The sequence below is a fragment of the Prochlorococcus marinus CUG1433 genome (assembly GCA_017644425.1).
Lineage (GTDB): Bacteria > Cyanobacteriota > Cyanobacteriia > PCC-6307 > Cyanobiaceae > Prochlorococcus_A > Prochlorococcus_A marinus_U.
On record JAEPLN010000001.1, the window covers coordinates 1372970 to 1488312 of the forward strand.

A 115343-nucleotide genomic window follows, 5' to 3' on the forward strand; every position below is an offset into this window, starting at 1 on the left:
ATATGATTAGCTTCCCTGAATCAAAAGAAATTAGGAAAAAACTTTTCAAAGAATTTGTAAAGAAACCTAATGAGTAAAAATCTTATTTTTAAAAAGATAAATAATTATATTTTTAATATCAAAAAGGATAAAAAAATAAATAAATTTTTATATTTAATATATTCCTTTACTAGATACTATTTTTTGAGGCTTATAAACTTTTTAAAAGTAAGAATAGATGAAAATATTTTTTTATACCCTACGCAACTTATATTTCCAAGTATCATTTATCATAAAAAACTAGATAAAGTAAAGCTAAAAACTCCAAATAAAAAAATTATTAAAAATTCTTTTTCTGGGCGAATCTTAATTGACCATGGAATAGTAAAAGCAGAAATTCAGGATAATTGGCTATTAGATTCTAGTGATGAAGAAATTTCTTATTTACCACGACGTTTATTTTGGCTGATATATGAATTAACAAAGCTGAATAACCCAAATATAACTTTATTAGATAATTATCTTAATAAATTTATTTCTTATTTCTATGACTCAAATTATATAAAATATTTACCTCCTTATATTCTTTCTGAATGTATTTCAAATATTATTTTATTTAATAGAGCTAAAAATAAATCTTGGATAATTAAAGATAATTTTCATAATAATTTTGCAATATTAGCTTGTAAATCACTTGTAAGTAATATTGAATTCAGAGGATCATTTTCAACTTGTAATCATCTTATAAATAATTTTCGCGCACTTTATTTATCTTCTAGATTAATTCAACGAAATAAAGATAATTCATTTTTTCTTGTTTTCTGGGAAAAAATAAAAAAGAAAGTTTTTATTAAAAGTGGAAAAATTGCGGATGGATCAGTTCATTATCATTTTCTAATAACAAGGTGGTTATTTGAAATATGTATTTGTGCTTATGAATTAAATGATTATGAAATACTAAATAAGGTTAATCCATATTTGAAATCAAATCTTGAAATTGTTGGCTATTTATCTCGAGCTGATGTTTTACCTTTATTTGGAGACCTTTCACCAGATTGTCCAGTTGAATGGTTATTACCTATTGCAAATTATGTAAAAGAATCATGTCCTTATAGCGCTGTTGGTAACGGCACAAAAGGATGGGACAGAATTTGGAGCTTTGAAAATTTTTAATTCTTTTTTCGACAGAGAAGCTGGTTGGTTTTTTTTGGAATATGAACCATGGATAGTTTATTTACGTTTATTTAATCAATTAGATTTACCAAGGCCATCTCATTGTCATCAGGATTTCGGATCGCCAATAATTTATCATAAGAAAAAAGAATTAATCATTGATCCAGGTAGATCATCATATTTAATAGATTCTAATAATGAAATAAAAGCTTCAAAACATTCTACTTTTTTAATAAATAAGGAGCCTACTGCTTATTCGGAGAGAGATTTGAAATTCTTTCCGCTGCCAATAAAACCTTATAAAGTTAAAAAATATCATCTTGGTAGTCAAATATATATTTTAATTCGTTACCCTCTATCATTAAAAGCTAATTTTAAAATTAAATATGCTATCAGATTATTTGTAATTAATAAAAAATCTATTGAGATTAGAGATAGGATTTCTTTATTTAAAAAATCTAATATTATCACTCGCTTTAATTTTTCATATCCATTAGATAAATTTAATAGATTATTTTCTTATAGTATTGATAACAATAAGACTAAGAATATACTCCTTGAAGAGGAATCAAAAGAACTTTGTAATTCTAAAAGATTCTTAGATTACAATAGAAAACATAATTATAAATCATTTTCTTTTAGAGCTGAAACAAATAAACATTTTTGCTCTAGATTTTTAATCTCTGAATAGCTTATGTGCGGCATTTTTGGATATTTTTTAAAGACTCCGAATGAATATAGAAGTCAGGAATATGTAAGTAGATTTAAGTTAGATCTATATAATAGAGGCCCTGATTCATTTCACTACAAGTCAAGAGAAGGATGTGTGATTGGGATTTCTCGATTATCAATAGTTGATATTAGTCATGAAACACAGCCTTTTTCTATTGATGAAATAAATATCACAGTTGTTTTCAATGGTGAGATTTATAACTATAAAAGCTTAAGAGACCATTTGAGTTCCAAAGGGATTAAGCTCTTGGGTTATTCCGAAATTGAGGTAATTGCTAATCTTTATAAATTATATTCTGAGAAATTTATAAATTTCCTCGATGGAATGTTCGCCATAGCAATACTTGATCATAAAAAACAAAGTTTTATTATTTTTAGAGATCCATATGGTATTAAACCCATATATTGGACATTAAATAATGGTGATTTTGCTTTTTCTTCTGATCTAACTCCTTTAATAAGTTGCTTTACTGAAAATAAATTGAATACTAATGCTATTCATGAATATCTTTTTCATGGTTACTGTTCATCAAATACTTGCATAGCCTCAAATATTCATAAAGTCCCCCCATCTTCGTATCTTAAATTCGAGAAAAACAGAGTAATTACTGGTAAATATAATTCTTTTACCCAAAATAAATATATTGATGATTTTGAAGTTAGTGTTGATAATATTGACTTTTTACTCAAAGAAAGTATTTCTGAGCAAATAGCTGAGGAAGTCCCAATGGGTGTGATGCTTAGTGGAGGTATCGATAGTTCTTTACTAGCAAAATATCTTTCATTAGATAAAAAACTACCTAAAAAAATCAAATCTTATAGTGTACGCTTTTTGGATAAAAAATTATCTAATGATTTTTCTTATGCAGAAAGACTTGCTAAAGAATTAAAATTAGATCATGAAACTATTACCATCAACTCAATCCAAGCATTAGAAATTTTGCAAAATACGGCCTATAGTCTTGATGAACCAATAGCAGATTCAGGAATTATTGGAACTAATATTATATGCCAAAAGTCTAAAGAAGATAGCGTGAAAGTTTTGATTTCAGGCACTGGTGCGGATGAATTATTTGGCGGATATATGAGACACTTTACTCCTAGTATTTTTACTTCTAAATATCTATCAGAGATGCCTTATGCTATCAGATTTCCAATGTCTAAGTTTTTCTCAATTTTTAATCGTTCATTTTCAGAAAGGATTTCTGATCCCCTTCTAAATTATTTCCTTGCGGTATCTGGTATGCCATCAGATTTATTATTTAAAATAATAAGAGATCCTATAAGAGGACTTCCTTTCTTTTCGAAATATCAAAAAGACTTTTCTAAAAATTATTCTCTATATTTTGATCAAAAATTCTATTTACCAGATTCATTATTGGCATACACAGATAAGGTTTCAATGGCTAATTCTGTTGAAATTAGAGTTCCATATTTATGTAAATCTCTTTCCCCTATTTTGTTTTTATATTTAAACGAATCCTTTAAAACAAAATATAGCAAACCTTTATTAAGGAAAATCTCATCAAAATATTTCAACAAAGAATTTTTTAATAGATCTAAAGAAGGTTTTGATGCATCTGTTTATAGCTGGCCAAATGAAGTTATTTCATATCTTTTAAATTATATTCGTGATTATTCTGTACAACTTAATTACATCGGAATTGACATTAAGCCTTTAATAAATGCAAAAGAAAATTTTGTTAGAGGATACAACAGAAACTTGATTTTTAGTTTATTTATTCTTACTAAATGGTTAGTTAATAAGAATTTTATAAAATAGTTAAATCGCTTTATATTATTTTCTATATTATTTAATTTTATTTGCTTTTGAAGTTCTTAACAGGCGTTAACGATAAAATAGTAAAATCAAAATTACCTAATGTTTTATCTTAGATGAAACTTTACTATCTTGAATAACAAAAATTCTATTTCTGTAATTTGTCCTTTTCATAATAATGAGGACACAATAGTTAGAGCAGCTAAAAGCATTTTTGATCAAACTCTTTCTCCTAATGAGGTTATTTTTGTTAATGATAATTCTCTTGATAGATCTTTAGAAAAACTAACTGAGTTCTTGCATAAAAATAAAAAGCAATTTGTAATTCAGATAATTTCAATTAATCACTCAGGCCCAGGACATGCAAGAAATGTTGCTATTCAAAGGAGTTCATCAAATTGGATTTCATTTCTTGATGCAGACGATTATTGGATGCCAGAAAAAATAAGTAATATTGATAAAGTTATTCGAAAAAATGAATATGTAAATTTCATTGCTCATGATGAATTTACACAAAATAATAAGAAAGAAATTATTAATTCTAAGTTATCTCAATATTTTGACAACAAGGCAAAAATTCCTACTCAAATTTATAAGCGTAATTTTTTATCAACATCTTCTTGCACAGTTTCCAAGTTATTAGTTGAGAAGTATTTATTTGATCCATTTTTAGGTTCTTGCCAAGATTATGAGCTTTGGCTTGCTTTGTCATCTAAAATGAAACTAGTATTTATTCAAAAGCCTTTATGTTTCTATGATAATTCATTGAAAACATCCATCACTAATTCTAATCAAACAAAAAGATTAAAGAATCTTTTAATTGTTCTTTTTAGATATTCAAAATATGTAAGTTTTCCACTTTTTTGCTTTATAGTTTCTAAACATCTATTAGTTTTTATTATTTCATTTTTAAAAAAATAATTATGTTTTTTATTAAGAAAAAGTTTCGTGATTATTTTTGTAGATTAATTAGTAAAGTTAATCTAAGTTTTCTTTTAAACTCAAAGTCAAGAATTCAATTAAGAGTACTTATTATACATTCAATTAATGAAGAAGAGAAATTACTTAATCTTTTAAAAAACTTAAACAAAAAATGGAGATTTATTACTCCAGACCAATTCTTTCAAATTCTTGATAATAAAAAAACAATTAATCAGTCTTCATTATTAATAACTTTTGATGATGGATTCAAAGATAATCTAAATATTCTTCCAATACTTGATAAGTTTTCTATTTCGGCATTATTTTTTGTCTGCCCAGGCTTAGTTCAACTTCAAAATTCAAATACATTATTCCCTTTATTGGCAAAAAAATTATTCAGAATTCCATTAATTGATAAGGATATAGAGCTACTTAATTGGGATGATCTTCGTTACATTCAGGATAGAGGCCACTCTATTGGAAACCATTCATTATTGCATTATCAAGTGAATAAATTATCAATTAAAGAATTAAAAGAAGATATAAATTTATCAAAATCTTTATTAGAGGAAAATCTTAAGAAGAGTAAATCTTTAGAATCTTTTTCATATCCTTTTGGAGGAGCAGAACATATAAATGCAGTCTCATTGCAGTTATTAGCAGAAAATTTTAAATATGTTTTCTCTGGGATAAGAGGAAATAATAATATTAATAAAGCAAACATTATATATAGAGATGAAGTCTCAATTAATGATGATATTGAGATTACAAATTCTTTTCTGAAAGGAAGTTTTGATCTTTATTATCGATTTAAATTAATTAAGTTAATTTTTTAAATAAATGCTTTTACCCTTAAGAGATATTCTAAAAATTTTAACTTATCTAGATAAAATTTCTAAGTTAAGAATAATCTTAAATCTATTATTATCAGTAATAAATTCTATTCTAGAGTCTTTAAGTCTATCCTCTTCTTTAATATTTTTCTCTGTTCTTTTTAACGGAAATATCTCTGAGATCGGTTTTATTAAAAACTATTTACCATTCTTAATTGATATACCTAAGTCTTATTTTTTGATTCTTTTTATTGTTATTTTCTCTATCACAGGGATTATAAGAATATATTACTTAAGAAGCACATTCTTTTTATCAAGATATATAGCTAATCAATTATCATCATTGGCTTTTTTAAAAATTCTTAACCAAGAATATGAATACCATTTAGAAAAAAATACATCTCTACAAGTTTCTACGCTAACAAATGATATAGGTGAATCTGATAATTCTATCGCTGCGTTATTGCAAATCATAAGTTCCACTTTATCTTTATGTTCAATTATTTTTACTACTCTTTTTGTTATTTCTGGCAAATTTATTACTTTTATTCTTTTTATACCTCTAATATATGCATTACTATATCTAAGTTATTCCAGAAAATTTAAAACCAACAGTAAATTAATTTCTGATCTCAATGGTAAAATAATAGATTTTACTAAAGATTCTCTTTTCTCTATCAGAAATATTTTACTTTCTCATGATCAACAATATTATTTCCAAACATTCAAGAGAATTGATGCTCAGTTAAAAGAAGCACAAGCTAAAAATAATTTCTATTCTGTATATCCAAGAAATGCTATCGAAGTATTTATAGTTGGGAGTCTGGCATCATTATTTGTGATTTATCCAAAATTAGCCAGTCCAAACCTAATACCTATTTTTGGATCACTTATAATTGCAGTCCAAAGGATATTTCCTCTTTTTCAGCAAATATATTATGGTTTTTCAACTATTAAGTCTCATGAGAGCGGAGTGTTAAAGCTAAAAACATTACTTACTCTTAAGTTAGTTAATAATTTTCATTCAAGTAAACTACCTCTAAAACTCAAAACTATTTCATTCTCAAATGTTTCCTATATCTACCCTAATTCATCAAAAATTATTTTAAAAAATATTTCTCTTGACATAAAATCTGGAGATAGGATTGGAGTTTATGGCCCAAGTGGTTCAGGTAAATCAACCTTTATAAATATTTTAATGACTTTGCTTTCACCAACAAATGGAAAGATAAAAATTAATAACAGGTTATTAGATCCTCAAAGGAAAAGAAATATTTATCCAATCTATCAGGATAATATTTCGCATATTCCTCAGAGTATTCATTTAATTGATGAAGATATTCTTGCAAATATTGTTGGTCCTATAGATAATGCAAGCATTAATCAAAATAAATTAAACTTAGCCTTAAAAGTTTCTAATTTAAAGGATTTCGTTGATTCATTGCCAGATAAGATTAATACAAGGGTAGGGGAAAATGGCTCTCTTTTAAGTGGAGGACAGAAACAAAGAATTGGCATTGCTAGAGAGATTTATAAGATGAAACCTATCTTGGTTTTAGATGAAGCAACAAATGCTCTTGATCCAGTCGTCGAGGAACGCATTATTAAGGAACTTTTTAAATTACATCATTTGCAGTTGATAGTGATAGTTAGTCACAAGAAATCCAATTTATCAGATTGTAATAAAATGTTTACCTTTAATAAAGGCCAGATTTCTGTAAAAAATCAGTTGTAACCAATGTTATAGTCAATTCTTCTATTTGAAGTTGCTTCTTCATCTTGTATATTAGGGCAATTAAATCCAGCTCCATGAATAAGCTGATAGAAAAACATTAACGTAAGAACTTCACCTGTATGGTACTCATTAACATCAAGAATAATAGTGTTGCTCCTAATTTTTTCAGAAGGGCTTTTGCCTGTTATTAGAGCAGTTTTGATATTTTGATCTTTAGCAAAATCTAGTGCTTTTTTAATATTTTTAGATACACCTGAACTGCTAATGCCTATGATTAAAGTCTCTGAAAATAATTCTTCCTTTATCCCTCTCATTGAGATGGCAACCCAATTTTTAACCCATTCATCATGAGAAGTCTCATGAATTAGAGAACTAGCAAGAATTCCACTGCCTGGTGCAAAAGCTGACTTATTTGTTAATCTTGCAACATCAATTGCTGCATGATCTGCAACTGCTAGATTTCCTCCATTCCCAACAATCATAATCCTTTGAGAATTAATAAAGTCTTCTTGCAATGTTTGCCATTCTTTTGTTTTGAGGGTATTTATAAATTTCTCCTCAAATCCTTTAATCTCAAGATGCATTTTTCTAAAATTATAGCTTAATATATTATGTTATTGTAATAGATAGATTTGCATCCTCATGTAATGTTGGATTCAAACCTAGTTTAAATAAAGATACACCAGGATTATTGATTTGATCTATTCCCCCTAAGTCAAAAAACAAGCAACCTTTTTTTTTGGCAAATATTATGCTCTCCCAAAGAAGTACATTAGAGATATTCTTTACCCTTTTTTCACTATCATTAACAGCTAAAAGGTAGGTAGCAGTATTTTCATATAAACAAACAATAATTGAACCAAGAAGAATTTCGCTATTCGAATTTTGGTTATATGCCTGAAATGCAATGAATTCAACATCATCATAGCTTGAATTAAAAAACCATTTTCTTAATAATGATGAATTTATCCCATCATAATTTTTTTTCTTTTTATCCTCTTCGTATAAATCGAAAATTTTAAAAATATCCTCTTTGTTTTTGAAGCTTTTAATATTTAAATCTAATTTGAGTCCTTTTTTTAATGCATTTCTCCATCTTCCTTTCATTTTTGTTTTTATTACATCTTCATGATTTTTAAGATTTATTATGCCTGTTTGATATCCACGTATTTTGAATAACTTTCTTAAATAATGTTTAAGTTTATTGTCAAGGCTGTTTTTTTCAATGGTTAATAAGATAAGCAATCCTTTTTTAAATTCATGCTTTAAAAAAATAATTAACTTACTATAAATGATCTCAATTTCATAATCTTTTAGGGAATGATAATCTTTTTCAATCTTCATTCTATTTATAATGTAGAAATTAAAGTTATACTTTTTTTTGTAGCAAATACCAAATTTACCAATAATCTTCCCTCCTAATTTAATTTTATAAAAATAACATTTTTCGGAATATGACTTTAAATAAGATTCAGATTGAAGGTACGATGAGTAATCAATTTGATATTTTAATGATCTATATTCATATTCATTTATCCTAATAAAATTAATTTCATAATTTATATTATTAATAATTCGTTTCTTTATTATTCCGCACTTATCCTCATCTATTGAAGAATTACATATTATATACATTTTTTGATTCCATAAACTTAAAGTATTTATGAGTAAATTTTTATTGATTTTTATTTTATTGTTTAATTGAGGCCATCTTAATAGAGGAAGACCAAATTGATTTAATTTCTCTAAAATATGAATATATTCTTCTTTTAAATTTATCTCTATTCCATACTCTTTTAAAATTAAATCATTATTAGAGATTCCTGCCCATATTAGTAAATTTGAGACAATCTTTCTCGCTTTTTTGTTCTCTTTGTATGTTTTTGAATAAAAACAAATTGGAGATTTAATTATAAGCTCGGAAAGCATACTTATTTTGTGATTACGAAGCTTACTTGTAACTTTTTTATTAGTTGAGTTTTTAAATGGATCTTGTATTAATCTCTCAATTCGACTTAAATATGGGGAATTATTTATTATTATTTTTTTTAAGATAAAAAATATATCTTGAAATAAAGTTTTAAAAGTGAAATATATGTTTTTCAAAAAATATACATAACTATTTATCTCATGACCTAAAACTAGATTTTTACTATATATCAAACATCCACCCTCTCTAATTGGAAAGTGCTTATATAAACTCATAATAATAAATTCATTTTCACTTTTTATATTTGAATTAGGTATTGATAAATGAGCATTATCATAAATAATTATTCCTTTATATATTTCTTTTAGATTATTTTTAAAAGTGTCATTATCAGACTCCCCAAAGTAATTACAAATTAAAATTGCATCAATTTGATTTTTATTAGAAGAATTTATAATGGAAGAAATCGGATCAGAAATATCATAAAATTTTATATGACATAATTCTTTAATAGAGTCTATTACTTCATTGCAATAATAAGCAGGTATTCCTAATGTTGGCAGATCTTTTTTTCTCTTAGAAATTAAATTAATAATTATCTTTAAACTTGCCGTAGCAGATATAGTCCAAACAATATTTTGATCTTTATAAAAAGTATCTATATATTTATAAATAGAGCAATCATTTTTACTATTAATAGTATTTAATGATGATCCGAGAATTCTAAAAGGAGGCGCACTTGAAATGCCAATCCCTTTTATGTATTTCTTTTTATTTCTATTAATAAGCACAATTTGATTAATCTAATAATTTATCAAAAAAATTGGATAGGTTAACTTTATCATTTTTATTTTTTGGAGATAACTCTTTTCTTAATTAATTTCCTTACTGAATTTTAGCAGATTAACTTTTAGATGTATTTAAACATTCTAAAAAATTTCTTCTTTAGGCATAAATTATTTTAAGATATAATTTCAGATAAATGATTTGAGTTAATATAATTTTTTTTGTTTTTGAAAGTTTTTATAAAAAAATATTCAAGAAATCTTTGAAAAGAGATATTTTGATAATCTTAGACTCATTGCAATTATTGTAAAAGTGGGATTATAAATACTTGAATTAGGGAATATTGAACTTCCTGCTATATAAAGATTCTTTAAATTGTAAAATTTAAGATTTTGATTTACAACCCCAATATTTTCATTTCCAATAATGGTCCCTCCATGATGATGATTTCCAGTTTCAAAATTTAAAACTTCTAAATTTATTCTCTTTGCTTTAAATTCAGGAAATATTTTTTTTAAATTTGATTGATTCTCTGAAATTATATCTTTTAAAAAATTTAAATTTTTTCTACTCAAACAGCTTTTTATTTCTAAAGAATTATATTTTTTATTAATTATGACTCTGTTTTTAGGACTTGGTAAATGTTCAAATGAAATAGCAATATCAATTTCTTTTGGGTCATTTTTATAGCATTTAAACTTATATATTAAATATTTAAAAATATCAAAAGAAATAATAAATTTGAGAAGAGTACTGAGAAATGCATAAAAATTTTTTTCCAAAAATCTTCTTTTTATAATTTGGATTTTTTTCAGAATAGTTTTTGAAATAATATTTTTTTGTACTCTTGGTGATATGGATATTCCATAATTTATTTTATTTTGGCTATCTTTATTATTATTTTTTAAAATAAATGCTTGGTTTAATTCTTTTAATTCTTTTTTACTAAAGTTATTATATTTACCTATTGCAACCTTGCCAATATTTATATAGGGGTGGAATGTAATATATCGCCCAGCTGATTTACAGTTAAGATTATTTTTATAAATTAGATTTAATAATATTTTATTATTTTCGAAGCAACCAGTAGATAAAACAATTTCTTTAGCGAAAAATGATTTTTCCAAACCTTTATTATCTATAGTAATAATCTTTTCTACTTTATTTTTTGAATTATTTAAAACAATTTCTTTTAAATTTCTATTAAAAATAATATTTATATTTTTGGAGTCAAATATTTCTCTGCCTTTTTTTATAATAAAGTTCTCGTAATTTTTTCCAAAAGTAAAATGAGATGAAGCTATTTTTATTGAGTATTTCTTTCTCAAGGCTCTCCATCCTTTATTTTCTATTTTTAGATCTAAATTTGATAATTGATTACTAATATTTAGATATTTCCATGCTTCTTGATAAGCTTTTTTAAGTTCATTATATTCAATGCCCCATTTAAGAAGCCCTTTATATTCAAAATCAATTAAATCAAATTCCCAAAATGTACCTCCTACCCCTGGAGCTTTCCAGAGAGCAGAGGTACCAAAGAAAGCTTTCTTCCGCTCCTCTCTAAAATTTATTTTAAAGTCACCTTTGCTTTTGCTCTTTTTATAATCATAATTTAATATTTTATTTTCATTCCCACTTTCTATTATTAAAACTTTTTTATCACTGTTTATAAAATACTCAGCTGTCGCAATCCCAGCTGGTCCGGAACCTATTATTATCAGGTCATACTGCATTATTGATCAATCGAACAACTATTTTTGATTATATAGTATTTATAAGATATGAAACACGAATCGAATTAATTAAAATTCCAATAATTAAAGGTATATTTATTAAAATTTCTATTGGTTTGGGCAACTTAATTTTTTTCTCAATATATATTATTAGATATAGAATATTTATTGTAAAAATAAATGCAAATATAAAGGAATAGCCTTGTAGATGTACAGCAAAAGATTGCTGAAATAATAGACCATAAAAGAGAATAGACCAAGATAGAGGCATAAATATCCATTTAGCTTTTTTACTATTTTTTATAAAAACTATTAATCCAAAAATTGACAATAAAGATAAAGAAAATAAACTAGCAATTGCAGATGAACAATTAAAATAGCTTATATATTTTTCCAGGGTTGATAAATTATCTAATTGACTGTTAGTAAAGCAAACACTGAATCTACTTCCCCCTAAGAATTGAAGAGCAGCAATTATACCTCCATGATGAATATTATTAAAGCTGTCAATACCAATGCGATAGAGTGCTTTACTTCCTGAATGATTTATATTCATAATTCTCAAAAAGAGAAGCTGAATACCATGGATAACTATTGGCATACCACAAGCTAATGAATACAAATAAAAACCTTTTTTATTTTGAAGAGTATTTGGTAAATAACGATATGAATAATCCTTTTCTAATAAATTACCTAAAAAGAAACTTATTATTTTATTGAAAATTACAAATATAAATAAAAAGAATATCCATATCCAATGCATCAATCCAGCTAAAAAAACAAATAATAATCCAAGATATTTTTTATTAAGGATAAAAAAATATATACTTAGCAAATAAAATGTCAGAAATGATACCTCGAACCAAGGAGCAATCATCATCCTATATGCCCATGGAGAAGTTAAAAATAAAGAGAATAAAATAGTGCCATAAAATAGTGATTGAAACTTATTTCGTATTTCCATGACATATAAGCCTATTTCTGAAACTAAGAAACCCACAATCGAAATTAAAATGTAATCAAAAAAACTGCCTAAATTAAGTAATTGATAATTTGGTATTAATTTATTTAAAAAAGCTTGGGGAAGATAACCTATCAAAGGCACTAAATATATTTCACCTATATTATTCTCCAGATAATTGGTAACTTCTTGGACACTATTCCATGAAGTGTATCCAATATAGTTAATTAAGGAATTTTCGGAAATATTTTCAATAGCATTTACTATTCTTTCAAAATGATATGGTCTCCATTTTATACCTAAAGGAGAGTATGTTTGCATGAAATAATAATAAAAAATTGTTATGAGAATATATAAAAATATCCTAAAAAGAATAGGTGAAAAAAATATTTGATATTCTCTTATATTTTTATTTTTTATATCTTTGCAAAGCATTTTATAATGGAATTATATTAATAATAGTACGAACTTAACCTTTTTTATTTTTCGATTAAAAAAGGCTAATCTAGATTATAAAAGTATGACAAAAATAAAAATCTACATTTAAATTATATTAATCCAATGCATAAGTAATTTAATTTTTTTTTCTTATCTATAACTATGACAAATTTTGAATTGAGATATAGTTAATATAGATAGGCTAATAAACAAATAAATCTATATATTAAAAAGGATGATTTTTCAAAAATATATCAATCAAAATTTATCTCCAAAATAATTTCTCGAATATATAAACTAAAATGATTCCATTTAATAAAATATATCTTACCGGAAAAGAGAAGTTATATATTGAAAAAGCTCTAAATACTCAAACTGCTGGGGATGGGAACTACACCAATAAATGTAGTAAATGGTTAGAAACTTTAACTGGAGCGCATAAAGTGTTATTAACAACTTCATGTACTGCAGCACTGGAAATGGCCGCAATATTAATTAATATTAAACCCGGCGATGAAGTTATCATGCCCTCTTACACTTTTGTTTCAACCGCAAATGCTTTTGTTCTAAGAGGAGCAATTCCAGTTTTTATTGATGTTTATGAAAACGATTTAAACATAAATGTTGAAAATATTGAGAAAGCAATAACAAAAAAAACGAGGGCTATAGTTCCAGTTCATTATGCAGGAAACAGTTGTAAAATGGAAAAAATCAAAGAAATCGCAAATAAATATAGTTTATTCATCATAGAAGATGCCGCACAATGCATAATGAGTTTTCATAATGGAAAACATTTAGGAAGTACTGGAGATTTAAGTGCATTTAGCTTTCATCAGACTAAAAATATTTCTTGCGGAGAAGGAGGAGCTTTAGTTATTAATAATCCAAACCTGTTTGATAGGGCAGAAATAATTAGAGAAAAAGGTACTAATAGAAGTCAATACTTAAAAAAACAAAGCAATTTATATACTTGGTTGGATATTGGTTCATCTTATCTTCCAAGTGATATTAATGCAGCATATTTATGGGCTCAGCTGGAGGGATCAAAATTTATAACTTCAAAACGTTTAAAAGTATGGAAAAATTATAAAGAGAGTTTTTCTTATATCGAAAAAGAAGGTTTAATTAAGGTGCAAACCGTTAGCAGTAATCAAGGTTACAATGCTCATTTATTTTATATATTATTAAAAGACGAAATCTTAAGGAATAAATTTATAAAAGATATGTACAAAAAAAATATAATATGCACGTCACACTATATTCCTCTTCATAGCTCTCCCTTTGGAAAGAAAGTGGGCAAAACACAAGATGATTTAAAAGTTACAGATTCTATAAGTAAAAGAATAGTAAGATTACCTATGTGGGTTGATTTAGATAAATTTCAAAACAAGATAATTGATAGCTCTATTAAAATTATTCAAAAACTGGTATAAATTTCAAATGATATTTAATTATTAACAACTAAAAGAAATTTTTTAATCCTAACCTTTCGCAATTATAATCACTTTTAAATAATTGTTTTTCAACCCATTTTTGATTATTTAGATACCAATCTACAGTAATTTTTAAAGCGGATTCAAAAGAATATTTTGGTTCCCAATTAATTTCTTTTTTGATCTTTTTAGTATCCAGTGCATAACGTTTATCATGGCCTGGACGATCTGTAACATAATATATAAGGTTCTTTGAAGATGATTTTTTGTTTAGTTTTTTATCTAAAATTTCACATAGTAGCTTAACAATCGCATTATTTGATATTAAATTATTTGCCCCTATACAATAGGATTCGCCAAATTTACCTAACTCAATAATCTTTAAGATTGCTTCTACGTGATCATGAACATAAATCCAATCTCTAATAAATTCTCCATCACCATAAATAGGGATTTTAAAATTATTTATAACTTTGAATATTACAAGTGGGATTAATTTTTCTGGAAATTGTCCAGGACCAAAATTGTTCGAACAATTACCTATTATTACGGGTAATTTATAAGTATGAAACCAACTCTTTACAAGAAAATCAGTAGAAGCCTTTGAAGCTGAATATGGTGATCTAGGATTAATTTTTGATTGTTCATTAAAATAACTATTTTCCTTTGCCGAACCATATATCTCATCAGTACCCGCATGATAAAAAATAAATTTATTTTGTCGATCTTTATCCATTTTAAAATAAAGTTTTCTAGCTGATTCAAGTAAATTTAAAGTCGCTGAAATATTATTTTCCACAAAAAGGCCTGGATCATCAATTGAACGATCAACATGAGTATCAGCTGCCAAATTAATAATTAAATCTGGATTAATTTGAAATATTATTTCTTGTATTTTACTACTATCAGAAAGATTATAATTTATAAATTTATATCTATCTTTTAGATTATTATCAATTATAATTTCAGCACTTGCATAACCATTTTTATCAATATTAACTATTTTATAGTCTGTATGAATTAGTAATTTTTCTATCAGATTCCTACCAATAAATCCAGAACCTCCTGCAATTAAGACTTTCATATTAAAACATTATTAATTAAAATCCTTTTTCATATCAAGCAATCTCAACAAGTACTTTCCATAACTACTTTTTATTAAATATTGAGCTAAAGAATATAATTGTTTATCATCTATCCAACCATTTCTCCAAGCTATTTCCTCAGGACAGCCAACTTTTAAACCTTGACGATTTTCCAAAGTTCTAACATAACTACCTGCATCATGAAGAGACTCAAAAGAGCCTGTATCTAGCCATGCCAAACCTCTACTAAATATTTTTGCCCTTAACTTATTTTCTTTTAGATAAAGTTTGTTCAAATCGGTAATTTCTAGTTCTCCTCTTATTGAGGGACGAACTTTTTTTGCCTTTTCAACTACTGTTTGGTCATAAAAATATAATCCTGTTATTGCGTATTGACTTTTAAAAGATATTGGTTTTTCTTCAATTGATTTAATTTCATAATTTTCATTAAATTCAACAATACCATAATTATGGGGATCACTAACAGGATATACCGTTATTGTTGCTCCGATATTTTCCTCCATAGATTTTTTAATTTGCCTTATAAAATTCTGCCCATGAAAAAAATTATCTCCCAAAATTACAACTGATGAATAACCTTTAATATATTCCTCGCCAATAATGAATGATTGAACAATTCCTGCAGGTTTTTCTTGAATAAGATAATTGATATTTATCCCAAGGGATTTACCATTTCCTAGAAGATCTTCAAATAGATTATGATCTCTTTGTGAACATAATATAAGAATATCTTTTATTCCAGCCAACATAAGTATTGATAAGGAATAATATATCATTGGCTTATCATAAATAGGTAATATTTGCTTACTAATCGAATTTGTCAATGGAGATAATCTTGTACCTTTTCCTCCAGCCAAAATTATCCCTTTATATTTCATTTTTAAAACTTAAAAGGTATAGCTTTAATTTTAGTACAGAAAAGCTTTAAAATAAAAACAAATAATTTAATAATTAAAAAAACCTTTAAAAGGTATTGTGCTCGTTATTCAAATACTGTTTTTATAAATTAAAAAATCTAAAAATATCATATAAGTATTTATTAAGAAAAAGATAGGGCTAATTGATATTAAGGAATTTTTATGGATTATTTTTCTGTAAACATTAACTATCGATTATAATTATTCTGTTTTCAAATTTTTTTTAAAAGCTATATTTTAGAAATTATTGATAAATATTACTCATGCTTGAGACTAATCTAAGAATATAAATAATCCGAGAATTAATTTATATTTATATCTTCTTTTATTAATTGTTTGCTTACGAGATTAGCTGATTAAAAATACTAATTATTCATAAAAATCACTTTTATCTGTTAGAGATATGTGATCAATTTGAAATATTAATAAAAAAGACTTAAGCTTTTAAAGAATCTATCTCAAAACTAAATGAACAATAAGTTCACAAGTCTAAGATTTTTATTGTTAATTTCTGATGGATATCAAATTAATTTGCAAAAACTAAATACAAAATTCACTCAATATCTTGAATTAATAAGAAATACAACAGATATAAATAAAAAATCAAATTTTTTAATTAAAAATATTTTTTATGTCTTTTATCTTTTTTATTTAATTTCCCCAATCCATTTTCTATTTTTGTTTTTATTTTACTTTTTTATTAATTATCTTTCGAACAAAAAAGTAATTCTAAGTCTAAATAGTTCTTTATTAAATCGCTGGAAAAGATTTATTAATTATAAAGGCGTTTTAACTGTAGTTCTTGATAATAAATTTAATAAAATATTTTTAAAAAGATTACCTTATAAATTATGTTTTTTTATAATTTGCAATTTCATAACTCTCTTAATTTCATATATATCTAATTCTAAGAGCAGAGAAAATATTATTGTTGACGTAATAACTTTTAAGAAATTTCTAAATGATTTTATGATAGGTGTCTTTATTAGTGGACATAAGATTAACTCAAGTCTAGATGGCGCTGCTTATACTCTTACTTATTCAAAATATATTGGCATAAAATTTATAAACAAGAAAATTAATGTTAATGCTTTGCAGGTTCATGCAGCAAGTAAAGAGCCAATGATGATTTTCTTTCAAGCTGATAAAGTGCTATCTATGAACCTAAAAACTTCAATTGCATTACCTCAAGTAACTGGAGAAAGAAAGGAAATTATTGTTGGAAGTCGATTATTGGATAATTATATTAATAAAGATTATAGATCTTTGCTTTATAAACCTTTAGATAATACATTTCTAGTTCTTTTTGGAAATACACACCATCCAAAAGGTCTATATTATGGCAGTCATCATAATACTATTTATAAGAAATTTTTAGACGATTTAATAAAATTATCTGAGATTTTTCCTGATTGGCAATTCTATTATCTCCACCATAGAAACTATAAATTAAATTATGAAAATAATTACCTAATGGATTCCTCATTCAAAGAATTGGATTCAAAATTAAATGTATATTCAACTTCTCTTAAATACTCTTTTGTTGTTAGCTATGCAAGTACCGTAGTTACTGAGTTATATAGTTATCATCCTAATATATATTTATACTCTCCATTAGGTCAGAGTCCTTACAGAGTAATCGACGATAATTTTAGATTTATATCAAATTTCAGTATTTTGAGAAAAAAGCTGGAAAATATAAACAAAGTAATCAATCAAAAGGATCCAAAAAATATTTATCATAGTTATATAGATTCTATAGATTTTGACGAGAGAGTTTACAAAGCTTGTCTAAATAAAAATGATAAAAGTTTTTAAATATTTAAGGCTTGTTTTTTAATTACGTAATTTTAAGTTTTAGAATTATCAAATTTTGGAATAAGAAAGAAATTAAGTTTTTACTGTTTGCTTTTTAATGATGATTTTGATCTAATTAATTTAATTAACTTCTGCTATAGTAATTCAGTATTGAATGCTATTTTTATAAATAATGAGTATAAGTGATTCAGATGTTAAAAACGTTCTAAAAGATGATGGGTTGGATGAAGACAAATTATCTATTTTTCATAAATATGAAAATGAATCTGTAAGTCTAAAAAAACTTAGAAAGATACATGGATTAGGATCTTGGGCGGTTAGAATTGCTTATAATAGTAGATTTGGTGGAGTTGTAATTCAGCAGCAACCTGGGGAAGGTAATAGGAAGCATTATCATCCAGATGCTGATGAAAATTGGGTAATAATGGAGGGAGAATGGGAGTGGTGGATAGAAGGTATTGGTACAACTAAAGTTAAAAAAGGAGACATAGTTGTTGTCCCAAAAGGTACATGGCATTTAATAAAGTGTACCGGTAACCAAGTTGGTGTAAGATACGCAATTACTGCACCTGATGTTAATCATATTTACGAAGATGAATAACAGAAATATTATTTTTAATTTTAAATCTAAGAATGTATTAGTTGTTGGAGGAAGTAGAGGGATCGGGAAAGAAGTTTGTAGACAATTTATTAATTGTGGAGCAAATGTCTATAATGCATCTCGATCAAAGTGTCTTTTAGATGGTGTTAAAAATATTAAATGTGATATTTCTAAAGGTGATGATATAAAGAGTCTTTTTAAACAAATTAATGATTTAGATTTTTGCATAAATGTTGCAGGAACTAATCTTTGCGAGAAAATTGAGAATATTAATAGTGAAGAGTGGGACAGGGTATTAAATATAAATTTGAAATCTTTTTATATGATTTGTAAAAGTGCGATTCAAATTATGAAGAAAAAAAATGGTGGACGTATTGTTAACGTTTCTTCAATTGCTGGAAGAAGTAAAAGTGTTGTAAGTGGAGTGCACTACACATCCAGTAAGTATGGAGTTATTGGCTTAACAAAACAGCTATCAAATGAAGTTTCTAAATATAATATCTTGGTTAATTGTTTATGTCCAAGTCAAACAAAAACAGAAATGTTAGTTGATTCTATGAACAAATCTCAATTAAATAAATTATTAAATTCTATTCCAATTAATCGAATAGCAGAAACGGAGGAACAGGCGTTGCCCATCTTATTTCTTTGCTCTGATGCTGCTTCTTATATTAGCGGTGCCACTATAGATGTTAATGGAGGGCAATTTTGAAGGAAGGCAAATATACGGCAATTATTGCAGTGAGAGATGGATCAAAAAGGGTTCCAAGAAAAAATATAAAAAAATTTGCTGATTCATCATTATTACAAATAAAAATTGAGCATGCTATGAAAGCTAAAGGAATTGACGAAATAGTAGTTAGTTCAGATTCTGATGAGATGATCAGCTTAGCAAATGAAATGAAAGTAAAGACTATAAAAAGGCCAGCTAAGTTTTGTTCGGACTCTGTCCCAATGAAAAATGTATATAAACATTTAGCTGAATCAGTTCAATGTGATCATATAGTTTATTTACACGTTACAAGCCCTCTATTAGAAATAAGTACTTTAAATTCTTGTATTTCTAAATATAAAGAACTTGATAATTCTTATAGTTCTTTAGCTACTGTTGAGCATCTTATGAAATATATATGGTTTAAAAATAAAGCGATAAATTATGATCCTAAAAATCATCCAAGATCACAAGATTTAGAAAAATATTATTGCCTAAATTTTGCTGTTAACATAATCTCAAGAGGGCAAATGATTAATACTAAATCGATTTTAGGGAACAAATTTTATCCATATTTCTTAAACGAAATAGAATCTATCGATGTCGATAATCAAATACAATTTGATATGGCTGAATACGTATATAAAAAAATAAAACTTAATTAATATTAAAAGTTCAAATTTAAAATAATTAAACGCTATGAAGTACTATGGGAATTACGAAAGTTACAAAAGTTTTGTTAAAAGGACTGATATGAATAACATTTCGTGCTTTGGGGCCATAGCTCAGCTGGTAGAGCACCTGCATGGCATGCAGGGGGTCAGCGGTTCAAATCCGCTTGGCTCCATTACTAATTTATTTCAAAATTATCAGTATAATTAGAAAAAAATTATGCTTACGTTGATTTATTCAACTTAATGTAATGACGAGAAATTACTACTTTTCAATTTTTTTAGCACCACTATTTTTGTTTTTTGGGTTGCACCCGATAGTATTTGTGGATACTAGAGATTCAACTATTCCTTCAAACTTTGGTGCTATTAATATGTATTCAAATATAAATGAATTCGATATAATCTCGAGAGCTTCAAAAGATATTAAAAAAATATAGATAAATGTACAAATTATTATGTAATGGATTTTCAATAGTTTTTACATTTATTGAGGATTTTTTTTTAAAGAAAAATGTTCCCAAAAGCAATTTATTAAAAAATGGGTATGATTGTTATTTCGAGAATAACTCTTTATTTGAAAAGAAAATTAAAAAATATAGATATATAATCAAAAAAAAATATCAAAGATTATTCATTTTTAGTGATACAACTTTAAATGAAATTGTAGAAATTGTATTTAGTAAAAATTTTAGAGAATACTTAACCCTGCAAACAGGTTTTAAATATTCAATTGACTTTATTACCTCCTATCAAAATTTACATATTTCAAGAAATGATTATAGAAGGAATTGGTATGGCAATAACTTTCATTTTGATAAGCCTTATACAAAAAATATGTTGAAAGTAATGGTGCCTATTCATAAAATAGAGGAAAAGGATGGACCTTTAAGTTTATTTGATAAAAATATTTCAAGATCTTATGGTAAAGGTCTAAAGTTATTTAGAAAAAGAATAAAGTTAATTGGGAAATCTCAGGATAAACTTATATTCCTTCCAAATGTTTGCCTTCATAAGGCAGATAACCCTTATTTAAGAAGGTCTGCAAAATTAATTATGTTTCAATTAAATCCATCATCAGAATGGTCAGTAAATAAAAAAATCACTCAAAGACAAAAATATAAAGAACCAAAATTTCCATTTTTTTCTTATTTCTTTGATAAAAGATTTTCTATTGAAAGTTAGTTTAACTTATTCAAAATAATTTCTAGAAGTAAAATTAAGTAACATCTAGAATGATTAATCCTTTAACATTTAAATTTTGAATATTTAAAGACTCATTTAATTCATCCAAATCAAATTTGGTTGATAAATTGGTTTGAGCAAGCAAAAATTGGATATTTGCTTTTTTGTATTCTTTTGGATCACATGAAACAATTAATTTAAGGTCTTTCGACGAGGCACTTTTTTTAAAAATATTTAGTAACTTTTCTGATTCATCATTTATATAATTTTTTGATGTTGGTATTATTGCGCATTGATAATTTTTTTCGGAAAACATTTTATTTTCAATTAACAGATCAACAAAATCTTGCCAAGAATTTTTATTTCTTAATGAAAAAATTCTTAAAAGTGGATATGGTATTAAATCAATTAATGTATCTCTATTGTAGATTATTCCAGAAATTTTCTCTTTATAATAAGCACCTAAACATCCGATAACTAACCCAGCAAGTAATCCTGAAATAATAAAGCTTAATTTTTGTGGATGTACAGGATTTTTTAATAAAGAAGGGGTAGAAATAAGCTCCCATGGGTCTTCATTTCTTGCCTGCTCAAGTCCCAAAGCAGTTTTTTGAACTTCTAATCTTGATAGAGTGGATAAATCTCGAATTGCTCTTCTATAAAGTTCCTTGTATTTAGTAATAATCCCCTCAGGCCTTTTGCTTTTTTCTATAATTGCTTTTGATTCTGAAATTTTTGCTTTTAGAAAGGCCTTTGCTTGATCTTTTAATATTTGAGTAGTAAAGTCTCTTCTCTTTATTGCCTTTTGAATAGCAATATCCTTTTCTTTGAATTTTTTTCTTAAATTCATTAACTCAGTTTCCATGGTTACTAACTTATAGGGAAGATCTTGCATATTTAGTTCTGGAATTGTACTAGTAATGTAGTAAAGTTTTTCGGAGATATTTTTTTCGGATTCAGAATTAAATAATCTATCAATTTCTTGAATCTTATATTCAGCATCTTCTATCATTTTAGATGCTAAGATTCTTTGTTTTTCGAGATTTGTCTTAATTAATGGTGCTGATGGAAGTCTAAGTTCCTTAGATGATATTAATGGTGATGAGTTAACACCAAGGGGTGAAGAAGATAAGGGTGTTGATCTAAAACCTGGGAGCATCGAAGATGATGATAATCCAATATCTTTTTGACTTTCAAAATTGAATGAATCTATTGGAAAAATATTATGTTCTAAAGCAAAGGCATCAAAAAGTTCTTGTGAATTACTACTTTTTTGGGTGTAAAAATTTATTTGGTTATCAAGATATAGTAATCCTTTGTCAATACCTCTAATTCTATCCCTCTTTGAATATTCTTGATATTTATTGGAAAGTTTCTCCAGAACAGGTATTACTGTCATTTTATTTTTACTTTGGTATTTAATATTTAATACAGAGGTATTTGTCTCTAATTCAACTTTCAAATAATCTTCTTTCCAATCTTCATATAATAAATCAGAAATATTTCCTCCTGATTCCGCTTCTATTTCTTTTACAAATTCAAATATAGGTTTTAATATTGATGTACTTTCTAAAATCTTTACTTCTGTTTCAAGCTTATTTTCTATTTGTGATCCCAATAATCTTCTTATTCCAGGTTGAGAATTAATTATCGCAGCACCTAATGATGAAGTAGATTCATTAGCGGTATCTTTTAAAACAATTTGAAAAGATCCTTCCCATGTAGGTTTAATTAGAAAAGCAAAAGCAGTGGAAGTTAAGAAAGTAAATGCAGTTACATTTCTAACTAATTTTTTTTTCCTTATTGCGGTTTTGAAGAATTCTGAAAAATTTAGCTTTGATTCATTTTCGAAATCATTTATAGGGTAATTATTTTGTGATGAATTTTTCATAAGATTTAATCTTTAAATAATCTGATAAGTGCATATATGCCAGGAATTGGTCTTGTAATTTCAGTCGTTACATCTAATGTTGTAGTTAATGGAGAATTTTTTATTCTTATGATGTCTCCGTTCATCAAAATTGGATTTTTTATTGAACCTATATCATTTTTAGGATTATAAGATAATACACGTCTATCAATTTCACCATTATTTTGAAATCTTAAAAATTCAATATTACCTTTTAGGATTTTTGTTCCGCCCGCTATGCTAATAGCTTGGTTCAAAGAAGCTCCAGTAGGTACTTTTGTTGCACCAGGTAGGTTTATCCTCCCTGAAACGAAAACTGTAATGAATTCTGGGTTTAAATTATCTAGCCCAGTTTGCAGTAATTGGTCTTTAATTTTTAAATTTGTTTTTGATATAAATACTGTGTCACCATCTAGTAGTTGAATATTTTGAGATTGATCCCCATTTGTAATTAATTCAACAAGACTAATAGTCGTTTTTTTTCTACCTCCTCCATCACTTATAGAATTTTTTCTACTAATTTCAATATCCGAGATGTTAGAAAAAGGTGTTATGCCTCCAGCTTCCCTTATGGCATCAAATACAGTAGGCTTAAAACCTATATAAGTCCCGTATTCTTTATTATTAGATCTCTGTTGAGAACGTCTAATTTTTGGGATTTGATTATTACTTTTTAAGGTATATCTTTCTTCACATTGGGTAAAGGAAGCATTATCTGTTAGACCTGTTAATGTATAAAACCCAGGTCTTGCTATCTCTCCTCCAACATATACATCTACACCGCGATATCTAATTATCTTAGTATCAATAATCGGATCTAAAAGAAAATCCTTATACTTATTTGTTAAAAAAAGATTTAATTCATTTATCGTTAAACCTTCAACATAAAGATCTTTAATTCTTGGTAAGTTTATGGTCCCATCTTTTTTTACAAAATAATTACCGCAAAATTCTGGAATATTATCTATGTCAATAGAAAAGCCATCCCCGGGACCAACAATATATGAATCAGAATTATTTTTACTCCTTAGTTCAAATTCTTTTTTTAAAATATCAGAAATTTCTTTTTCTTGTTGTTCAGAAATTACTTGGGAATTAAAAGGTAAAAAAGCAAAAATAACAAGGCTTAATGAAACTAGTTTTTTAGATAGGAAAAAGAGTTTCATCTATATTTTAAAAGCTAAATAAAATAAACTTTATATTAAATTATATCATTCTATTCTATATATTTTTAGAGTTTAATTATCCCTAAATATTTATTTTTGAATTTCAATATTTGAAAATAAGAGTATTTTGTTTTATTTACTAAATAATAAAAAAATAAATCGTCTTGAATATCATCAAAAACAATAAATGCATTTTTGGATAAATATTTTGAGATTATTTTCAGAGTTCTTTTTTTATCTCTAAACCACTTAGAAGAGTCGTAATGAAATAGATCAACTTTCCCAACCCAATTTATAGGAATCTTGTTAAGGTTAAACTCATCGCCTTCTATATGAAGTAACCAATTTTTTCTTAATTCTTCATTTACTAAAATACCAATATATTTTTCACAATTGGGTATTTTTGGATAAGGATAGTCACTGCTAAACAATAATCCATTTTTGTTTTTACGTAGAGCTTCCAAGATTGCTGCAGAGGTGAATCCACTAGCTACTCCAGTTTCTATTATGTTTGATAGTGAATATTTTCTCGTCAAGAAATATAAAAGATGGTAGGCTCCGCCACCACCTAATTTAAAATCTATTCTGCGCATAATTTCTTTACTCTTTTTTTCAAAATTATTGAAATATGCCAAAGTTTCGGACCATATTACTTCATCTATTTTTTTTGCGTATTCTTCAATACTTATGTATTCATTTTTTATCCATTCAATATTTTTTTTATTTTGAATAAAATTAGGTAAAGAAATGAATTTATTAAAAACTTTATTGATATTTACCTGTAGTTTTTGTAATTTTAGATTTTGTTTGAAAACATAAAATAATTCAAATAATTTTTTATTCAAAGCGATTTAGTTTTTAATTTTAATCATTATAAATTATTAAAAATAATAAATTATTAGTTTGATATGACTTTTTAAATTCTTTTAGTAATTTCTAAATATTTAATATTTTAAAAATTAATGATAAGCCATATATTCTGGAGTTTTGATTTTGAAATGTTCTAGAATAATAGGTGCTATATCTCTAGTATCTAATTTATTACCATATTTTTTCCTAATTTTATTATTCAAATCTTCATCATCTACAACTATTATTCCCTCAGGAATATGATAACCGGTGCCTGGGTGTCGTTCAATTAATGAAAAGCCAAATTGTTTTAATTGAAAAACCTTACCCTTGAATGATAATTTTTTTGATTTTGCTACTTCTTTTGATCTTTCTAGAGATAAATTAAGCGTAAGACCTATAGGATCATAAACTTTTCTTAATAACTTCAACCCTCTTGAATCGATAATAAATTTAACATTTAAAAGTAACTTTTCTAGACTTTCTTTATCAGCACATTTGATAGAAATATCTGGTTGCATAGCTGGCATTAATATATATTTTTTGGGATTAAGGCCTAAATTTTTTGTTAGATCATTTAAATTCTCAAGATAAAGTTCTGGAATATATTTTTTTCTTTTTATTGAATCTTGACCCATACTACTTAAAATTAATATCGCATAATTATTTTTTTCTGAAAATTCTTGTAATTTTTTTAATTGATTTTCTGCAATATTTAAAGAATAAATAATGGAATTAAAATGAAAAATATCAAAATCTTCTAAACCAATTACTGTTTCTCCAGGAAATAAATGCCCCCAATACTTGTGTTGCATTCCAGCTACATGATTAGTAAAAAAAGTTGCAAAATGGGGAGATTTATTTTTTAAAATCCTTAAAAAAATATCAAATCCTATTATTGGTTGAAGAAGACTCCTTCTGGTTTTGTATCTTTTAAATAAAAATTCTAAAAAAACTTGTTGGATAATTTTTCTCAAAGAAAAAAATGATAATTTTATATTTTTTATTAACTTAAGGAATTTAAAAATTGAATCCAATGTATATCCTCTCGTCAAACCCTTATTTCTACTTGTCATAGATAAATTAAATTGTTGATAAGCCTCTAAATATTTTGGGTGACATTCATGGCTAGGGGCAAATGTATCTGGGATATAAAAACTAGTTTTTTTAGTATTTAATGGCGGGAAAGATTGAAGTGAACCAAATACACCAATACTAATATTATTTTTTTCTAGTATTTCCCATATGGGTGGAAAATCTTTTGCATTATTTAGATCCTGATTAATGAAACGAATATTATGTTTTTGATTATTTACTCCTCGATGTACTGTCGGCCAAGTACTCCATGGATGTAATTCTCCATTATCAGTTGTATGAGTTTTGAAATAGCCGTTCTTTTTTACTATTCTTGCTAAATTTGATTTTGGATTTATTCTTATATAGTATTCCAATAATCTGGGTGATATTTCATTAAGCTCGTATAAAATAATTTTCTTCATTTTTTTATTTATTAATCAAATCTATTTTCTTCTAAAATCGAATTTATTTTTGTAGAACTTACAGATCTTGTATAGGGTATGAAAATAATTTTTGCAGGACTTATTTTCTCTTCTAAATCTCTCCATTGATCCTTTCCATACCAATCATCTCCAACGAAAAGTAAATCAAATTTTATTTTTAAATAAGCTTTATATTTATCTAAATCATATTGGCCAATTACTATATCGACATATTTACAAGATTCAACCACAGCTTTTCTGTCTTCAAAACAAATTACTGGTTTTTTGTTTTTGTAAGCTACTAACTCATCTGATGTTACAGCTACGATTAATTTGTCACACAAGCCTCGAGCTGTTTTCAGCATATTAACGTGCCCAACATGGAACAGATCAAAAACTCCAGCAGTGTAACCTATAATCATTAGAGATTTTTATTTTTATAGTATAAATCATTTATATATATATACATATCCTTTTTATTCATATTCGGTAGTAATGTCCTAAACCCAATTTTTGGTATTTGGTTAACAAAAGAATATTCTGAATCCTTAAGTATTTTTCTTAATGGAATTTTAGAATAATTTTTGCTTATCCTTCTTTTATATGGTTGTCTATACATAAAGTCTATTAATAATTTTGAGCAAAATGGTACCCTTGCTTCTTTCCCAGCTGCCATTGAAGATTTATCAACTCTCATTAATAATCCTGGAAGATGAAAATTTAAGAAAAAGTCCTCTATAAAATCCAAGGCTAAGTTGTTATCTTTCAGGATATTAGATATATATTCTAGGAATCTTTGGGGTATATTTTTTGAATTGCTATAAGCATATTTTTCGAGGAATATATTAATAAAAATTTTCTCTGAAGATATTTCCCCATATTTATATGCCCATCTAAATATCTTGTCATAACCAAAAAAAATTTCGTCAGCCCCTTCTCCTGTTAGAAAGACTTTTCTTTTATCTCCAAGCTTCTTGCATAAAGCATAAATTAAAACTTCATTTGGAACCGAAATTGGTTCTTTTTTTTTGTTTATATACTCTAATGCAAGTTCATTGTAAGAATTAGCAATAATTTCTAAACAGGTAATCTTTATTTGAGATAAGTCTGCAACTTTTTTTGCAGTAAAAAACTCATTATCATGTTTAAATCCTACAGAATACAAATGTGATGGCTTAGCGTATTTTGTAACTATGGTACTATCAATACCACCACTCTGAAAGCCACTAATTGGGACATCACTAACTGTATTTAGTTCAATGGAATTTTTAATAATTTTTTTGATTTTTTGATATGAAAAATTATTATATGAATTCTTAAAAAAGGAGTTTTTCCATCTTTTTGGCTTTGAATTATATGTTCCAGTTAAAAAATTACCAGGTAATAATTCCTTAACACCTTCGAAAAAAGAAAAACCTGGAGTTGGTCTTCTAAAAATACGAATCTCTTCTTCTGAAATTGGATCTATCTTTTCGTGACACCACATTGCTATTGGATATGCTTCGGAAGATGCAATTAATTGATCTTGAAAGAAGCGATAATAAAGTGGTTTTATACCAACAGGATCTCTTACCAAATAATAATTTTTACTTGATAAGTCATAAGAGCAAAAGGCAAACATACCATCAAATTTTTCTAACAAATCTAATGGATCTGATTTTCTAGAAAATACTTCTGAAATCAATTCAGTATCACCAGAAATATCTTCAGTAAGTAAATCTGATCTTAATTCTTTATAGTTATATATCTCCCCGTTAAAACAAATTATATTTTGTTTATTTTTACTTAAGTGAGGCTGGGAGCTTCTATTTGATAGGTCAATTATAGATAGTCTGTGGTGTGAAAAAAAACTACCATTATCCGATATGTATTCATTAGTTTGGTCTGGACCTCTATAAGCAATTTGACCAGAACATTTTTTTGCGAAATCGTAATCTATCTGCTTATTATCTGAGTGGTTTTTTAAGTTTAGGACAATAAAAAATCCACACATATTATTTTTGGTAAGTTCTTTTCTGAAGAATCCTTAATTTAAGGATACATCCAATATTAAAAAACAAAATATATGAGATCATTACAATAAAAAGTAAAGAGTTATTTACATCATCTCCGAAAAAACTATTCTTCCTTACTATTCCTAAAATTGCAGTAGTCATTATAAGCCCTTCTTGAGTAAATAAATTTCTTAAAAGTATGAAAGTAAACTGATTCTTTTTAACTTTTTTATAGTCGTAAGAAAGTTCACTATCTAAAGAGGTTATTTTATTAAAAAGCATATATATCAAATAAAAGGGTATAAGTAAAATAGAAGTTAAAATCAGGTAGATAACTCCACTTTGTCCACTGGGTAATATTATTAAAGCGCCAAATATAAGAGTGTTTACTAGTAAATGAATTATTTTATCAATACTTTTAGCAAGTTGGTTGAAATTTTGTGTAGCTCTTGCAATATTTCCATCGGCCATATCTATTATGATATGCATTCTCCAGAATACATAACCCATTAAAAATTGATTATGAATAAAAAAGTTTGCAGCTAATACTCCCATTAGACCAAACAAGAATGTTACTTGGTTTGGTGTTAATTTAATTTTGTAGAGGTAATAGCTTACCAAAACAGAACTTTTTGATGAAAAAAAATGTAGTTTATCGTTTATTTTTTTGTTGGATCTTTTGGTATTTTTACTAAATTCTTTAAATTTCATTTCTTTAGATTAAGTAACTCTTTATAGGCATTTATTTGAATATTTGAATAGTTTTCCCAAGAATAGTTTTTAGCTATTTTTTTTGATTTCTCAGAATATATTTCAGAAATTTTATCATCATTGATCAGTTTTAAAAGGGCATTCGTAGTTTCCATCACATTTTTATGCTGTATTATTATTCCGCATTTTTTTAAAACATTTTTACACTCGCCAACATCACTTGAAATACATGCACATCCACTTGCCATGGCCTCAATTAAAGATTTAGGTAAACCTTCTGTAATTGAATTTATAAGGTAAATTCTTGATTCCCTAAGTTCAGTTGCAACATCCTTTCTAGATAGATTACCTCTAAGTATAACCTTTGATTCGAGATTATATAGAGTAATTAAATTTTTTAAATTTCTTAATTCAGGACCAATTCCGATGATTATTAATTTCCAATTTTTAATTTTTTTTGAGATTTCAAAAAAAGATTTAATTATTGTTGCGTAATCCTTTTTCCAGGTTAAAGATCCAATGCAAATTATATTTTTTTTTCTTTCTTGATATTTTTTTTCATTATTAAATAATTCGAAATCAACTCCATTTGAAGCAAAAATGATTTTCTTTTTTGGAAAAATTTTTTTGAATTGGTTTACTTGTGATTCTGCCATACAAAATATAATATCTACTTTTTGCAAAAAGATTCTTAAGAGAAAAGAATTAGACACTGTAAATGAATCATATCCATGTGAGGTATAAGAGCAAATACTTCCTCTAAATTTTGCAAATATAAAAAGAGGGGAATAAGCAGGGTTATGAATATGTACGACATCATAGGTATTAAAAACTTCTCTTATTAAAATCTGTATATTTGCAAAAAAATAAACAAATAAGTTTAAAAATGTTTTAATTTTTTTAGCTGAATTACTAAGTTTTTGAGCATTTCTATTTTTCAATAAAAGGTATTTACGTAAAGTTAAATTTTTAAATTTTAAAGGAATTAAGGAATCATTGAAACATTGATATGGAGTAAATAATGTTGTTTTCAATTTTTTATTCTTTGATAATACATAACAAGCCAAACCTCTACCAGGAAACTTTTTTGAAGGCATTTCTCCAACTCTTAAAACTCTTATCATCCTAGAGAAACCTGTAAATTTTTTATGAGTAAAATATTATACGACCTAATAAAAATCACACTATATTATTATAATAGATAGAAGTAAATATTAATATATTAATTAAAAATTTTCAATGAGAAGTTTTTATAAGATAAAGAAATTTTTTAATTTAAAAAAAACAGTATATTTGGTTAATTCCTTTACTGTATTAATTCAATTTATAACTGCATCTCTTTGTTCAATTATTTATCCAAGAGAATTAGGATTAGCAGCTATATTTATATCTATTTTTGGGATTTTCTATCAGGCTGCACAATTTGAAGGTAGTTACCTATATCTGTCAGGAAAATTAAGTTACTCAGAATTATTAAATAAATCTTTTACTACTTCAAATATACTATTTATTTTTCAAATTTTAATTTCATTATATTTTTTATTATCCAGAAATTTTGTGTCTTTGACATTCTTTAATCAATTTTCGATTTTATGCTTAGGTTATTGGATAGTTGATTTAACTACTGGGAAAAATAGAATTTTAGATACAAAAAATAGTGAGCTTAAATATCAACAAGACATAATATTGAATTTATCTATTTATGCGATAATTCCTAACTTAATTTCTATTTTTATCCTTTCCTATTTTCCATTTTTCAAATTCATTTGGTTAATTTTTTCGTTTGTTTTATTTTTAAAATGCTTTTTGATGATTTTCAATATTTATTTACTCGCTATTAAAAATAATTCATCTAATAAAATCTTATTTGAATTTCCTGAATTAAGATATATTTTGGCTCCAACTATTAAAAGGGCAGAAAGTTCTTCTTTTTTAATAATTATTGGTTTATTACTTGGACCAACATTTTTTGGGTTACTGCAACCTTTAATAAAGGTAGCAAAATCATCTAATATTTTGACACCTATAATTATGAAATTAAATTTTTTAGAGATAGATAGAAAAATTAAAAAGAAATGGCTTTTCCCATTGCTTTCTTTTAATTACTTATTAACTTTGATTTCTGCAATATTTTTATATCCTTTTTTCCCAGACTCATTAAAAGTAGATGTAAGTATCCTGCTTGCCGTATTAATTTTTCTTAATTTTGCATCTACAAATAACAAAACTTTTCTTTGGACACTAAATTATAAAGTAGGAAAATCTAATCTTATTTTTAAACGCAGAACATTACTTTTATCATCAAAAATTATTATATTTTTAGTTTTTTATATAACTAATAATTTTATTAATGTGAATAATTCATTAATTGTTGCATCCTTAGTTATATTTGAAATTATCTGGATTTTATTTTCTAATAATTATATTACAAACAAGCAAATCGCAAATAATGTATAGTTAATAATAAGTTTTAATAGGTTTTGAAAGCATCAAAAATTTACGATAAGTTTTTTACAATTAGCAGAGATTCTATTATTGGAGTTAGTAGCTTTACTATTTTAATATATATATTTGGATATATTATATTTTTTGCATCTGGTTATAAATATGGTGTTGACACTAATCTTCTTAGACTTAATCAAAATGCAAAAGAAATTTATTCAATATTGACCGTTTCTGCTAACTTGACGGTTTTCTTTATTTTTAGATTTTTTCTGAATAAATATTTACCAAAACAAATATTTTTACCAATCGCAAAAAATTCATTTTTTAAATGGATTTTATGTTCAACTCCATTATTATTAATAAATTTTTATTACTTAAGTAATGCTGGAGATAGATTGATGGCTAAAGAAATTTCATATAATATATTTATAATTAACTTTATTTATTTATCATTAGCATTTCATTCATGGATAATTTTAACTTGTCGTAATAAATTTTTAATTCTACTTTCTTCCTTAACTGTATTATTTACATCTTTAATTACTTTTGAAAGAGAGCCCTTTTTGATATGTTTTTTTGCTCTTTTACTGAGGATGATAAATACTTTAAAAACAAAAAAATTATTAATCTCATTAGTTTTATTGATCTCTTTTTTTATATCAGTTTTTTTTACTTCAAAAATAATATCTCAAGTTATTTATAAAGATAATGTTTCTGATTTTTCTGCAATTAAAGAATGGAGTTCAAAATTTGGTAATCCAATTTTAAAATTATCAGGTGAATTATCTCATAAACTCATATTAGAAAATATTTATTTATCTGATAATTTTCGGCCTAATTATGATCCAAAAAGAATATTTATGCCTATTCAAATTGAAAGATTTCTATTTAATAATATTCAAAATCCCAAAACTAATGGAAAAATTGCAACTGAGTCATATAGCGCATCTACTATTATAAATAAATTTAAAGGATTAGGGTTTAGCGTATTTCTGGATTTTTATATCTCATTTGGATTTGCAGCATTATTTTTCTTGCCAATTTTCTTTATGATTGTTTTTAGATATGTTTGTCTCTCCAAAATAAACTTTCTTATGTTAGTGCCTTTGCAAGTATGGTTTTTCAAGTTAATGAGATCAGATTTGTGGCCGCCATTTATTCCATATTTATTTCTAATTTTTATATCGATATTAATAAATTTCTTTGTATTTAAAAAATCTGAAAGAAAACAAATAAATATTTGATAATTATTTTGAATTAATTATTAATTTTAATAAATTACTTAATTACTTACATTTTGAAAACATTTCAATGATTAAATTATTAATTTTTTTACAATTATAATTTTTAATAATATATGTTCTTGCATTCTTACCTAATTTTAATCTTAGTTCATCATTATTTATCATTTTTTCTATAGAAAGAGATAATGATTTTATATCATGGGGCTTTACTAATAATCCTGTTTTAAGATGTTGGATAATTTTATTACAACCAGGAACATCGTAGCTTATTAATCCAGTTTCCATAGATCCAGCTTCTAGCAATATCCTTGAAAAACCTTCTCGCCAAGAGGGGAGAACAAGGATATCGATAGAATCCAATAATGACTTTATATTATCAACATGCCCTAAATAATTTAAATTTTTTGCTTTGCTAATCTTTCGAATGTACTCATCACTTATGCAACTTTTATTATTTTTATCTATTATGCCAGCTAATAATAATTCAAAATTTATTTTCTTTTTCGACAAAATATCAAAAGCATCAATAAGTTCTTCTACACCTTTTTCTTTAGTAAGCCTAGATGCAAATAAGAGTCTTGTTTTATATTTTTTATTACTTTTTTCTTTTTCTCTTTTATTTTTAAAATAATCTGTATCAATTCCAGAACCTTGAATTAGATATATATTCTTGGAATTTATAATTTTTTTTCTAATGTAATATTCCATATCTTGTTCATTTTGAAAGATACATTTAATATTTGTCTCTTTTAAAGAAATATAATAAAAAAAGTTAGTAATTTTTACTAAAAACTTGTTGAAAATATCTTTATTAATATGAATATGCCCTCTACCAGTAAAAAAATTATGTATATTTTTAAATTTTAAAAATCTACAAGCAATAGTTCCATAAAGAGAAGCTTTTATTGTAAAGTTTGCAACTATCTTTGCATCAATGCTTTTAATTATCTTAACTAATTGGACTAATGTAAATAGCTCTTTTAATGGATTTGTTGAATGAGATTTTACATACCAATTGATACAATTAATTCCTTTATTTTTGAATTTATTTATATATTTATCATATGGAGCTACTAAATAAATCTCGTAATTATTTTTTAGCAGAGTTTGAATTAAATCATATCTGAAATTATAAAAATACCAAAAAGAATTTGAGATTAATAATATTTTATTTTTCATTTTTTTTTTTAAATTATTTTTAAAAGTTTTTGTTTGAGAATAAGCTATTTAAATATTTTTGTAGTAATTTGAATACCAATCACAAAATTCCTTAATGCCTTCTTTTATAGATGTATTAGGTTTAAAACCTGTTAATTCATAAAGAAGGTTGCAGTCTGCAAAGGTTTCTTTTACATCTCCTTGTTGCATAGGCATTAAATTTTTAGTAGCTTTGCAGTTTAAATTTTTCTCAATTTCTGAAATAAAGTCACTTAAGTTTTGACTACTAGAATTTCCTATATTGACAACACGCCAAGGAGCTATTGGTGACAAAGAATCTGATTTTGTTTTTTTGACCCCCCTTTCTGGAATACATTTTATTAATAATGAAATCGATTTAACTAAGTCAGAAATATAAGTAAAATCCCTCTTCATTAAGCCATTGTTATAGACATCAATAGGCTTATTTTCTTTTATTGCTTTTACAAATTTGAATAGGGCCATATCGGGCCTGCCCCATGGACCATAAACTGTAAAAAATCTAAAATTAGTTATTGGTAAGTTATGAATATGAGAAAAAGAGTGTGACATTATTTCGCAGGATTTCTTTGTGGCAGCATAAAAAGACATTTGTGTTTCTGTTTTTTGTTTTTCCTCAAAGGGCATTTCTGTATTTGATCCATAAACAGAAGATGTGGATGCAATTAAAGTATGAGATACATTGTATTTTTTGATCAACTCTAAAATATTAAAAGTTCCAACGATATTAGAATCTAGATATGACCTTGGATTCTCAATGGAATATCTAACTCCAGCTTGTGCTGCTAAATGAATTACATATTGCGGTTTATAATTTTTAAATATATCTTCTAATAAATGATGATTTTTAATATCTAATTTTTCTTCAACAAAGTTTTTGTTTTGTCTTAAAATTCTTAGTCTTGATAATTTAAGTTCTACATCATAATAATTAGTTATGGAGTCTATTCCTATTACTATATTCCCCTCATCGATTAAAAGTTTACTTAGATGGAAGCCTATAAATCCAGCAGATCCAGTAACAAATATAATTTTTCCCATATTTTTATAATGTTAAATCAACATCCTTGAATGAATAAATACTTTTGAGATCAAATATAATTGAATTTGGAACGCAAAGTTTTCTAAGAAATTTAATTCTTAATGATTTAAATATTTCATGTTTTACAGTTACAAAAATTCCTGCATATTTGTGTTCTAAATCACTATTCAATTCCTTGAGAATTTTATAACCAGATATTTTTGAACAGTTTGCTACCGGATCATAAATATCTATATCTAATCCATATGTAATTAACATTTCTAGAACTTCTATTGATTTTGAATTTCTTATGTCAGGACAGTTTTCTTTAAAAGTTATACCCATCAATAATACTTTTTTTGAGAATTTGAACAAATTTCTTTTTACTGCTAATTTTAAGAAATTATTTACAACCAGCTGCGGCATCTTATCGTTGATATTTCTTCCTGCTAAAATAAGATTTGGTTTCATTCCTATTTGATTGGCTTTGTAAGTTAAATAATATGGGTCTACACCAATGCAATGACCACCAACCAAACCAGGTTCAAAGTTAAGAAAATTCCATTTTGTATTAGCTGCCTCAAGAATTTCTTTGGTTGATATTTTAAGTTTGTTAAAAATCGTAGAAAGTTCATTCATTAATGCAATATTTAGATCTCTTTGAGTATTCTCTATAACCTTTGCTGCTTCAGCAACTTCTATGGAAGTAACTTGAAAAGTTCCAGCTTTAATAATACTTTTATATAAGTAATCTACAAGTTCAAGGGTTTTTTCGTCACTGCCACTAGTTAATTTAACAATATCTTTGATTGTATGAGATCTATCTCCAGGATTTATTCTTTCGGGAGAATAACCTACTCCAAAATCAATATTCAATTTCAATTGAGAAAATTTTTCTAAAATAGGTATGCAAATTTCTCTCGTAGCTCCAGGATAAACTGTAGATTCGAAAATTACAATATTACCTTTTACTATATACTTAGCAATAAGTTTGCAAGCTTTTTCTACAAAAGAAAAATCAGGATTTTTAAAATTATTAACAGGAGTTGGAACTGTAATTATAAAGATATTATTTGATTTTAAATCTGCTTCATCGTAACTGAACTTAATTCTACTTTTTAATAATTCATCCCCAGATATTTCCCCTGTTATGTCAATTCCAATCTTTAATTCATTTATTCTATTTTTATTAATGTCATATCCTGTTGTATCGAAGTATTTGCCAAATTCCACAGCTAAAGGAAGCCCTACATAACCTAATCCGATAATAGCTATCTTTAAATTTTGAGTTTCATAAGACTTAGTTTTCATAGACTAAAAAGATAAAGAATAAACTAGGATTTTACGTTTGAATTGTAAAGTTGATAAGCCATTATTAGAAAAGGGAAGAAAATAAGAAATATATTTTTAGTAAAAATAGCTAAACCGACTGATGAAAAAAATAAAGTCATACATATGACTATTTTTACAGTCGCATTATGATTAATACCACTATCGTGTAAATAATAATGAAAATGTCTTCTATCAGGATAAAAAATTGAGGAATTAGATAGAAATCTCTTGGCTATTACAAAAATCATATCTGTTAATGGAATAAACAGTATCGGATAAATTATTAGTAAGTTAATGTTGGAAGATAATGGCTGTGTATAAATTTGATTAAAATTACTTGTTGAAATTAAACTTAAGAAAGCAAGTGAAGATCCTAATAAATAGGAGCCACCATCACCCATAAGAACTGAAGAGGGATAATAGTTATATTTTAAAAATCCTAAAAAAGAACCAGCAATTATTATTCCAATTATGCTTTCATTTAAAAAGTTATTTTGAAAGCATATGTAACTAATAGCCAACAACATTATGATTGATTGGCCTGCAGCGAGACCATCTAGGCCATCAATCCAATTTATTGCATTTACTAAACCTGCAAACCATAAAATTGAAAAAATTAAGCTTGTAAAATTACTTAATTCAAAAATAAATTGATTACTGAAGGGAAAGAATAAATTTAGCGTTTCTACTCTGTATCCGAATTTCCATATAAATATACCAAAAAGTATTTGCATTAAAAGTCTCTTAAATAATCGAATACCATAAATATCTTCAAATAGACCTAGAAAAAAATAAAAAATTAGAGACGAAATCAAATAATAATTTAATTCAAATTCGAAAGGATATATATTGAATTGATTCAGAAAAAAACAAATGAATATTGAAAGTAAAATTGATAAAAAAGGAGCTATTCCACCAATTCTTACTTTTTCTTTATAGTTTCTTTTTCTTTTTATATCGGGTTGGTCAAATAATCTAAATTTAGTACCAATTTTTATAATAAAAGGCACAAAAATAGTCGATAAGGTAAAGCTGACTATAAAAAAAATAAAAATACCATTATTTTTTATAATCTCCTTTTACCTTTTTAAACAAACCTTTTTTATTTTAATTGTATTAATCTAAAAAATCCTATAATATTAAAATTTCAGATAAAAATGAAAACAATATTAGTTACCGGAGGTTTAGGCTTTGTTGGAAGTCATACCTGCGTAACATTATTAGAAAAAGGTTATAAAATTTTAATTGTAGATTCATTAATAAATAGTAAAAAAAAAGTAATAGAAAGAATAAAAAAAATTATCTTATCTACTAAAAACGATTTTAATAAACAACTATTATTTTATCAATGTGATTTAAGAGATGAATCGAAACTAGAAAATATATTTAAAAATAATACATCAGAGTCAAAACAAGTTGATGCCGTTATCCATTTTGCCGGTTTAAAAGCAGTTTCAGAATCAATAAAGGATCCTTTGAGGTATTTTGATTTTAATGTTATAAGTACAATTAATCTTCTAAAAATTATGGAAAAATTTAATTGTAAGAAGATAGTCTTTAGTAGCAGCGCAACAATTTATGGAAATAATGGAGAGTATTGTAATCTAAAAGAAGATACAAATGCAGAACCCATTAATCCTTATGGAGAAACAAAAATAATAATTGAGAAAATTCTACAAAATTTATATTTAAGTTCGAATAGCTGGTCGGTATCAATATTGAGATATTTCAATCCTATAGGAGCGCATCCATCTGGCTTAATTGGAGAAAACCCCTTAGATCCGCCAAACAATATATTCCCAATTATTAATGATGTAGCATTAGGACAAAGAAAAAAATTAATTATTTATGGAAACGACTGGGATACATATGATGGAACGGGAGTTAGAGATTATATTCATGTTATGGATTTAGCAGATGGACATGTATCTGCTCTTGAGTACTTATTCAAAAATAATGGAGAAATAATCCATTTAAATTTAGGTACAGGAAATGGAACAAGTGTTTTAGAACTTATTTCAATCTTTCAATCTGTAAATAATATAGAAATTCCTTATTTTTTCTCAAAAAAAAGAAAGGGTGATGTAGCTCGTTTAGTCGCTGACATAACTTTAGCTAAAGAAAAACTTAATTGGCTGCCTATTAGAGATTTAAAAATGATGTGTAGAGATGGATGGCAGTGGAAAAAACAGAACATTAATGGTTACGAATAGTTCACTCTTTTACTCCATCACCCAATCTCCAGACATTCAACCCAGCTGCTCTAATTGTCTCTTTTTTAGTTATTGATCTTGCATCAAAAACCCAACCTGGCCTCCTCATTTTTTTTGAAATATTATTCCAATCAATTTCTTTATAAATGTCCCATTCTGTAAGAATTATTATCGCATCTACATTATCAAATGCATCCAAATGATTATTTACGAAAAACCAATTTCCTTCACAAATGGAATGTGAATTGATTTTATTTTCATCACCAGGTATTTTTTGCTTAATTCCTAAATCAATTTCAATTTGCTTGAAAGATACTTTTGGGTCATGAATATAAAGATCTGCACCTTCCTCTAATAAATCTTTGCATATCTGAATTGCAGCTGATTCTCTAGTATCATTTGTATTGGCTTTAAATGCGAAACCTAAAATAAGTATTTTTTTGTTTGCCAAAGTTCCAAACAACTTCTTAGTAACAAGATTGGAAATCCTATGTTGATGCCACTTGTTTAAAGTAACAACACTTTCCCAGAAATCTGCAACTTCTTGAAGTCCAAAATGTTCGCACAAATAAACTAAATTTAAGATATCTTTTTTAAAACAACTTCCGCCAAATCCAGGACCAGAATCTAAGAATTTTGAGCCTATCCTACTATCAGATCCAATAGCTCTTGAAACTTCTCTTACATCAGCTCCTGTCGCTTCACATAAGGCGCTTATTGAATTTATTGAACTAATTCTTTGAGCCAAAAAAGCATTCGCAGTAAGCTTAGCTAATTCACTACTCCATATATTTGTTCGTAATATTTTTTCTTCTGGTACCCATTCTTTGTAAATACTGCATAACATCTCAATAGCTTCTTTACTTTCTCCTCCAATAAGAACTCTATCTGGATTCTCAAGATCATCAATTGCTGTTCCTTCTGAGAGGAATTCAGGATTAGACAAGACATCAAAAGTTGTTTCTCCTTTAATTTCTTTGGATGTATTATTTGGGGCTTTTAGAATAGATTTAATTACTTCTGCCGTTCTGACTGGTAAGGTACTTTTCTCGATCACAATAGTGTGCCCGCTTGAAAACTTTGCGACTTGTCTAGCACAAGCCTCCACCCATTTGAGATCACTTGCTTTCCCGGCACCTACTCCAAATTTTTTTGTGGGAGTATTTACCGAGATAAAAACCATATCTGCAGATTTAATTTTTTCTTCAATTTTGTTGGAAAAATGTAAATTTTTCCCTCTGCGCCTTTTAACAATATTCGCAAGACCGGGTTCATAAATTGGAAGTTGCGTAAGATCACTATTATTCCAGTTTTTAATTCTATCTTCGTTTAAGTCAACAACTTCAATCTGTAAATTTGGACATTTATCTGCAATCACTGCCATAGTTGGACCTCCAACATATCCTGCACCAATACAACATATATTTTTAATTTCCATTTAATCCTTATTCAGTCATAAGTTAATATTATAAATTATAATTAAATTTTTTAATCTGAATTTAACTTTGAAGAAAAACCCCTACTTAAATTAACCTAGAAGATGGATTTAGATAATGGTCTAAATATATGAATTTATTTTTGTTGAGATTTGGAATTAATCAAGAATTGCAAAAATTTGTATATTAATACTGGATTAAGATATTTTGCTTATTCAATTGGTTTAGTTTATATAAATTCTAAAAATATATGATTTCATAATATGAATTTGTTCCCTTAATACATATTGTTTGGTTCTCTAAAAATTAATCAAATAAATCTTCGTAAACAATTTATATAGTAAATAATTTTATTTATTTTTTTAGTATGAAGAAAAAGTTGTTAGATCAAAATTAATATGAATAATTAAAAGACTCTTTTTAAAATATTTTTGTTTATGTAAATACTTCCCAGCTTGTAGGGTCTCCTCTATATACATTAGTTTTAAGTTTTTTCCCAATAATTTTTTCTTCAAATTTGGGAGAAAGTCCATTGCCTGGTCTTATCCTTTTAATATCATTTTTTGTCACTATTTCTCCTGCTTTTTTATCTTTAATGAAATAAATAGATCTTCTAAGAAGTTTACTTTGAGATTCAACATTATCTCTATCAAAACCCTCATTTCCCAAAGATAGCCAAGCCTTTTTTGTACTTTTTCGAAGTGTAGTTAGTTCTTGTGGCTCTATAGAAAATTCACTATCAGGACTTTTTTCAGCGCGGTTTAACGTAAAGTGCTTCTCAATAACAGATGCGCCCAAAGCAACAGCAGCAGTTGAAACTGTTGTCCCAAGGGTATGATCAGATAGGCCAGAAATTACATTGAATTTATTTGCAATATTTTTTATTTGATTTAAGTTGGACTTTTCAGGAGGAGCTGGATAACTACTAATACAATGAAGGAGAATTATTTGGTAATTATTTTCAGCATGCATAGTTTCTATTGCTTCTATAATCTCCTTCTCAGAAGACATGCCCGTTGAAAAAATAACTGGTTTTTGCTTACTTGCAATATATTTAATTAGTGGAATATCTATTAGTTCAAAAGAGGCAATTTTATAAGCTGGAGTATTTAATTTTTCTAATAAATCAACAGCTGTCTCGTCAAAAGGAGTAGAAAAAATTGTGAGACCTAAACTTTCTGCATATTTAAATAACTTTTCGTGCCAATCATAGGGAGTTTCAGCCCATTTATATAAATCGTATAATTTGAATCCATTCCATAATCCTCCCTTGATCAAAAATTCTTCATTATCAGAATCTATTGTCATTGTATCAGCTGTGTAAGTTTGGATTTTAATAGCGTCGGCTCCACATTCAGAAGCTACCCTTATAGTCTCTAAAGCTTTTTCTAATGATCCATTATGATTGGCAGACATTTCCGCTATTAAATAGGGAGGATGATTTGGTCCAATTTTTTTATCTTTTATTTTTAATTCTTTGACCATTTATAAAAATATTTCTTTTATTGCACTAAGTTTACAAAAAGAAGTAAAAAATTTGATTCATTAAATTTTTCTGCAGCCATAAAATTTAAAAAACCATCTTTTAGGAGTCTTTTATTTTTTTCATTTACTTTATGCTTTGAATCTAAAAAGTGCATAAAATCTCTAAAAGGATGATTATTATTATATCAAATTATTTAGTAAAGATTAAATGATTGGTAAAGAATTTTATTCAACAATATTTTCTTTCTTTAGTAATTTATATTCTTTGAGTAGTGAATATAAATCACAATTAATAATTTTGCATATATCAAATATATTTGTTTTGCCATCACAATAAGCCATGAAATCCATTCTGAGTTTTACTGAATTAATTTTCTCACTTTTACTCAAATTAGGATATAAATTTCTTCTACCTAATTGCGGTTCTCCATAAGTTAACAATTTTGGATACAGTCCTTCTTCAAAAGCATCTATTATTGTTTTTAATACATCTAATGATTCATTTAATCCTTTATTAGTTACAAGATTTAAATTATCTGCATCTGAATGATATTCAGGATATTCTCCGAATTTACTTCTCGAAAAAGTTATTAATGGTAGTTTTATCCTTGGGGAGCAGTATTGCCTTTCGTCTGAGCCTCTTTCAAGAAATGAATATTTCTTAAAGCTCCTAAATTTACTAATTGCAGAATATATTGCCTTATCAGCTAATGTATTTTCAAATGGACTACTTACATAAGAGTATGCTCTTTCATCGCCTACACAGCTTAAATTAAAACCACAAATAACTTTTTTTATAAGCTCGTCTTTAAATTTTGATAGATAAGCTATTGACCCAATCGTCTCTGGTTGCATTATAAATCTGTATGTATATTTTCTTTTTTTGTAATTTGTTTTTATATAATCAAGAAGCGCATTAAGAACCACAGGCCCGCTTAGCTCATTATTTGCCATAGAGGGATGACATAAGTAAGAGCTAAATAATATTTCCTTTGTGGAATTACCTTTAATAATTGCATGACTTAAATTTAATTTCCCCTTTTTAAGGGTTGAATTAATAAAAACTTTATACAAACCTTTTTTCAAAGAATCTTTTTCTTTCTTAGACATACAAAAACCCCAGTATTTCTTGTAGTAACTAGTTACATAAGGAATTAAATATTTATTATCTTTATGGATATGAATTCTTTCTGAAAATTCATCTAAGTCAAGCGTTTTATTTATTGGCACTGAATACCCAACAATATGCAGATTATTTTTCTTGAATTCTGCAAATCTTTCTTTTGTTATTAAATTTTCAATATAGGCATCTTTGATATTCCATTCTAATGGCACTACCCAGTCAAAAATTTTTTCACCAGTTTTAAATTCTAGTCTTTGGTACTCCTTATGGTATTTCTCAAAATAACTTAAACTTAAACTTATTCCATCTCCTGTTATTGATCTACAGATAGGAAATAACTCCTTTAAATGATCAAATAAACTTTTGTCACTGTAATTCAGTTTATTTACCATGAAGTCCATCCTCCATCAACAGGTATATCAGCACCTGTAATGTAGGAGGAAGATTCTGAAAGAAGAAATTCAATTATTCCTGCAGCTTCAGAAGCATTCCCAATTCTTTTTAAATGGGTATTATTAGCTAATCTTTTGACAAAGTCTGGCTTCGAATTTTGAACTTTTTTTGATGGAAATACTCCATAACTTACTGAATTAACCCTAATACCCTGTGGAGCTAAAGTCATTGATAGAAATTTGGTTGATTGTATTAAAGCTGCTTTAAGACTGCCATAGAGAATTGGATTTATTTCTTTAACAGTTTCATACATGCTTGGTCGAGGTGATACTTTTCCATAAATGCTACTGATATTTACAATACTTCCTTGATTATTATTCTTTACTAAATTGGCAAATTCGATTGCAAGTCTTACTTGTAAGCCAAATAAACCTTCGGCGGAATCTTTTACTGATTTTTTATCAATAGCAAGAGAGGAGGATGGGTAAGAAGTGAATGCATTATTCACTAAACCTCTAGGCTCACTATTTAGTTCAATTAGTTTCTCTTTTATTTGGGAAATAATTTTTGAAATTTCCTCCCGTCCTAAATCTATATCTAAAGGTAAATAAGTACCTTTTGGAGATGATTTCTTAAAAATAGATGTAAGTTTAGAAGCAGATCTACTTATACCTATGACGTTATAATTTATTATTAATTTTTTTAGAATCTCAATCCCAAGATGACTTGTTGGACCTGTTAAAATTATTGTATCCATTAATTTTCTAGGGGATGATTTCTAGTTGTGTAAAATTCAGTACCCTTTAATTTTATGTAATTTATAATGAGACTTACAAAGTCGTCTTTACGCCAATCACAATTATATTCTTTTTTTACTTTTTTAATGAGTTTTGAAACTTTTACATAATCTTCAAGATTATCAATTGTAAAACTCATTTTTTCATATTGATTATTTTTATAACCCAAATAATTATTAATTAAGAATTGTTCTTTAATAGAAATTTCTCTCATATGAGAAGTAACATGTTCAAGATTTTCTTCACTTTTATCATTTTTAAAAGAATCTTTTAGGGCTTTTGAAGAGAAAATTTCTAAATTGGTACCTTCTGGACAAATTTTATTATTCATAGTTGCATAAAGGTAGTTCTTACTTATTACAAAATTGGATAATTCATTTATAAATCTAAATTCAGTTAATGGATTATCAGCGGTGACTCTAATTATATAATCTGCATCTGTTTTATTTGATAAAGAAATAAACCTACTTAACACATTTTTTAAAGAACCTCTAATAATCCCATCCACCCCTAAATTTCTAGCTTCAGTCTCTAAAATATCATCTGATTTTTCTTCACTTGTTAAAAGGTAGACTTGATATCCACTAAGTATTGCTCTTGTTAAACACATCCCCAAAACAGTTGTGTCTTCAAGCTTTAATAGTGCTTTCCCAGGGAGTCTTGATGATGAAATTCTACATTGAACTCCTATAACTAATTTGTTTTTATTAATCATTCAAAAATTCCATTTTGATGGATTTATCAGATCTTCATCTATGCAGGTCAAGAATTTTAGTTCTAGTTCGGTCGAGATTTTAGGGATATTCATTAATTCTAGTAATTGAATTTCATTCTCTACTCCTACTATTACCTTGTCGATTAATTTTTGAGATGCAGAAAAAGTTAAAGCAACTGATTTTGGCGATGAATTGATTGTAGAACAATAATGTTGCCATTTTTCAAGATGTGCACTCCATTTATTAAAGTATTTTGGGATCTTTGAAATATCCATTAGTAATAACCCCTGCAAAAACGAAGATCTAGCATGAATTTCTATATTCAAAGATTTAAGTAATTCTAAAGTTCCATCATGGAGCAAACTTTGGTCAAAAACGTTAAATGGAAGTTGAATAATATCTGGTTTAAAAAATTTTAACGCTTTCAGTATTTGATTTTTATTGTATGCAGAGAAACCAATCTTACTAACATACCCTAGATTTTTAAGATCCATTAATTCATTTATTTTAGTTTTAGAATCACGAGAGAAAATTTCATCGCAATTATGTAGTAATAAACCGTAAATTTTTTTTAAACCTAAATTATCTAAAGATTCAAAAAAACTTGTGTTTATAGTTTTGTTTGGTCTTATCAAACTTGGATTAGTTTTTGTGACAATCTTGAATTCATTTAAATTGCTTTTTCCAATAATTTTTTCAGAATCCCCATATATACTTGCTGTATCAATTATTCCTATTCCTGCTGAAGATGCTAATTCTAATATTTTTCTAACTTCCTTTTTAGATGATTTTCCAGCAGTGTTAGATATCCCATAATCTAATCCCCATTGAGCAGTACCTAATCCTAATTTATGGATATATTTAAACATCTAAAGCTTTACTTATCATCTTTACAACATATTTAATTTCATCACTTTTTAGTCCTGGATAAAGAGGTAATGAAAAACAAGATTTTGCGTAGGCCTCTGATTCGGGGAAATCTCCATCAGTAAAACCTAAATCCCTGTAATAAGTCTGTAAATGCACAGGGGAATAATGTAATTGGACTCCTATTCCAGAATCTCTCAAAAACTTAAAAACTTTTTTATGAGATTTAGAATTAGATTCTTCCAAACGAATTATGCCTAAATGTACTGATGATTTTACACCTTTCATAATTTTAAGCAAATTTACTGGAAGATCTGATAGCAATTCATCATAAATAATATATTGTTTATTTCTCTCTGAAACAATTTTTTCAAGTCTTTTTAATTGACTAATTCCTAAGGCAGCCTGGAAGTCAGTCATCCTGTAATTGAATCCAAGTGTTTGTTGCTCATATGCCCATGGCCCAGGAGATTCTCTTTTAAATCTACGTTGATCTTTTGTAATACCATGACTCCTTAAATCATACATTTTCTGGGCAAGATTTTTTTTATTTGTAGTTGCAAGACCTCCCTCTCCAGTTGTTATTATCTTTACTGGATGAAGGCTAAATACACAAATATCACTATATTCGCATGAACCTACTGGTTTACTTTTGTACATACCTCCTATGGCATGACTTGCATCTTCAATAATTGAAAATTTGTATTTCTTTGCTAAATCTCTAATTCCCTTCATATCACAACTAGCACCAGCCAAGTGGACTGGTACAACAATTTTTGGAATTTTCCCTTGAATCTCAGCTTTTTTAAGTTTTATTTTCAAAGCCTCTACACTCATTAGACCCGTAAGAGGGTTTATATCCACGAAGTCAACATTCGCTTTACAATATAATGCGCAATTAGCAGATGCAACGAAAGTGATTGGAGAGGTCCAAAGCCAATCACCCTCTTCCAGCCCAAGAGCTAAACATGCTATATGTAAGGCACTAGTAGCACTATTTACAGCAATAACGTTGTTAGCTCTAACTTTTGTAGCGATTTTTTTTTCAAATAATGAGACAGTTGGTCCTTGGGTTATGGTTGGACTTTTGAGGATTTCAACAACAGCTTCAATATCTTTTTTTGTTATATTTTGCCTGCCATAAGGTAAATGTACTTTTTTATTTTTTTTCATTTAGATAAAAAGATAGTTTTGATTTTTTCAAAATTAATAAAAAAGAAATAAATTAAACTCTACAGATAATCATTATAGTTTGCTCTATTAAAAAATTTTAAGAAATTAAAAAATTATTTTTTTATTTTTAAAAATAAATAAGAGATATTCGTAAAGATTCTATGAGATAGAATCGAGAGTTTTTAAAAATAAAGCCGCTTATTAATTTTATTGTCGTTGAAAAGCAAAAATTTTTAGGAGTAAACGCAGAAAATGATTAACTAAGCACTTATAACTTCGACAAGTATATATTTTATAGTAGATATAAAGAGGTTTACTTATAGTTAGAATATAAAAATGCAAATTGGATAGACACTAGATGCCAATCATTCGCAAAGCTAACTACTTTGATAGCAGAGATATATTTAATTGGCGAAATGATGAACTTACAAGATATATGTCGAAAAAAACCGACTTAATTGATTGGAAAGTTCATTCCACTTGGTTCGCGACATCACTTGTTAATACAGATAGACTGCTTTTAATATGTGAGGATGAAAGCACTAGTGAAAAAATTGCAATAGTTCGTTTTGATGTAGAAGATAATAGAGCTATTATTTCAATCAACCTATCTCCAAAAATGCGTGGTAAACGTAAAACGAAAGGATGTCTAATAGATGCTATATCTTTCTTTCAAAAGTCTTTTTCAGGAGTTAGATTTATTGATGCTGAAATAAAGTCGATTAATATCCCAAGTCAAAAATCATTTAAGGCTGTGGGTTTCCTTCTCGTTAAGGAAGATGCTGATATTTTGTATTACGAGTATGCTGTATGAAATCTTATAGTCTACCTTTCACTATGCCATTGACGATATTGTCATTATATGAAAAATTTGGCTAAGGTTTGAATACTTATGATTCTTAATTTTGAAAAAATTATCCCAACATCTAAACAAGTTAGTGAATTGTATGAACTGTTATTGGATAGAAAAAATTCAATAAGTCATAAAGATACTCCATCGTTAATAGAACACAATAATTTTGTTTTATCTAATCCTTATATAGCTTGGTATTTGATTTATAAAAAAGAGAAGCTGATTGGTTCTTTATATTTGCATTCCGATAATTCGATTGGTTTAAATAGCAACAAATCAAAAAAAGAAGATGTTACTGAAATTATTGCTTTTGTTAAAGCTAACCATAAACCTTTGCCACCTATAAAGTCAGTTCGTAGAGGAGAATTTTTTATTAACGTATCTTCCAACAATGGGGTTTTGTTAAAAATCTTAAAAAAAATAGGTAAAAATGAAATCCAACGTTCGTTTATATTGTGAATTAAAAAGGTTTCTCCAAACATTTAACTTGAGGAGTTGATTTCAAAGTGATATACCTCTTTAAAATATATTTTTAGAGAAGCACTAGTAGTTAGAAATTAGTTAGGAATAAAAAATAGAATGTTAATAAACAAAATTCTTTATAAATATTATTGAAAACTAGTTCATGGCTTGTAAGACAATGAAGTAATAGTTTCTCATTTAGAGAGTTTTTGGAACCCTAAAGTTTTTCTAGGAATTAATTGAGTATTCTTTAAATGAGAAAAGTATTGGAATACCAAAGAAATCATTAAAAGGAAAATTAAATCCGGGATTTTTTCGAGAAATCGCTATTTTATTAATTCATGAATAAATCAAAGGATAATGTTAATTATTAAATGAATTTTTTTGTGTGCATCAATTTTTAATAATAACCAAAGAATGGATAGGATTTTAAAATATATATATTTTACTATTCCTTCTCTTTGTTAAGTAAATTTGGGAAGAGAAACTTTTTTGGTAAGAATATCAAAAGGAGAATATATGGAATCTAAATTAAATGGATTTAAATAGTTTAGAACATGAAGCTGATAATCAGAAATTAAGCATAAAAAAAAGATTTTTAAGGACAAATTCCTTATTTAAAAAGGAATTAAAAAAGATTAAAGATAATCTTATTAAAGAAAGAATTCAAATTGATAGCTTAAGATATATATCGATTATTGAATATCAAAATATTCAAAATAATCTCAATAGACGCGAAAATAAAAAAGTTACCATATCTAAATTAATAAACCATAACAATTTTATAGTAGATATAAATATTCCCAAATTAATAAAAATAAAATTATTTTTATACCAAATAATTTCATTAATAAGGTGGCTACAAGATAGTAAAAGAAGTATTAAACTTAATATTTTAATTATGCATTCTGTAGCAGAAGATTTGCTTCAACATATTAATAAGAAAAAAAAAGATCATAATCTTGAAATAATAATTCCAGCAGAATTGATTATTTTTTCAAAAAAAAAGCTTTTTAAAAATATAAAATTAAATCCTAATCGAAGAAAAATTGAACCCTTAAAATTTTATATGGATAAATTATATGAATTAAGAGAAATTTACTATACAAAAACTGAATTAATAAGTAGAGAAATTTATAGATTTATTATCTTTTTGTCAAAGTTTAAAATTGTAAATTCAATTGTTTGCTACGCAAATCATCAATCATACCTTGAAAATCATTTATCTAGACAAAATAAAAAAATAAGTAAGAAATGGAAGGGTGTCTACATAGCATTACACGGGGGGTGTTATGGAATTTCTTGTGGAAATCCCATAATGAATCACCATTGTGAGGATAATTTAGAGCAAAGCCCAAATTTTCTCCTGCCAATAGAATTGCATAAACACTTTTTCGATGATATAGATTTTTTTAACAAGCAATTATCATCAACCTTATTTAATAAAAGAAAGATTATTAAAAGGCAATATGGCTTCGAGATCATTAAAAATGATAAATATCCAAAATTAAAAAATAATGATTTATATGTTTTTGCAAATAATTTAGTCCCTTATGCAGATCCTTGGACAAACTATTATTCAGAATTTCATATTGATAAAACTATTGAAAGATGGAAAGAATTTAGGAAAATTTGGGTAAAAGGAAAAACATATATTGTTGTTAGACCAGCATGTAAGAATTATCTATTTAATTTTTATAAACAACAAGTTAATGAAATTAATGTGATTACTATGAATAAACAATTTAATTTAAATAATAGCTATATGATCTTTGAAGGACAAACATCTGCTATTAGAGAATTTTCAAGAAAAAGTAATCTTTCTTTAATTTACTTACCCAAAAGAATCTTCTTTTTATCTAAAAACAATTATGTAAAACAAGATTTACATTTCAAGAAAGATAGTATAAAAATTATTAAAGATGAAAAAGTTTTATTTAAATTGCTTCGAAAGTTAAATTAAAAATAAATGCTTGTATAGTTTTTATATATGTTTCTTCAAATATAAATTTGTCTAGATTGAGTCTAAGGAATATTGATCATTGCCCACAAACTTTACAAAAAAGATATATTTAAAGTGACAACTATAAAGTTTATATATTTATATTGATTTTCAAATTAGTTAATCCCTAGGAATGCTATCATAACCAAAAAATATAAATGAATAACTGCCCAATTTGTAATAGTCGCACAGAAACAGTTCTAGAACTTATTGATTTTCCAGTTATAATGCCTTCTCTTCCAGAGGATCATAAATTAAAAAAAATAAAACCAATTGGGGACTTACACATTGAAAAATGCTTGAATTGCGGCTTTATTAGTAATAAAAAACAAAAAGTTGAATTTTATAAACACTTATATACCAATACCCCTAAGTATCAAGTAAAAAAAAATCATATACATTGGAAAAAAACATTCGATAGATTCAAACCAATTAATGTACTTGAAATAGGTGGAGGTATAAATAATGTGGGATCTATCCTAGACAAAAAAACTAATCTTTCAGTGTTAGATTATTCTATAGAAAATGAACAAAAAATAAATTGTAATGAAAACATAAGATTTATTAAGCAAGATCTAAAGGAACATTTAAATGATTTTTCAGGTTTTGTTTATGATGCGATTTTTATGTCACATGTTTGTGAGCATATTCCAGATATTAGTGATTACTTTGATCTGCTATTGAAAAGTGAAGCTTGCAGAAATGCCAAAATATTTATTGAAATCCCATCTTTTGATTTTTACTCAAAATTTGCACCATACTATTTATTTAATTTTGAACACTGTACTCACCTAAATACATTTTATTTGAAAACTATAATGAACAGATATGATTATAAGCTTTCTGAATTTTTTAGTATTGGAATAAAACAAGATTGTTTATGCTATGTCTTCGAGAAAGGAAATAATGTGAAAATAGCTGAAAATGATGAAATTATAGATAACACTAAATTAATACAAAATTTCGAAAGATCAATTAAAAATTTGACTACTTCTATAGATAGATATATTAAAAGAATAGATCAAAAAATAGCGCTAAAAAAAGGTTCTGGCGGAAGTGCAAATCTTTTTATGTTTTATTTAAAAAATGAATCTGATGATTATTTAAAATTAGTACCGACCGATAATATCAGATTAGGAAATATTATGTCATCTACTAATCAAATGATTGTCAGTGAGAACTTGTTTAATAATTTTATTGAACTTAATCCATATTTTGAGAATGGATATCATTCAGGTTTTCTTTCCTAATCTTTATATTGTAGTTTTTGATGATTAAAGGTGTAAAATAATAAAAAATCAGAAAAATGTTTATTAATAATGGCTTTGAATATATAGGTAATATTGATACAAATTATGCTGAAAAATTAGGAAAGAAAATACTTAAAGAGATAGATATAGAAAATTTGTTTATCAACGATAAAAAAGATTGTGAGAAATATATAAACATTAAAACTAACCCTATGCCAGGCAGAAATATTGCAGAAAAAATGCAAATTTCGAATTTTTTTGAGAATGAAGCTATCACAAATTCTTTTAAAAGGATTTGCGGAGAAAGATATAGAATATTAGATTATAAATTTGTCTTAGGAGTTCCTACTAGTTATATGCCAGATTGGGTCAGTAATGATTTAGGAGGAAAAGCTCAGGCAAATCTAGGAAAATATATAAAACCAGATAAAAGATTAATGACATATTTTAATGGTATTGATTTTCATCAAGATATAATCGATTTTCCCTCTAGAACCCCTGATTTTGTGACTTTTTATTATTACTTAACTAATGTTTCTCTTAAAGAAAGTCCTCTCGTTGTATTAAAAGATAGCCATAAATTTGGTCCTATGGTATTTCCACATGAAATAGAAATTAAGAATAAAAAAATATTTCTTAAAAATGAAATTTTTGAAGAAGAAGTTTTAATAGGTAGACCAGGAGAGTTTTATGTATGGCATCCGTACATTCTTCATGGCACTTACCCGACACATGAAGGTACACCAAGAGTTTCACTTAGGATACTAGTGGAAAGAAATGCTGATTTAATTACTAATTGTCAATTATGTGAAGTTAATGATTCCTTATTAAATAGTAATGCACAAAAAGAAGTTAGAAAAGTTGGAATGAATTCTTCACAAAGTAAATTAGCTTCGATTAAAGATATGCTTCTAGCAAAATATAAAAATAAGATTTAATAAGTTGAAAATTGATCAAAATATAATTAGTAAAGATAATTTTTTTAACCAGGATAAAACTAGATTATGGTTTTTTAAGTTGAAAGGCTATCAGAAAATTAATTCTGATGAGGAAATAAAAATAGCTAGAGATTTATCACCAAGAATGTCAGAAAGATTTCTAGAGACAAGAGGTTATATAAGAGAATCCCTTAGCAGTTTATTTAAAATAGAGCCACTTTCAGTTCCAATAATAGCTTATCCTAACAAACCACCACAACTACCTAATAATCTAGGTTATATAAGTATTAGCCATACAAAAGATGCCCTTATTATTGCTTGGGATAAAAAAAGAATAGGTGTTGATATGGAACGAAAAGACAGGATATTTAATTATAAATTGCTTTCTAAAAAGTTACTTAGAAATAGTAATCAAGATGTTTTCAAAGATAAATTTGATATTCTAAATTTTTGGTGTGGTTTGGAATCAGCAATAAAATGGGAAAGAGGATCTATTATTAGGGATATGGATTCATGGAAGTTCAATAAAAGAAATAATATATTTAGTAATAAAGATAAAAAAATACATTTATCTATTAATCAATTTTATTTTTATAGTTGGACAATATCTATTGCATCAAAGAAAGAATACAAAAATCATATAGTTTGTACTAAAGAGAATGAAAAATTCTTATAATAAAAACAAATTAAAGAGAGAACTAAATTTATCTATTTATAGAATTAAAAGATTTTTTGGTATCTTTTTTGATAAATCACTAAATATTTTTTTTGATGAATTTACGATTAAATAACTAAAATTCTCTTAATAATAAATGAAAAATATTGAAACTAGAAAAGATCATACTTATAAGGTAATTTTTTTTGGATCTGAATCGGCTGGTTTAAGATGTCTGAAATTTTTAATAAAACAAAATAATATAAAAATCAGTTTTTTAATAACTAACGAAAAAGGTATTAGTAATAAAGCATTTTTTAAAATTGCTAGAGAAAATAACATTTGCATAATAAGTAAAGTTGAACTTTTAGAAAAAATTAATCAATCAATTATTATTCGTAATCAAATAGATTTTATCTTAAGTGTTTTTTCACCTTTTATAGTTGATGATTTAATTCTAAATCATACAAAATATGGAGGCTATAATCTTCATCCAGGAAGACTCCCTGAATATGCAGGCTTAAATCCTACAAGCTGGTCAATTTATAATAATGAAAAATATCATGAAGTCACTTTACACAAAATGAATAACATTATTGATGGTGGAGAAATAGTAGATAGTAAAAGAATTGAAATCAGTAAAGAAGAAACTGCTATCTCATTACTCATAAAGTCAACTAATGAAGGAATTACCTTGATTAAAGACTTTATTATGTTTCTCACTCAGGATAATATTGGAAACATTTCGACAAAGAAGCAAGACTTAAAAAAGAGAAAATATTATACTAATACAAATCCTCTTTCTCAACCAATAGATTGGAATGAGTCAATAAATAAAATTGATAGGATTTTTAGATCATCTTATTTTGGTATTAAGAGATCTCCATGGGGTTTCCCAAAAACATTAGTTGATGATCAAATAGTTGAGTTAAAAAATTATAAGTTTTTTAAGTGTCAACAAAATGAAAGTATAGGTAAAGTTCTTTATATTTCGGGAAATTTAATTGAAATTGCATTTAAAAATGGAATAATTAAAGCAGAAATCGTAAATGGAGATAATATAATCGAATGAATTTTAAAGATGAATTAATATCAAAATACAATGAATTTAAGCTGTCTAATTGTGAGGTAATTTATATTTACTCTGATCTAAGAGGATTTTCTCAATATATGGACCAATTCTCAGGAAAGGATAATTTCTTAAAAACATTTATTGAACCTATTTTAGAAAGAAATATCACAGCTATTATCCCTACTTTTTCTTATACAACAAAAGGTATATTTGATACTAAAAAAACAAAAACTAGTCTTGGAGCCTTAAATAGTTGGTTTATAAATAATTCTGAAAGTGAAAGATCAGAACATCCATTATTTTCTTATTGTTCGATAGGTCCCAAATCCAAAGAAATTGTCAATAATATTGGTAAAAGTGCATTTGGTTATGATTGTATTTTTGAAAGAATACTAAAATTAAACACAAAATTTTTACATATTGGAAGACCTTTAAATTATGGTAATACAATGATTCATTATATAGAACAATTATGCGGAGCTACATATAGATATAATAAAAAATTTAATGTTGATGTCTACAAAAACGGTCAATATATAGGGAATAACTATTCAGCTTTTTTAAGAATTAGGAATCATAAAAAAAACTATTATGGGTTTGATTTTAATAGAGCTTCAAAAATCTTAGAGAGCGAAAATATCGTAAAAAAATGTCAAATTTCTAGTAAATTAACTAACCTTGAATTTTATGATGCAGAAAAAACATTTAATATTCTTGTAAAAGAGTTTTATAAAAATAATATGATATTTTTAAAAGACGGAACTAAAGAACCGATCTTGGATTTATAAAATAAATATAAATATAATTAAAATAATAATATTTAAAAAAATGGAAAAGATACATCATCTAGGAATTGTTTGTAACGATATAGAAGATGCTTATAAAGCATTTAATATACAGCCTGATGATATAAAGGAGTACTATCTAGATAAAGAACAGAAAAATGAACTTTATTTTTTTCATTTAAAAGAGAATGATCTTTGGATGGAGTTTGTTGTGCCAATAGATGAGAATTCTACAGTCTGGAATTATGCCAAAAATAATAATTTCGGAATACATCATATTGGATTCAATTCAAATAATCTTGAAAAAGAAAAATTGCTTTCTAATAACCTAAAAGGCGTTTTTGAGTTAAAAAGTTATTTTTTAAAAATTGCATCTTTTGGTGGGAGAATAAATACTTTATTTTTTTATTTCAGAGGTTTATTAATAGAGTATGTAAAAAAATTAGATTAATCCCAAATGATATTATTAATTAAATAGATCTTACTGATTTTTAAAATGGATAAAATGATTATTAAGAATAAAATTTATAATTTTTTTATTGAAAGAGAAGGTGATGATATTTTAGATAGTATTGATAATATAGATTTTATTGATGAAGGAATTCTTGATTCTCTTGATTTTTTCTCATTAGCAGTTTTTATTGAAAAAGAATTTGGGATTAAATTAAAAATGACTGATGAAGATACATTTAAAAAAATGAGAAAAATTGAAACCTTGATAGACTTGATTTTACAATTGTCATTAAATAGTTAATTCGATGTTTCGATCATCATTCTTAGAAATATTTGATAAAAATTTAAATAAAAATCCAAATAAAATTATAAGTTCAGATTTTGAACAATCACTTAATTGGAATCAATTTGCTTTTCAAGCTAATTATTATGCAAAAAAATTTGAAAGACTTAATCAGAAAATAATACCAATCATTGTAGATAGAACAGTTAAAACACCCTGCTCAATAGTTGGGTGCGTTTTAGCAAAAAAAATATTTGTACCAATTTCTTCAGAACAGCCAATAAACAGAATAGAAAGAATATTAAATCAACTAGAAGTTGATTTTATTTTAAATTTAGAAAACCTTATGCTTGGTAATAAATATATATCTATCAAAGAAACAAATTTAGCAATAAATAACAATAATTTCTCGAAAAAAAGAAGTATTGAAGATTCCGAACCGCTTTATATATTATTTACTTCAGGATCTACTGGTGATCCTAAGGGGGTAAAAGTATCAGAAAGAAATTTATTAAATACAATGGTTTGGAGCCATACCTATCAAAAATGGGAAGATAATGATTTAATCGGAATTACTACAAATTTTGGGTTTGATATTTCACTTTTTGATCTTTTTTCATCTCTTTACAGTAATATTCCACATTACATAATAAGAGATCCAAAAGATCCCTTTAATTCGGGAAGAGAAATAATAAAAAATAAAATCACATCAATTTTTTCATCACCTTCCTTCTTTTCTTCACTTATCAAATCTGAAGTAATTAATACATTGAATAAAAGTAATATGCGCCAAATTTTTAGTGGTGGAGACTTCTTCCCTCCAGATCATATAAATAAATTTAAGCAAAAATTACCTAACTTAGATATTTATAATGTCTGGGGCCCTACAGAAACATCAATTGTTAATACTATGCATAAAATAAGCGAAAAAGATCTATTTTATGCATCCCAAGATAAAAAAGATATTCCAATAGGTAAATTAAATCATCCTTTAATGCCGTGTATGATTGTTGATGAAAATAGAGAAAAAAAAATTAAAAAGCCTTTTCAAAGAGGAGAAATTGTAGTTTCCGGTACTCCCGTTTCATTAGGTTATTTTAATAATAAAGGAAATCAGGATTTTTTAAGAATACAGGAGGTCAACTATTTTTATACAAATGACATAGGATACTTTGACGAAAATCATAATTTATATATTGTTGGTAGAAAAGGATTTACAATTAAAATAAATGGATACAGGGTTAACCTTAAGGAAATAGAATCTCAAGTTATTTCTTTTCCTGAAATTCATCAAGCAATAGCATTCAATCCAAAAAAATATAAAGAGTTTATTTTTATTGCCGTGGAACTTGAAAACAAGCAAATTAAAGATTTAAAATTTGGAGAATTACGATCATTTTTACGCAAAAAAATTCCAATATATATGCTTCCTAAAAAACTAATAATTCTAAATGAATTACCTAAAAATATAAATGGAAAAATTGATAGAAAAGCTACAGAAATTAGGGCTTTAGAAGAATTTGAAAATTCATGAAAAGAAGTATTGAGATTTTAAAAGGAAAAGTAAATAGTGATCAATTAGATGAATATGATCATTTAGCCATGCCAAACTATTTAAAGATAATCAATAATGGCATAATGATTTTATCAAATGATATATTTAAAAATACTTTATCTAATAATAACAAAAGGCTAGTAGCAGCAAGATGTAACTTAGAGTTTAAAAATGAATTACTTCTTAATAATGAATGGATATTAAATGTGAAATTTATTGATTTTGATATCAAATATTTAACTCTTGATTTTAAAATCAGATCAAAATCTCAGGTAAAAGCAAAAGCAATAATGGTACTTGTCGCTTTTGATTTGACTTCAAGAAAATCAGTTACCCTCTCTTCAGAGGAGATATATATCCTAAAACAATTATTGAATTAAACAAATTGAATAGTTTTAAACCTTAGCTTTTAATATGATTTCTTACTAAGAAATTATGTCAAATTTTAACAGATTACTTTAATTAAAAAGGAAAAGATTAATTTAGTAAGAACACATTATTATTGAAGAATTAGTCATTCTTTAAATTAATAAATAAGACCTTTAAAACGAATAATTTTTTTACTTAAAGCTTTTTAATTTTTTTTAAATTAAATTACTATTTCGTATAGAAAAAGAAGGGAATATATTTTAAAATAGGATAGCTGGTAAATTAAAAAAATAAATTGAAAAAAAATGACGAATTACATTTAGGGATTCTTGCAGCTATGCCAGAAGAAGTTGGCACTTTCTTATCTAACTTAGATTCAATAGTTGAAAAAAAATATGGAGATTTAGCAATATTTTCTGGAATTTGGAAAGGTTCTAATATAAAAAATATTTACCTTTCAGTTTGTTTTAGTGGATGGGGAAAAGTTAGTTCCTCTAGAGCTACGACTAGATTAATATCAAGCTTGTATAAAGATAAAGCAATCGATTTTATTATTTTTACAGGAGTTGCTGGAGCTGCAAAAAAGAATCTTAAACAATGGGATATTATTATTTCAGATTCTGTTATACAGCATGATATGGATGCAAGACCAATTTTTGAAAAATATTTTATACCGGCTTTAAAAACAAAAAGAATTTTTCCTTCAAAAGATATTCTTGTTGATTTTGAAAAAGCACTAATATATTCAAAAAAAAATGGAAATTTATCAATTTTTGGCGATGTATATAAGGGATTAATTGCAACTGGTGACCAGTTTATATCAGATAAAAATATCCTTGATTCAATTTCTAATGATTTTAATGATATTCATGCAGTTGAAATGGAGGGGGCTTCTTTTGCACAAGTTGCTGAACAAGAAAATGTTAAATGGTTAATAGTAAGAGTGATATCTGATCAAGCTGATGATGATGCTTATTTAGATTTTGACAAATTTCTTCAAGAGTTTAAAATTTATTCTTGGCAAATTATTGAATCATTTTTAAATTATATATCTAAATAAAATTATCTTATTTATGTCAAAAAAGAGATTCCTAATTGTTGGTTCGATTAATACCTTAATTACAAATTCATTTCTCCAATTATTGTTATTAGTAACAAACATTTCATTAGCTACTTTTGTTTCCCAGCTAATTAGCATGTTTGTTGGGTTTTATCTTCATGGTAAGTTTGTATTCGGTAATTCTCAATTTTCTTTTATTAAATTTTTTAAGTATTTCTTATTCGCTTTTTTACTATGGATACTAAATTGGAGCGGGATTTTTGTAATTTCAAGTTATGGAATAAATAAGAATCTTTCTGCATTAATATTAATACCATTTCTCGCCTCTATTTCTTATTTGATTCAAAAGAATAAAATTTTTGTTTAAATTTTACTTTAAGTTATACTTAATTCTAGTATATTATTTGTTAAATAATAATTGATATTTATGATTAATATAATATTATTATCAATAGTTTTTTTATTTATTTTTTCTAATAATTTTAAAATAGTTGAAAATAATAATGAAATTTTAATATCTAATTATATTACATCTTTCACATTATCAATATCAATAATAGGTTCAATTTCTTTAGGATTAATATTTATTAATTCTGTACAATTTCCAATTATTATAATATCATTATTGATATTTTTTTCTTATTTCTTAATCTTTAATATAAACTTAAAAAATATAATTAATTTTTTTATAAGTTGGAAGATTTTACTTAATACTTTCTTATTAAAAAATAGTTTTAATAAATTTTTAGTATTTTTAGTATTCTATCTTTATTTATTGTCATTTGGTCCAATTAATCACCCTGATGCGACCACAACATATGTAGGTTATCCATACCAATTTTTTATAAAAGGTAAACATTTTATTGATGGAGGTTTATTCCAAGGCATTTTAGGTATTTCTGATTTTGCGAATTTAGCCTTCTTTCAAGAAAAATCAATTTGGTTAATAAGAATGATTCAGGCAATTCCGATTTTTATGATCGTATCCATTTTTATTAAAAGAGGGAAAAGTAAATTATTTATATTATCCTTTTTAACTACCCCCGTATTTATACAATGGTTAACTATTGGAAAATTTTTATTATTTCCAGACTTGGCAGTAACCATTACCTATCTTGTATGGGATAAATATAGAACTAAGAATAATCTAATTAACCTTTTAATTTTAATAGTTTTATCAATATCATTTAAAATATCAAGCCTTATTATTTGTATCCCTATTTTTTTTCATATATTATATGATTTGGTTTCTACAAAAAAATTAAAGTCTCTTTTTCTAATAGAAAATAGCTTGAGATATCTCTTTTTATTTTTAGCAATAGGAGTATTAGCTGAAATACTTTTATATAGATTTTATGTAACTGGTAATTTTTTATATCCTATATTTAATAGTTTTCTTATTCCAGATAATCAACAAATGATTGACTTTGAGAATGATTTAAAACAATATATATATTCTGATGGATTACCTTTTATAACTACAAATGTTAATTTATTAGGAATGATTTTAGGTCCTGCTAATACATTATTAATAATATTTTTACCGTTTTTAAGTCTGCTAGCAAAAAATGGAAATAAATTTATTAAAAGTAATTTTGTAGCAATAACTCAGATTATCTTACTTTTAATTTTATCAAATGGTAGGGCAGATTATTTTGCCTCACCATTGGTCATTTTACTTATGAAGAATAGATTATTTAATTTAAATAATTACACTATAAAAAAAATACCAAAAGTAAAATTTATTTATTTTAAAAAAATATTTTTATTAATATTATGGCTTCAAATTTTAATATTTTCATGTATTACATTACTCTCAATTTATCAATCAATATTTGGGATATTTAATTATCAATCTTCAATGAATAGATTTGCATATAATTATGATTTAACTGCAACTTTAAATAAGGTTTCTAAAGAGCCAATTATAAATTTTTATGATAGAACTCCTCTGTTTTTTCTAGAAAAAGATTACGTACATGAAGATGTATTTAAAAAATGCCTTTACTACAATGATAAAGAATTTGGAAAAGATTCCATTGAAAATTGCTTTAAAAATTTCAAGGCAAAGTCAATTATTATAAATAGTGAAGCTTTAAAAAATAATAAAAGTTTCATTTGCAAAAAATATTCTACAAATTATACGTCTAGGAATCCTTTTAAATTCAGGAAAAGAGATTTCGATTTATGCGATATCAATAATTTAGAATATTAATTATTCATGAAAAATGATTTAATTAAATAAGTAATATTTGTTGTTAATTAATATGAATAAAATTATTGCCGTAATGCCTTGTTATAGGAGTTCTAAAATAGCGCCTAAGATTGCTAAAGATGTACTAGGTTATGTTGATAGATTAGTTTGTGTTGATGATGATTGCCCAGAAAATACAGGAAAATCTATCGAAAGTTCCTTAAAAAGTGATCATTTGGATTTGATTTATCATGATAGGAATAAAGGTATTGGCGGAGCAATGAAAACTGGAATTAAATATGCTTTAACTTTAAATCCTGAAATAATAATTAAAATAGACTCTGATGGACAAATGAATCCTGCTTTAATTCCACAATTATTAGAGCCACTTCTTAATGGATCATCTGAATTTACCAAAGGCAATAGATTTACGAACCCTAAATTTATTACTAACATGCCTATCGTGAGAATTACTGGAAATATTGGTTTGGGATTTCTGACTAAATTATCTACAGGGTATTGGGAATTATTTGATCCAACCAATGGATTTTTGGCAATAAGAAGTAATGTTTTAAGAGGAATATCTCTTGAAAAGATTGATAATGGTTATTTCTTTGAAACCGATCTACTTTTTAGATGTGCTCTTAGTAATGTCTTAGTTAGTGAGATACCGATGGATGCGTTTTATGAGGATGAAAAATCAAGTTTAAGCCCGTTTAAAGAGTTTTTCAGGTTCACTTGGAAGCACATAAATATTTTCTTGAAAAGATTAACTTATCAATATTTTTTATTAGATTTTAATCCTGGAAGTCTTAGTTTATGTTTAGCAATTATTTTTGGATTAATTGCACTGTTTGTTGGTTTAATAAGTCGTTTTTTTTATAGTAGTTTAGATGTTGAAACTCCTCTGGGAGGTCAAATTTTGTTTTTAGCTACTTCTTTAATTTCTAATCAGTTATTTATAAGTTTTATATATTATGATGCATCACAAAAACCTTTGTTGAGGAGACTTAAATACTTAAAAAATAGTTTATAAAAATGTGTGGGATTACTGGCTTTTCATTAGGAAATATCTTTTTGGATTCTGAAATAATTTTTCAGGAACAACTTGTAACTTTTTTGAAAAATTCCTCTCAGTTAATAAAACATAGAGGACCAGATGACGAAGGCTCATATATAGATAATAAAAATGGAATTGGATTAGCACATAGACGATTATCCATCTTAGATACTTCACGAAATGGTCGACAACCTATGACTCACAAAAATGGAAAAATTACAATTGTTTTTAACGGTGAAATTTATAATTTTTTAGAGTTAAAAACAAAACTTGAAAGCCATAAAAAATTAAACTGGTCCAGCAATACTGATACTGAAGTATTGTTAAATATGTATGAATACTATATGAATTCTAATTTAGGTTTAGATAAATTCTTTCGGTCTTTAAACGGTATTTTTTCCATAGCTATATGGGATGGTTTAAGAAAGGAGCTTGTTATAGCTAGGGATTTCTTCGGAGTTAAGCCTCTTTATTTCTATAAAACAAAAAATGCATTTTTTTTTGCAAGTGAAATTAAAGCTCTTCTTCCATTCCTAAATAAGTTTAAAGATAAGTCAATTATTGAAAAACAATTTGGAGATTTGGATCCAAAAGCTATTGAAAGATATCTTACTTATTTATGGTGCCCAGGGAGTAGAACTCCATCAAAAATAATTAAAAAAATAGAACCTGGAAGTTTCTTAAAAATAAGTAATGGGGATATTGAAGAAAAAAAATGTTGGTATAAATTGCCATCATTGAGTTTTACCTATAAAAAAAATAAATATCTGACAAAGACAAATGCTATAGATGGCTTAAAAAAGAATTTAAAAGAGGCCGTAAGGCGTCAGATGATATCAGATGTACCTTTAGGTGCATTTCTTTCAGGAGGATTAGATTCTAGTAGTATTGTCGCTTTTGCTAAAGAATTAAATCCTAAAATAAATTGTTTTACCATCGATCATGGGAAAGGAAATAAAAAAAGCGATCTTTTTTATGCAGAAAAGGTCGCAAAACATTTAGATTTAAATTTAACAACTATAAAAATAGATCCACATAAATTTACAAGTTCCCTAGAGGAAATGGTCTGGCAACTTGATGAACCCATTGCAGATCCAGCTTCTTTAAATATTAAGTTTATTTGTGAATACGCAAGGTCTCAAGGTATAAAAGTACTCTTATCTGGAACTGGTGGGGATGATATTTTTTCGGGATATAGAAGACACATAGCTTTAAATAATAATCATTTTCTCGATTGGATCCCTATTAATACTTTGAATTTTATGAATAAATTAATTTGCAAATTACCAGCTAATCTAGAGTCTTTTAGAAGATTAAGAAAACTAATTTCAAATTCTACTTTTAAGGGAAATGAAAGGATTTTTAATTACTTTAGATGGATAGAAAGAAAAGATTTAAATCAAATATTATCTGATGAGTTCAAACACGAGATAAGAAATTCATGTCCAGAGAAACCTTTCTTAAATTACTTAAAAAATATATCTAAATTTTCTTCTGATTTGGAACGTTTATTAGCTTTAGAGCAAAGGTTTTTCCTAGGAGATCATAACCTAAATTATACTGATAAAATGTCAATGGTTTCTGGTGTGGAAGTTAGAGTCCCATTCTTGGATAAGGATTTATGTGAATTTGCAGTACACATTCCGCCTAAATTAAAAATTAAAGGTTTCCAGAGTAAATGGATTTTTAAAAAAGCTATGGAAGAATATTTGCCAAAAGATGTAATATATAGATCAAAAATTGGATTTGGGATGCCAATACGGGATTGGTTTAATAACGAATTAAGAGATTGGCTTAACGATATTCTTTCAAAAGATAAACTTAAAAGAAGAGGAATATTTAATCCATCTTCAGTAGAAAAATTAATCAACCTAAATGCTAAAGGAAAGGTTGATGCCTCCTACACACTCTTATCAATAGTTTGTGTTGAAATTTGGTGTCAGAGATTTCTAGATAATAATATCTAATAAAATGTTAGAGTTTAATAATAAAGCTTTTCAATTTGTTGATGAAGCAAATTTTTCAATATCTAAATACTGGCGAAACTAAAATAATTGAATTACCCCCTCCTCGATTAAAAAAAGGAGAAGTTCTCATACGTTCGAAATTTTCTCTTGTTTCTTCTGGAACTGAGCGAATGCTTGTGAATTTTGGGAAATCTAATTTGATTTCAAAAGCAAAGACTCAACCAGAAAAAGTTGCTGAAGTTATTGCAAAAATGAAATCTGAAGGGGTTTTTAATACTATAGAAGCAGTTAGTAATAAATTAGATAAGCCTCTCCCATTGGGATATTGTAATGCAGGAGTTGTTGTTGAAGTTGGAGAAGATGTTTCTTCTTTAAAAGTTGGAGATAGAGTTGTTTCAAATGGCTATCATGCAGAATTGGTAAGTGTTTCTGAAAACTTATGCGCTTTAATTCCCGATGATGTAAGTTTTGAGGACGCTGCATTTACGGTTATTGCGGCTGTTGGTTTACAGGGTATAAGACTGTTAAAGCCAACTTTGGGCGAAACTATAGCCGTAAGTGGTTTAGGAATTATTGGCTTAATTACTTGTCAATTACTCATGGCTAATGGCTGTAAGGTATTGGGTATAGATCCTGATCAATCAAAATGCGATTTAGCTAATTTGTTTGGAGTTGAAACTTTTTGCATATCAAATAAAAGAAACCCTACTAATTGGTTTCTCAGCAAAACTAATGGAGTGGGTGTTGACGGTTTCTTAGTAACTGCGAGTACGTCTTCTAGTGATCCTATATATATTGCCGCAAATTCATCTAGAAAAAAAGGTAGGATAATTTTAGTAGGAGTTACTGGCCTAGACTTAAGTAGAGAATTATTTTATAAAAAGGAATTAACTTTCCAAGTAAGTTGTTCTTATGGACCAGGAAGATATGATAAAAATTATGAGGAAGACAATAATGATTATCCAATTGGATATGTAAGATGGACTGAAAAAAGAAATTTCGAAGCAATTTTAAATTTACTAGATTCTGGGGTTTTAGATTTTAAAAAACTAATAGAGAAAATATTTGATTTTGAAGACGCCTTGTCTGCTTATAAATTACTTATGGAAAAGTCAGGCAGCCTAGGAATATTGATTTCTTACAAAAGAGAACCTGAATTAAATAATTACAAGTTAAAAATTAACTCTGATCCAAAATTCAATCTTCCCCCTGCAGAACCTGTAATTGGTGTAATTGGTTCAGGTAATTATTCTTCGAGAACTTTATTACCAACTTTTAAAAAATTTGGTGCTTATTTCCAAATAATTTGTTCTTTAAAAGGTGCAAGTGCTATGCACTATGGGAGTAAATTTTCATTTAAAGAAGTAACTACAAATGAAGAAGATGTTTTCTTAAATGAAAAATGTAACACAGTAATAATATCAACTAGACATGATACTCATGCTGATCTCATAAAAAAGGCTCTAATGGCTGGTAAAAATGTATTTGTTGAGAAACCTCTATGCCTAAATAAATATGAGTTAAAAGGTATAAGAGATACTTTCAAAAATTCAAACAAATCAAATAAAAGTAGTAATAAAAATTCTCCTCTATTAATGATTGGCTATAACAGGCGATTTTCGCCATTAATTATAAAACTAAAAAAAATGTTAAATAATTTAAATGCTCCTAAGGCCTTTATCTATACATGTAATGCGGGTTATTTAGATGCAGACCATTGGTTAAATGATCCTAAGGTAGGTGGGGGGAGATTTATAGGAGAATGTTGTCATTTCATTGATTTGCTTTACTTCTTGAGTGAAGAAAATATAAATGATATAAAAATATCTGCTCCTTTAAGAAATAAAAATACTCCTGAAACATTTACAGTTAATCTAAAATTTGATAAGGGTTCTATTGGTTCAATTCATTATTTTTCAAATGGATCTAAATTACTCCCAAAAGAGAGAATTGAAGTTTTTTCCGATAAAACGGTTTTTAGATTGGAAAATTTCAAAAAACTAAAAGCTTGGGGATATAAAGGATTTTCTTCACAAAGCCTCATCTCTCAGGATAAGGGCCAAAAAAATTGCGCTAGTGCATTTTTAAATGCAATAAGAAAAGGAAAATCCTCGCCTATATCACTTGAGGAAATATTTGAAGTGCAAGAATTAATACTTAATGCTAAGTTTTCTTAGCTATATAATTTTTATACTAGATCATTATCTTTTAGTTCAAACTAACAGCATATTTTTTGTTTAGATAAAGGCCTAATAAAATTATTATGAATAAAGAGAGACTTAATAGAATAATATTAGAAGTAAGGTAAACAAGCCCCAAGAAAAAAGTACTAAAAATATAAATTGAAGATACTTTTGAATGAGAAAAACCAGCAGAAACTAATCTTTGGTAGAGGTGAAGTCTGTGAGGTTGTAAGATATTTTGCTTTTTTCTAATCCTTATTAATATGCAGCTTAAAGCATCTAAAAATAATGGGGAACATAATATTAAAGAATTCAATATCGATATAAAATTATTTTGAGCGAGAATCAAAGTTGAAAGATAGGATCCCAAAAAAAGGCTTCCAGAATCACCCATAAAAACTTTTGATGGTTCCCAATTAAAAAATAAAAATCCAATTAATGTCCCAATTATTGGTAAAAGATAATGTATTTCAATATTCATAAATGAAAAAATTACAATCATACATCCACAAACTAAACCATCAATTCCGTCCATGAAGTTCATGAAATTAATCATGGAAGTTCCAATTACTAGTAACAAAATAAATATTAAAATAAAATATTGAAATGAAACTATTTTTGCTAAGACCCCAAATCCATTTATATACGAAAAAACAAGAAAACTTGATATTGTTAGTATCTGTGCTGCGAGACGGATACGTTTAGAGATAGAGAATTTATCATCTATCAATCCAATAATTGAAATTGGTATAGAAAAGAAAGGGAGAAAGAAACTTTGGTAGCTTGCATAAATTATATAGATAAAAATAAATAAAATTCCTCCACTAGATGCTTTTTTTTCTTTGTGCATTCCTCTTAAAGTGGGATTTGCAGGGATGATTTTTTTTAGAGTTGGAATTGATATCTTTAAAAAGATAAAAGTAATTGAGATTGTAAAAAATAGATGTAATAAATTCATGTATTAGTATTTGTGATTTATTTTTTCTATATTCTTATTACATTCAAATAAGTTTTTTTATATTGAGAATTTTATTGAAAAAGTGATACTTAATTCTAATACAAATTGACTATACCAAATTGTAAAGACTTAAAGTTTAAAAATTAACTTAATGTCTAATTTTTTCTTAAGATGGTGTATTCTGTATCAAATAATCCTGTCAATATTTAGATATGAATAGATGTTGCGTAGTAGGTCTTGGATATATTGGTTTACCCACTGCGGCTTTATTTTCCAAAAAAGGTTTTAATGTTCTAGGTGTAGATATAAACTTAGATATTGTTAATAAAGTAAATAAAGGTATTTCACCTATACAGGAACCATCTCTGGAAGATGAGATTCAAAATTCTGTAAAATCAGGCAATCTGAAAGCATCTTCAAAACCTAACTATGCCGACATATTTGTTATAGCTGTACCAACTCCTATAAAGTCGGGATCTAAGATTCCACAGCCAGATTTAGAGTATGTAGAAACTGCCATTGAAAGTATTATTCCTTTTTTGAAAAATGGTAATTCAATAATCATAGAATCAACCTCTCCAGTTGGAACAACAAAAGATTTATTTTCTTTAATTATTGAGAAGACAGATTTGAATGAGAATCAGATTTTTATGGCATATTGTCCCGAAAGAGTCCTCCCTGGGAGAATAATGATTGAAATTAGTACAAATAAAAGACTAATTGGGGGAATAAATCATGAGTCATCTCTTCAAATAAAAGAAATTTATAAAAAAATTTGCGACTCAGAAATATATATCACTGATTCTGAAACAGCAGAACTTGTTAAATTGGCAGAGAATTCTTATCGTGATTTAAATATCGCTTTTGCAAATGAACTATCAATAATTTCTAGTAAATTAGACATTGATGTGAATAAAGTTATTAATTTTACTAATCATCATCCAAGGGTTAATATTTTAAGGCCCAGCTGTGGTGTAGGAGGACATTGTATAGCATTGGATCCTTGGTTTCTGGTTTCACAATTTCCAGAAGATACAAACATAATACATATGTCTAGAAAGGTAAATATTTTTAAAACACAATGGACTATATCAGAGATAAGTAGGTTCATAGAAAAAATAAAAAATGAATCTAAAAATGATCCTAAAATTGGTATTTTTGGCTTAACATTTAAAGCGAATGTAAACGACTTAAGAGAATCTCCAGCTTTAAAAATTGCAAATGAATTGTCCAAAGAAAATCACACAATTTTCTGTGATCCTTATGTTTCTAATTGCAGTGATTTTGTAAATCATTCAATTGAGGAAACATTATCTAATTCAGATATCTTGATTTTCCTTGTTGCTCACAGCAAATTTAAAAAAATTAATATTAATGAAAAAAAATATTTGGATTTTTGTGGCCTTTTTGATGAAATTTAAAAATATTCTAATATTATATTTTTTAACACTTAAAGACTTTACCTTTATTAATGTTTTTAAAAGAATTAAATATGAATTAAAAATCTATTTATTCAAAATAAATTTTTTATCTTTTATTAGAAAATATCGTAGTAATTACAATAAAATAAAATGGAATGAAAAAACTTTATTAATTAACACAAAAAAATATAATCAATTTGAGAAAAATTTTTCCGAAGTTGAATTTATTGAGATTGAGTTTTTGAATAAAATAGAAAAATTAAGTTTACCTATTAATTGGAATATTACTACAGTTTCAAGATTATGGAGATTTAATTTACACTATTTTTCTGGGTTAAAAAAATGCATAAATTATTCATTAGAGAAAGGTTTATCAAATGTTATTTTGCAACAAAATTTGTATTTAATAGATTCATGGATTAATTTTCATTTATTACAACACGGAGACGGCTGGCATAGTTATACATTGTCATTAAGAATTCGAAATTGGATATGGCTTTTTAGGTTTTTCCCTAATTTAATTACAGATAAAATTAAAGAAGTTTTGTGGATACAAATTAATTGGCTTTATGAAAATAGAGAGTATCATCTCGGTGGAAATCATTTATTGGAAAATTTAATAACTTTGATTTTAGGTTCTTTACAATTTAAGGGATCTTTACCTGATTTGATATTTTCTGAATGCATGTCTGAACTGGAGGATCAGTTGCAAAAACAAATTCTTTCTGATGGTGGACATGAAGAGAGAAGTTGTAGTTATCATTTGATAATTTTACAAAATTTAGTAGAGTTGGGTTTCGTAATACAAAATATTAAAAAAATTAGACCAGTTTGGTTGCTTAAATCTATAAGTTTAATGAGTAAATGGGCTTATAAAGTCAAATTAAATAATAATAATTATCCAAGATTTAATGACTCCATTTATTCAAAAGAAATTGATATTGAGAAAATTATTAAACTCAGTTTGTCTTATATAGACCAAAATATTTTTGTATCTAAATCAGATCTTTTCTATTTTTACTTATCTGAAGATACTTTCAATAATAATAAAAATAAATACCTTAAATTGGAAGTGCCTTCTCTAGAAAATTTCAGTTTTAGATTACCTAAAGTTTTAGATCTAGAAGAAACTGGTTGGAGTATATTGAGGCCAAATAAATCATGGGAAATCGTTTTTAAATCAGGAGAGTCTGGACCAAAGAACTTGTTAGGACATAGTCACTCTGATTTATATACTTTTGATATTTTTTATGATGGAAAATTATTAATTGGCGAAACAGGGACAAGTCAATATCAATTTTCTAGTATTAGACAATATGAACGTTCCGCCGATTCCCATAATGTAATGCAATTTGCTCTTTCAAAATATTTGGAAATTGAAAAAATTAAGGAATGGCATCAACCTCTTGAAGTTTGGAATTCATTCAGAGTAGCAAGAAAACCAAAAATTATTGATAGATCAATAGGGGTTGAGTTGGATAATACTTTATCGGTTAGAGGTTTATATTCTCCCTTCCAAAAGTACATAAAAGATATTGAAAGAAAAATGCAATTTAAAGTTTTAAAAGATAATAGTCTAGAGGTAATTATTCAAGACAATGTTTTTGCTATTTATAATATCTTTTGGAAGTTTAATTTACATTTTGCTCCTGATTTTAATAGTTCTAATCTTCAGATTGAAAAATTAGAAAATTCCAATTTCATAACAAAAAAGCTTGTGCATTCTTGGACCGCCTTTGAATTTGGTAAAAGGATTCCAAGCAAATCACTTTTAATTTTTGGAAATTTTGAAAAAGGTCATAATACTAATGTTTTGAAATTAATTTTATCCCCTTCATGAAAAATCATAAGAAACAAATTTGGATTATTAATCAATTCGCAAATACAATCGAAATGCCTGGTCATACAAGGCAATATGATTTGGCTAAATACTTAACTAAAAATAGATATAAAACAACTGTTTTCTCTTCTGACTTTAATTTATCTTTAAGAAAATTCTTTAAAGAAAAGAAAAAATTTTTTTATAAAAGTGAACTTATAAATCATTCTAGATGGGTCTGGCTTGCAGTCCTACCTTATAAAAGAAATGATTGGAGGCGTTACCTAAATCTTATTAGCTTTTGTTCAAATCTATTAATACAACTTGTAATAAGAATAATTTTTTCATCATTAACTTTCAATAAACCTAAGTTAGTAATTGCATCTTCCCCTCAATTGCCAGCAGCGTTTATAACCTTAATAATCTGCAAATTATTCAAGATCCAAATGATATTTGAAGTACGGGATATATGGCCTCAAATACTAATTGATATGAACAATATGAAGGAGAATAGTTTTACTTATAAAGTTTTAAAAAAAATGGAGAAAATTCTTTATAGACACTCAGATTTAATTATAGTTTTATCAAAAGGCTGTGTAGAATATATCCGAAGAGAAGGTGGAAGAAGTATAGATTATTTTCCAAACTATGCAAATACCGATCTTTTTAATTATTCAACTTTGCCTTTGGAAGATTCAAAGTTTACATTAAAGAGACCTTTTAGAATTATTTATTCTGGCGCTCATGGGGCAGCTAACGATTTGAAAAATGTTATAAGAGCAGCTTATTATCTAAAGGATTTACCAATAGAAATAATTTTAGTAGGAGATGGACCAGAAAAAAATAATTTAAAAAGTCTTGCCTCAGGATTGGAAAATATAGTTTTTAAAGATCCTGTACCCAAAAAAGATATGCCTAGTTTACTGGCTACTGCGGACGCACTTCTGATTTCTTTAGCAGATGTAAACTTATTTAAGTATGGAGTTTCACCTAATAAATTATTTGATGCTTATGCAGTAGGTAGGCCAGTAATTACAACAGTAAGTGGAATAATTAATGAAGAGGTTGAAAATTTTAATTTAGGTATGGCAGTACCTCCTGGCCAGCCCAAAAAATTATCAAAAGCAATAATAAAGCTTTTCAAAAAGGATAGGTCTGAGAGGGTTACTTTAGGTCTTAATTCGAGAAAGATGGTTGAAAGATTTTACTCTAAAGATTCTATTTTAAATAATTATGTTGATAGAATTACAAAATTAATTAAAGAAATATAAAGTGCCTTTTCAAGTTCACGTTATGATAAATAATCTAAATATAAAAATACCTAAATAATGGATGAAGATAAAATTTTAATTACTTTTATAATGGGTACTAGGCCAGAGATTATAAAGCTAGCTCCTTTAATAAAAGGTTTTCAAAATAATAGGATCTTTAAAGTCAGGGTTGTTTTGACTGGACAACATTTAGAAATGGCAGATAATCTTCTCAAATTATTTGAAATAAAGGAAGATCTTAATCTGAGATTGATGAAATCTAATCAAACTCTCACGCATATAACAACAGAGGTAATAAAAGGTTTAAAAAATGAATTTTCAAATTATTTACCTAGATTAGTTTTTATTCAGGGTGATACTAGTACTGCATTCGCAGCTGCTCTGGCTTCGTTTTTTGAAAAGATACCAATAGCGCATGTTGAAGCAGGTTTAAGGACATTTGATTTAATGAACCCTTTCCCAGAAGAAGCTAATAGAAGATTGATATCTCAAATAGCTAATATCCACTTCGCACCAACTCAAAAAGCTCTCTTAAATTTAAAAGAATATGGAATAAAAGAAAATCTATTTATTACAGGTAATACTGTAATTGACTCAATTTTTCTACTAAAAAAAATCAAATCAAAAAAGAATGCAAATTTTTTAAAAAATCTAAAAAATAAATTTATATTAATCACTATTCATAGAAGAGAAAACTGGGGTGAAAACCTTGATATTATTTTGAATACTTTACTTTTAATCACAAAAAAACACAATAATATAACTTTGTTATTTCCTATGCACAAGAATGAAATAATTAGAACTAAAATTAAAAAATTTTTAGGTAATAATGAAAGAATTATTCTAACTGAGCCACTTGACTATGATGTATTTATCAACGCTTTAACTGATTGTTATTTTATTCTTACTGATTCAGGTGGTATTCAAGAAGAAGCTCCTTCCTTTGGTAAACCAGTTCTAATTTTAAGAGAATCTACAGAAAGGAAAGAGGCAATTGATTCAGGGACTGCTATCTTAGTTGGTAACAATAGTGAAAAGATTTTATATTTAGTTAATGAATTATTAACTAATTCTAGTTTTTATAAATCTATGCAAATAGATAAAAATCCTTTTGGAGATGGTAATGCTACTGAAAATATTATTAAGCATATAGTTAAATACTTCAAAGAAAATTAATCGTAGAAATATATATTTTCTAAAATTCCAACTTAATTTTTAAGTATCCTACTAGATCTGATATGATCACAAAATGAACAGGAAGTTTATTTAAATTGTTGTCATATTATGAATGATTTTAAAAGTATAATTTTAAATAAAATTAAAACAAGTAAGCCTTTTATATTAATATTTAGTTTATTAAATAGATTAGATACTTTATCGAAGTCAAGTAAAGCATTTTTAATCTTGTGTTTGGATTTATTTTTAATAATAATATCTTTTTTAATTACAAATTTTTTTTTAACAGAAACAAAAGCAGCCGCGGCTTCCCACCTACTTCCCCTATGGATTTTACCAATAATGATATTTTTAAGCTGTATTTTTTATATATTAAATGGAAATTACTTATCAATTAGTAGATATATTAAATCTTCTGAGATTTATATAATTGCCTATAGAAACTTTATTTTAATTTCAATAGTTTTGCTAATTAGTTACTTTACTAATTTAGAAAGGCTAGGTATAAAAGTAAGTTTTTTATTTTGGTTTATAAGTTCTTTCATTAATATCATATCAAGATTTAGCCTAAAAGAAATATTTATCTACGCTGGATACTTAAAATCAAAGAAAATTACTAAAGTTGCAATATATGGAGCAGGGGCTGCAGGGGCTCAGCTGGCCTCTTCCTTGTTTTTAGCAGGGACTCATAAAATAATTGTTTTTTTTGATGATTCACCAAATCTCTACGGTAGAAAATTACTAGGTATTAAAATTTATAATTCAAGGGACATTTATAAATTCAAAAGTAAAATAGATCAAATATTATTTGCTATACCTTCGTTAAGTAAAAAAGATTCAAAAAAGGTTTTGGAAAGAATTAAAAAAAACGAAATTCCAGTTTTAAAAGTGCCCTCTATAAAAGATTTAACTACAGGAAATCTTAGTATTAACTCTCTTCGACCTATCGATATAGAAGACTTGCTTGGACGTGTTGCTGTTGAACCGAACAAAAAATTACTTAAAGCATCAACTGATAATTTAAATATTTGTATAACTGGTGCTGGGGGATCAATAGGAAAACAAATTTTTAAAGAAATAATTAAACTCAAACCTAATTCTCTTTTGTTAATTGACTGTAGTGAATATAGTTTGTACTCATTGCAACAAGAAATTGTAGATAGATTAGGAGAAGAAAATTATCTAAAAATTAATTTAATTCTTGGTGATGTAAAAGATTATAAATTAGTAAAGTCTTTGTTTAAAGAGTATAAAATTGATATTGTGTATCATGCAGCAGCATATAAACATGTTCCACTTATAGAACAAAATCCACTACAGGGTATTGAAAATAATATTTTCTCAACTTACGCAATCTGTAAGGCGGCTGAAGAATTAAACTTATCAAAAGTAACTTTAATATCAACAGATAAAGCTGTTCGACCAACAAATGTTATGGGGGCCACAAAGAGATTTGCTGAGCTTATTCTACAATCTTTTGCAGAGAAAATTGAAATATATAATTCTACAAAAGAAGAATCTATTAACTTTAAAAGGTCAAAGTTTTTAATTGTAAGATTTGGGAATGTTTTGGGATCTTCTGGATCTGTTGTACCTTTGTTTAAAAAACAAATAGCTTCTGGAGGGCCAATTACCTTAACAGACGATAGGGTAATTAGATATTTTATGACATTATCTGAAGCTGCTCAATTAGTTATTCAGGCAACTTCTTTATCTAAAGGTGGTGACGTTTTTATTCTTGATATGGGTGCACCAGTTAAGATAAGAGACTTAGCAGAGCAAATGATTAGGTTAAGTGGTCTAAAAGTAAAAACGAAAAATGAAAAGAGTGGTGATATTGAAATAGTAAATATAGGGCTAAGACCTGGAGAAAAATTATATGAGGAATTATTAATAGAGGGCGATCCGATGAAAACTCCTCATCCCCTGATTTTTAGGGCAAATGAAGTAAAGGTGAATTATGAAGAGCTTTCTCAAGGTATAAATCAATTGAAAAAGGCAATTAATGATTTAGATAAATCGTCAGCCATGGAGATCCTCTCTAGATTTGTTCCTGATTGGACAAAAGGATCATAAATACCTTATTAAAATTTTTATTTTTATAAATGAAGTACTTCTTTAGGGTTAGTTATACTTGTAAAACGAAATTTTAACTACAAAATAAATAGTCTCTTGATTAAGGTTCAAGGTGAAAACTTTTCTTAGATTTTCATTATAGTCTGTGGGCATATTTATAGTTATAGGATTATCTTTGAGAATTGAACTTGAGGGAGTTATTACCTTTTTAGAAATATTAAAAAGATAATATTTTTTGAAATTTTAAAATAAAGATAATTACCTTCTTAGATATTTGATAAAATATGGTTTTATCTTTAAGTATCAATTTCTTTAATATTATTTAATTAATTAAAGGTTTCTTACTATTTTCGTTAAGAAGAGATTTTAGGCCTGCTAATAAAATACTTATAAGAATACTAATTTTGCCATCATAAAGGGTTATGTCACTTAAGTGACTAATGACAAAAATTGTAGTTGAACAAAACCAAGCTTTTTTTAAAAGTAATGGTTCGTTGTTTGAGATTTTTTTTATAAAAATTTTTATCCACGATTTATACAGCAGGGCAACAACCGTTATTGATAATATTAATGATAAAGGTAGCCCAAAATTATGAGCTAGTTCTAAAACTATATTATGTGAGTGATGAGCATCGATTATTTTATACGGAATATCTAACTTACTATTATTATGAAGATTCAAAAAAGAAAAAGTTGATGGCCCCCACCCCCAAAACGGTCTTTCTTGAATCCTTGTAATTGTGGATTGCCAAATTTCAAATCTTGGAGAACTGAATGAATTAAGATCTTTGATTTTCAAAAAAATTGACTCTGGCAGGAAAGTACTAAAAATTGGGAGTTTAATACTTAGTAAAAGTTCAAAGAATTTGATTGTTGTGAGGATGCTAATTAAGGATCCCACAATAATTAAAATTCTTTTATACCCATAAATGCAAATATAAGTAATGAAAATTCCTATTATTCCATTCCTTGAGCCAGTTAATAGGATCATATAAGTTATGAGAAAAGAAGAAATTCCCATAAGATATTTTTTAAGATAATCGCTTTTCGAAAGTTTAAATAATGCAATAGTGAATGGGAGCAAAAGAACTAACCAGATTGCTGCATAATTTGGATTACTAAATAGACCTGAAGCTGCACCATTATTAATTATTGGTTTTTGGAACCAAACAATTAGTCCAAATAGTGTTTTGTAAGGGCCATAAAAACTAAAATATTTTTGCAATATAAAACTAATAATTACTGGGAAAGATCCACTCACTAAAACTTTCAAGAAGATTAACCTTTGAGCTTCAGTTCTTAGAAAACTTTGGAACCCCCAGTAATATAAAAATATTGGTACCCAATTAAATAAGTTAAGCCAAATTGTAGAAATATTGTATTCTGATAAAACAGATGGCTTATTAAGAAAAGAAATATTTAAAGTACCAAATAATATTATTCCAATAGAGAAAAATAGGGGATAATTCCATTTATCTTTGATTGAAATAGATTCTTTATTAAATGATATTATCAATGAAAACAGGAGAAATAAGCCACTTATTGGTAATGCAGAAGGTAAGAAAAATATACCTATTAAAAATAATTTATTACCTAAATTGATATCTTCAATTTTATGGAAATTAATTTTTTTTAATTTTTCCATTTTTTTCTTTTATTACTAATAAATTAATAAATTCCTAGCTTAAAAATAAATTGGTTCATTAAAATTGATTTTCTATAAATTAAAACGCTCCCTTCAGGATTCGAACCTGAGGCCCACTGCTTAGAAGGCAGTTGCTCTATCCAGCTGAGCTAAGGGAGCACTGTATCATTATATCTGACTGGTAGGCCTAAACAAAAAAGTAACCTTTGAACAATTAATTATTTATGATTAAGTTTAATAAGTATTCTTTTTTTGCAATAATTTAAGTAGAATCAAAAAAAATTATACAAATTGGCTAAGAGATTAACAGAAAATCAAAAAGGGGAAATAATACAAAGTTTTACTGAAGGCAAATCAGTTGCATTTTTATCTAAACAATTTAATTGTAGTAATTTAACCATAACAAGAAATTTGAAGAAGCATTTTGGTGAACTGGTTTATAAAAGTTTAGTTGCGAATAATAAAACTTCAAAAGAAGACTTTAGTCTTGATAAAGAAAAACTTAATGCAAAATCTAATAAAAAAAATTTAAATGAAAAAATTAATAAAGTCGAATTTTCTCATGATCCATCTTTCATTGAAATAGCCCCTTTAGATTACGAAATTGAAAAATCTAATAGAAAAGAATTGGCTTCAGTAAGCTTATCCGAGATAGATTTACCTAAACAGGTTTATATGATTGTAGATAAGAAAATAGAGTTAGAAATAAAAAGTTTGAATGATTATCCAGAGTGGCGATTCCTTCCAATAGATGATTTGAATAGGAAAACTATAGAAATTTTTTCAGATTTAAAAGTTGCAAGAAGATTTTGTAATAAGGAACAAAAAGTAATAAAAGTACCTAATTCAGATGTTTTCAGAATTGCGTCACCTTTCCTAATCAAACGTGGAATATCAAGAATTATTAATGCCGATAATTTGATAGCTTTATAGTTATATCTATTTAATCAAACTCTATCTTAAAAAAACTTCCAAGAATCGACCCACTTATGAAGCTAGTTCCCAAAATAAAACTGATTGGCAAATTTACGGTTTCATTTTTGAAAAAATTAATCCTACTTTTCTCGGAACTATTTTGTATCCCAATAATTAACATTAAAAACAAACAACTATTAAATGAAACGGTATAAAATAACTTTCTTAAAAATGGAAACATATATTTAAATTTTCTCCAATCTTACTTCAATTTATAAATAATACCTTTTTTTATCCCTTTTTTACTCGCAAGATATTTTGAAGCGGCCGATAAACTTAATCCAGCATTCATCAGATCATAAAGTTCTCTTTTTAAATCTGCCTTTGAAAACTCAATATCTTTCTTTTTCTCTATCCCTTTAATTACGATTGTAATTTCTCCTAGTATGTCTCTATTTTCAAAAAACTTTATTACTTGTTCAAGATTATTTCCAATATGTTCTTCATATTTTTTTGTTAATTCTCGTGAAACTTCAATTTCTCTTGTGCCCCCACAAACTTCATATAGTTCTCCTAATAATTTCTTTAGTCGATGTGGCGCCTCAAAAATTATAGTTGTTTTTTCTCTATTACTTATTTCTAAAATAATTTTTTCTCTATCGATTCTTTTTTTTGGCAAAAAACCTTCAAAAACAAAACTCGAAGAAGGCAGTCCGCTAGATACTAATGCAGTAATTGCCGCGCATGGACCTGGGACGCAAATAACATCAATTCCACTAGATTTTACAACTCTGACAAGATCCTCTCCTGGATCACATATCCCTGGTATGCCTGCATCACTAACTAGTGCTACCGATTTGTCTGCTTTGAGATCTTCAATAATTTTTGAAATCTTAGTGTAGGAATTGTTTTTATTAAAACTTATAAGATTATTTGATATTTTAAATTTATTCATTATTTTTTTTGTTTGACGAGTATCTTCGCAGGCTACTAGAGAAACATTTTTAAGAATATTTAATGCTCTCTGGGAAATATCATTTAAATTTCCAATTGGCGTACCAACTAAATATAAAATACCTTTTTCTGGTTCTTCTTTTCTATGGGATAATAAGGAATTAGTATTCATTTAATGATTAAATTACCTTCTGGTGTAGATATTAATAATCTTATCGATGATATAAGAATTTTCAGCTGGCAAGCAGCAGATATTTTGCTTTATTACTCTAAATTATTGGAAGATTCTGATTATAAAAAAAATATACTTAAAAATAATAATCTAGAGGATCCTGTGACTTTGGCTGATTTAGAAGTTAATGAGGTGATTATTCAAAGAATAAATGAAAAATATAAAAGTATTAACTGGGATATTTTGAGTGAAGAAAATGTAAAAATTTCTTCAAAAATTTTTGAAGGTAAAAATGATTGGATCTGGGTTCTAGATCCTCTTGATGGAACTAGGGATTTTATACAAGGAACAGGCAACTATGCAATGCATTTGGCATTAAACTTTAAACATAAACCCTTTATTGGATTTGTTTTAATTCCAGATAAAAATCAATTATGGATTACAGATGGTAATAAAACATGGTGTGAAAAAAGAGATGGATCAAAATACAAACCAAATCTAGTTCATAATAAAAATCTAGAAGAAATGACTTTAGTAACGAGTAAAAACCATGGAAATGAAATTTTGAGAAATTTAATTAGGAAAATTAATTTTCGCAAAGTAGAAACTATGGGAAGTATTGGCTGTAAAATAGCCTCTATAGTTGCTGGAGAAAGTGATATTTATATCTGTCTAAGTTTACCTGGGAAAAGCTCACCAAAAGATTGGGATTTCGCTGCACCAGAATCTATTCTAAAAGCAGCTGGTGGGGCAATTACAAATCTGGATAATGAAGAACTTACTTATGGGCAAAGTGGTTTTAAACAAGGTGGCATAGTAGTCGCTACTAGTAATAGGGATAACCATGAACGAATTTGTCTTGAAATAAAAAAAATAATTAAGGATAATAGAATTTATCCTCTTAGCTTTTAATTAAGCGGAGCAACTGGAGTAGGAGTTGGTTCAGGATAAGACATTCCACTATTTTGCCCTACCCCCCTCAAAGTAAGATTAATCCTTCCTCTGCTATCAATTTCTCTTACTCTTACTGTAACTTCATCTCCTTGTCTTACTACATCTTCAACTCTCTCAACCCTTGCTTCGGACAATTGAGAAATATGAACCATGCCTTCTTTCCCTGGCAATATTTCTACAAAAGCACCTATAGGTATAATTCTTGTTACTACACCAGAGAAGATCTCACCTTCATGAACCTTTCGTGTTAATCCCTCCTCGATAATCTTTTGCGCTTCTTCTGCCGCAGCGCCATCATGAGAAGCAATAGTTACAATGCCGCCATCTTCTATATCTATTTTTGTATTCGTCCTTTCAGTGATTCCTTTGATAGTTCTGCCACCAGGTCCGATAACAGTTCCTATAAGCTCAGGATCAATTCTGAAGCTTAAAAGTCGAGGAGCATGGGGAGAAAGGGATTCTTGAGGTTCATTTATCGCCTCTTGCATCTTTTCTAAGATATGTAATCTTGCAGGACGAGCTTTTTTAATTGCATCAGAAATTATGGAAACTGGTAAACCTGTAATTTTCATATCCATTTGTAAGGCAGTTATTCCTTTGTCAGTACCAGCAACTTTAAAGTCCATGTCTCCAAGAAAGTCCTCAATTCCTTGAATATCAGTAAGAATTCTTACTTCTTTCCCCTCTTTAATTAGGCCCATGGCAGTTCCACTTACAGGGGCTTTTAAAGGAACACCGGCGTCCAGTAATGAAAGTGTGCTTCCACATACAGACCCCATTGAAGTTGATCCGTTGGAACTTAAAACTTCACTAACTACTCTAAGTACGTAAGGAAATGTTTCTTTCCCAGGTAATACAGGTATTATTGCTCTCTCAGCTAACGCTCCATGGCCAATTTCTCGTCTTCCTGGAGTTCTCATTGGTCTTGTTTCTCCAACTGAATAAGGTGGGAAATTATAGTGATGAAGATAAGTTTTTTCAGTGCTCGGATTAAGGTCATCCATCTCCTGTGCATCACTTGGAGTGCCTAATGTTGTTGTGGATAAAACTTGGGTTAAACCTCTTTGAAATAATGCAGAACCATGTACTCTTTTTGGAAGGATTCCTGCAGAGGCAGATATTTTTCTAACTTCGTCCAGATCTCTACCATCAACTCTTTTATTATCATTAATAATCTGCGATCTCATTAATTTCTTTGTAAGTTTTTTAAAATCGGAACTTAACAATTTATCATTCTCTGAAAGTAGAATTTTTAATTGATTCTCATCTTTTAAAGATTCAATTTTATCTTGAGTCTCAACTTTAATTTTTTCGAGTTCAAAATCTCTATCCTCTTTTGATAAATCAAATTTCTTTAAAACTAACTCAATCGGTTTTGTACAATTTTTTTCTAAGTAAGAGGGCAATGTTTTATCTTCCTCAGGCTCAGATGGCATAACCTGTTTTATCCCTAAATCTTTTAGTAAATCTTTTTGAGATTTAATAAGTTCAGTAACTGCCTCATATCCAAAATCTATAGCTTCTATAGTATCTTGCTCTGATAATTGATTAGCACCTGCCTCAATCATTACTATACCGTCAGGTGATCCTGCAACGACAATGTCTAAATCTCCTTTTTCTATCTCCCTATAGCTTGGATTTAAGATAAAATCATCTCCTATAAGCCCAACTCTTACTGCAGCCATTGGTCCATAAAATGGAATCTCTCCAAGTAAAGTTGCTATTGAAGCCCCAGTTACTGCCAATACATCTGCTGGCACCCTTTCATCTAGAGAAAGACAGGAGGCAACAATTTGTATCTCGTCTCTCATCCATGAGGGGAAAAGTGGCCTCATTGGCCTATCAATTAATCTTGAAATTAAAGTTGCTCTCTCGGGAGGTCGACCCTCTCTCCTCATAAAACCACCTGGAATTCTTCCGGCAGCATATAGTTTCTCCTCGTAGTCACATATTAGAGGTAGAAAGTCTGACACATCTTTTTTTGTAGTTTTTGTAGCTGTTACTAATAAAGAGGTGTCACCACACTCAATCATTACTGATCCATTAGCTTGAGGAGCATATAGTCCTGTAGTTAGTCGTATCTCTCGTCCGTCAAACGTGATCGACTTATTTTGTCCTTCCACTTTTTAAATTATAAATCTATACATAAGTTATTCTTACATTTTATAGGGACATATTGAGCAAATTATTTAGATAAGCTATAAAAACTTTTAAAAATCACATAAAAGTTGATAATGTTTTTAATAATTACCTTACCAAGTAAGTGATTAAAATACTTTAATTAAGAAATTAAAATCTATTACCAACTTGATTTAACTACACCAGGAAGTTCACCGTTATGAGCTCTTTGTCTTAACTGATTCCTGCAAAGACCAAAATCTCTATATACCCCTCTAGGTTTACCAGTTGCCCAACACCTATTTCTTACTCTATTTGGTGCAGAGTTCCTTGGCAGTCCTTGAATCTTTCTATGGATTTCTAACCTTTCCATTGGATCTTTTGCGGCATTAAATTCATCTAATAATGCTTTCCTTTTTGCAGCATATTTCTTAACAAGTTTTTTGCGTTTAACTTCTCTCGCAATCATTGACTTTTTCGCCATTTAGTCAGAATATTTAAAACTAATTATTATTTTAACAGCTTGAAGAACAGTTTTTAAAATTTATTTATTGGTTTAATAATCTTTGTACGATTAATAGTTGACTAGTATCTCTAATAATAAGCAGAACGCTTAGTCCAACTAAAAGAAAAAAACTGGACTGAGTAACAACCATTTGTACCTTGACTGGAACAGGTTTTCCCCTAAAGCCTTCAATTATAGTGAAAACAAGTTGTCCACCATCTAACAATGGTAAAGGCAATGAATTAAGTACTGCTAAATTAATAGAAATTAAAGCCGCAAATAATAATATGCCTGTTCCACCTTGTTGAGATAATTGTGCACCGATTTCAACGATTTTTACCGGCCCACTTAATTGTTGAGCTGTTGAGGAGAAATTTGTTATTAAACCTTTATAACCTTGAATTGTTTTTACCAAAAGTGATGAAAATTCCTTATTAGTATATTTAAAAAGTTCGAAAACGTTTTTCGTCTTTTTAGTTTCTTTCCTTATATTCGGTTGTAATTGAGCACCTATTGTTCCTTTCCCATCAATATTTTTTGGTACCAAAGTTAAATCTTTAAAACTCCCATCCCTTTCAATTTTTATTGAAATTGGTTCGTCTGATGAATTTTGAATTTCTTTTACTAAAGCTGAAACGGCTTGATCCCCAACTCCTAAAGTACTAGTTTCGATTTCTAATATTTTATCCCCTGGTTCTAAACCTGCAAGGGAGGCAGCCTTTTCAGGTTGAGTAGCCAAAACTAAAATGCCTGGTTCTGGATCAAATGGAATACCAACAGTAGTTACATTTATAATCAAGATTGAGTAAGCAAGAATCAAGTTGGCAAATACTCCAGCGGAAATTACAATAACTCTTTGAATTATTGGCCTATTTTTTAAAAGATTTGGATCTTCAGGGTCAATATTGTTAAGTTCTTCATCAGGGAAGGATACAAAGCCTCCAAGAGGAAAGGCTCTGAATGAATAAGTAATATCTCTAAATTTTTTTTGAATAATTGAGGGCCCAAAGCCAATTGAAAATCCATCAACATAAATACCTTGTAAAATAGCCGCAAGAAAATGCCCCATCTCATGAAAAAATATGAGGAACCCAAGTACTGTTATTGAGGTTAAAACGTTCATTTTTTTATATTAAGCAGTTTTTAAAAAATTTGATCCAAAATATGGAACCAAAGCATCTGGAATCTTAACGCTACCATCTGTTTGTTGGCCATTCTCAAGAATAGCTGCCATTGTTCTTCCAATAGCAAGACCACTGCCATTTAAGGTATGTATATATGTATTCTTTTTATCAATTTTTGATCTTATTGATGATCTACGTGCTTGAAAGTCAAGGCAATTACTGCAACTTGAAATTTCTCTATAACATTTGCTGCTGGGAAGCCAAACTTCAAGATCAAAAGTTCTACTAGAAGAAAAGCCTAAGTCTCCAGTACAAATATCTACTAATCTGTAGGGTAAGTTGAGCTTTTTTAAAATGCTCTCTGCATCAGAAGTAATCTTTTTATGAGCTTCTAAAGATTTACTTGGATCACAAAACCAATAGAGTTCAACCTTATTAAATTGATGAAGTCTTATTAAACCTTTAGTATCTCTGCCATAACTTCCAGCTTCTCTCCTAAAACATGGACTATATGCAACATATTTTATAGGTAACTGTTTGGGATCAATAAGCTCGTTTCTATGAAAAGCAGTTAGTGGAACTTCAGCTGTTGGAGAAAGCCATAAATCATCATTGGAACACTTAAAACTTTCATTTGAAAATTTAGGTAATTGACCAGATCCGGTAAGACTTTCTGAATTTACTAAAGCTGGCGGCATTAACTCCAAGTAACCATTTTTAGTATGCATATCGAGCATAAAATTAATTAATGCCCTCTCTAATCTGGCGCCATTGCCTATAAGAGTGACAAAACGACTTTTTGATATTTTTGTTGATTTTACAGAGTCAAAAATATTAAGACCTTCTCCTATTTCCCAGTGTGATTTTATATTCTCTTTTATTAGAGGATCCCCCCAAGTTTTTATTTGCAAATTATCACTTTCATCTTTCCCAATAGGCGCGTCTTTGCTAGGAAAATTTGGCAAATTATAAATCTCATCATCTACTTCTTTGTCTAATATTTTTTGTTTCTCTTCGAGTTCAGAAATTTTAATTCTGTATTCGTTTCCCTTTTTCTTTAAATCATTTAATTCTTGTAAATTATTATTTTGGGATTTTCCAATAACTTGGCCGATTAATTTGCTTAATTTTTTACTCTCAGATTGGAGACTGGAAATTTCTATGTCAATTTCTTTTTTCTTAACAGTTAATTCGTGTATATGGGATATCTTGTAAACTTTTCCTCTTAAGGACAAATTCTCTTCAACAGATGTTGGGTTTTCTCTTATTAATTTTTGATCTAACACTCTTTTGTTTTTTTTTATATTAATTAAGATAGTTAATATCGATTCATTATTTGGGTTTTTCGATTAAAAATTAACTAAATTAATGATTCCTGACTTATGAAATATTTTAAAAATTAAATTTTATTCACGATGCAGAGCGGGCCCGTCCTGAGGAAGACCATTCTTTTAGGAAATCAATTTGCTCTTTAGCAGTTCTTGATAAAGGAACTAATTCAGAAACTGCCTTTATTAAATCTTTCTCCATAAGTTCTCTATTTTCAGAGAATGAAATATGCATTCCCTCTATTACTGCTTGTTCAAGTTCTGCCCCTGAGAATCCATCTGTTCTATCGATTATAGAAGATAGAGGAAAACTGTAACTTGGTCTTCTTTTTTTTAGGTGCAAATCAAGAATACTTGATCTTTCTTCGGAATTTGGCAAATCAAGAAAAAATATCTCATCAAACCTACCTTTCCTTAACAATTCAGCAGGAAGCTTATCTATAGCATTAGCGGTAGCAATGACAAATACGGCAGATTCTTTTTCAGCCATCCAAGTTAGCAAACTTGCCAAAACCCTCTGACTTGTTCCTCCATCGCTTCTGGCATCGCCACCAAATCCTTTATCAATTTCATCTATCCAGAGGATACAAGGAGACATGGCCTCAGCTCTTGAAATTGTTTCTCTAGTTCTTGCTTCGCTTGAACCAACGAGACTAGAAAACAGTCTCCCAACATCTAACCTGAGTAGCGGCATTGACCAACTCTTAGAAATTGATTTTGCGGTAAGCGATTTTCCCGTTCCTTGCGCCCCGACGAGTAAGACTCCTTTGGGAATAGGTAATCCATAATCTCTAGCTTCTTTAGAAAAGGCCCTGTATCTTTGATTAAGCCAAACTTTTAAAACATTTAAACCACCAATATCATCTTGACTTGATTTAGCCTCGAAAAATTCTAAAATTTCACTCCTTGCGATCACTTGTTTTTTCTCTTCAAGAATATCTTTAATATCTTCTTTACTAATTTTTCCTCTTTGAGCAAGGGCCTTTGCAGTGACTTGCTTTACTTTTATTTCGGTAAGTCCACTTGAGGCTATAGAAAGTTCGTTTAAGTCTTGTTCCTCAAGATTTGAATTGGTACTAATAGCAATTTTTTTTATTAGATTTTTCAATTCTTCTTGATCAGGCAAAGGTAGATTTACAATTGTCATTAATTCATCCAGCTCTTCTGATGATGGAAATAAATGAGAACTAATGATTAAATTATGACTAGTTTTCTTAAGTTCTGAAGATAGTTCTTTAATAGTTCTATTGATAGATGGATCATCATAAAATTTGTGGAAATCTTTTAATAATAAAACCGTAGAGACTTCGTAACTTTGCTCTTTAAGCCAATTGAGCACTCCTAACGGATTATTAGAAAATTTACCTTCTTCATTTATTAATCCTTTTATACCGCTAACACAATCCCAGCAAATGAATCTTTTTATATTTAGTCTTTCACAAGAGAAATTAAGTAGTTTTTCTAATCTTTCCTCTTCTTTAGTCCTGATCCAAATTAATGAAGTTCTTGATTTTATGAGTAATTCTAAATTTCTACACCAAGAATTCATTATGTAAGATTAAAGCTATTTTTTACTATTAGGTTCAAAAGGTAATCTTTTGTCTGAGATCGTTGAAGCAGAAGTTGCTATTACTTCATTTTTGGCTGATAATTGTTGATCCAAAATTTTCTGTAAATTTTCAGGAAGAGCTTCTTTATTAAGCAGAAAAGTCTGAAATGCTTGGAAAATATTGGCAACAACCATATAAAGTAAAACCCCCGCAGGTAGTGGGAAAAACAGAAACATTCCAGTAATCATTACTGGTGTAATTTTGTTTGCCGTTGATTGCTGTGGATTCGCAGGCATTCCCTGACTAGATAAAATTTGAGAAAGTAACAAAGTCAATCCAAAGGCACCAACAAGTGCAGCAATATCCCAATTAATTGCCCCATCCACATAAAAGCCAACTTGACCAAGAGCTTTAATGAATAAAAAGCCACTTTTGGCAGCTAGACCAGGGATTTTTGCCTCGATTGTTGCATCCCCCGGTTTAATTGCTGTAACAATACCGTCTTGGGAAACTTTAAGATTTTCTGATCCTTTAGAAACCTTCCAAGTGGGTAGAAATTTTGATCCATTGTCGTATTTAGATAAAACTTCCGAATAGCTATTACCATTTGTTGTTTGTAAATTTATTTTTATGGATTCTTCTGTTCCTAATTTTGTTCCATTAGGGATTGTTGCGACTACAGGAAAATGCGATTTTTCTGTAATAAATATAGAGTGTCTTGGTGATTTATAAGGTTTTGGATCAATTGCGGCTACTTGATCCTGTGGAACTACCTTGAGATTAATGTTGTAAGGAACATCAGCAAATGGAGATCCCCTGAGGGTTGCAAACAATGCAAATAGAACAGGCATTTGTACAATCAATGGAAGGCAACCTGCGAGGGGACTGCCAAACTCATTCATTAATTTTCCAAGTTCTTCTTGCTGTTTCTTTGGATCACCTGAAAACTTAGATTTTATTTCCGCCTGCCTTTTTTGCATTACGGGTTGAGCAATTTTCATTCTTCTTGCGCTTCTAATGGAACCAGCGCTAAGAGGGAAAAGTGCAATTCTAATTACGACTGTCAATGCAACAATCGCTAATCCATAGCTGGGAACTAAACCGTAGAAAAAATCTAGAATCGGGATAAGTAATTTTTCAGAAATGAACCCTATCACGATATTAAAAAGAGTGTAATTTTATTAGACATTTTATTTTACAGGAAAATTAGGTTTTTGTAATTAATTTATTTAGGATTTAGTAGCAAATCCCTCTACCTCGTTGAGATTTGGAATTTGTGATCTTTTATTCATATTTTCTTCAATAAATTTTTGCTTTTCTCTGAATAAAGCTATTGATTTCATTTCAACCTTTGATCCGTCGTCAAGAATAAGAACCATATCACCATATGAACCAAATCCCCTAGGAATTGATCTGATTTCTTCGATCTTACTTAAAGAAATTTGGGTTTTGTTTTTACCAAACCATCCACCATCTATCGAAATTTTCTTATTAGTTATTTTATATCTCAACCACAAAGCCCTAACTATTGCGGCAAAGGTAAACGGTAAACCAAGAATGGTTAGTCCTGCTAAAAGATTTATTATTAAATCGCTTTTTGCAGGCCCACCTTCGTAAAAGATTTCTTCATTCATGTTAATCATTTGATTAGACGAGATTTGAACATTAAGTTTTGAAATTCCTCCAAAAGTCTATTTCTATCATTGCAGAAATCCCCAAATTTAAGGTTAACAAGTAACCAATGAGGTTTGTGGTTATTAATTCTTGGAATATTTTTTAATAACCACTCTTGTAGAATTCTTCTTATTTTATTTCTAACTACAGCTTTTTTTGAAACTTTTTTACTAATAGCTATAGCTACTTTTAGATTATTTGAAGTGCTTCTAATTCTGTGGGATAGGAGTATTTCTGGATTTGATTTCGCAACTTTAAAAGTCATTAATTTCCCATGATATTTTATGCAATTTTTGTGAATATAATTAAAAGTCCTATGACCTTTTAATCGCATATCTTTAGGTAGGGCCATTTAATTTAGAGTTAAACAGCTATTCTTTCTCTACCTTTTTGTCTTCTGCTTTTAATAACTCTTCTTCCGGTGTGAGAACGCATTCTAACTCTGAAACCTGATACACGTTTTCTTTTTCTTGAAGTTCCGCCAAATGTTCTTTTAGTCATTTTTTTTACTATATGTATTTAATCTATCATTTAATCGATCACTATAGTCCAGCTTCCTAAATATCTTGAATCTGATTTTCCTTTGGGTTGCCCGTATGAGTGGAATTGAAATAGTCCCGATTTATTTGGGTTGGAGACTTTAAAGACAATTGCATAACTTTCTTTATTAGAGGGAATTGGGCTATAGGGGTAAATATTCAATGAAGTTAGGGATGATTTATCAGTATTGAGCTCAATATCAGCTGGAATATCCTCAAGACATGTAGTTCTACTTTCAAAACCGCCTATTCTTACCTTACAAAAACTTATTTTTTCTTTGCTTAACTTTGTTTTAAAGGTTTTGGGAATTACTAGATTTATTTTTAAGAGATCAGCAGTTCTATCACTTGGCCTTAAGAAAAAATAAATTGTATTTCTAAATCTTCTTTTATTTTCTTTTTGAAACCACTTTAATCGTCTATATCCAGAGTCTTGGTCCCACTGAAATTCGAGCCCTGCTTTAGCGTCTTGTATGTCATTAAAAAAGGGAGTCGAAACTAAAATTGTAGGGATAAGAAAAAATCTTAAAATCTTAAAATTTAAAATAACTTTCTTTGTTTTTTTTAACATTGATGAAATAACTTTAATATAAAAAATTTGGGTTATCCAAATTTTAGTTAGGTAATTAGTTTTCCTAAGGTTAACATCTATCTGACCTTAATTTTGAAGCGCCTCTTAAGTAAGGATGTTTTATTGGAATATCTGGCGGCAATAGAACTTGAGCCATTATTCTTATACAAAAATCAATATCATTTGATACCTGCATTTGTTGGCAGTCTAAAAATGCTACTGAATCAAGACCATTACATCTCCTCGCAATTGAAGCGGGGAAACATGCATCCAAGTCTTTTGTTGCCGTGAATGTAATGGATAATAAGTTCGTCTTGATCAGATTATTACGTAAAATTAATTCATTTACTAATTCCACTACGGCATCTTCTATCTCCGCGACAGAATTCCCAGAGGCTGTAGTAGCTCCTCTAATAAATGAAATTTTATAATCATCTTTCATTTTTCACACCTATTTATGGTTTATATAACCACAGTATTTTATTAGATGAATCAACCTCAAATAAGATATAGTTGATAGCTTTTTCAATTATTCTGCTTCCTGGTATTAACCCAAGTATTTTCTTTTTTTTCTTCCCAAAAGTTAAGGGTTGAATTTTTGGATCAATATTAACCATTTTTGAAGCAAGTTCCCTCGCAACAAATTCATCTCCAATTTCATCGACAAGTCCTAGTTCTTTTGCTTGAGTTCCAGTGAAAATTCTTCCATCAGAAAATTTTCTTACTTCTTCAACAGGCAAATTTCTCCCTTCAGCCACAGCTTCAGTAAATTGTTTATAACTTTCATCTATTAGTCCTTGAAGTAGTCCTCGACCCTCCTTACTTAAAGGTTTATCAGGAGAAAGAATATCTTTAAATACACCACTTTTAACAGTTTCGAATTTAATTCCTACTTTATCTAATAATTCAGAAAGATTATTTCCTCTTATAATCACACCAATAGACCCAGTAATTGTTCCTGGATTTGCAATTATTTTGTCAGATGCAACTCCAATGTAAACTCCCCCTGATGCTGATATGTTCCCGAAACTTGCAATGACTTTACACCCCTTTTCTTTTAGTCTCTTTATAGCAGAGTATATTTCCTGGCTATCGCCCACAGTACCTCCTGGGGAATCAATTCTCACGATTAAGGCAGGAAATTCTCTATCCTCAATTTGTTTAAGAGCTTTGAGGACAGAAACTCTTGTTGAACTTGTAATAGGCTCATCAATTACGATACGAGCAATTCTTTTTTTTGACTTTCGTCTAAAAGGCCAAATCATTCTTTTAAGGTAAATACATAAAACTACTTTAAAAAGATTATCAGCAGACTTAATGAATTCAATCCTAAATTGGTTTTTAATGATACTCCCATTTATTTTTTGGGGTACTTCAATGGCAGCTATGACTCCATTAGTTTCTAGTGCTGGTCCAGAGTTTGTGGCTTCTTTAAGATTACTTCCTGCAGGAATTCTTGTTCTAATAACAACATATTTGTTTAAAAGAGACTTAAAAATTTATAAGTGTGATTTGAAGTGGTTTTTTGTTTTTACAATTGTCGACGCTACTTTTTTTCAATTGTTTTTAACTTATGGTATTGAAAAAACTGGTGCAGGTCTCGGATCAGTATTAATAGATTCTCAGCCCCTTTTGGTTGCTGTACTAGCAAGAGCAATTTTTGGTAATTTAATTAACCCAATAGGTTGGTTAGGTTTGCTTTTTGGCTTAGGAGGGATAGTATTTTTAGGTGTTCCGCAGGAATTTTTAGAAAATTGGTGGTTAATGTCTGATAAGGCAATGACTAACGTTTCTTTTAATTTTGGAGAACTTTGGATGCTTGCAGCTTCTTTAGCTATGGCATTAGGAACAATTTTAATCAGATTCACGTGTACTAAAAGTGATCCAATTGCAGTTACTGGATGGCATATGGTTTTTGGAAGTTTGCCATTAATTCTTAAGCATTGCATACAATCAAATTTTCAAATTATCCCAGATTGGTCATTATTTGATTGGGGACTTATGTCATTTGCAAGTGTTTTCGGAGGAGCTGTAGCTTATGGATTGTTTTTCTACTTTGCTAACAACAAAGAAATAACTGGATTTAGTACTCTTGCATTTTTAACTCCTGTATTTGCTCTTTTAAGTGGAGGGGTATGGTTAGGTGAAAGGCTTACTATTGTTCAATGGATAGGAGTAGTTTTTGTGCTTATCTCGGTATTTTTTGTAAGCCAAAGAAGGACATTATGGGAAAATAGAACGACTGATACTACTATTTAGTTAGTTTCTTGGTGTAAAAAGTATTAATAATGCGAATAGTTTTAATTAGCACTCCAATAGGTTTCTTAGGTAGCGGCAGAGGCGGAGGAGTTGAGTTAACTTTAAATTCTTTAGTTTCTGGATTGCTTAATTTAGGTCACTATGTAGAAGTGATTGCTCCTAAAAATTCTAAATTACACAAAAGTAATGAAAAAGCAAAATTACATCTTGTAGAAGGTGAGGATCAAATCAGTTGGCAGCATCAAAATTACAATTCTCCTGTAATTATCCCAGAAAATTCGCTTCTTGCAGGAATGCTTGAAAAGGGATTAGAAATAGCTAGAAAATCAGATATATTGTTGAACATGTCTTATGATTGGTTACCTATCTGGATGACTTTAAATATAGATGTCCCCATTGCACATATTATTAGTATGGGTTCCGAAAGTTTAGTAATTAATGATTTAATTTCCAAGGTATATGCTAAGTATCCATATAATTTTGCTTTTCATTCAAAAATACAGGCCAATGATTATCCATTTATAAAAAAACCAACAATTATTGGTAATGGCTTTAAATTAAATAATTATATTTTTCAAGATTCAGTAAACGGACCTTTGGCTTGGGTTGGAAGAGTGGCGCCCGAGAAAGGCTTAGAGGATGCGGCTTATGTGGCACATGTACTTGGCGAAAAACTCAATGTTTGGGGAGTCATAGAAGATGAGACTTATGCCTTAAAGATTGAGCAATCATTTCCTCAAGGTACGGTATGTTGGAAGGGTTTTTTGGCTACCGATGAATTACAAAAAGAACTTGGCAAATGTAGGGTTTTACTAAATACCCCAAAATGGAATGAAGCATATGGGAATGTCGTTGTTGAAGCTTTAGCCTGTGGGGTGCCAGTTGTAGCTTATAGGAGGGGAGGACCTAGTGAAATTATTCGGCATGGGCAAACGGGATTCCTTGCTGAACCAGATGATAGAGAAACACTTCTTTTACATGTAAAGAACATCAAAAATATAAAGCGTATAAATTGTAGAGAATGGGTAGAAAAAAATGCCTCCTCTGATATATTTGCTAACAAGGTTTTGAACTGGCTTAATAAGGTAATTAATGAATATAAGTAAATTAAAATATTAAATGATATTCCCCTTTACGAAAAAAAGGCTTTTAACTTTATTGATAGTTTTTTTTGCAGGGATTGTTATATTTATTTTCGGTTTAGGAACAACTGGACTGGTAGATGAAACTCCTCCTTTATTCGCATCTGCTGGGAGGGCAATGAGTGAATCTGGTGATTGGTTAACTCCTAAAGTTAATGGAATGTTCCGTTTTGATAAGCCGCCTCTAATATATTGGCTAATGGGTTTTTTTTACTCATTACCGAAAAACGAGATTTGGGATAGTTATGGGACAATCTCGGCAAGACTCCCTTCAGCTTTGGGATCTTTGTTTTTAATGTTGATGATTGGAGACACGTTGTTTTGTTGGCCACAGAAAGGTGATAAGCAATTTCTTACTCCAATAGTTGCTTCATTAGCTTTTGCGCTTTCTCCATTAATAATAATTTGGAGCAGAACTGCTGTTAGTGATGCTCTATTAACTGGAACCTTGGGAATTAGCCTACTTTTGTTTTGGAGAAGAATGGCGAGTGATAATAATGATCAATGTCTCTCAGCATGGCTATTTTTGGCTCTCGCAATTCTATCTAAAGGTCCTGTTGCATTTGTTTTGGCAACTTGTACCATTACATCTTTTTTATTTTTTCAGAAGAATTGGAAAAGTTTGCTTTTGAAGATAAACCCCAAGAAAGGTTTTTTGATAACAATTTTAATAAGCTTGCCTTGGTATATATTGGAACTCATAAAAGAAGGAAAGCCTTTTTGGGACAACTTTTTTGGTTATCATAATTTTCAAAGATACACGTCAGTCGTCAATAATCATGCAGAACCATTCTGGTTTTTTCTCTACATAATGATATTAGCTTCATTGCCATTTTCACCTTTCCTGTATCACGGTATATTTATAACTTTCAAAGATTTCTTGAAAGGTTTTAGAGGAAGTTACACGATTTCTGAAACACTTTACACATATTCTATTTGCTGGTTCACCTCAGTTTTAATTTTTTTTAGTATTTCTGCCACGAAATTACCAAGTTATTGGTTGCCAGCAATTCCAGCAGCAGCACTTTTAATCAGTAATAGCTTTATAAGCTTAAGAAATTCAAAAAAAACTTATTTATATTTTTGGATTTTTAATATTTTAATTTTGTTTGGTATCTCAGTAGCATTCTTTTTTTCAAATTTTTGGCTTAATTCTATAAATGATCCAGAGATGCCCAACCTAGCAACTGAACTGATAAGCTCAGGGATAATTTTTAAAGCTAAATTATATTTCTCTGTCCTTACAGTTTTTGCAATTATTTTATTTTCTATAAAATCAAAAAATATCCTTTTTTATATTCAAATTCTACTTTTAATTGGACAGTCTTTTTTGATGTCACCTATTAGAAAATTAGCAGATACTTCAAGACAATTACCTTTGAGGAATATATCGAAATTAATTTTAACTATTCGCGAGGGTAATGAAACCTTAGCGATGATTGGAATAAGAAAACCTTCTTTGCATTATTATTCGAGACAAATTGTTTTTTATGAACCAAATACTAAAGAGGGATTAATTAACCTTTCCGACAGACTAAACACAGATAGGAGAAAAAATTATGAAGACCATCCTGACTATGACTCCAATTCTTTATTAGTAGTGATAGATGAATATTCTTCAAATCAACAACATTGGTCAAATATTAATCATCAAAAATTGGGCGTATATGGAATTTATAATTTATGGCGAATTAAAAAAAGTGATTTAATTAAGTATTCGGATTTTTATGTCAAAAAAGGTTATAAATCCAATTGGAGAAATAGAAAAGTTGAGAATTTTTAACACATACCTTGTTTCTTAATTGCGTTTTTCAGATCATCAAGGCTGCACTTATTGGGAATTTCAATTTTATTCAAATCTTCGAGTAATTCAAGATCGATCACAGAGTCTTCTGCTAAAAAACTAAAGACTTCATTAATGCTTATTCCCATATCTTGAGCCATCTCTGAAATGAGTCTTAAAGTACCTCTTCTAACAGAGATCCTCAGATCTAAGGGGATATATTCATTTTCAGGGTTTGCTGACTTCATACTCTAAATCTTAAGACATTATTTAGTTATCCGGATATTATCTTTACAATATGGATTAATTATGCGTTTATTTTGAATTTTTCAATAAAATGCCTTTATCAAAATTGTCAAGAGTGGAATTGTCGCTATTGAAATTATTGTTGTAGTAAATAAAATTTTTGAAGCTATCCTTTGTTTCACTCCATAAGCCTCTGCCATTAAAATTGTTGATATAGCAGTTGGAGTTCCTGCCTGAAGAATAACTGCAGTTGATTGATAGAAATCAAAATTTAAAAATTTGCTTATTACAAAAATGATTAATGGTAGGATCAATAACTTTAATAAAATTGAGTACTTTATTTCCTCTCCAAAATCAAAAAATTCATCTTTTTGATTTGTTATTAATCCTAGCCTTGCTCCCACAATAGTAATTGCTAAAGCAATAACTATTCTTGCAGGTATCCAAAGATAATTGCCTAAAAACTCGTCTATTTGAAAGAGGTATGCCAAAAATACACCAATTATCCCTCTAGATGCAGGACCATTTATTAAGGCATTTAACAAACCTTTAATATCAAAGATATTCTTATTTTGTGATTTTTCTGGAAGATAAAAAGGTCCAAATATCCAGGCAAACAATGTTGTACCTAAGTCATAACCGATAGTAAAGTTTATAGTCGATGATGGAAGAAGAGCCATTGCAATTGGTATTCCAAGAAATGATGTATTACCTATAAGTCCTGCAAGTTGTAAGGTGTAATTAGGAAGTCTGTTTTTAAATATTGGGATTATATTAATTAGAATTATTAAAAATCCAATTACAAAAAAAGCTAGAGATGCACTTTTAATAAGGTTTATATCTATACCCTCTTTCAATAAAAGACCCATTACAGACAATGGGATGCCAAATCTTATAAGTGGTCTTGCAATTATTTCAGATATTTTTGGATTCTTTTTCCCAAGATAAAAACCAAAAATCAAGAAAGGGATAATATTTATAAAAAGAGAATAGATGGTATTTATTAAATATTTAATAATGCAATATTAACTTGCCGTAGCGCAGTCAAAAAAATTTTATCATGTTCGGCTAATTAAATTATCTTCCAGATCGCTTTTTCAGGAATTAAAGGAGATTTATATGTATCATCTGGTTCCTTAGTCGAAACTCTCCAGTTTGGAACTCTACAGGTTACGTAGGCAGGGCTTTCAATTATAACTCCTGGTTTCTCATCAAAAGTACAAGTAAAGCCTTCTTTCCAAAAACCACCACTGTTAAGGCTACCTTTAAACCAAACCCAGCATTTTGATGTTTTCAAGATCTTTAAAATTTAAATATATAATAATCAAAATAAATTAAAAACTTATTTATTAATACTTTTAAGACAATTTTAGATCACTTTAAATTTTTGAAAAATAAATTTTTGATATTAATATCAAGAGATTTAAGATTAAGGTAATTAAATTTGCTAACAAAATTGGTGTAGAAGAAATTTTATATCCGTAAATAATCCAAGATAAAACCCCAATAATGAACATTATCAAAGTCGTTAATGAAACATCATCTGCCTTCTTTGTTTTTAAAGTCTTTATCAATTGAGGAAGAAATGCAGCTGTTGTTAAAATCGCGGCGAAATATCCGAATAAGTCTACATTCATAAAGGTTTTTAAAAAATATTTTCTTTAATTAAGTCTAAATCAGATAAAAATCTTAAAGGGTCCCTCATATTTGATGAATATCCAAGTACATCATTTGAAAAAAATTTATACACAACTTTATCCTCATCTAATAAAAAAGAAGCACCTCTCTGAGGAAGATATTTTTCATGAAGAATGTAATCACCCCAGTTTTGGATTATTTCATTCATATTATTTAATCTAAAAGTTGCTAATTCAAAGGGTCTCAAATAACCATTCCCGAAAAACGCTTTAAAAGAATTACCTGAAAATTTTAAGAATTTTAAAATTTCAATATTGTCAAATTCTGAATAGATTTGTTTTGCTTTACGGTCTCCTGTATAACCTCTAAGAACTTCTTTGATTGTTCCAAAAGAATTTATCCCAGAAAGCATCAAAAGCATATTAATCCAACCACCTAAACCTATATCTATCCCTTTAGAAATATTTAGCTTATTGTGGATTTGGTTATGAGTGACAACTGCTAAATTCTCTTTATGAAAGCCAGTAAAGTTGCAGAATTTTTCCTTCCCATTTTCGTTACCAATTGCTAAAGCAAAAATATCTAAATGTTTGTCTTGATTATTATCGATAAATTTTTTCAAATTAATTGCATATTCAAAACTATCAAAATCACCTAATAATCCAAATAAAATAATTAATTTAAATTTTTTTCTCCCTTTAAAATTAAATTCATTAACAATTTTATTGATATCGTTTTGTAGTTTGTCAGCCACGATTTTTTTAATGTTTTTTATGAATTATCCTCAAAAAATTTTTCTTACCTTAATTTAGTATAAAATTTTACATGAAAAGGTTTTTAAAGAAATTGATTTAAGGTTTTTAGATTTTATTATTTTAAGGTAAACATTTTGAAGTTATGACTGTAGGAATTTATTACGCAACTACAACTGGAAAAACGGAAGATGTAGCTGATCGTCTTCACAACTTTATTTCTTCAGCAGAAGCACCTAAGGATGTATCCGATGTCGATGATCTTTCTGAGTTTGAGAGCCTTGATGGAATTATCTGTGGAATTCCAACTTGGAATACTGGAGCAGATGAAGAAAGATCAGGAACTGCATGGGATTCAATCTTGGAGGATATTGGAGAACTAAGTTTGTCGGGGAAAAAGGTTGCAATTTTTGGTTTGGGAGATTCTTCTACCTATACAGAAAATTATTGTGATGCCATGGAAGAACTTCATAGCTACTTCACTAAAGCAGGCGCCGAAATGGTTGGCTATGTAGATAAATCTTCTTATACATTTGATGAGTCTAAAAGTGTTATGGGAGAAAACTTTTGTGGATTACCACTCGATGAGGATAGCGAATCTGATTTGACCGATTCACGTCTTGAAACATGGGCTTCTCAGCTTAAGAATGAAATACCCTCACTTACGTAAGCCTTCTCGGATATTCGTTCCTGATTTGTAACATTTGTTCTTTCACAATATGTTTTTTTTACATAAGTAATTAAATCTGTAAAGAACATGTAAAAACAATACTGATAAGCAATATGCTCAATTTGCTGTTTACTTAAATCAAGTGTTACAAACTTACGGAAAATCTGATGTCACCTATGACTGGTACGCTGGGAATTCTGGTGTTGTTGGCCGTTCAGGTAAATTCATAGCTGCTCATGCTGCCCATGCAGGTTTAATGATGTTCTGGGCAGGAGCTTTTGGATTATTTGAATTGGCTCGTTACGACGCCAATATTCCAATAGGCTCACAAAAAGCAATTGTTTTGCCCCACCTTGCGGGTATTGGAATTGGTGGCGTTGAAAATGGTGTTATTACAGAGCCATATGGAATAGTTGTAATTTGCACATTACATCTTATTTTTTCAGCAGTATTGGGTGCTGGGGGATTATTACACTCAAATAAATTTGCAGGTGATCTTGGAGACTATCCAGAAAACAGTAAGCCACAAAAATTTGATTTTGAATGGGATGATCCAGATAAATTGACTTTTATTCTTGGCCATCATCTAATCTTTCTTGGACTTGGAGCAATTATGTTCGTTGAATGGGCTCGTATTCATGGCATTTACGACCCAGTAATAGGTTCTACAAGGCAAGTTATTTACAATTTAGATATCTCCGCTATCTGGAATCATCAATTTGATTTTTTAAAAATCGATAGTCTGGAAGATGTTATGGGAGGACATGCTTTTCTAGCTTTCCTTGAAATAATAGGAGGAGTTTTCCATATTTGTACTAAACAATTTGGAGAATATACAGAATTTAAAGGTAAAGGATTACTTGGCGCCGAGGCAATCTTGTCATATTCAGTGGTTGGTGTTTCTTATATGGCTTTTGTTGCTGCTTTTTGGTGTGCTTCAAATACAACCATATATCCAATTGATCTATATGGAGAGCCTTTAAAGCTTCAATTTGAATTTGCCCCTTATTTTACCGATACAGTTGATTTGGGTTCAGGATTATATAGCTCAAGAGCTTGGCTTGCTAATACTCATTTTTATTTGGGTTTCTTCTTTTTACAAGGTCATCTTTGGCACGCACTAAGAGCAATGGGATTTGACTTTAAGAAAATTGGTCAAGCTTTTGACAATATTGAAAATACAAAAATTACCCAAAACTAATTTAATCTGATAAAAAAAACTCTCCTCTAATGGAGAGTTTTTTTTTGTAGAATTTCTAAAGATATTCATAAATTTATGGATAATATAAAAGATATTAATTGTAAAGAGATTTTCAGAAAGGCTTATGAAAATAGGTATACCTGGAAGAATGAATTTAATGGTTACCAAGGTAAATGTATTTTTTTGATTAATGATAATATTCACAAAGGTAGCTTCTTATTAGGTAATGACTTTAAACCTAATATTCAAGAAATAGATGATGAGAAAATTGTTAAAAGTATTTCTTCTCAATTATTTGAAGTGTGTATTCATAGGGTAAAGAGAGAATTCGAATCTATTCATTCAGAAAATAATTTTAATTTACTTAAAAATTCTGAAAGTGGAATTGAAATGAGTATTTCAGGTAAGAATCATGGAGATAAATATAGAGTTAAAAATGAATGTATTAATATGGTCTATAGAAAAATTCATGGAACCATAATTGAAATCTTTGTTGAAGAATTCTTTGATACAGGAATAGGTACCCTTAGTAAAAAATACAGTAGTCAACAAATTGACCCTGATACACTTAAGGCCAAATCTCAAAAATTGGAATACCAGGATGAGTTTGTAAATATAGGTAAAAAGGATTATTGGATATTAAATTCGAGAACAATAAAATACTTAAATAAAAATCAAGAAGAAGAAATACAAAAATTTGTTTTTGAGGATCTTTCTTTGTTGAAATGAGCTTTATTCAACCAATCTAAATCCTTTATCAAGTAGTTTTTGATAAAGAAGTCTTGCTCTGAACGCTAGGATTTGTTCTTCTTTTTCATTACTAATCACATGAAAATAGTTATTATCTAATTTATTTTTGCTAAAACATACGTTTGCTTCTCCTAACCTTAAAGTCCAGTTTTCTTCTTTGGCTAAATGCTGATTAGGGCCAAGATCCCATGGGCATTTTTCAGGATATTTTTCTCTTTTGGAACCCATATGATTATTTTAACTATCCAATACTAGTAAAAATTAAAAAGCATGGCTATGAGTTCTAACTTTTAATGTCGTTCGTAAATGTAATTACTTTATTATTTATCCTTAGACGCAATTAAGCAATAAAAGGGATCTTTATTAAAAAAATTAAAAATATTAAGGTCTTGTTGATTGAACTTTTTAATAATTTTGGGTTCGTTAAAACCGTTTGTGATTAATACTTTCCTTACATATTTAACTCTCTCTTCCTCAGAAGATGAAGTCCAAATGTGGGGAGCCTTATGCCAAAAAGCTCTATTTGAAAAAGAAATTATAATCTTGCCGTTTTCACTTAAAATTCTACCAATTTCTTTTGTTAGATTCTCGGGATATTGTAAATATTGCCATGCAGCTACCATTAAACAATAATCAACACTTGAGCTATCTAAGGGAATTTCTTGATTTAAGTTGAAATTTTGTATCCAATAAGAGTCAAATACCTTGTTTCTTTCAAGTTCCTGTTTATTTAGTCCATGCCCAATAATCTTTTTGTATTTTTTCCCTTTAGGTAAATAACTATCCCAACTGGACATTAAATCAAGAACAGTGGAACAAGCAGCTATTTCAGTTTCGTAAACACCTGTTAGGTATTTTCTGAAGTTCGCATCTAGATGATAAACAAATTTTGGATCAGAATAAAATTCTTGATCATTTCTTTCATCAATTTTCTTCCTTTGATAATTATTTAAAACTTGCAAAACTAATGACTTTTAACTCTATATAAAATTTAGAAAATATAAAACCCTTTTGTGTTTAAGTGATATATCTTGGTTAAATTAATTAAAAATTTTAAAAAAAACTAGACATCCACTTAAAAAAAGTTAGATTTTAATTAATAATTTAATTAAAAATGATTAATTTTAGAAGTAGTAAAAAAAATAAGTCAAAAAATTCTCTCTTCAATCCTTATAAAAATGGAATAACTTCATATGACATGGCATATCTTTCATCAAAAAGAAGTTCAAAAAATAAAACTCTTTCTCCAAAGAATGATTCTCAAAAAGATTATTTGGCTGCATAGAAATGCCTTATATTGATATTTCGACTTCAATAAAAGTTGATGATAAGAAAAAACTACTTGAAGATATTTCAGTATTTTTTTCATCCTTAACAAATAAATCAAAGAAATTTGTAATGACAAAATTAGCTGATAATTGCGAAATGTATTTTGACAATCAAAGCCATTGCTGCTTTTTAGAAATCAGGTCAATAGGTTCTTTAAATCCTTCAGAAATGGCAAAGCCAATATCAAATTTTGTACATGAAAAAATGGGAATATCAATAGATAAGATATATATATCTTTCTACGATGTCCCTTCTTCAATGTGGGCTTGGAATGGAAAAACCTTTGGTTAAGAATTATTGTTTTAAATTTTGATTTAATGGAAATAAATAATTTAGTTGATTTAAACAGTTTTAGATCTGCTCCTGAATTAAGCAATATTCAAATAAAAAAATTATTAGAACAACTAAAAGCAAATATTTTGGATGCTGATTGGATTACAATCGGGATAATGGCACCTTCTAATATGGAAGCTGTTGAAGCATTAAAATCAATTTCTAAAAAATTTTCCTTTGTTACTATTAGTGGTTTAGAAAACCTTTTCGCTAATGGAAATGTCTTTTTAAAATATAATCAAAAAACTGGTCATGTTTTCGTTAGATCTGAAAATGGTCTTGGAGAAGGCATTTTATTAACTTGTCAGTATGACCATGAATCTAAGAATTCAAGTACTTTTGGGCCATTCCCCTTAGATTTTTTTACTAACTAATTTAAAATTTGTGTCTTAATAAATATTTTTGTGTGACTAGGATTTTTTCTTTCTTGAAACAAGCTTTGATATTATGATTATTGGAATTAATCCAAATCTTCCAACTTTTTAATTAGATGTTTTTTCAGGACATAATTCAAAACTTAAATAAATTTTGGTCTAATGAAGGATGTCTAATAATGCAGCCATATGACACTGAAAAAGGTGCTGGCACTATGAATCCTCACACATTCTTAAGGGCAATTGGACCAGAACCTTGGAGTGTTGCTTATTCGGAACCATGTCGAAGGCCAACAGATGGAAGGTTTGGCGATAATCCTAATAGAGCTCAACATTACTTTCAATATCAAGTAATAATCAAGCCTTCTCCAGATAAAATACAGGAAAAATTTTTAACATCTTTAGAATCTCTAGGAATAAATCCTAGAAACCATGACATAAGATTTGTTGAAGATAATTGGGAGTCTCCTACACTTGGAGCCTGGGGAGTAGGTTGGGAAGTATGGTTGGATGGCATGGAAGTAACTCAATTTACTTATTTTCAACAATGCGGGGGCTTGGATTGTAATCCAATCCCTATTGAAATTACTTATGGCTTGGAGAGGATTGCAATGTTTTTGCAAGATAAGGAGAGTATTTGGGATCTCAACTGGAACAAAAATTTGAAATATAGTGATATTTGGCTTCAATTTGAAAAAAGTCAATGTTCATATAACTTTAATGCATCTAATCCTGATAACCTCAGAAAACTTTTTGAAATTTATCAGTCTGAGGCAAGTTCTTTAATAGAGAATAAATTAACTTATCCTGCACTAGATTTCGTTCTGAAATGTAGTCATACTTTCAATTTGCTAGACGCGAGGGGTGTGATTTCAGTTACTGATCGTGCTCAATATATTGAAAAGATTCGAAAATTAGCAAGAAAAGTTGCATCAACTTGGATTGAAGAAAGAGAATGCCTCGACTACCCATTAATCAAATAATAATTTGGGTAATTATTATAAAAAAAAAGATTAGATTGTATAAAAGGATACGCTGCTATGAAACTTATAATTCTTTCTTTTTTTGTAACGCCAGATACAGTATAGGTACCCTTTTCGTAGGGTTACTTTTAGTGTGAGGTAAAATGAAACTCTTCCAACAAATGTTGGTGGCAGGAGCATCTCTGGGCTTTATAGCTCCGATAGCTGTTCAGGCTTCCGATATTGTCAACTTAGAAGAAATGGATAGCTATGCGCTTAGCCAAAAAAGATCTTCAAGACTTGACAGTAAATCATTCATTAACGAAGTTAGCGAGGATATCGCCAAACTTAAGGGCCGTGTTGATGGCCTTGAGGCCAGACAAAATCAATTTGAAGCTGGTGGCTTCTCAGATACAACAACCATGGACGGTAAAGCTGTTTTCACTTTAATGGGTACAGACCACAACCTCAGTGCAGCAACAAAAGACGACTCAGTAACAGCTGCATATATGCTTCAAATGAACCTAAACACCAGTTTTACGGGTGATGATAATCTTTACATTAGATTAAAGTCTGGAAACCATGCTGGTAATAGTGTTACTAAAACATACGGAACATACCTGAGTTCAGGTAATGGTAATGCAGATGTACTAAAGGTTGACAAAATCTGGTATGAATTCCCAGTAGGGGACAAAAATACATTCTGGATTGGACCAAAAATTGAGAACTATTATATGCATGGAACTACCCCTTCAATTTATAAGCCCGTAACAAAACAATTTACTCTTGGTGGTAATGGTGAAGCATATGGAGCAAGTACTAACTCTGGTGTTGGTTGGGCATATAAAGCTGATAATGGCTTTGCGGTAAGCTCTAATGTAGTATCTCAACAAAATGGAACTACTAATGGATTCATTACAAATGAATCAGCAACATCTTGGGCTAATCAAGTAGGTTATACAACTGATCAATGGTCAGTATCAGCTATTGTTAATTCGAAAACTAATGGTTGGAGTGATACTTACTATCACACAGCGAATCATGCTCCTACCGGTAATGACAGTTTTACTTCGATTGGCCTGAGATCATGGTGGAGACCTGCTGATACAGGTACTAAAACTCCTTCAATCTCACTAGGATTTGATTCAACAAGCTATGATGGAGCTCCAGCGGCATCGGACAGCTCAAGTGCCTGGTTTGCAGGGCTAACTTGGGAGGACATGTTCCAAGCTGACGATAGAATCGGAATAGCTTTTGGACAACCAACAACAAATGAGAATGAAAGCACTGTAGATCCATTCGCTTACGAATTATATTATTCATTTAAAACCAATGAATCTGTTACTATCACACCAGCAATCTTTGGTGGATCTGATAGAAATGGAACATCTCGTGATGATGTATTCGGTGCAGTACTTGAAACTACACTCAAATTCTAATTTGATTTAATCAAAATAATTAAACGCCCATAAGGGCGTTTTTTTTTCTTACTATTTTCTCTTACGAAATTATGAGATTTTGAATTATGAATAGTATAAAAAGAGTTTTTGAATTAATTCTAGTTATGAATAAAAATTAGAATATTACCAACAATTTTCTCCCTCTCCAATTGGTATACACATACTTGATGAAGCAGCTTCATCAGCGAGTTTTTGCGCTTGCTCGTCGAGAATAAAATCAGCTTCTAATGGCATATCTGTGTTCCATTCCTTTAATCCGCCTAAATCATTTTCTTCAGCCTTCAGAGAAAAGTCTTCAGTTGTTGATATCGCAATTGCACTTGTAGCTGCGAGAAATATTGCAATAGAATTTTTCTTTTTCATATATATTTTAGATTAATAATATCTTAGTGAAAAAAGAAAAAGTTTTCTATTCGATGTATAAAATGATTCAGATTAACTCCCTAATCTCCTTAAAAGATTCGCATATGATTTAAAAATAAGATCTACTTCTTCCGATCTTCCATGTTTAGCAAGTAATGATCTGGCTGCGGCGTCCAGATCAAATAAATATTCTCTTTCTTCAATGCTTTTGATATAGCTTTCAATCCAACCAATCAAAACCAATCTTTCACCCCAAAGAACTTCTTCTACAGAATGTAAATAAGTACTAGGATAAATTATTATTTCTCCTGCATTTAATTTGAATTTTTCCTCTGAGTTAAAATTCTCAATTGATAACTCACCACCCTGATAATCGTCTTTACAATTTAAAAAAATTGTAAAAGATAAGTCTGCTCTCCCAGAAGACATATAAGGATTATCAATATGACGTCCATATTTCATTCCAGTTGTTGATTTTGAGAAAATTGTTCCATGAACCTTTTTTGGTAAAGCAAAGCTTTTAATTAGCTCATTAATAAGAATCTTTTTTTTGATCAATTCTGAAAATTTTTTTGAAAAATCTGAATCCCTTTTGAGTTGTAAATTATTTTTTACTTTGGCCGCATACCTCCCAGCAGTTTGTCTGCCATCTTCCCAAAATAAGTTTTCTTTACCTAGATTTTTTCTAAGCATTTCTAATTCTTCAGAATTTAATAGTTGATGAGTTAAATAATTCATTTTTGATATAAAAAATGATACAAGTTGATGTATAGAAACTCTCTTTTAGAGGCCTTGTTGTGAAGATAGATATAAAGTAACCATAGATACTATTTTGAAAAAGTGCAAAATCTAAAGAAACTAATTTATTCCGCACTAACTTGTTCATATCTTTTCAATTTTTCTGTACCTGCCAATTCAGCAGAAAAAGAAGTCAGAGTTTTTTCAGGTAGACATTACAACACCGATAGAGCTATATACAAAAAATTTGCAGAAGAAACGGGAATCAAAGTTAGACTTATTGAGGCAGCAGGAATATCTTTAATTGAACGCTTGAAAAGAGAGGGAAAGAATTCTCAGGCTGATTTAATATTGTTGGTAGATGCAGCGAGAATTACAAATGCTGCTAAAGCTGGCTTGCTTCAAAGTGTTGAATCAAAGTCTTTGGAAAATGATATCCCATCTGGATTAAAGGACAGAAACAAAGAATGGTATGCATTAACTAGAAGAGTTAGAGTTATGGTTGTAAATCCAAAAGTTGTCGATATTAGCAAGATTAGAGACTATACAGACTTAGCTGATCCATCATTAAAAGGAAAAGTTTGCTTAAGAAATAGAAAAAGTCCATATAATCAATCTTTAGTCGCTAATCAAATAGTTAATAAAGGCGAATCAAAAACTAAATCTTGGTTAAAAGGAATGATTGATAATGTTTCTCAACCTTTCTTCCCTGGTGATATTTCAATAATTAGAGCCGTTTCTAAGAAAAAATGTGGAGTAGGAATTGTTAATCATTATTATGTCGCAAGAATGTTAGCTGGTGTTAATGGAAGAAGAGATTCTTTATATGCAAAGCGAACATCCGTAGTCACTCCAAATCCTGCCCATGTAAATATTAGTGGTGGTGGTGTAGCTAAATACGCAAAAAATAAAGATGAAGCTATCAAGCTTCTTGAGTTTTTAGCGTCCCCGAGAGGAAGTAAAGGGCTCGCTGCTCCAACTTTTGAACATCCATTAAAAGAAGTTAATCAAAACAATATTGTCAAAAATTTTGGAGAATTTTTTCCTGATACGGTTACTGTAGAAGAACTTGGAGAATATAACTCTATGGCAATAAGATTAATGAAAGATGCAGGATGGAATTAAAAATTAAGATAATAAGTTAGATAATAACTTATCTTCTTATTAGATTCATAATTATAAGAGGAGGAGAGGTGGCTGAGTGGTCGAAAGCGAACGACTCGAAATCGTTTAATAGGAAACTATTCGTGGGTTCGAATCCCACCCTCTCCGGATTTGTTTTAGTGTCTGACTCTGTCAGAGGCATTCTGTTAGAGTCAAAATTTTTGTAAATTACTGCTGTAGCAATAATTATTTTATTTTCTTCTTAAAAACAGTTTCTGATAATGTCAGGTTGATTCAGAGAAGATCAAACCTTTAATATTTAAAAAGTGTTGGTGGAAATGTTGGGGGAAATGTTGGGGGAATGGGTTTGATTCTGCAGAAATAATTTTAAATTACTTCGAATCATAAATCCGCATAAAAACCCCGACTGGTATAAGAGTTGTACCAATTAATAATACTTCGACATTACTAAAAAAATTTAAAAAAAATAGCATAAAAATAATGCTGCCAAAAACGATATTAAATTTAGATATATAGCCTCAATCTTCTCCACCTAAGAGACTAAAATTAGATATAAAAAATAAAAAAGGATTGAATTTGCGATAAATTTTGAGGAGTCAAAAGAATTAAACCACATTAAGAAACTAGTACTTCCAAACCCGTCTCCGGGTTGCCAAGGTTGCAAATTAACTGCGTAAAGAAATATCAAAACAAATAAATAAATTAGTAAAATGGCAAAATACCACTTTGAAACTTTATAAAAATATGTTTTGAAAGATTCTATTTTTTTTATCTGAAGTTTTAGTTTCCTTTGAATTAAGATTTATTATCTGATCTATTTTAATTAAATCACTATTTGCCCCTTTGTCGTCATTTATTTGTTTTCTACTTTTATATCTGAATTTATAGGCATCCACAAAATTTTCATCAATTTTAATAGATATTGAAAAATGCTCTATTGCTTTATAAATTTGTTCATCTCAAAAAATATAATTCCCATATCAAAATTTGCCATAGGACAGTTTGGGTCCAATTCATATTCTTTTTTGTAGTCTTCTATCGCATTTGCAAAATTACCTAATTTTTTATTTGCATAATCTCTTTTTGAAAAAGCATCAGGATTTTTTGGATTTAATTTAATTGATTTATTAAGGTCTTTAATTGCTAAATCAAATTTTCCATTATTAAGTTTTGAAATTCCTAAAGTTAAAAATTCTTCACTTGAGAGTAATTTATTTTCTTTCATAACTCCTTATTTAGAAAAACTAATAAAAAATTTATGATTTAATCAAAAATATTATTGAATTCTTTTTGAAGGGATTTGTAACCTTTATTTAAATCGTTAATTAGGTTGTTTACATTATCTTCAATATCTTCTTTTAAATCTGAATAAGTTTCTTTGACCACTTGTTGAATTGCTCCATAAAATATTGATTCAAATGTACCAGGTTGAAACTTTTCAATCCAATATCCACCAAGACAATATATTTTTGTAGGAATTAACTTAACAAAAGAATCCTCAGATTCTGATTTGAATGTTTCAATTATTTTTGTAGTTAAATCGCCTCTTGAATTTTCAACACCAAAAGATGCAACTCCTTTGGCAATCATTTTAGTTGTACCATCTATTTTGTTTGTACTATCAAATGTATTTTTTGCCACTATTTTCTCTAGTGAGAAACAATAATCAGTAAGGTTAGTATTTTCTTTTTCAGTTGGATAAATTAATCCAAATAAACTAATTACAAATACTGAAGGTATAAGTAATTTTTTCATCTGTAATTTTTATAAAGATTATCATAATAAATATTTTATTTCTTTGGTGTTTAAGATTAATATTATTCTCAATTTTTAATGAAGGAGCATAAAAACAAGGACGGGAGTCTAATTCTTTGGATTTTGAAAAGTTTGACTTTACCTGTTGCAATTTTAATTATCCCTTCAATATTATTTATGGTCTTTATTGCAAGTAATTTTATTTGGTGTGATTGGAATTATGAAAAAGGATTTATATCAAAGAGTGAATCATTAGATTGTATGTGGGTAGATCTCGAAGAAGATTAGGGAGGTCTGCGTCCATTTCATACAGAAACCGCAATCCAACCTCCAATTAATGCTTAATTTAATCTAAATATTAAAAATGAAATATAAATTTCGTTTTTCTCTAATTTTTATTTACTCAACATTCTGAAGTGTTGGGGGAAATGTTGGGGGAATTAGACCTAATTTGTAAAATATGGGTGTCAGTTGGTGTCTGATAATATCTGATGAAACCACATCAACTAACACCCTCTCCGTAGTAACTTACAAGAATCCTTTATTATAAAATTTTATTTATCTTATCTCCATAAAAAGGATTATATTTTGTACATCTTCGATATTTCAATTTAAAGACCGTTGGCATGAATCTTAGATTTACATATATACAATTAAAAAAAAATTTGGTTGGGAGAAATTTATAATTATTTTTAATCTAAGAGTTAATATAAAATTAATTTAAATTGAAAATATTTTTATGGTAAAAAAAAATCTTTTTGTTACTTTAGGTAAATATGGAAAAGTCAGCAAAAATCTAGGAAAAGAATTTGTTAAAAATGATCTTGAATACGAATCAATTTCATGGAAAGATATAAATAATAAGGGACTTTTATCAAAATTAATAAATTTAAGATCAACAATAAAAAATAAATACAATGATATTTTATTTATAGATTGTTTAATTGGAAGTAACAATTATATTGAAGAATCAAATCTTCATCTAAATAATTTAAAAGAGACAAAGAAAATATTTCCCAACTCTATATATATTTTTCTCTCAACCTTTGAACCAGATTCAAATTATTTTACATCATACAGAGATACTAAAAGGAAATTAGAAAATCTTATTTTTAAAAATAACGGTTCTGTGATTAGAATTGGATGGGCTATGAATAGAGATGATGAATTATTATTGTCTAAAAGGAAAAGAAATTTTCCAAAGTTTGCAATTAAGGATTTTTCAAATAACCATATCTTAATTCCAGGAACAAGGATTAATGATCTATTAATGTTTTTAAATAAGAAATTAGAAAATGGAAAACTTTACAGATGTTACTCTTATTTTTTATTCATGATTTTTGAATTATCGTTAGTGCCAAGATTATATTTTGAAAAAAAGTGCAAAACAAATTTTTCACTTCCTCTACCTGTTGGTATAATAATTTTTTCTTTAAGAACAATAATAAATATCCTAAAAAAAATTCACATTAATACGAGATTAATTGACATAATAGAAAAGCCTTATTCATTATTGATACAACAGACCATAATTAAAAATTATAAGAAATCACAAGTAACGTTAAATTATGAATGAAGAACTATTTGACATCTCTATTTTAGGAGGAGGAATATCATGTCTTGCATCATTGAAATATTTAATAAGTCTTAAATCTAATCTGAAAATATGTATTATTTGTAGTAATAAAGATTTTAATAATAAAAAAGTATCTAAGAAATATTATCAAAGCTTTTCACTTAGTCATTTAAAAGTATCTAATAATATCAGAAAAAATCAAATAGATAAGTCAATACTAACTTCTTCAATAGATTACAAACTTTCAATATTATCAACACATAATTTAGGGGGATTAGCTAGTTTTTGGGGTGGAGGGTTTTTCCCAAGTTTTGATAAAAAATCTTCTACTGAAAGAAAGAAATATGAATTTATAAAAAAAATATTTTCAATATATGAGATGAATAACTCTTTGGAGAGTTTTAATTTTTCTTCTTTTGTTACTAAATTTGAAAAACTTAGATGCCAATTTTTAATTAACTCCAATTCTAAAAAATATTCTTCACCCTCTATCTTAGACCCAAGAATTGAAATAGAAAAAATTTGCATTCAAAACAATATCCCAATTTTTAAGGATTATTTCATTGAAAAATTGGAATATGATAAAGATAAAAATAATATCAGGATTATTTCAAAAAATAAACCAATTTTTACTAGAAATATTTTGTTAGGTTTCGGAGTTTTTAATACTCCAAAGATTTTAATAAAATCAAAAATTTTAAAACAAAAACAATTTTATTTTTATGATCATTACCTATATCGCATACCTTTAATTGATTTGAAAAATATTTTTTTTAGTCAAAAAAACAAGCTTATTAAAAAAAATATTTCTTCCTTGGAATCAGCATTTTTAAAAAAAAATGATTACAAAGAAATATTTTTAGGGATTTATAAAATTAATAATAAAATTGTTAAAAACTTTCCAAAATTCAATCCCGTTATACAGTATTTAATTAAGAAAAATATTCTAATATTTAGCCAAATATTTTTTTCTGATGAAAAAGAAAAATTCAGAGTTAAAGGTGTATACGAAAATGATAATTACTTCTTTGAAAAAATAAACTATAAAGGCTTAGATATTTGGAGTAAGGTAAATATATTTTTTTTCTATTTATTAAAAGGCTATATTCCTATGCCATTTAAAAGTTTACAAAAATTCGGTTCCTCTTATCATGTCCATGGTTCTTTAAAAGACTTAAGATTAATAAATCTTTCAGGTAGCAATAAAATTAAGTGTCAAATTCAGATAATAGATAGTTCAAGCTTAAAAGTTATTGAGTCTCCACCAAGCTCATATTTTTTAATTCATAACGCTATAGAAAGGACAAAAATTCTCGTAAAAAATATACAAATATCGTAAATCTAAAGACTGATTTGGTTTGAGTTAAGAATTTAGTTTTTTTAAATAAGCATTAAACTTCATGAACAAAGAAGTTTTTGATTTATTAGGGCCTTAAACTTATTTTTCTAATATTTCTCTGAATAAATAGGGTATCAATCCCCTAAGAAGAGATTCATTTAAAGATCTTCGCCGTTTATTAATACAAACAGAATAACTACTATAGGAAGAGTCAATAAGAGGAAACGCTCAATTATTATTAAGTGATCTCAGAATATTTATTTTTCCCAAAAAGGGTCCGTAGTTAGGGAAACTTTTAATGGACATTTTCTATCACTTTTAATATTACTTATACAAGCCCTTATTGTTTCACCATTTACATCTATTTCACACGCACCACAACTTCCTGTGAAACACCCAGCTGGTATTTCTAAACCTGCTTTTTCAGCAGAAGAGAACCAATCATCTCCTTCTGAAACTAATGTCTCTATATTGTTTGGCCATATTACTTTTATATTTGTTTCTTTCAACTTAAAAATGATTTGAGATTTAGATGTTTGTGGAATTCATTAGCAAGATTATCAATAATGAATTGTCTCTTCTCTTTATAAGATATTGATTTTTTACTTAATATTGGTAAATTTTTACTCTTCCTTATTAAATTAATATATTGCTCTCTCCAACTGTCATTTTCAAAGATCCCATGAATATATGTTCCTGCAATAGTTCCGCCTTTATTATTTTCTTTGTACCAACCAAGATTTAAATCTTTAAATATAGGATTAATCTTTAATGAACTTTGGATTTCATCTAATACAGTTTGACCATTATGAATTTCAAATCCATTAATATCTGAGTGGCATGGCCATAAAGATTCAGAGTTGATTTGACGTGTTAATTTTTTTTTAAAGAAAGTCGTTTTTAATGGTAGTAATCCAATACCTTTAATTTTTTGTTCAGAGTAATTTTTGGAACCCTCTTTAAGATAAGGGTCTTCAAGTGTAGTCCCTAACATTTGTAAACCTCCACATATTCCAATAATATTTCCTTTGTTATTTGAATAGTCCCTTATATCCTGAGATAAGCCAGAATTTTCAAGAAATATTTGATCTTTAATCGTTTGTTTACTGCCGGGCAGAATAATGAAGTCATACTTATTTAGGTTCTGTGATTTTCTAATCCATTCAATTAATATTGTTTCTTCATTATCGAGTGGATCAAAATCTGAAAAGTTACTAATAGATGGTAATTTTATAATCCCAACTTTGATGTCAGGATTTTTAAAAAGTGATTTTTTTTCTATTAAATCTAAAGAATCCTCTGGTGGAAATGAATCATTTAACCATGGAATAATTCCAATAACAGGGATTTGAGTTTTATTCTCTATCCATTTTTTCCCGTCTTCAAATAATGAAAGATCTCCTCTGAATCTATTTATAATAATTCCCTTAATAAGTTTTTTTTCTTCTGGTTTCATTAATTCAAGGGTCCCTATTATTTGTGCAAATACTCCTCCCCTTTCAATATCAGTAACCAAAATGCAATTTGCATTTAAGTACTTAGCAACTCTTAAATTAGTCAGATCTCTATGAATCAAATTCATCTCTACAGGACTTCCAGCCCCTTCAATAATTAATCGACAATTTGGATTCCGCTTATAAATAGACTTTAAACTTTTTTTTATTACTTCCCAGCCAGGAATAAACCAATCTTGGTAGTAATCTTTTGCAGTTGTTGTTCCTACACTTTTACCTAGGTGAATAACCTCACTTATTGAATTTCCTTGTGGTTTTAATAAAATTGGATTCATCTCTGTAGAGGGATTAATACCACAAGCAAAGGCTTGAAGAGCTTGTGAATATGCCATCTCTCCACCTTCCCAATCAACCCAAGCGTTGTTACTCATATTTTGCCCTTTAAAAGGGATTGGTTCTTCTCCTAGATTTTTAAGAATCCTGCAAATAGCAGTAACTGTTAAAGATTTGCCTGCTCCACTGGAAGTGCCTAGGACCATTATTGGTTTCTTTATTTCATATAATTTTGCTTCTAATTCCATTGGTAATTTATATTAATTTTGAAATTTATTAATTAGTAAATTGAATTATAATTTGGAAAAAAATTTGTGTTAATTCTAGCCTCTGCTTCTCAATCTAGAAAGAAATTACTAGAAAATTGTCAAATTGAATTTATCCAAAAATCAAGTGACTTTGATGAAACTACTATTCAAGAAAAGAATATATTAAATTTAGCTTTGGAATTATCTTTTCAAAAGGCTAATAATTTATCTGAAAATATTCAAAACATATCATTGCCCGAAGAATTTAATTATGGTCCAGTGGAAATACTTGGGTGCGATTCAATTTTTGAATTTAAAGGAGAAGCTTATGGAAAACCATCTAATAAAGAGGAGGCATTTATTAGATGGAAAAAAATGTCTGGAGAATTTGGATTTTTACATACTGGTCATACTCTAATGATTGGGAATTTTGATTCAACTTCCAAAATTTTTAAAATCGCTGAAATAATAAAAAAAACAGTAAGTTCAAAAGTTTATTTTTCTAAGTTGGAAGATTGGGAAATTAAGAGTTATGTAGATACAAATGAACCTTTATATTGCGCCGGAGGATTTGCCTTGGAAGGTGTAGGCGGTAAATATATAGAAAAAATAGAGGGTTGTTTCAGTAATGTAATGGGTTTAAGCCTGCCATGGCTTAGAGAAAATTTATATAGATAATAAAATCGAACAAAAAAAAACCCTATCAAAAGATAGGGCTTTTTAGTTGAGATAGAAATTAATCTAGATCAGGCATTTCTAGAGCTGGTTCACTCTTTCTGTCGATTCCTTTTTCGAAACCAGCAGCGGCTGCTCTAGCACGTCCAGCATGCCAAAGGTGACCGATGAATGTAAACCATCCTAGGAAGAATTGAGCTGCAGCTAACCACTGTCTTAAGTTAACGAAGTTAACAGCATTAGGCTCTGTTATTATTCCACCAACGGAGTTGATAGAAGCGTTAGGAGCATGAGTCATATATTCAGCAGCTCTTCTTACTTGCCAAGGCTGAATATCATTTTGGATTTTCTCAAGGCTCAATCCGTTAGGTCCTCTTAAAGGCTCTAACCATGGACCTCTGAAATCCCAAAATCTCATTGTTTCACCACCAAATATAATTTCACCTGTAGGAGATCTCATGAGATACTTACCTAGTCCTGTTGGTCCCATTGTTGAACCTACATTAGCTCCAATTCTTTGGTCTCTCACAAGGAAAGTAAAGCTTTGGGCCTGTGAAGCTTCAGCGTTTGTTGGACCATAAAACTCAGAAGGGTAAGCAGTGTTGTTAAACCAGATGAATGTTGAAGCAATAAAACTTGCAACACATATACCACCAAGAGCATAACTTAATAGTCCTTCACCATTCCAGATGAATGCTCTTCTTGCCCATCCAAAGGGTTTAGTAAAGATATGGAATATTCCTCCAATAATTGCAGTAATACCCACATAAACATGTCCACCAACAATATCTTCAATGGAGTTAACGCCGATTATAGAACCAGCTCCTCCCCATGGAGATCTGAATAGATAGCCAAGAATAACTCTTGGATCTAACGTTGGATTTACAAGTCTAACTTCACCACCACCAGGTGCCCATGTGTCATACGCACCGCCAATAAAACACCAGTTTACTGACCATGCTAGAGCACCTACACCTAAAACAATCAAATGATATCCAAGAATGTTTGTCATTTGATTTTTATCTCTCCAATCTGTGGAGAAAAATGGAAAATCTTCTTCAAGTTTTTCTGGACCTGCTAATGAATGGTAAATACCACCAAAACCAAGAACAGCCGAAGCTATCAAATGAACCACACCTGCTTGGAAGAAAGGCATGATATCAGTAACTTCACCACCTGGGCCTATTCCATAGCCAAACATTGCAACGTGTGGCATACAGATTAAACCTTGCTCCCACATTGGTTTATCAAAAGTAAAATGATTTACCTCAAAGAGCATCATTGCTCCCGCCCAAAAGACTATTAGTCCAGAGTGAGCAATGTGAGCTCCTAATAAACGTCCAGATAAATTGATTAATCTAGCGTTGCCTACATACCAGGCATAACCAGTTTCCTCAATACTTTGGTTTGGAGCTCTTAATAGATTATTAAAGGGCGTTTCCACGTGGAAGAACCTCCTCAGGGAATACAAAGTTTTCGTGTGGTTGATCCACAGAAGACATCCATGCTCGCATACCTTCGTTCAAAAGTATATTTTTTGTATAGAAAGTTTCAAATTCTGGATCTTCTGCTGCACGGATTTCTTGGCTTACGAAATCATAAGCTCTTAAGTTTAGTGCTAAGCCTACAATACCAATTGAAGATGTCCACATACCCATAACAGGTACAAACAACATCAAGAAATGTAAGAAACGCTTGTTTGAGAAAGCAATACCGAAGATTTGACTCCAGAATCTATTCGCTGTAATCATTGAATAAGTTTCTTCTTCCTGAGTTGGGTCAAAAGCTCTAAATGTGGAACTTTGGACTTTACCATCTGTATAAATACTTGTATCTTCATACAAAGTATTTTGTACTGTAGCTCCATGGATAGCGCAAAGTAGAGCACCTCCAAGAATTCCAGCAACACCCAT

The 115343-nt window shown here is 28.2% G+C and carries 111 protein-coding genes and 3 tRNA genes (1 of these 114 cut by a window edge); 58 read left to right on the forward strand and 56 right to left on the reverse strand.

The window, feature by feature from the left end; translation table 11 throughout:
• The first annotated feature begins 183 nt into the window (after positions 1–183).
• From JJ842_07775 to JJ842_07800, 6 genes are all read left to right on the forward strand, one after another.
• Entirely contained in the window at positions 184–1152 is a 969-nt protein-coding gene (locus JJ842_07775) for a hypothetical protein (GenBank protein MBO6971808.1), read from the forward strand.
• On the forward strand, positions 1139–1843 hold the full coding sequence (locus JJ842_07780; GenBank protein ID MBO6971809.1) for a heparinase II/III family protein: 705 nt from the start codon (positions 1139–1141) through the stop codon (positions 1841–1843). Before JJ842_07775 ends, JJ842_07780 begins: the two co-directional genes overlap by 14 nt.
• 3 nt (positions 1844–1846) lie before the next feature.
• Positions 1847–3667, forward strand: a complete 1821-nt coding sequence (gene asnB, locus JJ842_07785; GenBank protein ID MBO6971810.1) for an asparagine synthase (glutamine-hydrolyzing) — start codon at positions 1847–1849, stop codon at positions 3665–3667.
• A 129-nt stretch (positions 3668–3796) separates the two neighbouring features.
• Entirely contained in the window at positions 3797–4585 is a 789-nt protein-coding gene (locus tag JJ842_07790; GenBank protein MBO6971811.1) for a glycosyltransferase, read from the forward strand.
• 2 nt (positions 4586–4587) lie between these two features.
• Entirely contained in the window at positions 4588–5421 is an 834-nt protein-coding gene (locus tag JJ842_07795) for a polysaccharide deacetylase family protein (protein MBO6971812.1), read from the forward strand.
• A 4-nt stretch (positions 5422–5425) separates the two neighbouring features.
• A complete protein-coding gene (locus JJ842_07800; protein MBO6971813.1) occupies positions 5426–7153 on the forward strand; it encodes an ABC transporter ATP-binding protein in 1728 nt (575 codons plus the stop codon).
• On the opposite strand, the gene JJ842_07805 is transcribed toward JJ842_07800, so the two are convergent.
• The 4 genes from JJ842_07805 to JJ842_07820 form a co-directional block, all read right to left on the reverse strand.
• Positions 7144–7737, reverse strand: coding sequence for an SIS domain-containing protein (locus tag JJ842_07805; GenBank protein ID MBO6971814.1), 594 nt, complete (start codon positions 7735–7737; stop codon positions 7144–7146). The genes JJ842_07800 and JJ842_07805 overlap by 10 nt on opposite strands.
• Positions 7738–7762: 25 nt before the next feature.
• Positions 7763–9874, reverse strand: coding sequence for a peptidoglycan bridge formation glycyltransferase FemA/FemB family protein (locus JJ842_07810; GenBank protein ID MBO6971815.1), 2112 nt, complete (start codon positions 9872–9874; stop codon positions 7763–7765).
• A 246-nt stretch (positions 9875–10120) separates the two neighbouring features.
• Positions 10121–11602: a GMC family oxidoreductase gene (locus tag JJ842_07815; protein ID MBO6971816.1), complete on the reverse strand. Its 1482-nt coding sequence runs from the start codon at positions 11600–11602 to the stop codon at positions 10121–10123.
• Positions 11603–11630: 28 nt separating this feature from the next.
• Positions 11631–12884, reverse strand: coding sequence for a hypothetical protein (locus tag JJ842_07820; protein ID MBO6971817.1), 1254 nt, complete (start codon positions 12882–12884; stop codon positions 11631–11633).
• Positions 12885–13303: 419 nt separating this feature from the next.
• On the opposite strand from JJ842_07820, the gene rffA reads away from it, so the two are divergent.
• Entirely contained in the window at positions 13304–14434 is a 1131-nt protein-coding gene (gene rffA, locus JJ842_07825) for a dTDP-4-amino-4,6-dideoxygalactose transaminase (protein ID MBO6971818.1), read from the forward strand.
• A gap of 28 nt (positions 14435–14462) precedes the next feature.
• Here rffA and rfbB read toward each other — a convergent pair whose 3' ends face one another.
• Both rfbB and rfbA read right to left on the reverse strand, forming a co-directional pair.
• Positions 14463–15518 carry a dTDP-glucose 4,6-dehydratase gene (rfbB, locus tag JJ842_07830; GenBank protein ID MBO6971819.1) on the reverse strand — a complete coding sequence of 352 codons (1056 nt, stop codon included), beginning with the start codon at positions 15516–15518 and terminating at the stop codon, positions 14463–14465.
• Positions 15519–15530: 12 nt separating this feature from the next.
• Positions 15531–16418, reverse strand: coding sequence for a glucose-1-phosphate thymidylyltransferase RfbA (rfbA, locus tag JJ842_07835; GenBank protein MBO6971820.1), 888 nt, complete (start codon positions 16416–16418; stop codon positions 15531–15533).
• Positions 16419–16925: 507 nt separating this feature from the next.
• On the opposite strand from rfbA, the gene JJ842_07840 reads away from it, so the two are divergent.
• The 6 genes from JJ842_07840 to JJ842_07865 all read left to right on the forward strand — a co-directional run bounded on the left by JJ842_07840 (position 16926) and on the right by JJ842_07865 (position 21444).
• Entirely contained in the window at positions 16926–18275 is a 1350-nt protein-coding gene (locus JJ842_07840) for a hypothetical protein (GenBank protein ID MBO6971821.1), read from the forward strand.
• A 172-nt stretch (positions 18276–18447) separates the two neighbouring features.
• Positions 18448–18876 carry a cupin domain-containing protein gene (locus JJ842_07845; protein ID MBO6971822.1) on the forward strand — a complete coding sequence of 143 codons (429 nt, stop codon included), beginning with the start codon at positions 18448–18450 and terminating at the stop codon, positions 18874–18876.
• Positions 18869–19588 (forward strand): SDR family oxidoreductase, encoded by a 720-nt coding sequence (locus tag JJ842_07850; protein ID MBO6971823.1) that lies wholly within the window; start codon positions 18869–18871, stop codon positions 19586–19588. The genes JJ842_07845 and JJ842_07850 overlap by 8 nt, the downstream gene beginning before the upstream one ends.
• The gene (locus JJ842_07855) at positions 19585–20253 is read left to right on the forward strand and encodes an acylneuraminate cytidylyltransferase family protein (protein ID MBO6971824.1); all 669 of its coding nucleotides are present in this window, start codon (positions 19585–19587) and stop codon (positions 20251–20253) included. Before JJ842_07850 ends, JJ842_07855 begins: the two co-directional genes overlap by 4 nt.
• 109 nt (positions 20254–20362) lie before the next feature.
• Positions 20363–20435 (forward strand) — tRNA-Ala (locus JJ842_07860).
• A gap of 268 nt (positions 20436–20703) precedes the next feature.
• On the forward strand, positions 20704–21444 hold the full coding sequence (locus tag JJ842_07865) for a hypothetical protein (GenBank protein MBO6971825.1): 741 nt from the start codon (positions 20704–20706) through the stop codon (positions 21442–21444).
• Positions 21445–21478: 34 nt separating this feature from the next.
• Here the strand turns inward: JJ842_07865 and JJ842_07870 are convergent, their stop codons facing one another.
• The 8 genes from JJ842_07870 to JJ842_07905 form a co-directional block, all read right to left on the reverse strand.
• Positions 21479–23335 carry a hypothetical protein gene (locus JJ842_07870; protein ID MBO6971826.1) on the reverse strand — a complete coding sequence of 619 codons (1857 nt, stop codon included), beginning with the start codon at positions 23333–23335 and terminating at the stop codon, positions 21479–21481.
• 5 nt (positions 23336–23340) lie between these two features.
• The gene (locus tag JJ842_07875; GenBank protein ID MBO6971827.1) at positions 23341–24519 is read right to left on the reverse strand and encodes a polysaccharide biosynthesis/export family protein; all 1179 of its coding nucleotides are present in this window, start codon (positions 24517–24519) and stop codon (positions 23341–23343) included.
• A gap of 65 nt (positions 24520–24584) precedes the next feature.
• Positions 24585–25364 (reverse strand): class I SAM-dependent methyltransferase, encoded by a 780-nt coding sequence (locus JJ842_07880; protein ID MBO6971828.1) that lies wholly within the window; start codon positions 25362–25364, stop codon positions 24585–24587.
• 114 nt (positions 25365–25478) lie between these two features.
• Positions 25479–26867: a hypothetical protein gene (locus JJ842_07885; GenBank protein ID MBO6971829.1), complete on the reverse strand. Its 1389-nt coding sequence runs from the start codon at positions 26865–26867 to the stop codon at positions 25479–25481.
• Positions 26868–26878: 11 nt separating this feature from the next.
• Entirely contained in the window at positions 26879–27289 is a 411-nt protein-coding gene (locus tag JJ842_07890) for an adenylyltransferase/cytidyltransferase family protein (protein MBO6971830.1), read from the reverse strand.
• Positions 27289–28860, reverse strand: coding sequence for a hypothetical protein (locus JJ842_07895; protein MBO6971831.1), 1572 nt, complete (start codon positions 28858–28860; stop codon positions 27289–27291). Before JJ842_07895 ends, JJ842_07890 begins: the two co-directional genes overlap by 1 nt.
• Position 28861: 1 nt before the next feature.
• Positions 28862–29572, reverse strand: coding sequence for a CDP-alcohol phosphatidyltransferase family protein (locus tag JJ842_07900; GenBank protein ID MBO6971832.1), 711 nt, complete (start codon positions 29570–29572; stop codon positions 28862–28864).
• Entirely contained in the window at positions 29569–30696 is a 1128-nt protein-coding gene (locus tag JJ842_07905) for a glycosyltransferase family 4 protein (GenBank protein MBO6971833.1), read from the reverse strand. Before JJ842_07905 ends, JJ842_07900 begins: the two co-directional genes overlap by 4 nt.
• 169 nt (positions 30697–30865) lie before the next feature.
• On the opposite strand from JJ842_07905, the gene JJ842_07910 reads away from it, so the two are divergent.
• Positions 30866–32029, forward strand: a complete 1164-nt coding sequence (locus tag JJ842_07910) for a hypothetical protein (GenBank protein ID MBO6971834.1) — start codon at positions 30866–30868, stop codon at positions 32027–32029.
• A gap of 23 nt (positions 32030–32052) precedes the next feature.
• Positions 32053–33261 carry a hypothetical protein gene (locus JJ842_07915; protein MBO6971835.1) on the forward strand — a complete coding sequence of 403 codons (1209 nt, stop codon included), beginning with the start codon at positions 32053–32055 and terminating at the stop codon, positions 33259–33261.
• Between the two features lie 42 nt (positions 33262–33303).
• Here JJ842_07915 and JJ842_07920 read toward each other — a convergent pair whose 3' ends face one another.
• The 4 genes from JJ842_07920 to JJ842_07935 are packed head-to-tail and all read right to left on the reverse strand — an operon-like array spanning position 33304 to position 37821.
• Positions 33304–34440 carry a glycosyltransferase family 4 protein gene (locus tag JJ842_07920; GenBank protein MBO6971836.1) on the reverse strand — a complete coding sequence of 379 codons (1137 nt, stop codon included), beginning with the start codon at positions 34438–34440 and terminating at the stop codon, positions 33304–33306.
• Between the two features lie 48 nt (positions 34441–34488).
• A complete protein-coding gene (locus JJ842_07925) occupies positions 34489–35499 on the reverse strand; it encodes a GDP-mannose 4,6-dehydratase (GenBank protein MBO6971837.1) in 1011 nt (336 codons plus the stop codon).
• A 4-nt stretch (positions 35500–35503) separates the two neighbouring features.
• A complete protein-coding gene (locus tag JJ842_07930) occupies positions 35504–36790 on the reverse strand; it encodes a nucleotide sugar dehydrogenase (GenBank protein MBO6971838.1) in 1287 nt (428 codons plus the stop codon).
• A 23-nt stretch (positions 36791–36813) separates the two neighbouring features.
• Entirely contained in the window at positions 36814–37821 is a 1008-nt protein-coding gene (locus JJ842_07935; GenBank protein ID MBO6971839.1) for an undecaprenyl/decaprenyl-phosphate alpha-N-acetylglucosaminyl 1-phosphate transferase, read from the reverse strand.
• Between the two features lie 147 nt (positions 37822–37968).
• Between JJ842_07935 and galE the strand changes: the two genes are divergently transcribed.
• Positions 37969–39024 carry a UDP-glucose 4-epimerase GalE gene (galE, locus tag JJ842_07940; GenBank protein ID MBO6971840.1) on the forward strand — a complete coding sequence of 352 codons (1056 nt, stop codon included), beginning with the start codon at positions 37969–37971 and terminating at the stop codon, positions 39022–39024.
• Position 39025: 1 nt separating this feature from the next.
• On the opposite strand, the gene JJ842_07945 is transcribed toward galE, so the two are convergent.
• From JJ842_07945 to pseC, 7 genes are all read right to left on the reverse strand, one after another.
• On the reverse strand, positions 39026–40462 hold the full coding sequence (locus JJ842_07945) for a nucleotide sugar dehydrogenase (GenBank protein MBO6971841.1): 1437 nt from the start codon (positions 40460–40462) through the stop codon (positions 39026–39028).
• 433 nt (positions 40463–40895) lie between these two features.
• Positions 40896–41945, reverse strand: a complete 1050-nt coding sequence (gene pseI / locus JJ842_07950) for a pseudaminic acid synthase (protein MBO6971842.1) — start codon at positions 41943–41945, stop codon at positions 40896–40898.
• Positions 41946–42170: 225 nt separating this feature from the next.
• Entirely contained in the window at positions 42171–43460 is a 1290-nt protein-coding gene (locus JJ842_07955; GenBank protein ID MBO6971843.1) for a DUF4910 domain-containing protein, read from the reverse strand.
• Complete coding sequence (locus JJ842_07960; GenBank protein ID MBO6971844.1) at positions 43454–44218, reverse strand: SDR family oxidoreductase; 765 nt, start codon at positions 44216–44218, stop codon at positions 43454–43456. The genes JJ842_07955 and JJ842_07960 overlap by 7 nt, the downstream gene beginning before the upstream one ends.
• On the reverse strand, positions 44218–44973 hold the full coding sequence (locus JJ842_07965; protein MBO6971845.1) for a hypothetical protein: 756 nt from the start codon (positions 44971–44973) through the stop codon (positions 44218–44220). Before JJ842_07965 ends, JJ842_07960 begins: the two co-directional genes overlap by 1 nt.
• Positions 44974–45843 carry an aldo/keto reductase gene (locus JJ842_07970; GenBank protein MBO6971846.1) on the reverse strand — a complete coding sequence of 290 codons (870 nt, stop codon included), beginning with the start codon at positions 45841–45843 and terminating at the stop codon, positions 44974–44976.
• Positions 45836–47014 (reverse strand): UDP-4-amino-4,6-dideoxy-N-acetyl-beta-L-altrosamine transaminase, encoded by a 1179-nt coding sequence (gene pseC, locus JJ842_07975; protein ID MBO6971847.1) that lies wholly within the window; start codon positions 47012–47014, stop codon positions 45836–45838. The genes JJ842_07970 and pseC overlap by 8 nt, the downstream gene beginning before the upstream one ends.
• A 358-nt stretch (positions 47015–47372) precedes the next feature.
• Here pseC and JJ842_07980 point away from each other — a divergent pair, with 358 nt between their 5' ends.
• The 18 genes from JJ842_07980 to JJ842_08065 all read left to right on the forward strand — a co-directional run bounded on the left by JJ842_07980 (position 47373) and on the right by JJ842_08065 (position 66149).
• Positions 47373–47828 carry a GNAT family N-acetyltransferase gene (locus JJ842_07980; GenBank protein MBO6971848.1) on the forward strand — a complete coding sequence of 152 codons (456 nt, stop codon included), beginning with the start codon at positions 47373–47375 and terminating at the stop codon, positions 47826–47828.
• 78 nt (positions 47829–47906) lie between these two features.
• Complete coding sequence (locus JJ842_07985) at positions 47907–48326, forward strand: hypothetical protein (protein ID MBO6971849.1); 420 nt, start codon at positions 47907–47909, stop codon at positions 48324–48326.
• A gap of 538 nt (positions 48327–48864) precedes the next feature.
• Positions 48865–50292, forward strand: coding sequence for a hypothetical protein (locus JJ842_07990; protein ID MBO6971850.1), 1428 nt, complete (start codon positions 48865–48867; stop codon positions 50290–50292).
• Between the two features lie 197 nt (positions 50293–50489).
• Entirely contained in the window at positions 50490–51581 is a 1092-nt protein-coding gene (locus tag JJ842_07995) for a hypothetical protein (GenBank protein ID MBO6971851.1), read from the forward strand.
• A gap of 56 nt (positions 51582–51637) precedes the next feature.
• Positions 51638–52519: a phytanoyl-CoA dioxygenase family protein gene (locus JJ842_08000; GenBank protein MBO6971852.1), complete on the forward strand. Its 882-nt coding sequence runs from the start codon at positions 51638–51640 to the stop codon at positions 52517–52519.
• Between the two features lie 4 nt (positions 52520–52523).
• A complete protein-coding gene (locus tag JJ842_08005; protein ID MBO6971853.1) occupies positions 52524–53195 on the forward strand; it encodes a 4-phosphopantetheinyl transferase in 672 nt (223 codons plus the stop codon).
• A 136-nt stretch (positions 53196–53331) separates the two neighbouring features.
• Positions 53332–54246, forward strand: a complete 915-nt coding sequence (locus JJ842_08010) for a hypothetical protein (GenBank protein MBO6971854.1) — start codon at positions 53332–53334, stop codon at positions 54244–54246.
• Entirely contained in the window at positions 54243–55034 is a 792-nt protein-coding gene (locus tag JJ842_08015; GenBank protein MBO6971855.1) for an AAC(3) family N-acetyltransferase, read from the forward strand. The genes JJ842_08010 and JJ842_08015 overlap by 4 nt, the downstream gene beginning before the upstream one ends.
• A 40-nt stretch (positions 55035–55074) precedes the next feature.
• Entirely contained in the window at positions 55075–55482 is a 408-nt protein-coding gene (locus tag JJ842_08020; protein MBO6971856.1) for a VOC family protein, read from the forward strand.
• A gap of 54 nt (positions 55483–55536) precedes the next feature.
• Positions 55537–55785 (forward strand): acyl carrier protein, encoded by a 249-nt coding sequence (locus tag JJ842_08025; protein MBO6971857.1) that lies wholly within the window; start codon positions 55537–55539, stop codon positions 55783–55785.
• 4 nt (positions 55786–55789) lie between these two features.
• Entirely contained in the window at positions 55790–57301 is a 1512-nt protein-coding gene (locus JJ842_08030; GenBank protein ID MBO6971858.1) for an AMP-binding protein, read from the forward strand.
• Positions 57298–57702 (forward strand): hypothetical protein, encoded by a 405-nt coding sequence (locus JJ842_08035; GenBank protein ID MBO6971859.1) that lies wholly within the window; start codon positions 57298–57300, stop codon positions 57700–57702. The genes JJ842_08030 and JJ842_08035 overlap by 4 nt, the downstream gene beginning before the upstream one ends.
• A 284-nt stretch (positions 57703–57986) precedes the next feature.
• Positions 57987–58751 (forward strand): 5'-methylthioadenosine/adenosylhomocysteine nucleosidase, encoded by a 765-nt coding sequence (locus JJ842_08040; protein MBO6971860.1) that lies wholly within the window; start codon positions 57987–57989, stop codon positions 58749–58751.
• Positions 58752–58764: 13 nt separating this feature from the next.
• Positions 58765–59118, forward strand: a complete 354-nt coding sequence (locus JJ842_08045) for a GtrA family protein (protein ID MBO6971861.1) — start codon at positions 58765–58767, stop codon at positions 59116–59118.
• Between the two features lie 408 nt (positions 59119–59526).
• Positions 59527–60966 (forward strand): hypothetical protein, encoded by a 1440-nt coding sequence (locus tag JJ842_08050; GenBank protein MBO6971862.1) that lies wholly within the window; start codon positions 59527–59529, stop codon positions 60964–60966.
• A 52-nt stretch (positions 60967–61018) separates the two neighbouring features.
• Entirely contained in the window at positions 61019–61981 is a 963-nt protein-coding gene (locus tag JJ842_08055) for a glycosyltransferase family 2 protein (GenBank protein ID MBO6971863.1), read from the forward strand.
• Positions 61982–61983: 2 nt separating this feature from the next.
• A complete protein-coding gene (asnB, locus tag JJ842_08060) occupies positions 61984–63972 on the forward strand; it encodes an asparagine synthase (glutamine-hydrolyzing) (protein ID MBO6971864.1) in 1989 nt (662 codons plus the stop codon).
• A 41-nt stretch (positions 63973–64013) separates the two neighbouring features.
• Entirely contained in the window at positions 64014–66149 is a 2136-nt protein-coding gene (locus JJ842_08065) for a bi-domain-containing oxidoreductase (protein MBO6971865.1), read from the forward strand.
• A gap of 31 nt (positions 66150–66180) precedes the next feature.
• Here JJ842_08065 and JJ842_08070 read toward each other — a convergent pair whose 3' ends face one another.
• Complete coding sequence (locus tag JJ842_08070) at positions 66181–67005, reverse strand: hypothetical protein (GenBank protein MBO6971866.1); 825 nt, start codon at positions 67003–67005, stop codon at positions 66181–66183.
• Between the two features lie 320 nt (positions 67006–67325).
• Between JJ842_08070 and JJ842_08075 the strand changes: the two genes are divergently transcribed.
• The 5 genes from JJ842_08075 (at position 67326) to JJ842_08095 (ending at position 74876) form a co-directional block, all read left to right on the forward strand.
• Positions 67326–68534 (forward strand): nucleotide sugar dehydrogenase, encoded by a 1209-nt coding sequence (locus tag JJ842_08075; GenBank protein ID MBO6971867.1) that lies wholly within the window; start codon positions 67326–67328, stop codon positions 68532–68534.
• On the forward strand, positions 68524–70374 hold the full coding sequence (locus JJ842_08080; protein ID MBO6971868.1) for a heparinase II/III family protein: 1851 nt from the start codon (positions 68524–68526) through the stop codon (positions 70372–70374). Before JJ842_08075 ends, JJ842_08080 begins: the two co-directional genes overlap by 11 nt.
• On the forward strand, positions 70371–71624 hold the full coding sequence (locus JJ842_08085) for a glycosyltransferase family 4 protein (protein ID MBO6971869.1): 1254 nt from the start codon (positions 70371–70373) through the stop codon (positions 71622–71624). The genes JJ842_08080 and JJ842_08085 overlap by 4 nt, the downstream gene beginning before the upstream one ends.
• A gap of 57 nt (positions 71625–71681) precedes the next feature.
• Positions 71682–72800 (forward strand): UDP-N-acetylglucosamine 2-epimerase (non-hydrolyzing), encoded by a 1119-nt coding sequence (wecB, locus tag JJ842_08090; protein ID MBO6971870.1) that lies wholly within the window; start codon positions 71682–71684, stop codon positions 72798–72800.
• Between the two features lie 342 nt (positions 72801–73142).
• The gene (locus tag JJ842_08095) at positions 73143–74876 is read left to right on the forward strand and encodes a polysaccharide biosynthesis protein (GenBank protein ID MBO6971871.1); all 1734 of its coding nucleotides are present in this window, start codon (positions 73143–73145) and stop codon (positions 74874–74876) included.
• 322 nt (positions 74877–75198) lie between these two features.
• On the opposite strand, the gene JJ842_08100 is transcribed toward JJ842_08095, so the two are convergent.
• Positions 75199–76521 carry an O-antigen ligase family protein gene (locus tag JJ842_08100; GenBank protein MBO6971872.1) on the reverse strand — a complete coding sequence of 441 codons (1323 nt, stop codon included), beginning with the start codon at positions 76519–76521 and terminating at the stop codon, positions 75199–75201.
• Between the two features lie 85 nt (positions 76522–76606).
• Positions 76607–76680, reverse strand: a tRNA-Arg gene (locus tag JJ842_08105).
• 132 nt (positions 76681–76812) lie between these two features.
• On the opposite strand from JJ842_08105, the gene JJ842_08110 reads away from it, so the two are divergent.
• A complete protein-coding gene (locus JJ842_08110; GenBank protein MBO6971873.1) occupies positions 76813–77454 on the forward strand; it encodes a hypothetical protein in 642 nt (213 codons plus the stop codon).
• 244 nt (positions 77455–77698) lie between these two features.
• Here JJ842_08110 and rsmI read toward each other — a convergent pair whose 3' ends face one another.
• A complete protein-coding gene (rsmI, locus tag JJ842_08115) occupies positions 77699–78562 on the reverse strand; it encodes a 16S rRNA (cytidine(1402)-2'-O)-methyltransferase (GenBank protein ID MBO6971874.1) in 864 nt (287 codons plus the stop codon).
• A 3-nt stretch (positions 78563–78565) separates the two neighbouring features.
• Between rsmI and JJ842_08120 the strand changes: the two genes are divergently transcribed.
• A complete protein-coding gene (locus JJ842_08120) occupies positions 78566–79474 on the forward strand; it encodes a 3'(2'),5'-bisphosphate nucleotidase CysQ (GenBank protein MBO6971875.1) in 909 nt (302 codons plus the stop codon).
• Here JJ842_08120 and JJ842_08125 read toward each other — a convergent pair.
• The 12 genes from JJ842_08125 to sppA all read right to left on the reverse strand — a co-directional run bounded on the left by JJ842_08125 (position 79471) and on the right by sppA (position 90190).
• Complete coding sequence (locus JJ842_08125; GenBank protein MBO6971876.1) at positions 79471–81639, reverse strand: polyribonucleotide nucleotidyltransferase; 2169 nt, start codon at positions 81637–81639, stop codon at positions 79471–79473. The two genes, JJ842_08120 and JJ842_08125, sit on opposite strands and share 4 nt — an antisense overlap.
• A gap of 176 nt (positions 81640–81815) precedes the next feature.
• Positions 81816–82118 (reverse strand): 30S ribosomal protein S14, encoded by a 303-nt coding sequence (gene rpsN / locus JJ842_08130; protein ID MBO6971877.1) that lies wholly within the window; start codon positions 82116–82118, stop codon positions 81816–81818.
• Positions 82119–82182: 64 nt separating this feature from the next.
• Entirely contained in the window at positions 82183–83262 is a 1080-nt protein-coding gene (gene rseP, locus JJ842_08135; GenBank protein ID MBO6971878.1) for an RIP metalloprotease RseP, read from the reverse strand.
• 9 nt (positions 83263–83271) lie between these two features.
• Entirely contained in the window at positions 83272–84549 is a 1278-nt protein-coding gene (gene serS, locus JJ842_08140; protein ID MBO6971879.1) for a serine--tRNA ligase, read from the reverse strand.
• Between the two features lie 124 nt (positions 84550–84673).
• Positions 84674–86140 carry an AAA family ATPase gene (locus JJ842_08145; GenBank protein ID MBO6971880.1) on the reverse strand — a complete coding sequence of 489 codons (1467 nt, stop codon included), beginning with the start codon at positions 86138–86140 and terminating at the stop codon, positions 84674–84676.
• 15 nt (positions 86141–86155) lie between these two features.
• A complete protein-coding gene (gene yidC / locus JJ842_08150; GenBank protein MBO6971881.1) occupies positions 86156–87298 on the reverse strand; it encodes a membrane protein insertase YidC in 1143 nt (380 codons plus the stop codon).
• Between the two features lie 72 nt (positions 87299–87370).
• Positions 87371–87784, reverse strand: coding sequence for a PH domain-containing protein (locus tag JJ842_08155; GenBank protein MBO6971882.1), 414 nt, complete (start codon positions 87782–87784; stop codon positions 87371–87373).
• Complete coding sequence (locus JJ842_08160; GenBank protein MBO6971883.1) at positions 87781–88167, reverse strand: ribonuclease P protein component; 387 nt, start codon at positions 88165–88167, stop codon at positions 87781–87783. The genes JJ842_08155 and JJ842_08160 overlap by 4 nt, the downstream gene beginning before the upstream one ends.
• Positions 88168–88178: 11 nt before the next feature.
• A complete protein-coding gene (gene rpmH, locus JJ842_08165) occupies positions 88179–88316 on the reverse strand; it encodes a 50S ribosomal protein L34 (GenBank protein ID MBO6971884.1) in 138 nt (45 codons plus the stop codon).
• Positions 88317–88346: 30 nt separating this feature from the next.
• The gene (locus JJ842_08170) at positions 88347–88925 is read right to left on the reverse strand and encodes a DUF2808 domain-containing protein (protein ID MBO6971885.1); all 579 of its coding nucleotides are present in this window, start codon (positions 88923–88925) and stop codon (positions 88347–88349) included.
• Between the two features lie 70 nt (positions 88926–88995).
• Positions 88996–89367 (reverse strand): chorismate mutase, encoded by a 372-nt coding sequence (aroH, locus tag JJ842_08175; protein ID MBO6971886.1) that lies wholly within the window; start codon positions 89365–89367, stop codon positions 88996–88998.
• A gap of 13 nt (positions 89368–89380) precedes the next feature.
• Entirely contained in the window at positions 89381–90190 is an 810-nt protein-coding gene (gene sppA, locus JJ842_08180) for a signal peptide peptidase SppA (GenBank protein ID MBO6971887.1), read from the reverse strand.
• 52 nt (positions 90191–90242) lie between these two features.
• Here sppA and JJ842_08185 point away from each other — a divergent pair, with 52 nt between their 5' ends.
• Genes JJ842_08185 through JJ842_08195 form a run of 3 tightly spaced genes read left to right on the forward strand, consistent with a single transcriptional unit; the run spans position 90243 to position 94109 of the window.
• Positions 90243–91184 carry an EamA family transporter gene (locus JJ842_08185; GenBank protein MBO6971888.1) on the forward strand — a complete coding sequence of 314 codons (942 nt, stop codon included), beginning with the start codon at positions 90243–90245 and terminating at the stop codon, positions 91182–91184.
• 29 nt (positions 91185–91213) lie between these two features.
• Positions 91214–92290 carry a glycosyltransferase family 4 protein gene (locus tag JJ842_08190; protein MBO6971889.1) on the forward strand — a complete coding sequence of 359 codons (1077 nt, stop codon included), beginning with the start codon at positions 91214–91216 and terminating at the stop codon, positions 92288–92290.
• A gap of 13 nt (positions 92291–92303) precedes the next feature.
• A complete protein-coding gene (locus JJ842_08195) occupies positions 92304–94109 on the forward strand; it encodes a glycosyltransferase family 39 protein (GenBank protein MBO6971890.1) in 1806 nt (601 codons plus the stop codon).
• Here the strand turns inward: JJ842_08195 and JJ842_08200 are convergent.
• The 5 genes from JJ842_08200 to JJ842_08220 all read right to left on the reverse strand — a co-directional run bounded on the left by JJ842_08200 (position 94106) and on the right by JJ842_08220 (position 96747).
• Positions 94106–94357, reverse strand: a complete 252-nt coding sequence (locus JJ842_08200) for a CopG family transcriptional regulator (protein MBO6971891.1) — start codon at positions 94355–94357, stop codon at positions 94106–94108. The genes JJ842_08195 and JJ842_08200 overlap by 4 nt on opposite strands.
• A gap of 81 nt (positions 94358–94438) precedes the next feature.
• The gene (locus JJ842_08205; protein MBO6971892.1) at positions 94439–95224 is read right to left on the reverse strand and encodes an AEC family transporter; all 786 of its coding nucleotides are present in this window, start codon (positions 95222–95224) and stop codon (positions 94439–94441) included.
• Between the two features lie 203 nt (positions 95225–95427).
• Positions 95428–95652 carry a hypothetical protein gene (locus tag JJ842_08210; GenBank protein MBO6971893.1) on the reverse strand — a complete coding sequence of 75 codons (225 nt, stop codon included), beginning with the start codon at positions 95650–95652 and terminating at the stop codon, positions 95428–95430.
• 82 nt (positions 95653–95734) lie between these two features.
• On the reverse strand, positions 95735–95992 hold the full coding sequence (locus tag JJ842_08215; GenBank protein ID MBO6971894.1) for a SemiSWEET transporter: 258 nt from the start codon (positions 95990–95992) through the stop codon (positions 95735–95737).
• An 8-nt stretch (positions 95993–96000) separates the two neighbouring features.
• Positions 96001–96747: a hypothetical protein gene (locus JJ842_08220; GenBank protein MBO6971895.1), complete on the reverse strand. Its 747-nt coding sequence runs from the start codon at positions 96745–96747 to the stop codon at positions 96001–96003.
• A gap of 143 nt (positions 96748–96890) precedes the next feature.
• On the opposite strand from JJ842_08220, the gene fldA reads away from it, so the two are divergent.
• The 3 genes from fldA (at position 96891) to JJ842_08235 (ending at position 99345) form a co-directional block, all read left to right on the forward strand.
• A complete protein-coding gene (gene fldA / locus JJ842_08225; protein MBO6971896.1) occupies positions 96891–97415 on the forward strand; it encodes a flavodoxin FldA in 525 nt (174 codons plus the stop codon).
• Positions 97416–97557: 142 nt separating this feature from the next.
• Positions 97558–98616, forward strand: a complete 1059-nt coding sequence (locus JJ842_08230; protein MBO6971897.1) for a chlorophyll a/b binding light-harvesting protein — start codon at positions 97558–97560, stop codon at positions 98614–98616.
• Between the two features lie 75 nt (positions 98617–98691).
• The gene (locus JJ842_08235; GenBank protein MBO6971898.1) at positions 98692–99345 is read left to right on the forward strand and encodes a DUF3386 domain-containing protein; all 654 of its coding nucleotides are present in this window, start codon (positions 98692–98694) and stop codon (positions 99343–99345) included.
• Between the two features lie 3 nt (positions 99346–99348).
• Here JJ842_08235 and JJ842_08240 read toward each other — a convergent pair whose 3' ends face one another.
• Together JJ842_08240 and JJ842_08245 are read right to left on the reverse strand one after the other, a co-directional pair.
• Complete coding sequence (locus JJ842_08240) at positions 99349–99594, reverse strand: hypothetical protein (protein ID MBO6971899.1); 246 nt, start codon at positions 99592–99594, stop codon at positions 99349–99351.
• A gap of 92 nt (positions 99595–99686) precedes the next feature.
• A complete protein-coding gene (locus tag JJ842_08245; protein MBO6971900.1) occupies positions 99687–100328 on the reverse strand; it encodes a methyltransferase domain-containing protein in 642 nt (213 codons plus the stop codon).
• A 152-nt stretch (positions 100329–100480) separates the two neighbouring features.
• On the opposite strand from JJ842_08245, the gene JJ842_08250 reads away from it, so the two are divergent.
• The 5 genes from JJ842_08250 (at position 100481) to JJ842_08270 (ending at position 103803) form a co-directional block, all read left to right on the forward strand.
• Positions 100481–100651: a hypothetical protein gene (locus JJ842_08250; protein ID MBO6971901.1), complete on the forward strand. Its 171-nt coding sequence runs from the start codon at positions 100481–100483 to the stop codon at positions 100649–100651.
• A 2-nt stretch (positions 100652–100653) separates the two neighbouring features.
• Positions 100654–100986 carry a hypothetical protein gene (locus tag JJ842_08255; protein MBO6971902.1) on the forward strand — a complete coding sequence of 111 codons (333 nt, stop codon included), beginning with the start codon at positions 100654–100656 and terminating at the stop codon, positions 100984–100986.
• Positions 100987–101012: 26 nt separating this feature from the next.
• Complete coding sequence (locus JJ842_08260; GenBank protein MBO6971903.1) at positions 101013–101402, forward strand: DUF1824 family protein; 390 nt, start codon at positions 101013–101015, stop codon at positions 101400–101402.
• A 116-nt stretch (positions 101403–101518) separates the two neighbouring features.
• Positions 101519–102385, forward strand: a complete 867-nt coding sequence (glyQ, locus tag JJ842_08265; protein MBO6971904.1) for a glycine--tRNA ligase subunit alpha — start codon at positions 101519–101521, stop codon at positions 102383–102385.
• A 143-nt stretch (positions 102386–102528) separates the two neighbouring features.
• On the forward strand, positions 102529–103803 hold the full coding sequence (locus JJ842_08270; protein ID MBO6971905.1) for an iron uptake porin: 1275 nt from the start codon (positions 102529–102531) through the stop codon (positions 103801–103803).
• Between the two features lie 144 nt (positions 103804–103947).
• On the opposite strand, the gene JJ842_08275 is transcribed toward JJ842_08270, so the two are convergent.
• Both JJ842_08275 and JJ842_08280 read right to left on the reverse strand, forming a co-directional pair.
• Positions 103948–104187 carry a hypothetical protein gene (locus tag JJ842_08275; protein ID MBO6971906.1) on the reverse strand — a complete coding sequence of 80 codons (240 nt, stop codon included), beginning with the start codon at positions 104185–104187 and terminating at the stop codon, positions 103948–103950.
• A 72-nt stretch (positions 104188–104259) separates the two neighbouring features.
• The gene (locus JJ842_08280) at positions 104260–104925 is read right to left on the reverse strand and encodes a Fe2+-dependent dioxygenase (protein ID MBO6971907.1); all 666 of its coding nucleotides are present in this window, start codon (positions 104923–104925) and stop codon (positions 104260–104262) included.
• A gap of 102 nt (positions 104926–105027) precedes the next feature.
• Between JJ842_08280 and JJ842_08285 the strand changes: the two genes are divergently transcribed.
• Together JJ842_08285 and JJ842_08290 are read left to right on the forward strand one after the other, a co-directional pair.
• Positions 105028–106050 (forward strand): extracellular solute-binding protein, encoded by a 1023-nt coding sequence (locus JJ842_08285; protein ID MBO6971908.1) that lies wholly within the window; start codon positions 105028–105030, stop codon positions 106048–106050.
• A 62-nt stretch (positions 106051–106112) separates the two neighbouring features.
• Positions 106113–106197, forward strand: a tRNA-Ser gene (locus JJ842_08290).
• A 787-nt stretch (positions 106198–106984) separates the two neighbouring features.
• Here JJ842_08290 and JJ842_08295 read toward each other — a convergent pair.
• Positions 106985–107275, reverse strand: a complete 291-nt coding sequence (locus JJ842_08295; GenBank protein ID MBO6971909.1) for a tetratricopeptide repeat protein — start codon at positions 107273–107275, stop codon at positions 106985–106987.
• Positions 107276–107313: 38 nt separating this feature from the next.
• Complete coding sequence (locus tag JJ842_08300; GenBank protein MBO6971910.1) at positions 107314–107805, reverse strand: carbon storage regulator CsrA; 492 nt, start codon at positions 107803–107805, stop codon at positions 107314–107316.
• A gap of 123 nt (positions 107806–107928) precedes the next feature.
• Between JJ842_08300 and JJ842_08305 the strand changes: the two genes are divergently transcribed.
• From JJ842_08305 to JJ842_08315, 3 genes are all read left to right on the forward strand, one after another.
• Positions 107929–108093 carry a hypothetical protein gene (locus JJ842_08305; protein ID MBO6971911.1) on the forward strand — a complete coding sequence of 55 codons (165 nt, stop codon included), beginning with the start codon at positions 107929–107931 and terminating at the stop codon, positions 108091–108093.
• 451 nt (positions 108094–108544) lie between these two features.
• A complete protein-coding gene (locus JJ842_08310) occupies positions 108545–109381 on the forward strand; it encodes a hypothetical protein (protein MBO6971912.1) in 837 nt (278 codons plus the stop codon).
• The gene (locus tag JJ842_08315) at positions 109374–110720 is read left to right on the forward strand and encodes a hypothetical protein (GenBank protein ID MBO6971913.1); all 1347 of its coding nucleotides are present in this window, start codon (positions 109374–109376) and stop codon (positions 110718–110720) included. The genes JJ842_08310 and JJ842_08315 overlap by 8 nt, the downstream gene beginning before the upstream one ends.
• A 257-nt stretch (positions 110721–110977) precedes the next feature.
• Here JJ842_08315 and JJ842_08320 read toward each other — a convergent pair whose 3' ends face one another.
• Positions 110978–111229, reverse strand: a complete 252-nt coding sequence (locus JJ842_08320) for a 2Fe-2S iron-sulfur cluster binding domain-containing protein (GenBank protein ID MBO6971914.1) — start codon at positions 111227–111229, stop codon at positions 110978–110980.
• Positions 111226–112755 carry a cobyric acid synthase gene (locus tag JJ842_08325; protein MBO6971915.1) on the reverse strand — a complete coding sequence of 510 codons (1530 nt, stop codon included), beginning with the start codon at positions 112753–112755 and terminating at the stop codon, positions 111226–111228. Before JJ842_08325 ends, JJ842_08320 begins: the two co-directional genes overlap by 4 nt.
• A gap of 66 nt (positions 112756–112821) precedes the next feature.
• On the opposite strand from JJ842_08325, the gene maf reads away from it, so the two are divergent.
• Positions 112822–113433 carry a septum formation protein Maf gene (gene maf, locus JJ842_08330; GenBank protein MBO6971916.1) on the forward strand — a complete coding sequence of 204 codons (612 nt, stop codon included), beginning with the start codon at positions 112822–112824 and terminating at the stop codon, positions 113431–113433.
• A gap of 58 nt (positions 113434–113491) precedes the next feature.
• On the opposite strand, the gene psbC is transcribed toward maf, so the two are convergent.
• A complete protein-coding gene (psbC, locus tag JJ842_08335; GenBank protein MBO6971917.1) occupies positions 113492–114874 on the reverse strand; it encodes a photosystem II reaction center protein CP43 in 1383 nt (460 codons plus the stop codon).
• Positions 114858–115343: the final stretch of a photosystem II D2 protein (photosystem q(a) protein) gene (gene psbD / locus JJ842_08340; protein ID MBO6971918.1), read on the reverse strand. It continues 591 nt past the right edge of the window; only the last 486 of its 1077 coding nucleotides appear in the window; its start codon lies beyond the right edge, outside the window; it ends in the stop codon at positions 114858–114860. Before psbD ends, psbC begins: the two co-directional genes overlap by 17 nt.

Excerpts from the sequence above, each read along its gene's own strand:
- asnB (MBO6971810.1), top strand. The coding sequence starts at position 1,847 with ATGTGCGGCATTTTTGGATATTTTTTAAAGACTCCGAATGAATATAGA.
- JJ842_07795 (MBO6971812.1), top strand. The coding sequence starts at position 4,588 with ATGTTTTTTATTAAGAAAAAGTTTCGTGATTATTTTTGTAGATTAATT.
- JJ842_07800 (MBO6971813.1), top strand. The coding sequence starts at position 5,426 with ATGCTTTTACCCTTAAGAGATATTCTAAAAATTTTAACTTATCTAGAT.
- JJ842_07805 (MBO6971814.1), bottom strand. The coding sequence starts at position 7,737 with ATGCATCTTGAGATTAAAGGATTTGAGGAGAAATTTATAAATACCCTC.
- JJ842_07815 (MBO6971816.1), bottom strand. The coding sequence starts at position 11,602 with ATGCAGTATGACCTGATAATAATAGGTTCCGGACCAGCTGGGATTGCG.
- JJ842_07820 (MBO6971817.1), bottom strand. The coding sequence starts at position 12,884 with ATGCAAACATACTCTCCTTTAGGTATAAAATGGAGACCATATCATTTT.
- rffA (MBO6971818.1), top strand. The coding sequence starts at position 13,304 with ATGATTCCATTTAATAAAATATATCTTACCGGAAAAGAGAAGTTATAT.
- rfbB (MBO6971819.1), bottom strand. The coding sequence starts at position 15,518 with ATGAAAGTCTTAATTGCAGGAGGTTCTGGATTTATTGGTAGGAATCTG.
- rfbA (MBO6971820.1), bottom strand. The coding sequence starts at position 16,418 with ATGAAATATAAAGGGATAATTTTGGCTGGAGGAAAAGGTACAAGATTA.
- JJ842_07840 (MBO6971821.1), top strand. The coding sequence starts at position 16,926 with ATGAACAATAAGTTCACAAGTCTAAGATTTTTATTGTTAATTTCTGAT.
- JJ842_07845 (MBO6971822.1), top strand. The coding sequence starts at position 18,448 with ATGAGTATAAGTGATTCAGATGTTAAAAACGTTCTAAAAGATGATGGG.
- JJ842_07850 (MBO6971823.1), top strand. The coding sequence starts at position 18,869 with ATGAATAACAGAAATATTATTTTTAATTTTAAATCTAAGAATGTATTA.
- JJ842_07865 (MBO6971825.1), top strand. The coding sequence starts at position 20,704 with ATGTACAAATTATTATGTAATGGATTTTCAATAGTTTTTACATTTATT.
- JJ842_07870 (MBO6971826.1), bottom strand. The coding sequence starts at position 23,335 with ATGAAAAATTCATCACAAAATAATTACCCTATAAATGATTTCGAAAAT.
- JJ842_07875 (MBO6971827.1), bottom strand. The coding sequence starts at position 24,519 with ATGAAACTCTTTTTCCTATCTAAAAAACTAGTTTCATTAAGCCTTGTT.
- JJ842_07885 (MBO6971829.1), bottom strand. The coding sequence starts at position 26,867 with ATGAAGAAAATTATTTTATACGAGCTTAATGAAATATCACCCAGATTA.
- JJ842_07890 (MBO6971830.1), bottom strand. The coding sequence starts at position 27,289 with ATGATTATAGGTTACACTGCTGGAGTTTTTGATCTGTTCCATGTTGGG.
- JJ842_07895 (MBO6971831.1), bottom strand. The coding sequence starts at position 28,860 with ATGTGTGGATTTTTTATTGTCCTAAACTTAAAAAACCACTCAGATAAT.
- JJ842_07900 (MBO6971832.1), bottom strand. The coding sequence starts at position 29,572 with ATGAAATTTAAAGAATTTAGTAAAAATACCAAAAGATCCAACAAAAAA.
- JJ842_07905 (MBO6971833.1), bottom strand. The coding sequence starts at position 30,696 with ATGATAAGAGTTTTAAGAGTTGGAGAAATGCCTTCAAAAAAGTTTCCT.
- JJ842_07920 (MBO6971836.1), bottom strand. The coding sequence starts at position 34,440 with ATGAAAAATAAAATATTATTAATCTCAAATTCTTTTTGGTATTTTTAT.
- JJ842_07925 (MBO6971837.1), bottom strand. The coding sequence starts at position 35,499 with ATGGGAAAAATTATATTTGTTACTGGATCTGCTGGATTTATAGGCTTC.
- JJ842_07930 (MBO6971838.1), bottom strand. The coding sequence starts at position 36,790 with ATGAAAACTAAGTCTTATGAAACTCAAAATTTAAAGATAGCTATTATC.
- galE (MBO6971840.1), top strand. The coding sequence starts at position 37,969 with ATGAAAACAATATTAGTTACCGGAGGTTTAGGCTTTGTTGGAAGTCAT.
- JJ842_07945 (MBO6971841.1), bottom strand. The coding sequence starts at position 40,462 with ATGGAAATTAAAAATATATGTTGTATTGGTGCAGGATATGTTGGAGGT.
- pseI (MBO6971842.1), bottom strand. The coding sequence starts at position 41,945 with ATGGTCAAAGAATTAAAAATAAAAGATAAAAAAATTGGACCAAATCAT.
- JJ842_07955 (MBO6971843.1), bottom strand. The coding sequence starts at position 43,460 with ATGGTAAATAAACTGAATTACAGTGACAAAAGTTTATTTGATCATTTA.
- JJ842_07960 (MBO6971844.1), bottom strand. The coding sequence starts at position 44,218 with ATGGATACAATAATTTTAACAGGTCCAACAAGTCATCTTGGGATTGAG.
- JJ842_07965 (MBO6971845.1), bottom strand. The coding sequence starts at position 44,973 with ATGATTAATAAAAACAAATTAGTTATAGGAGTTCAATGTAGAATTTCA.
- JJ842_07970 (MBO6971846.1), bottom strand. The coding sequence starts at position 45,843 with ATGTTTAAATATATCCATAAATTAGGATTAGGTACTGCTCAATGGGGA.
- pseC (MBO6971847.1), bottom strand. The coding sequence starts at position 47,014 with ATGAAAAAAAATAAAAAAGTACATTTACCTTATGGCAGGCAAAATATA.
- JJ842_07980 (MBO6971848.1), top strand. The coding sequence starts at position 47,373 with ATGCCAATCATTCGCAAAGCTAACTACTTTGATAGCAGAGATATATTT.
- JJ842_07985 (MBO6971849.1), top strand. The coding sequence starts at position 47,907 with ATGATTCTTAATTTTGAAAAAATTATCCCAACATCTAAACAAGTTAGT.
- JJ842_07990 (MBO6971850.1), top strand. The coding sequence starts at position 48,865 with ATGGATTTAAATAGTTTAGAACATGAAGCTGATAATCAGAAATTAAGC.
- JJ842_07995 (MBO6971851.1), top strand. The coding sequence starts at position 50,490 with ATGAATAACTGCCCAATTTGTAATAGTCGCACAGAAACAGTTCTAGAA.
- JJ842_08000 (MBO6971852.1), top strand. The coding sequence starts at position 51,638 with ATGTTTATTAATAATGGCTTTGAATATATAGGTAATATTGATACAAAT.
- JJ842_08010 (MBO6971854.1), top strand. The coding sequence starts at position 53,332 with ATGAAAAATATTGAAACTAGAAAAGATCATACTTATAAGGTAATTTTT.
- JJ842_08015 (MBO6971855.1), top strand. The coding sequence starts at position 54,243 with ATGAATTTTAAAGATGAATTAATATCAAAATACAATGAATTTAAGCTG.
- JJ842_08020 (MBO6971856.1), top strand. The coding sequence starts at position 55,075 with ATGGAAAAGATACATCATCTAGGAATTGTTTGTAACGATATAGAAGAT.
- JJ842_08025 (MBO6971857.1), top strand. The coding sequence starts at position 55,537 with ATGATTATTAAGAATAAAATTTATAATTTTTTTATTGAAAGAGAAGGT.
- JJ842_08030 (MBO6971858.1), top strand. The coding sequence starts at position 55,790 with ATGTTTCGATCATCATTCTTAGAAATATTTGATAAAAATTTAAATAAA.
- JJ842_08035 (MBO6971859.1), top strand. The coding sequence starts at position 57,298 with ATGAAAAGAAGTATTGAGATTTTAAAAGGAAAAGTAAATAGTGATCAA.
- JJ842_08045 (MBO6971861.1), top strand. The coding sequence starts at position 58,765 with ATGTCAAAAAAGAGATTCCTAATTGTTGGTTCGATTAATACCTTAATT.
- JJ842_08055 (MBO6971863.1), top strand. The coding sequence starts at position 61,019 with ATGAATAAAATTATTGCCGTAATGCCTTGTTATAGGAGTTCTAAAATA.
- asnB (MBO6971864.1), top strand. The coding sequence starts at position 61,984 with ATGTGTGGGATTACTGGCTTTTCATTAGGAAATATCTTTTTGGATTCT.
- JJ842_08065 (MBO6971865.1), top strand. The coding sequence starts at position 64,014 with ATGAAGCAAATTTTTCAATATCTAAATACTGGCGAAACTAAAATAATT.
- JJ842_08070 (MBO6971866.1), bottom strand. The coding sequence starts at position 67,005 with ATGCACAAAGAAAAAAAAGCATCTAGTGGAGGAATTTTATTTATTTTT.
- JJ842_08075 (MBO6971867.1), top strand. The coding sequence starts at position 67,326 with ATGAATAGATGTTGCGTAGTAGGTCTTGGATATATTGGTTTACCCACT.
- JJ842_08080 (MBO6971868.1), top strand. The coding sequence starts at position 68,524 with ATGAAATTTAAAAATATTCTAATATTATATTTTTTAACACTTAAAGAC.
- JJ842_08085 (MBO6971869.1), top strand. The coding sequence starts at position 70,371 with ATGAAAAATCATAAGAAACAAATTTGGATTATTAATCAATTCGCAAAT.
- wecB (MBO6971870.1), top strand. The coding sequence starts at position 71,682 with ATGGATGAAGATAAAATTTTAATTACTTTTATAATGGGTACTAGGCCA.
- JJ842_08095 (MBO6971871.1), top strand. The coding sequence starts at position 73,143 with ATGATATTTTTAAGCTGTATTTTTTATATATTAAATGGAAATTACTTA.
- JJ842_08100 (MBO6971872.1), bottom strand. The coding sequence starts at position 76,521 with ATGGAAAAATTAAAAAAAATTAATTTCCATAAAATTGAAGATATCAAT.
- rsmI (MBO6971874.1), bottom strand. The coding sequence starts at position 78,562 with ATGAATACTAATTCCTTATTATCCCATAGAAAAGAAGAACCAGAAAAA.
- JJ842_08120 (MBO6971875.1), top strand. The coding sequence starts at position 78,566 with ATGATTAAATTACCTTCTGGTGTAGATATTAATAATCTTATCGATGAT.
- rpsN (MBO6971877.1), bottom strand. The coding sequence starts at position 82,118 with ATGGCGAAAAAGTCAATGATTGCGAGAGAAGTTAAACGCAAAAAACTT.
- rseP (MBO6971878.1), bottom strand. The coding sequence starts at position 83,262 with ATGAACGTTTTAACCTCAATAACAGTACTTGGGTTCCTCATATTTTTT.
- JJ842_08145 (MBO6971880.1), bottom strand. The coding sequence starts at position 86,140 with ATGAATTCTTGGTGTAGAAATTTAGAATTACTCATAAAATCAAGAACT.
- JJ842_08155 (MBO6971882.1), bottom strand. The coding sequence starts at position 87,784 with ATGATTAACATGAATGAAGAAATCTTTTACGAAGGTGGGCCTGCAAAA.
- JJ842_08160 (MBO6971883.1), bottom strand. The coding sequence starts at position 88,167 with ATGGCCCTACCTAAAGATATGCGATTAAAAGGTCATAGGACTTTTAAT.
- rpmH (MBO6971884.1), bottom strand. The coding sequence starts at position 88,316 with ATGACTAAAAGAACATTTGGCGGAACTTCAAGAAAAAGAAAACGTGTA.
- JJ842_08170 (MBO6971885.1), bottom strand. The coding sequence starts at position 88,925 with ATGTTAAAAAAAACAAAGAAAGTTATTTTAAATTTTAAGATTTTAAGA.
- aroH (MBO6971886.1), bottom strand. The coding sequence starts at position 89,367 with ATGAAAGATGATTATAAAATTTCATTTATTAGAGGAGCTACTACAGCC.
- sppA (MBO6971887.1), bottom strand. The coding sequence starts at position 90,190 with ATGATTTGGCCTTTTAGACGAAAGTCAAAAAAAAGAATTGCTCGTATC.
- JJ842_08185 (MBO6971888.1), top strand. The coding sequence starts at position 90,243 with ATGAATTCAATCCTAAATTGGTTTTTAATGATACTCCCATTTATTTTT.
- JJ842_08190 (MBO6971889.1), top strand. The coding sequence starts at position 91,214 with ATGCGAATAGTTTTAATTAGCACTCCAATAGGTTTCTTAGGTAGCGGC.
- JJ842_08195 (MBO6971890.1), top strand. The coding sequence starts at position 92,304 with ATGATATTCCCCTTTACGAAAAAAAGGCTTTTAACTTTATTGATAGTT.
- JJ842_08200 (MBO6971891.1), bottom strand. The coding sequence starts at position 94,357 with ATGAAGTCAGCAAACCCTGAAAATGAATATATCCCCTTAGATCTGAGG.
- JJ842_08205 (MBO6971892.1), bottom strand. The coding sequence starts at position 95,224 with ATGGGTCTTTTATTGAAAGAGGGTATAGATATAAACCTTATTAAAAGT.
- JJ842_08215 (MBO6971894.1), bottom strand. The coding sequence starts at position 95,992 with ATGAATGTAGACTTATTCGGATATTTCGCCGCGATTTTAACAACAGCT.
- fldA (MBO6971896.1), top strand. The coding sequence starts at position 96,891 with ATGACTGTAGGAATTTATTACGCAACTACAACTGGAAAAACGGAAGAT.
- JJ842_08235 (MBO6971898.1), top strand. The coding sequence starts at position 98,692 with ATGGATAATATAAAAGATATTAATTGTAAAGAGATTTTCAGAAAGGCT.
- JJ842_08240 (MBO6971899.1), bottom strand. The coding sequence starts at position 99,594 with ATGGGTTCCAAAAGAGAAAAATATCCTGAAAAATGCCCATGGGATCTT.
- JJ842_08250 (MBO6971901.1), top strand. The coding sequence starts at position 100,481 with ATGATTAATTTTAGAAGTAGTAAAAAAAATAAGTCAAAAAATTCTCTC.
- JJ842_08255 (MBO6971902.1), top strand. The coding sequence starts at position 100,654 with ATGCCTTATATTGATATTTCGACTTCAATAAAAGTTGATGATAAGAAA.
- JJ842_08260 (MBO6971903.1), top strand. The coding sequence starts at position 101,013 with ATGGAAATAAATAATTTAGTTGATTTAAACAGTTTTAGATCTGCTCCT.
- glyQ (MBO6971904.1), top strand. The coding sequence starts at position 101,519 with ATGTTTTTTCAGGACATAATTCAAAACTTAAATAAATTTTGGTCTAAT.
- JJ842_08270 (MBO6971905.1), top strand. The coding sequence starts at position 102,529 with ATGAAACTCTTCCAACAAATGTTGGTGGCAGGAGCATCTCTGGGCTTT.
- JJ842_08275 (MBO6971906.1), bottom strand. The coding sequence starts at position 104,187 with ATGAAAAAGAAAAATTCTATTGCAATATTTCTCGCAGCTACAAGTGCA.
- JJ842_08280 (MBO6971907.1), bottom strand. The coding sequence starts at position 104,925 with ATGAATTATTTAACTCATCAACTATTAAATTCTGAAGAATTAGAAATG.
- JJ842_08295 (MBO6971909.1), bottom strand. The coding sequence starts at position 107,275 with ATGAAAGAAAATAAATTACTCTCAAGTGAAGAATTTTTAACTTTAGGA.
- JJ842_08300 (MBO6971910.1), bottom strand. The coding sequence starts at position 107,805 with ATGAAAAAATTACTTATACCTTCAGTATTTGTAATTAGTTTATTTGGA.
- JJ842_08310 (MBO6971912.1), top strand. The coding sequence starts at position 108,545 with ATGGTAAAAAAAAATCTTTTTGTTACTTTAGGTAAATATGGAAAAGTC.
- JJ842_08315 (MBO6971913.1), top strand. The coding sequence starts at position 109,374 with ATGAATGAAGAACTATTTGACATCTCTATTTTAGGAGGAGGAATATCA.
- JJ842_08325 (MBO6971915.1), bottom strand. The coding sequence starts at position 112,755 with ATGGAATTAGAAGCAAAATTATATGAAATAAAGAAACCAATAATGGTC.